Source organism: Streptomyces sp. 3N207 (genome assembly GCF_052246355.1).
Classification (GTDB): Bacteria; Actinomycetota; Actinomycetes; order Streptomycetales; family Streptomycetaceae; genus Streptomyces.
This window is the reverse complement of record NZ_JBQQBV010000003.1, coordinates 115,344-230,686: the sequence shown is the minus strand read 5'-3', so window position 1 is coordinate 230,686 and position 115,343 is coordinate 115,344. Positions and strand designations below refer to the sequence as shown.

Below are 115,343 nucleotides of genomic sequence, written 5' to 3'. Positions count from 1 at the left end.
ATCCAGGCCCCCGTTCTCCCGCCTGCCCTCGGACGGCACCCGGGGCGGGGCGGGACGAGACGCCGGGGCGGGCAGGTCCGGGGGCAGGACGGCGAGCAGGGGCGCGGGTGCGCGCGGCGGCGCGGGCGGCGGCACCGGACCCGACGGCGGCGCGGGCGGCGGGAGCGGCGGCGAGGAAGTGCCGTGGCTCCAGCGGCTCCTCGCGGTGCGACCGCCGCTGCTGCCCCTACTGGTCGTGGCCGTCGCCGCGTTGGCGCTGGCCTGTGGGATCGGCCGGGCCGTGTGGCAGGGTCATGCGCTCTTCCCGGGCGGTGCGGCCGGCTGGTCGTTCGCGGTGCTCACCGGCTGCGTGGTGGCGCATCTGGTCACCATGAGCCGGGACCGCTGGTGGGGCGGCACGGGTTCGGGCCCTGCGCTGACCCTCGCGATCCTGGTGCTGCACGGCTGGGTGCCCGCGCTGCTCGTCAGCCTCGCCGTCGTCGTCCTGGTCGGTGCGGCGCGCCGGACCAAGTGGCGGCAGGCTCTCGTGCACGGCGCCATCGACATCCTCGGCATCGGCACCGCCGGCCTCGCCCTCGCCCTGTGCGGGGTGCACCCCTCGGTGGAGCACCCGTGGCGGCCTGCCGCGTGGCCGGTGTGGGCCGTGGTGGGGATCCCGCTGGTGGCTGCCGTGTATCTGCTGGTCACCCGGGCGCTCCAGTGGTTCTGCTTCGCGCCGCGCAGCCGCGGACTGCCGTCGGCACTGCGTACCGCACTGGTACGGCAGGGCCTGGTCGCCGTCGCGCTGCTGGGCATCGCGCCGCTCATCGTGGTGGTCGCCGTCCACAAGCCGCCGCTGCTCCCGCTGTTCGCCGTTCCGCTGATCGCGCTCGACTCCACGCTGCGGATCGCCCGCGCCCGCGCCGAGGAGCAGCTGCGCGACCCGCTGACCGGGCTGCCCAACCGGCTGTGGCTGCTGGAGCGTGCCTGGGCCGCGCTGGACGAGGCCGAACGCACCTCGACGCGCTCCGCGCTCGTCCTCATCGACCTCGACCGCTTCCGCTCCGTCAACGACACCCTCGGCCATCTCGCGGGCGACCGGCTGCTGTTGCAGATTGCCGAACGGCTGCGGGCAGCGCTGCCGCGCGGCGCCGAGGCGGCCCGGCTCGGCGGGGACGAGTTCGCCGTGCTGCTGCCGGTCGCCGACTCGACCACCAGCGCCCAGCGCATCGCGCGCGGCCTGGTCTCCGCGCTCAGCTCCCCCCTCGATCTGGACGGGTTGACGCTGGTGCTGGAGGCCAGTGCCGGTGTCGCCGTCTTCCCCGACCACGCCACCGAGGCCGAGGGCCTGCTGCGCCGCGCCGATGTGGCGATGTACGAGGCCAAGCGCGACCGCACCGCCGTCGAGGTCTACGAGGCCACCCGGGACGGCAACACCCCCGACCGGCTCGGCCTGCTCGCCGACCTGCGGCGCGCGCTGGACGCCGGCGAGGTGGAACTGCACTACCAGCCCAAGGTCGGCTTCGACGGCACGGTCTCCGGTCTTGAAGCTCTGGTGCGGTGGGCGCACCCCGAGCGGGGCCGGGTGCCCCCGGACGAGTTCATCGCCATCGCCGAGACCTCCGGGCTGATGCCACGGCTGACGGAGTATGTGCTGGAGACCGCGCTCGCCCAGGTGGCGACCTGGCGCGCGGGCGGGCTGACGGTGCCGGTCGCCGTCAATGTCTCGCCGCGCGACGTCCACTCGCCGGGTTTCGCGGGCGCGGTTGCCGCACGGCTGGCCCGGCACGGGGTGCCGCCGGGTGCCCTCCAGCTGGAGATCACCGAGCATGTGCTGCTGGAGGACCCGCAACAGGCCGCCGACACACTGGCGGGGCTGACCGGGCACGGCGTGAAGATGTCGCTGGACGACTTCGGGACGGGCTACTCCTCGCTGGTCCATCTGCGGCGGCTGCCGGTGAGCGAGCTGAAGATCGACCGGTCGTTCGTGGCGCGGCTGGCGGTGGACACCGAGGACGCGGAGATCGTGCGGTGCACCGTCGATCTGGCGCACTCGCTGGGGCTGCTGGTCGTCGCGGAGGGCGTCGAGGACGACGAGACGTGGGAGCGGCTGCGGGATCTCGGATGCGACGCGGTGCAGGGCTGGTTGGTGGCCGCCGCGATGCCGCCAGGTGAAACCACCGCCTGGCTGCGGGCCAGGGAAGTCCCGGCCACCCGCTCTTTGCCGTCCCCGCCCGCGCGGACCCCGTAACGCCGGGCGCCCCGTAAGGGGCGCGGGGAACTGCGCGAGCAACCACAACGCCACCCGCAGCCTGCGGACAACGGGCAGGGGCAGCCCCTTCTCAGAACACGAGAGGGGGCACGTTCAGCGGCCCTCCTCAGCCAACGCGTACAGCAACTCATACGCGGCGGGCACCAGCCGACAGCGACGGCCCCTGCGGGTGGCCACGGCCGCAAGCCCGGTGCCGGATGCCGGGTGGTAGCCGCAGAACGCCTGCTGCCCGAACGTCGCGCCGGCGTGGAAGAGCATCGGCCCGCCCGGCGCCGGATGCTGGAACCAGGTCAGGGTGTGCGTCTCGCCGCGTCGGCCGCCCCGGTGCAGCTGCGGCACCTGCACCTCCTTCAGCGGCCCGCTCAGCTGGGTGCCGGCGGGGTTCAGGTGCGCCTCCAGATAGCTGAGCATGTCGTGCGGGGTGGCCCGTACGGCTCCCGCTGCGCTGAACGCGCCCATGTCGGTTGCGGGCAGCGGGGTGCGCCCGTCCGCCCGGTAGCCGACAGCGTCCGCGCCCTGGGGACCTGGCCCCAGCGTAGTGCCGGTCAGTCCCAGGGGCCGCAGCACCCGGGTGCCCAGCAGCGCCGGGTACGCGACGGCGGCGGCCCGCGCCAGTGCGGGGCCCAGCAGCGCGGCACCGAAGTTGGAGTAGCCCCAGCGGCTTCCCGCGGGGTGCCGCGGCCGGGTGGCGGCGAAGGCGCTCAGCAGACGTTCGGTGTCGTAGCGGGCGTAGCCGCTCTGGTACGGGCGCAGCAGCGCGCCCGGGAACAGGGCGTACGGGATCCGGGGGAGCCCGGCGGTGTGGGTGGCCAGATGGCGCAGCGTGATGCCATGGGAGTCACGGTGCGGCAGCCGCAGGGTGGGCGGCAGATGGGCAGCGAGCCGGTCGTCCTGCGTCAGCAGCCCCTCGGCCGCAAGCGTGGTGAGGAGCAGCACCGCATACGTCTTCGACAGCGAGCCCAGCTCGTAGCGCAACGCCTCCCGGGGAGTCGCGGATGCGCCTGCCCGGCCGCCGGTCACCACGGTGCGCCTTCCGCGCCGGGTGACGGCGAGGACCACGTCCGGCGCTTCGAGCCGGGCCACCTCCAGGGTGAGCCGGTCCCGCAGCGCGGCCTCGGACCCGTAGGTCCGTACCCGCCACGCCCTCACGCGCCGCCTGCCGACAAGGAGCGGGAGGTGGCCATCGCGGAGGCGAACGCGGCGACCAGCGTGGGGTGGTGCACGATGTCGAAGACGTCGGACGGGTCGCCCTCCGGCAGCCGGCCGCACACCGGCATCGCTCCCGTCGCGGACTGCGCCGCCGCGTACCGCTCCCACAGCTCCCCGTCCAGCGTGGAGTGCGGCAGACAGGCGTCGACGATGAGGAGTTCGCCCAGCAGGTCCCAGTGTTCGAGCTCGGCCCAGTCCGCCGCCCAGGCGGGCAGATACAGCTCGAGGTAGGTGGCGAGCGGCGCCGGGATACGGCTGGGGTCCTCGCCCCAGTTGGTGAGGTGGAAGACGGTGTGGGTGATGTCGTACGCGATGTGCAGATGCACTGTCCACGGTTCCGGACGCTTGCCGAGCCAGGTGGCCGCGGTCGCCTCGGCGAAGTCACCGCTGGGGCTCAGTCCCATCCTGCGCTCCGCGTTGAGGACGCCCAACCGGCGGCTCGGTTGCATCTCCAGCGCCTGCCAGGTGAGGGTGCGCCGGGGGGCGGCCAGCGCTGCCTCCAGTCCGGGGTGCCGGTAGTCCAGTTCGTGGAAGACCGCGTACATCTCCAGGGCCACCGGGGAGAACGGCTCGTTGTGCTGGTGCGAGGCCAGCACGTTTCCGCCGTCCAGCAGCTCCCGCCAGGCGAAGTCCAGCAGCGATCCGGCCCGCGCTCGCTGCCGGCTGCCCACCACACCCTCGCGGAAGAGCATCCGCATGTTGATCGCCAGCTCGCCGATCGGCTTGAGGCGTTCCACCAGCGCGTCGCCCCGCGCCAGGTCCGTCTCGGTCAGCCGGAAGTAGTCACGATGGGAGTCGAGCCAGGCCAGCGCACGGTCGCCGACACTGTGCAGGAGCGCAGGGGGAGCGGGGGTGAGCACGGTCATCGGAGGGCCTCGCTGTCCGGGTTCGGGGTCGCGGTCCGCGCCAGGGTGGCGGCGAAAGCCAGAACGAGGGTCGAGTGGTAGCAGGCGAGGAAGACATCGGCGGCGCTGGTGCCGGGCGGAGGCGGTGATCCCTGCTCGGGAAGGGCGCCGTCTGCTGTTCTGGCGTCGGCCAGCCGCTGCCAGGCCACCGGGTCGAACGGTGCGTCGGGCAGACAGGCCGTCACCGCCAGCAACTCGCCCACCAGGTCCCACAGCTGCTCCTCCAGCCAGCTCTCCGCCCATGCGGGCAGCCACAGCCGCAGATACTCCGCCGTCGCGGGGGAGAGCCGGGCCCGGTCGCGGCCCCAGTCGGTGAGGTGGAAGACGTCGTGGGTGAGGCCGTAGGCCGTTCTGCACTCCAGCAGCCAGGGCTCCGGCAGCCGGCCCAGGCCGGTGTGGGCCAGCACCGCGCCGAAGTCGGCGTGCAGCGGCAGCCCGATCCGGGCCTCGGCATTGAGCACGGACAGCGTCCGGGTGTGGTCCTCGCGCTCCACCCGCCAGCCGCGCAGTCCGGTCGTGGTCCGCAGCAGCTCGTCCACGACGGCGTTGCGGAGCCCGGCCCGGGCGAAGACGCCGTACAGCTCCACCGGGTAGGTGGCCTGCGGCTCCCCCCGGACGAGCTCGGCGAACAGCTCGCCGTCGCGCGTCTCGTTCCAGGTGTGGGAGAACAGCCGCCCCGCTTGGGCGCGTATGTCGGGCACGGGGTGGCAGGCCGCGATCTGCGCCGTCAGCTCGGCGAGTTCACCGAGCGGTTTGAGGGTCAGGTTCGGGTCGGCGGTGGTGGTGACGTCCGGTGGCAGGCGGAAGCAGTCGCGGTTGCCCTCCGCCCAGCCCAGGGCCTCGCTCGCGAGCGCGTCCAGCAGCTCGGCCCCGGCTTCGCCGCGCCGCTCGGGGGCCGCCGCGCGCGCGGTGGTCACCGGCCCCGCCCGAAGAAGCGCTGGGCGGCGGTGACATGGACGGCGACCCGGGGGTCGTCGCTCATCTGCCGTACGAAGTGCAGCCCGCTGTCCAGCCCGAGGGTGGGCGGTGTCTGTGGCAGCCGGGCCAGCCACCGGCCCAGTCCGGCCGACTGCTGCCAGTCGCGGCGGCGCACCGCGCGGACGAAGCCGCGGGCCAGGTCCTCGGTGCGGCCGGCGAGCCGGTCGGTGAGTTCCGGGGCGAGCCCGGGCAGCGCCAGCGACGCCAGTTGGGACACCCGGTGGGACAGCCGGGGCCAGGGGTCGGAGGCCAGCCAGTCGTCTCCCGGCTCGGGCGGGGACGGCCAGCGCGTGGTGTGGGTGGGCAGGAACGCACGGGAGGCTTCCACCAGCCCGTGGTAGCTCCATGCCGAAACTGCCGAGGTCTCACCTGTGGGCGGGAAAGCGGTGAGCGCGTCCCGCACCATTGCCGCATCCGCGCTGCCCGCACCGTCTGCGCCGGGGTGACCGTCCAGCGCGTACGGGGCCAGGGCATCGGCGCCCAGCACCCGGACCGCGGCGGGGGAGAGCGCGTCGTCCTGCCGCAGGGTCCTGGAGAGCGCATAGGGATCGCCCTCGCCGCGGAGGGCAAGGGCGATCTCGGATGCGGCATCAGCGATAACCGCGCTCAAGGCGGCTGCTCCCTGTGCCTGTTCCGTCAAGACGGCCCCCTTACTTGGTGTCCGTCTTGGGACGGGGGGTCGGGGGCGAGACGAGAAGCAGAGCGGCGAGCAGCACTGCGCCGGCGCACTCGCGGGAGTCGCGGAAGACGCCGTCGGGCTCGGGGGCGCTCATCAGGTCTTCCACCTCGGTGGCCAGCGCCGTGGTGTCGGGCTGAACAGTGCGATCCATAGGCATAAGATCACTCCTTTTCCTGTCGGGGACAGCCTCCATCGTGTGCCTCTACCCATAAGTGCGCAATTCGGGTAAATCCGGACATGGATCCGGGTCTCTGACCAGGGACGACGCGCCTGTCCCGGCGCAAACGGCGGTGTCCGACCGAGTCGGGGGACCCCGGGCGCAAAAGCCAGTCCCGGGCAGTCGGGGGCGCCCCATAGGATTGGGGCGGACCATTCGACACTCACCCAGAGGACCGCTGCATGCCTGGCATCTCGCGCGAGGAGGTCGCCCACCTCGCGAAGCTGGCGCGCCTGGAGCTGAAGGACGAAGAGCTCGACCACTTCGCCGGACAGCTCGACGACATCATCGGCGCGGTAGCCGCCGTCTCCGATGTCGCCGACGAGGACGTACCACCGACCTCCCACCCGCTCCCGCTCACCAACGTCATGCGACCCGACGAGGTCCGTCCGTCGCTGACCGCGCAGCAGGCGCTCTCCGGCGCCCCGGCGCAGGAGCAGCAGCGTTTCAAGGTGCCGCAGATCCTGGGGGAGGAATGACCGGGATGGCCGGCGAACTGATCAAGCTGACCGCCGCCGAGCTGGCGGCGAGGATCGCGAGCGGTGAGGTCACCGCCGTCGAGGCGACCGAGGCGCATCTGGCCCGCATCGAGGCCGTGGACGAGAAGATCAACGCCTTCCTCCACGTGGACCGCGAACGCGCCCTCGCACAGGCCCGCGAGGTCGACGCCAAGCGGGAGCGCGGCGAGAAACTGGGCCCGCTGGCGGGCGTCCCGCTGGCGCTGAAGGACCTGTTCACCACCGAGGGCGTGCCCACCACCGCGGGGTCGAAGATCCTGGAGGGCTGGATCCCGCCGTACGACGCGACGGTCACCAAGCGCCTCAAGGACGCCGACGTCGTCATCCTCGGCAAGACCAACATGGACGAGTTCGCCATGGGGTCCTCCACCGAGAACAGCGCGTACGGCCCGACGGCCAACCCCTGGGATCTCACCCGGATTCCGGGCGGTTCCGGCGGTGGCTCCGCGGCCTCGCTCGCCGCACACATGGCGCCGCTGGCGATCGGTACGGACACCGGCGGCTCGATCCGCCAGCCCGCCGCCGTGACCGGCACCGTCGGGGTGAAGCCCACCTACGGCGGGGTCTCCCGGTACGGCATGATCGCGTTCTCCTCGTCGCTGGACCAGGGCGGCCCCTGTGCCCGTACGGTGCTGGACACCGCGCTGCTGCACAGCGTCATCGCGGGCCACGACGAGCGGGACTCGACGTCCATCGCGCAGCCGGTCCCCGACATCGTGGCGGCTGCCCGCAACGGCTCGGCGAAGGGCATGCGCGTCGGCGTCGTCCAGCAGTTCCGCGGCGAGGGCTTCCAGGCCGGGGTGATGCAGCGCTTCGACGAGTCGGTCGAGCTGCTGCGCGAACTGGGCGCCGAGATCGTGGAGCTGTCCTGCCCGTCGTTCAGCAAGGGGCTGGCGGCCTACTACCTGATCGCCCCCTCGGAGTGCTCCTCGAACCTGGCCCGCTTCGACGCCATGCGCTACGGGCTGCGGACCGGGGACGACGGCACCCACTCGGCCGAGGAGGTCACGGCGCTCACCCGCGAGGCCGGCTTCGGCCCCGAGGTCAAGCGCCGCGTCATGCTGGGCACCTACGCACTCAGCTCCGGCTACTACGACGCCTACTACGGCTCGGCGCAGAAGGTCCGTACGCTGATCACCCGGGAGTTCGAGAAGGCGTTCGAACAGGTGGATGTGGTGATCTCGCCGACCACGCCCACCACCGCCTTCCCGATCGGGGAGCGCGTCGACGACCCGATGGCGATGTACCTCGCCGACCTGTGCACCATCCCGTCCAACCTGGCGGGCAACTCCGCCATGTCGATCCCGTGCGGGCTCGCGCCGGAGGACGGGCTCCCGGTGGGGCTGCAGATCATCGCCCCCGCCATGGCCGATGACAGGCTCTACCGTGTCGGTGCGGCTCTGGAAGCCGCCTTCCAGGCACGTTGGGGTCACCCGCTGCTAGAGGAGGCACCGTCGCTGTGAGTTCGAAGCTGCAAAAGGCCAAAGGGTTCAAGAAGTCCAGGGCCGGGCTCTACTTCTCGATCGCAACGTCGCTGATCGGTGTCCCCGGCACCGTCAAGCGCGCCAAGGAGGCCAGGAAAGAAGGGGACACGCTGCAGCTGATCGATGTGGCCGTCTCCGCCGCCGGCATCGTCACGGGCGTGGTGCTGCTCGTACGCGAGCTGCGCCGCCTGGACAGCGACGACATCCTCTCCGACGACTGACGCGGGGCAGAGGGCAGAAAGGTAAGTTTTCCGTGACCGTCACCGAACTGGTGTCGTACGACGAGGCACTGGCCTCCTACGACCCCGTGATGGGCCTCGAGGTCCACGTCGAGCTGGGCACCAGGACCAAGATGTTCTGCGGCTGCTCGACGGAGCTGGGCGCCGAGCCCAACAGCCAGGTCTGCCCGACCTGTCTGGGCCTGCCCGGCGCGCTGCCCGTCGTCAACAAGGTGGGCGTGGAGTCCGCCATCCGTATCGGCCTCGCGCTGAACTGCAAGATCGCCGACTGGTGCCGCTTCGCCCGGAAGAACTACTTCTATCCGGACATGCCGAAGAATTTCCAGACCTCCCAGTACGACGAGCCGATCGCCTTCGACGGCTATCTGGACGTCCAGCTGGAGGACGGCGAGGTCTTCCGCGTCGAGATCGAGCGCGCCCATATGGAGGAGGACACCGGCAAGTCCACCCACGTGGGCGGGGCGACCGGCCGTATCCACGGCGCCTCGCACTCGCTGCTCGACTACAACCGCGCGGGCATCCCGCTCATCGAGATCGTCACCAAGCCCATCGTGGGCGCGGGCGAGCGGGCCCCCGAGGTCGCCAAGGCGTACGTCGCCGAACTGCGCGAGCTCATCAAGGCGCTCGGCGTCTCCGAGGCCCGGATGGAGATGGGCCAGATGCGCTGCGACGTCAACCTCTCGCTGCGCCCCAAGGGCACCGAGAAGTTCGGCATCCGCAGCGAGACGAAGAACGTCAACTCGCTGCGCAGCGTCGAGCGTGCGGCGCGGTTCGAGATCCAGCGGCACGCCGCCGTGCTCTCGTCCGGCGGCACGATCATCCAGGAGACCCGGCACTTCCACGAGGACGACGGGTCGACCACCTCGGGCCGGGTCAAGGAGGAGGCGGAGGACTACCGCTACTTCCCCGAGCCCGATCTGGTGCCCGTCGCGCCCTCGCGTGAGTGGGTCGAGGAACTGCGCGGCACACTCCCGGAGCTGCCCCGGCTGCGGCGCAAGCGGCTCCAGGAGGAGTGGGGCATCTCCGAGCACGAGATGCAGTCGGCGCTGAACGCGGGCGCCGTCGACCCGATCGTCGCCACGGTGGACGCGGGCGCCCCCGCCGACCAGGCCCGCAAGTGGTGGATGGGCGAGCTGGCCCGGCGCGCCAACGAGGACGGCGTCGAGCTGACGGCGCTGCCCATCACACCCCAGCAGATCGCCCGGATCTGCGCGCTGGTCGCCGAGGGTTCGCTGAACGACAAGCTCGCCCGGCAGACCATCGAGGGCGTACTGGCCGGTGAGGGCGGCCCGGACGAGGTCGTCGAGAAGCGTGGTCTCAAGATCGTCTCCGATGAGGGCGCGCTCGGCACGGCCGTCGACGAGGCCATCGCCGGCAATCCGGACATCGCCGAGAAGGTACGCGGCGGCAAGGTCCAGGCCGCCGGCGCCCTGGTCGGCGCCGTCATGAAGGCCACCCGTGGCCAGGCGGACGCGGCCCGCGCCCGCCAGATGATCCTGGAGAAGCTGGGCGTGGAGGGCTGACACTCCCTTTTCGAGGGAGCAGTCCGACGCAGCAGTTCGACGCGGCCTTTGACGCAGCCGCCGAGGGGCGGGGCACCGGTAGCCGGTGCCCCGCCCCTCGGCCGTTTCCGCAGGGCGGGCCCGTCGGGGCGGGCCGTGGGGCGGACGGGGAGCACGCGGCGGCTCGATACGCAGATATGAAGAGCCGTCGACTGGGATGTGATGCGCCCCTCGACAATTCGATTCGGTCGAAAATCGAGCGGGGAAAACCCCAGGCAGAAACCCGCGCAAAATCCAAGCCGGACCGGATGAATTCTTCTCGGTCGACGGCGAGATTTTCCGCGCCATTCCATTCCCTGAAGAAGGGTGTCAGCGTGTACTACGACCCGACGAATGCCTTCGTCAGCTCTGCCTGCCTGGGGCATCCGGTGCTGATGGTCCACCGGCTCAGCGGCAGCTATCTCGCCGAGGGAGGTGATCTCCAGCTGAAGCACGAGCCGCAGCTCACCGGCAAGAGCAAGGACGACGCAAAGGCGCTGTGGCGGCTGCACGCCGTGCTGGCCACCGCGGACGGGACGGTGCTGTACCGCATCGAGAACCTGGGCAACCAGAAATACCTGGCGCTGCCCAAGGGCACGGATAATCCCGAGGACGTCGGATTGACCTACGTCGACAAGCTCGATCCGAAGGACGGGCAGGACGACAAAGAATTCTACAACCAGCTGTGGATCTTCCAGCCGGTGGAAGGGAATTCCGTACTCATCAGCTCGTCCCGGTTCACCGAACAGTCCCTGGCTCCGTACGACAGGAATCCCGCGACCGTGAACGGCTGTGACCGGAACCCCAAGCACATCACCGTCCAGGGGAACGACAACAACTGCTGGCTGCACCACCACCGCGTCGTGCAGTACCCGGACCCGCAGAAGGACCCGTTCTGCCATGCCAACTGCAAGAACTGCTGACCCGGAGTGCCGGGGTGTTTCTCCCGGCGGTGGCAGACGCGGTGTGGGGTCGTCCGGCTTCGGCCGGGCGGCCCACTTCCGTATCGGCGCTCAGCGTGCGGCCACACCGAGGTTGAGACTCTCGGGTGCGGCGGCGCAGGCGTCCTGGACGGCACCGACCAGCTCTGCCGCGTCCGGTTCGGCGGGGTCGGCGACCCACTGGTCCAGGGCCTGACGGAAGGCGGCCACGAGGATGTCGACGGCCAGGCGGAGCAGCAGCCCCTCCCGCGAGGTCCGGCCGCCGCCGTCCCACTCGAATCTGCGCCTCATCAGATCCACGGCGGCGGCGCTGGTGCGGTCGCAGAACGCGAGCCCGTGCGCGTCGATGGAGGGGGCCCGCGCGGCCAGCCGACGGCTGCGGCGCACGCGTTGCGCCCAGTCGCCGTCGGCCGCCGCCATCTGCTCGATGGCGGCCAGCAGGGTGTCGCGGAGCAGTGCGAAGGCCGAGCGGTCGGCGGAAGCGGCCGGGTCGGCGGTCTCCAGCTCCGTCAGGAAGGCCGTCCACAGATCGTGGGTCGGCGCCAGGGCCACGTCTTCCTTGCTGTCGAAGGTGCGGAAGAAGGTGCGCTTGGAGACCTCCACCGCATCGCAGAGCGCGTCGAGCGTGATGCGGTCGAAGCCGTGCTCGGTGAACTGCTCCAGCGCGGTGTCGATGAGCGCCTGCCGCGTACGGAGCTTCTTGCGCTCGCGCAGGGTCAGGGGCTTCTCGTCCGTCCCGGGTCCCTTCTCGGTGGCCGCCATGGCAGAAGTGTAGCCCCAGCCGCGAATGCCTCTTGATGGCTTGTGCCACTCAGTGGCACTATTGCCGGTGAAGCGGCCGCGTGCTGTGCGCGACCGCGCCCGACCGGAGGTACCCCTGCCATGCGAGCCCTGCTTGTCGACCCTTCCGCACCCGCTGGTCTCCGCCTCGGTGAGGCGCCCGACCCCACCCCGGCACCGCATCAGGCGCTGGTCCGGGTGACGGCGACCTCCCTCAACCATGGAGAGGTGAAGTTCGGCCCGAGCGCCGCCGAGCAGGGCACGGTCCTGGGCTGGGATGCCGCAGGTGTCGTCGAACGCGCCGCCGCCGACGGCTCAGGACCGGCGGCCGGCACCCATGTGGTGACCCTCGGGGGAGACGGCGGCTGGGCGGAGCTCCGCGCCGTGGACACCGCCCTGATCGGTGCCGTCCCCGAGGGTGCGGACCTGGGCGCCATCAGCACCATCCCCGTCGCGGGCGCCAGCGCCCTGAACGCCCTGCTCCGCACCGGCCCGCTGCTCGGCAGGCGGATCATGATCACCGGCGCGACGGGCGGAGTCGGACGGTACGCGGTGCAGCTGGCGCGCAGGGGCGGAGCCCACGTCGTGGCCGTCACCGGCAACCCCGCGAAGCACGCGGAGGCGCTGCGCGCACTCGGCGCTGACGAGGTGGTGGCGGCCCCCGCCGACGCCGGTGCGCCGGTGGACGGCATCGTGGACATGGTCGGCGGCCGGCAACTGGTCGCGGCGTACGATCGGCTGGCCGCGGGCGGCGCCCTGGTCGTGGTCGGTCACGCGGGCGGCGACGACGAGCACTTCCCGCACGGCGCCTTGTACGGGGACAACGGCCGTCACGACCGTTCCATCGTCACCTTCCATCTGCTGCAGTGCCGCGAGCTCGCCAGGGACCTGACCTGGCTCGCGGAACAGGTCGCAAGCGGCACCCTCGACCCGGGGACGGCATGGCGCGGCCCGCTGGACAAGGCCGCCGAAGCCGTCGATCTCCTCCTCGGACGCCGACTGCACGGCAAGGCGGTGCTGGACATCGGCTGAACGTAGGAGGCCCCGGCGCGCACAGCGGAGAGGGAGGCAGCCGACCCCTGGCGCCGGGCTACGAGGCGCACCACATCGGCGCCCCACAGATGGTCAGGGTGCGATCATGCGGCGGCCCGTGGGAGCACTGGAACTGGAGCGGGCGGAAGATCCCTTCCACCCGCTCCAGTTCGCGGACTCGCTTCCATCCAGGCGCCGTCAGCCGTCAGTTGCTGAAGATGTTGCCCTGGTTCTGGCCGTGGGAGCCCTGGGGGCCCATGCCGTACTGGGCGCGTACGCCGCCGCCGATCTGGGCGTTCTGCGGCGGGAGCAGTTCGCTGGGCTGGACGAGGGCGTAGCCCTGGCCCATGAAGGAGAGCTCCCAGCCCTCGCCGGTGTTGCCGCGGCGGCGCCAGACGCCCTGGGAGGAGGTCTGGGCCTGCATCTGCACGCGCAGGCCGCTGGACCAGGCGACCACGGCGTCGGAGTCGGCGTTGACGTAGGTGTCCGGGGTGACGTTCAGCAGCAGCGGCTGGCCCGAGGTCATCAGCGCGACCTTGCCCTGGCCGGTGATGTTGAGGTTGTACGCACCGGTGCCGGAGATCCCGAACTGGCTGTCCACGGAGATGATCTCGTGGTGCAGGGTGGAGTCCATGGCCAGGACGTAGGAGGCGTCGACCGTCAGGCCGTCACGCTCGACGTCCACCACATGCACGAACTGCGCCAGGTTGGCGAGGAACACCGTCCCCTGGCCCGAGCAGCGCATCAGCGGCAGTTGCTCACGGGCGGGGCCGCGGCGCCGGCTCTGCCCCTGGTACTCGGCGTCGAACTCCAGCAGTCCCTGGTAGGCGACCATGGCGCCCTTGCGGGCCAGTACATCGTCGTGCCCGGTCAACTGCACCCGCAGCAGCTGCGGGTTCTGCACCGCGTAGCGGTCCTCCGTGGCGACCTCGGCGTATCCGAAGAGCGAACTTTGCACGGCTGTTCTCCTTCCCCCGTCAGCCCCGGACCCGGATGCGGTCCGTGCTGTCCTCGCTCGGCTGGACGACCACGAAGCCCTGCCCGGAGAAGGCGATCTGATACGCCTCGCCGCTGCCCCGGCCGATCAGCGCACCGGCCTTCATGCTCCGCTTGCTCTTCATCTTCAGGCCGCTGGACCAGGCCACCAGCGCGTCCGGGTCCACATACGTCTCGTCCTCGCCGCGCCCGCAGTCCACGACCACAGGGGCGCCACGCGAGGTGAGCGCGACCCAGCCGGTGCCGCGTACACCGACGTTGAAGAGCCCCTGGCCCGCGAACTTGGCGAGCCCCTTGACCCGCTCGACGCCCCATTGGAGATGCGCGTCGAAGGCGAGCAGATTGGTGCCGTTGACCGACAGCGACTCCTCGGCGAGGTTGACGCACACCACGTCGGCGCCGTAGTCGGCCAGATAGAGCAGGCCGTCGCCGCGGCAGAGCATCAGCGGGTTCTTCTCGCCGGTCAGCCACTGCGAAGCCATCTGGCGGACGGCCGGCGGATTGGCCTCGTACTGCACGAAGCCCTCGTAGGCGACCATCGAGCCGGGCCGTGCGAACAGGTCCTGGCCCGACTGCATGGCCACCTTGACCATGTGCGGCCCGTGGTTCTCCATGCGGGCTGCCACGGGAGCGGGCGCGAAGCCCGCGAGTGCTGCTGGCTGGTTCATGACGGGCTCCCCCTAGACCTCGTACGGCTGGACGACGATGAAGTTGCCGGGCGCGCCCCGGAACTGGAGGTTCACGGTCTCCCCGCTGTGCCCCGGATAGGCGTTGCGGTGCAGCCGGACCTGACTGGATACGACGACCTGGGCCGCCGCCGACCAGGCCACCACGGCTTGCGCGTCGGCGAACGTCGTAGGGGTGACCGGGAGGACGACAGGGGTTCCCTGCGTCTTGACGATGACCGTGCCGGTGCCGGTGAACTGCATGGTGAACAGTGCGCCACCGGGGATGCCGTGGCCCTCGATCCGGCGTACCTCGTGCTGGAGCGACTCGTCGAACGCGAGCACGTTCTCGGCCGAGACGCAGAGCGCGTCTCCTTGCAGCTCCACCGGGTGGACGTGCGCGGCGTTCTCGGCGAAGAAGACCTGACCGCGGCCGCTGCACCGCATCAGCTGCATCTCCTGGCCGGTCGCGTTGCCGACCACGCGCCCGGTGAAGCCGGCGCCCTTGTAAGAGAAGTCCACCTTGCCCTGGTAGAGCACCATGCTGCCCTGCTTGGCGAGCACCGGCTGGCCGTCGATGCCGATGTCCGCGCGGACGAGGGAGGGGTTCTGCAGGGTCCAGCGCTGACCCGTCGGCACCTCGTGGAACTTCTGGAGCACCGCGCCGATGCCTGCCGCCGGGCCCTGCGGGATCTGCGGTGCCTGCGGGGCGCCGTAGCCGCCGGGCGGCTGCTGGGCGAACGGGTTGGAGAGCTGCTGGCCGGGAGGCCCGGGCGGGCCCGGCTGCTGGGGCTGCGGCGGCTGGTGCTGCTGCTGGGGCGGCTGCGGTGCCTGGGGGGCTTGCGGAGCCGGCGGGGCTTGCGGAGCCGGCTGCGGCGGGGGAACTTGGCCGCCGTGCTGCGGCAGGACGGGGGCGGCCATGGTGGGTGCACCGTGGACGTCCGGCGTCGTCGGCTGCGGTTGCGGGGCGGGGGTCGGAGCCGGAGCTGGGGCCGGCGCCGGAGCTGGGGCCGGAGCCTGCGGCGCCTGAGGTGCCTGTTGCTGTGGCGCGGGCGCGGCCGGAGGGGCGAACCCGGGCGCGGGTTGCTGCGGCGCCGCAGCCCCTCCCGGCGGTGCGAAGCCGGGCGCCGCTCCACCCGCAGGCGCGGCCTGCTGGGGCTCGGGCTCCTCGTCCTCCAGGACCTCGCCGCCGAAGTTCTTCAGCAGCGCGTCCAGGCCGCCGTCGAAGCCCTGGCCGATCGCGGCGAACCGCCAGATGTCGTTCTTCCGGTAGATGTCGCCCAGCATCACGGCACGCTCGGTGCTGAACTCCGAGCCGTCGAAGGGGTAACGGGCGACCTCCTCGCCGCCCGCCACGATCCGGATGTAACCGGGGCCGACCTGCGACATCTGCCCGGCGCCGTCCAGCGTCGCCGTGAACGACAGCCGCTGGACCTGCGGGGGAATCCGGTCCAGCGTCACCCGGAAGGACTCGGTGTCCCCGGCCTGTGCCCCGAGGAGCTGGAGGGATTCCTCCGGCGACTTGGGCTGGTTGAAGAAGATGAAGTAGCGGTCGTCGGAGAGCTGTTCCTGCCCGTCCAGCCCGAAACAGCTGATGTCGAAAGAGAGTCCCGCTCCGGCGATCTGCACACCCACGTACAGATCCGTGCCCGCCGTCAGATCACTGATCTTGGCCTTGTGGCCGCGTTGCAATTCCCTGGGCATACGTAACGACCGTCCCCCATCCCGTGTGGTGCGTGCTTCCAGCCATCCGGCCTGCGTTCGGCTGCCCCACCGACGCCGTGCGTCCGTCGGACAGCGCCCACAGCCTATGGGTACCTGCGACGCCGGTACCAGGCGCGTTCCCCGACATCCGGCCGCGACAGCCCTCCGCGTCCGCTTCAGTAGTAAAAGACCGGTTACGCCGTGAGGGCCCGATTACGGGGGGATACGCGGGGCCATGGGCATTGTGGGTATCGCCACAAAGGCCACAATCGATCTTTTCGGGATGGCACGCTGCGAAGAGCGCGGTCCTTGAGGCGAGGTGCTCGATTGCCTCGGACCCCTCCTCCCCGCCTCCGGCCGGGAGGCCCCCCAGCTGCGGCGGACAGGGGACGCCGCGCCCCTTCCATGCCCGTACGACACCCGGGAAGCAGGCGAACGCCCGTGACCGCTCTTGCCCGCTGGTGCCTGAAGCGCCGCCTCCTCGTCCTGCTGCTGTGGCTCGTCACCCTCGCCGGTGCCGTGACCGCCTCATCACTCATCGGCAGCTCCTACTCCGACGATTACGGCGCCCAGAGCACCGAATCCGGCCGGGCGGCGCAGCGCCTGGAGAGCGCCTTCCCTGACCGGGGCGGCGACAGCGACACGATCGTGTGGCGTACGGACACGGGGAGTGTGCGCGCGACCGCCGTCCAGGAGCGGATGACCGAGACGCTGGAGGAGGTCGCGCACCTGCCCGGCGTCGCCTCCGTGCAGTCGCCCTACGTGCCCCAGGGCGAGGGGCAGATCAGCGAGGACGGCCGGACCGCCTACGCCGACCTCAGCTTCGCCAAACCCACCGACGAGCTCGGCGAGCAGAAGGTGCAGCGCGTCGTCGACACCATCCAGGGTGCCTCCGACGAAGGTCTCGGCCTCCAGGTCGAGGCGGGCGGTTCGGGCGTGGCGGTCGCCGAGGCTCCCAAGGCGCACCTCGCCGAGGCCATCGGGCTTGCGGCAGCCGCCGTCGTGCTCTTCCTCGCCTTCGGCTCACTCGCCGCCACGGCGCTGCCACTGATCAACGCCGTTGTCGCCGTCGGCACAGCCGCGGCCGGCATCGGGCTGCTCAGCCAGGTGATGACGGTCGCGGACTTCGCGCCCATGCTGGGCATGCTCATCGGACTGGGCGTGGGCATCGACTACGCGCTGTTCATCGTCACCCGGCACAGAAGGGGCTTGCGTGCCGGGCTGCCGGTGGCCGAGGCCGCCCGCCGCGCGGTGGCGGTCTCCGGGCGCGCGGTCGTCTTCGCGGGGGCCACGGTCTGCATCGCGCTGCTGGGCATGTTCATCCTGCGGCTCGACTTCCTCAACGGAGTGGCTATAGCCGCCAGCCTGACCGTCCTGCTCAGCGTGGCGGCCTCCGTCACGCTGCTGCCGGCCCTGCTCAGCTTCATCGGGATGCGTGCCCTCAGCCGCCGCGAGCGACGGCAGCTCACCGAGCACGGTCCGCGCCCCGACCAGCCCACGGGCTTCGCCATGCGCTGGTCGGCCTTCGTCGAGCGGCACCCCAGGCTGCTGGGCGTGGTCGCCGCCGTGCTGATGGCCGTGCTCGCGCTGCCCGCGCTCGGGCTGCACCTGGGCACCTCGGACCAGGGCAACGATCCGTCCGCCAGCACCACCCGCAAGGCGTACGACATGCTCGCGGACGGTTTCGGCCCGGGCACCAACGGGCCGCTCACGCTGGTCGGCGAGCTGGACGGCGCGGGCGACAAGCTCGCCTTCGACCACCTGCGGGACGACATCCGCAGCACTCCGGGCGTCGCCGAGGTCAGCGGCCCTCAGTTCAACGGCAGCGGCGACACCGGCGTGATCACCGTGGTGCCCGACACCTCCCCGCAGTCCGAGTCGACCTCCGAACTGGTGGACCGGCTGCGCAGTGACGTGCTGCCGCAGGCCGAGGACGGCTCGACCATGGATGTCCTGGTCGGCGGCACCACCGCGGGACACGACGACTTCGCCGACATCATCGTCGGCAAGTTGCCGCTGTTCGGCGGCGTGGTCATCGGGCTCGGCTGTCTGCTGCTCCTGCTGGCGTTCCGCAGCATCGGCATCCCGGTCAAGGCCGCTGTCATGAACATCGCGGCCGTCGCCGCCGCCTTCGGCATCGTGGTCGCTGTCTTCCAGTGGGGCTGGGGGAGCGAACTGCTCGGCCTGGGCAGCGCCGGCCCCATCGAGCCGTTCCTGCCCGTGATCATGATCTCGGTGCTCTTCGGGCTGTCCATGGACTACCAGGTCTTCCTCGTCAGCCGGATGTACGAGGAATGGCGGCTGACCGGCGACAACAGACGCGCGGTGCGAGTGGGGCTCTCGGAGACCAGCAAGGTGATCAACTCCGCTGCCGTGATCATGATCTCCGTCTTCGGCGGCTTCGTGCTCAGCGGCGACCGGCTCATCGCCATGTTCGGCATCGCGCTGGCGGCCGCGGTCGCGCTGGACGCGTTCGTCCTGCGTACGCTGCTGGTGCCGGCGCTGATGCATATGCTCGGCGGCGCCAACTGGTGGCTCCCGAAGTGGCTGGACCGACGGCTGCCGCGGCTGAGCATCGAGCCGGACACCAGCGATGAGGACGGTGCCGAGGAACTCGCCGACGTACCACTGGTCAACCAGCGCACCGGGTCTCTCATCGGTCTCTCAGAAACCGCCCCTACGGTGGCCGCCCATGGCTACCGAAAGCACGAAGACCACGCAGACCGCGACTGACACGCAGACCGCAACTGAGAAGCCCCTCGCCGACGAGCCGACCGAAGAGGCGGCCACGACGAAGGAGAAGCCCGACGGGAACGACGGGAAGGCCGAAGGGAAGCCCGACGGGACGACGGCCCGCGACGCGCCCGCGGTGAACGTCGGCAAGGAGCCCGAGGACGCCGTCGACGACGAGTACGACGACGCCGACTTCGACACCCTGGAGTCCCCGAAGGACCGGCGCAGCGACTGGGCGGGCGGCGCCGTCGCCGTCGTCAGCGCCGGTCTCGGCCTCGCCTCGCTGACCGGCACTTCCTTCAGCGAGATGCTGCGCGAGCGCAAGAGCCTCATCGGCCAGATCGAGAGCGGCGCCCAGGGCGGCTCCGGCGGCTCGGCCGCCGACCAGGTCAACTCCGTCTACGGCGCTCCCTGGCACGCGGCTGCCGTCGTCAACGGGATCTTCGCCCTGCTCGCCGTCGTGGTGGGCGGTCTCCTCCTGGCGACGCTCAGCGGTCGGCCCGAGGCCCGCGGCTGGGTCAAGGCCGTCTCGCTGGGCGGGGTGCTGCTCGGTGTGATCGGCCTCGTCGTCGCCGGCGGTATGTACTTCGACCTGTTCGCAGCGCAGCCCGAGGTGCCCACGCCTTCGGCACCCGGCCAGTAACTGTGCGGGGGAGGGGGCGCCCCTTCCTGCCCCCCATGCCGGGCACGCCCTAAGGCCCCTCCGCCCCAAGGACTGGGCAGTTGCCCGATGTGGCGGGGCCCTCTCAGGAAGCAGTGTGGGAGCACGCATTCCGCACCACTCCCCGAGGGGGCCACTGTCATGCTGTACGACCTCAGCCACGGCCAACACCAGCTCCGCATGGACGATCTGCGCCGCGAGGCCGAGCACCAGCGGCTGGTCCGCGCCGCCAAGGCGGCCCGCCGGGAGCAGGCGGGCAGCGACCGCGGCGCACGGTCCTGGTTCGGCCGCGGACGCCGGAACCGGGACGACGACGAGCCGATGTGGGTACCGGCTGCCTGACCGTCCGTACCGTCGACCGGAAGCCGGAAAGCCGGAAAGCCGCGAATAAGGCAGGTGCCCTATGTCGGTACCGGATGCGATGCTGAGCGGCGTGCCCCTGCAAACCACTGTCAGCCCCGTGTTCGTCGGCCGCACCGGCGAACTGGCCGCCCTCACCGAGGCCCTCGCATCCGCCGGCACGGGTGCGCCCCAGGCGCTGCTCCTCGGCGGCGAGGCGGGCGTGGGCAAGACCCGGCTCCTGGAGGAGTTCCTGGAACGGGCCCGGGCGGCGGGCTGCGTCACCACTCTCGGCGGCTGTCTCGAACTGGGCGCCGACGGCCTCCCCTTCGCACCCTTCACCACGGCGCTGCGCGGCCTGCGCAGCGCCGTGCCGCCTTCGGCCCTGGCAGTTGCCGCCGAGGGCCGCGAAGCCGAACTGGCCCGGCTGCTCCCCGACCTGGCGGTGCCCGGACCGGTGGCGCCGCAGCGCGAGGAGTACGACGACGGCGCCGACGGCGGACGTGCCCGGCTCTTCGAGGCGACGGCGCAACTGCTGGAGCGGCTGGCCGCCGACCGTACCCTCGTCGTCGCCCTCGAAGACCTCCAGTGGGCCGACCGTTCCACCCGCGAACTCCTCGGCTACCTCTTCCGGTCCGTACGCGCCTGCCGGCTGGTGCTGCTGGCCACCTACCGCACCGACGACATCCACCGCCGCCACCCGCTGCGCCCCTTCCTCGCCGAGCAGGACCGGCTGCGTACCGTCCTCCATCTGGAGCTGCCGCGCCTGACCCGCGCCGAGGTACGCGACCAGATCACCGGTATCAACGGCACCGAGCCCGCGAGCGAGCTGGCCGAGGAGATCTTCCGCCGCTCGGAGGGCATCCCCTTCTTCGTCGAGGAGCTGACCGCCACCGAGGCCGCCTGCGTCATCAGCGACTCGCTCCGCGATCTGCTGCTCGTCCGGGTCGAAGCGCTGCCCGAGTCGCCGCAGCATGTGGTGCGGCTCGCCGCGGGCGGAGGCTCCGCCGTGGAACACGCACTGCTGGCCGCCGTCGCCGGGCTGGGCGAGGACGCGCTGCTGGAAGCCCTGCGCTCGGCGGTCGGCGCCAATGTGCTGCGGCCCACCGAGGACGGCTCGGGCTATCTCTTCCGGCACGCCCTGCTGCGCGAGGCGGTCCGCGAGGATCTGCTCCCCGGCGAGCTGGCACGGATCAGCCGCCGCTACGCCGAGGCACTGGAGGCGGACCCGTCACTGGTGCGGGCCGAGGAGCGGCTGGCCCGCCTGGCACACTACTGGCACCGCAGCCGGGACGCCGCCAGGGCGCTGCCCGCGGCGCTCTCCGCCTCGGTCGAGGCCCGGTACCGGCACGCGTACGCGGAGGAGCACCAACTGCTCGAACGGGTCATCGAGTTGTGGGACGAGGTGCCCGAGAAAGCCCGGGCCGAGCTGCCTGCGCTGCGTATCCCGCGTACGTTCCCCGCCGTGGACCCTCCGGGCGATGCCCGCGCCCACTGTCTCTCCCAGCCGCCGCACTTCATCGAGGTGCTTGCCGAGGCCGTCGTCGCCGCCCGGATCAGCGGTGACGTGGCACGCGCCAAGGTCCTCACCCGCCGCGCGCTGGCCCGGCTGGACGAGACCAAGGACCCGCTCACCAGCGCCTGGTTCCAGCTGCGCATGGGGATGCTGCTGGAGGACACCGGCAAGGGCGACGGCTGGACGCAGATCGCCAAGGCGCAGGAGCTGGTCCGCGGACTGCCGCCCTCCGCCGTTCATGCGGAGGTGCTCTCCAGCGCCGCGAGCTGGGGCATGGTGCACCGTCCCGGGCGGGAGGCGCTGGCGACGGCCGTCCGCGCGGTCGAGCTGGCCCGGGTGGTGGGCGCCACCGCCATCGAGCTGGATGCCAGGGTCACCCTGGGCACCCTGCTCGCCGAATCGGGCGATCTGGAGGAGGGTCTCGCCGAGCTGGCCCGGGCCCGGGACGAGGCGGACCAGGCAGGGGTCACATCCGTGATGACCTGCGCCGCCATCAACATCGCCGTCAAGCTGGAGGCGGTGGGCCGCTCGGCGCAGGCCGCCGAGGAGGCCGCCCGCGCGGCCGGCGTCGCCCGCAAGCGCAACCGCCCCAACTCCTATGCGGGCGCCCTCGCGGGGCAGGCCGAGGCACTGCTGTCGACGGGGGAGTGGGAGCGCGCGGCCGAGCTCCTGGACCGGGCCAGAGGCGCGGCGCGCGTCACGGACGTACGCGCCTGGGTCGCGCTGCTCCGCGCCCGGCTGGCCCGCGAACGGGGCGATCTGCCCGGGCTGGAGGCCGCCGTCGAGGAGGCGGTGGCCACCATGGGCTCGTCCCCGGCCAACGAGCCGCAGAAGGTGGTGGCGCTGCGGTACTTCACCATGACGCTGGCCGCCGAGCACGGCGAGACGGCGAAGGCACGCGCCGAGCTGGCCGCCGCTCTCGCGGAAGGCTTCCCGCCGGGCGCCCACCCGTACGCCTGGGCGCTGCTGTACGCCGCCGCGTCCTACGAGGCGGAGCTCCGCGGCCTGCCGGACGCCGAGCAGGGCCGGGACCAGGTGCTGTCCGAACTGCGCCACGCGGCCCGCCGGCTGCCCCGGCCCGCGCCGGTGTGGGAGGGGTACGGGCTGCTGGTGGAGGCCGAGTTGGCGCGGGCGGCGGGGCAGAGCGAGCCGCAGCTGTGGGAGGCGGCGGCGCTGGCCCTGGAACCGGTGGGACGGCCCTGTCCGCTGGCCCGCGCCCGGCTGCGCTGGGCCGAGGCGCTGCTGGAGGGCGCAGGCGTACGGGGCGGCTCGCGGTCCCCGGAGGAACTGCTGCGGCAGGCCCACTCCACGGCCGTGCGCCTGGGCGCGGCGCCGCTGCGGGCCGAGGCCGAACAGCTCGCGCTGCGGGCGCGGATCGCACTGGACCACGGGCCCGGCGACGGCCGGGGAGCGGCGGAGCACGCCCCGGCACAGGCGGCGCCCGCACCGCCCGCCGACCCGGCCGAGTCGTTCGGGCTCACCCGGCGCGAGCGCGACGTACTGGAACTCGTCGCCGAGGGCCGCAGCAACCGGCAGATAGCCGAGCGGCTGTACATAGCCCCGAAGACGGCGAGCGTGCACGTCTCCAACATCCTCGCCAAGCTGGGCGTCGCAACGCGCGGCGAGGCGGCGGCGATGGCGTTCCGGCTGCGGCTGGTCAGCCCGAACGGGCTCAGCTCTGCGGCACCGGGGACGACGACGGAACCGGGGACGACGACAGCTCCGCGGCCGGCTCCGGCTCCCTCCCCGGCTCCGGCTCCGCCTCCTCCGGGACGGTCCGTTGCCCGGGTGGACGGATGAGCACCTGACCCGAGGCCAGATCGATCGGCCCCTTGCCGGGGTCGTTGCTGCCCTCCTGGACCCGGGTGTGCTCCAGCCGCCGCTGCTCGTCGTCCGAGTGTTTGCGGCTCGGCGAGAACAGCTCCTCTATCAGGTTGAACATCTGACCATCCTCAGCGCACCTTGAGTCGCAGGATGCGGTCGTCCCCCTTCTCCGGCGAGCCACGTCCGTCCGTCTCGCTCGTGACCAGCCAGAGCCCGTCGCCGCCACCGGTGCCGTGGTCGGCGACGACCGTTCGGAGCCGTCCGTATTTTCCCTTCAGGAACGCTTGGGGGGCGGCTGCGGGTTCCGCGCCCTTGAGCGGGATACGCCACAGCCGCTCGCCGCGCAGCCCGGCCATCCACACCGAACCCTTGACGACGGCCAGCCCGCTGGGGGACGCCTCGGCGGTGCGCCACTGCTCGAGCGGGTTGCGGAAGCGCTTGTCGTCGCTCTTGCCCTCGGCGTCCGGCCAGCCGTAGTTCTTGCCCGGTTCGATCAGATTGAGCTCGTCCCAGGTGTCCTGCCCGAACTCGGAGGCCCACAGCCGCTTCTCGCGGTCCCAGTCCAGGCCCTGCACATTGCGGTGCCCCCAGCTGTAGACGACCGAGTCCGGCTCGGGGTTGCCGTGCCCGGCCGGCTCGCCCTCGGGCGTCATCCGCAGGATCTTGCCGCCCAGCGACTTCCTGTCCTGGGCGAGGTCGCCGTCGCCGGACTCGCCGGTCCCGGCGTAGAGCATCTTGTCCGGGCCGAACGCGATCCGCCCGCCGTTGTGGAGCAGGCCCTTGGGGATGCCCTTGAGGATGGTGTCCGGCGCGCTCAGCTGGTCGCCGGTTTCCTTCTTGGCGTCGTAGACCATCCGCACGATGCGGTTGTCGGAGGCGGAGGTGAAGTACGCGTACACCATCTTCCCCGCCTGTGCCCCGTCCGGCGGGACGGCCAGCCCCATCAGCCCGCCCTCGCCGCCGGGTTCCACCCCCGGCACGGAGCCGACCTCCGTCTTCTTGCCGCTGTCGGCGTCGATACGCAGGATCTTCCCGGTGTCCCGCGAGGAGACCAGCAGATCACCGCCGGGCAACGGAGCCAGCCCCCAGGGGCTCTTGAGGCCGGTCGTGAGGGTCTTGACCACCTGCACGGAACCCTTGGCCGGTGCCGCGCGTGCCGACGAGGACGCAGGTGAACTTCCGCCCTTACGCGAGGGCCCGTCCCCCGGGCGGTCCCCGTCCCCGCCGGAACATCCCGCGCTCAGCGCCAGCGCGCAGACCACCCCGACGCTCACGCCTGTCCTAGGTCGCACGCTGCGGCTCCCTCGTCCTCGACAACCGGCTCCCTCACAGGGGATCACATCGTCCCCTCCTCCCGCCCAGGAGACGCGGGTTGCCACCGATCCGGCGATTCCGCCGGCCCTCCGAGGCGCTCAGTCCCACGAGCCCCGGGCAGCGGGGAGCGCGGCGATCTCCGCGAGGTCTTCCGCGGTGAGCACCAGACTGTCCGCGCGGGCGTTCTCCGCGACCCAGTGGGCCTTCTTCGTGCCGGGGACCGGGATCACATGGCGGCCTTGGGCGAGCACCCAGGCGAGGGCGATCTGCGCGGGGGTGGCGTTGCCATGACGGCGGGCCACCCTTCGCAAGCCGGCGACGATCGGCTGGTTGGCGGCCATCATCTCGGCGGTGAAGCGGGGATGCCGGGCGCGTACGTCGTCGGGCTCGAAGCCACCGCCGGTGGTGAGCGCGCCGGTCAAATAGCCGTTGCCCAGCGGCATCGCGGCGAGGAACCCGATGCCGCGCTCCTCGCACCACGGCAGCAGCGTCTCCAGCGCCTCCCGCGACCAGACCGACAGCTCGGCCTGCACACCGCTGACCGGAAACACCTGCTGGACGCGTTCGAGCTGTCGTATGGTCCCGTCGTGGATACCGGCGCCGGCCCGCCGGTCCGCGCGGGCGCCGACGGCGCAGAAGCCCAGGGCGCGCACCTTGCCCGCCGTCACGAGCTCGGCCATCGCACCCCAAGTCTCTTCGATCGGTACCTCGGGGTCGGCGCGGTGCAGCTGGTACAGGTCGATCACATCCGTCTGCAACCTGCGCAGCGAGGCATCACAGGCGCGTCTGACGTAACTGGGGCGGCCGTTGGCGACGATGTGCTGCTCGCCCACCAGCAGCCCGCACTTGGTGGAGACGAACGCCTCGGAGCGCCGCTCCTTCATCGCGCGTCCGATCAGCAGCTCATTGGTGAAGGGGCCGTACATGTCGGCGGTGTCCAGCAGCGACATCCCCGCGTCCAGCGCGGTGTGCACCGTGCGCAGGGAGCTCTCACCGTGCTGCTCGGAGGTGGAATAGGCCCAGCTCATCGGCATACAGCCGAGGCCCACGGCGCCCACACCGAGAGCTGCCGCACCAATAGTCCTGCGCTCCACCTGGCTCCCGCTCCCTCCGGACGGCCCCCAACGTAACGGTTGCCCCCGGTGCCACACACGTTTGTTCCGACCCACCAGCCACTCTGCCTGGCGCAGCCCCCGACTAGTCTCTCCCCATGGCTGATGCGACGGAGATCTGGCTCGCGCTCCCGCCCGAGAGCGTCGAGGGCCTGCCGGATACCCTGACGTACCGCTACTGGGCCGGGGAGGAGGAGTTCCCCGCGGACCCGGCAGACTGCGCCTTCTACGTCGTCCCCTATTACGTGGGTGCCGAGATCGCCGTACGGCCGCTCGCGCGGATGACGGGGATCCGGGTCGTGCAGACCCTCACCGCGGGGATCGACCACATCGCTTCCGCCATACCACGCCTCCCCGCCGGTACGCGGGTGTGCAACGCCCGCGGCGTGCACGATGCGAGCACCGCCGAGCTCGCCGTCGCGCTCACCCTCGCCTCCCTGCGTGACCTGCCCGGATCCGTCCGTGCACAGGACCGCGGCGAGTGGCTGCCGGACTTCCGCCCGGCGCTCGCGGACCGCACGGTACTGATTGTCGGTTACGGCGCGGTGGGCGAGGCGATAGAGAAGCGGCTGCTGCCGTTCGAGGTGGCCGCCGTGCACCGCGTCGCCCGCTCCGCGCGGAATGCTCCGCTGGGACCGGTCCGGCCGCTGGGCGAGATCGGGGAACTGCTGCCGCAGGCGGATGTCGTGATATTGGCGACCCCGCTGACCGATGGGACCCGCGGCTTGGTGGGCGCGGACTTCCTCGCCCGGATGAAGGACGGGGCGCTGCTGGTCAACGTCGCGCGGGGGGCCGTGGTCGACACCGAAGCGCTGATCGCCGAGACGGGCACCCCCGCCTCGGCCCCGGGTGCGGAGGACGGCGTTCCGGGGCGGTTGCGGGCGGCACTGGATGTGACCGATCCGGAACCCCTGCCCAAGGACCATCCGTTGTGGCGAACGCCCGGCGCTCTGATCACTCCGCACGTCGGAGGGCCCACTTCTGCGTTCTATCCCCGTGCCAGAAGACTTCTCGGCGCGCAACTGAGGCGCTGGGCGGCCGGTGAGGAGCTGGAGAACACGGTGGCCGTGGCGTAGTCCCCGTAAACACCCCGAGGCCGTCAGAGGCCACGCTACGGATCCGTACGACTGCACCCTGTACCGAGCCTCCCTCTTATGGTTACGGTCTGTATTGGGACTATGTCCCTGAGTGACGACCTGGTGTATCGTCCCGAGCGGGGGGCGAAACCCGGACACGAGGGGGGCGACGGGCGAATGCACGATCAACGGACGAACTTCCGCGCGGGACGCAAGGACAGCGCCCGCGGATATCCCAACTGCCAAGCGAAACCCCCGCGTTGCGGCGTATCGCCGCACGCGTCCCGTAACGGCCGGGCCGGCTCCGTCAAATGGCCCCCGTCTCCACGGGTGGCGCGATGACTACCCACGAAGCGGCCCCCAGGCGGGGCCCGTACTGGAGCAACGCATCCGGCACGCGCAGCAGCGGCGCGGTTCGCGACGAGGCGACGCACGCGCCGCACGCGCCGCACGCGCCGCACGCGCCGCACGCGCGGCAACCACGGCACACCTGGCCGACGGCGTCAACCCGGTCGGCCCGGCCGGTCCAGTCGACCCGGCCGGCACGGTCGACACCGTCGGAGCTGTGCGGAGGAGGCTCCGACGCCGGCGGACGCGTCGGTCTGCTGCGGCAGATGACGCTCATGGTGGTCTGCGCGGCCTACGCCGTGGGCGCCGCCTTCGGCTGGGGCTCGGAGACCGTCGCCGTGTTCATGGGCGACTTCGGGCTCAGTGCCGCGGCACTGCTGGCAGGCAGCTCGTGCCTGTGGTACGCGCGCACCCAGCGGCGGGAGGCAGCGCAGGCCGCCGCGCTCGAACCCGCAACGGGGCACGCCCGGCTGGAGGCCAGCCGCCCGGCCTGGGTGCTCTTCGGGGTCTCCTCGCTGATGGCGGGGTTCGGCAACGCGGTTTGGGGCTGGTACGAACTGGTACTCGGCCAGCAGGTGCCGCAGCCCTCCCTCGCCGACTTCTGCTTCCTGCTGTTCGCGCCGCCCGCCATCGTGGGACTGCTGGTGCTGGCCAAGCGCCCGGTGACCAGGGCCGGCTGGGTCTGCCTCGGCCTCGACGCCTGGCTCATCGGCGGCTCGCTGCTGACCCTCTCCTGGTCGCTCGCGCTCGCGCACACGGCTTACTGGGCGGGTGACTCGGTGGCCAGGGCGGCGCTCAACCTGGCGTATCCGCTGCTGGACATCGTGCTCGTCAGCATGGTGCTGGCGCTGCACTTCAGGCGCTCCTCGGCACACCGCAGCGCCATCAACACCGCGATCGGGGCGCTCGCCCTCACGGTGCTGTGCGACGCACTGTTCACCTCGCCCATACTGCGCGAGCACTACGCCTCAGGGCAGCTGCTGGATGCCGGATGGTTCGCCGGTTCGCTGCTCCTCGCGTACGCGCCCTGGGTCGGCAGGAGCGGCAAGAACAGCAAGGACGGCGACGACGACAAGAGGGGCAAGGCCGACCCCGTTCCGCCGCAGCCGCTGGCCGCCACGGACCGGCAGGCCGAGGCGCGGGCCACCCATCCAAGCCGCCCCATCTCCGGCTCGCTGAGCGCGCTGACGCCGTACCTCGCGGCCGCGGTGTGCACGCTGGGCATCCTCTACAACTCGGTGGACGGTCACGACATCGACCCCGTCGTCCTCTACACCGGCTGCACGGTCGTGCTCGCACTGGTGCTGCGGCAGGGCATCATGCTGCTGGACAACATCACGCTGACCCGGGAACTGGCGCAGAAGGAGAACCACTTCCGCTCCCTGGTCCAGGGCTCCAGCGACGTGATCATGATCACCGCCGCCACCGGCATGCTCCGCTATGTCTCACCGGCGGCGGCCGGGGTCTACGGGCGGAACGCCGAGGACATGGTGGGCTGCGAGCTCTCCTCCCTCGTGCATCCGGAGGACCTGGGCCAGGTCAACCACGAGCTGCGCCGCTTCCTGGCCGGCTCGGCGGATCAGGAGGCCAGCACCCGCATCGAGTGCCGCTTCCGGCACGGCGACGGCCACTGGCTCAACGTCGAGTCCACGGTCAACCGCTACCAGGGCGGGCTGATCTTCAACAGCCGGGACGTCACCGAACGAGTGAGACTGCAGGCGCAGTTGCAGCACAATGCCTCGCACGACGCGCTCACCGACCTGCCCAACCGCGCGCTGTTCACCGAGCGGGTCCGGCAGGCCATCGGCGGCCGCCGCGGCGGCGACTGCGGTACGGCCGTGCTCTTCATCGACCTGGACGGCTTCAAGGCGGTCAACGACACCGTCGGCCACCAGGCGGGCGACGAACTGCTGGTGCATGCGGCGCGGAGACTGCACGACTCCGTACGCTCCGGCGACACCGCGGCGCGGCTGGGCGGCGACGAGTTCGCCGTACTCATCCGGGGCGACGGCGAGCCGGGGCGGATGCCGGACGCCGAGCGCGAGCTGCGCATCCACGACATCGCCGACCGGCTGCGGATCACCCTCTCGGATCCGTACCGGGTCGAGGGCACGGAGGTGCGGGTCGCCGCCTCCATCGGTATCGCCTTCGCGGAGCCCGGCATCACGCCCAGCGCGCTGATGCGCAACGCGGACCTGGCGATGTACCGCGCCAAGCAGGCGGGCAAAGGCCGGGTGGAGCTGTACGCGCCACAGATGCAGGCCGAGGTGGTCAAGCGCGCCGAGCTGGCGGCGCGGCTGCGCAGCGCGCTGCACGACGGCGAGTTCGCGCTGCTGCACCAGCCGATCGTCGAGCTGGCCAGCGGCAAGATCACCGCTATCGCGGCCGAGGCACGCTGGCGCTCGGCCCAGGGCATCCTGTTCACCCCCGCGGAGTTCCTGCGCACCGAGGGCGCCTCGGCGCGGGAGGCGCGCGGGGCAGGCGGTGAGCGGGCCGCCGAGGTGAGCCGGTGGCTGCTGGAGGAAGCGGTGCAGCAAGCGGCAGCGCGGCAGCGTGCCGGATACGGCGCACCGGTGACCGTACGGCTGCCCGCGCGGCGGCTGACCGAGCCGGGCATGGAGCCGCGCTCCATCGGCGCGCTGCTGGCCCGGCACGGGCTGGCCGCGGCGCCGGGACCCACCGGCGGCACCGCGCTGGGCGCCCCCGCGGCCAACGCCGGGGTGCCGGGCGCCCCGGGCGCACTGATCCTGGAGCTGTCGGACAGCGACCCGCGGATCCCGCTGGACGAGCTGGAGCGGCGGCTGACGGCGCTGCGTCGGCTCGGGGTGCTGATCTCGCTGGACGGCTTCGGCAGCGGCTACGCGGCGATCTCGGCGCTGCGCAGGCTGCCGGTGGACATCCTGCGGCTGGACCGGGGGCTGACGGACGGGATCCTGGAATCCATCCGGCAGCGCAAGATCACCGCCGGGCTGCTGCGGATCGCGGGGGACCTCGGGCTGACCACCGTCGCGGAGGGCGTCGACCTGCCGGAGCAGGCCACGCTGCTGCGTGAGATGGGCTGTACGCACGGTCAGGGTGCGGTCTTCTCCGGGCCGCTGGACGAGCACCGGCTGCGTACGGCGCTCGCCCGCGGGGTCTACGCGGTGCCCGAATCCACCCGCAGCGGCGGGGCCTCCGGGTACGGCGAGGAGCACCCGGAGGGCCGGGACGCGGACGTGCCCGTCGCGGCGGGGGTGCCCGCCGCGCGGGGCTCGGGTGCGCCGGCCGTACGGCAGGAGGGCGTGGATCCGCTGACGCACTCGTCAGCGTCGCCCAAATGCTGAGACGGCTGTCCCACACACTTGACACTTGGGGCTTGACGGGGAGAAGGTCAGTGCCATGCGCACCCGAATTCTCGTACTTGGACAGCGCGTCGGCTGACCGCGGGACCCACTCATCCCGCGACCACCAGCGGCGCGCTCCCCTCGCTTGCCTTATGGCACGGGGGGTTTTTTGTTGCACCGGCACCTGGGCGCGAACCAGCGGTAGCCCGAAAAACCCGCCCAAAACGAGCGTCCATCCCCACCACGAGCGTCAACCCTCACTCTCCGAGAAGAGATAAGCCGATGACCGAACAGGCCACCGGGGCCCCGAAACCGCAGCCGCGGGCCCGCAACAGCGGACAGCCCAACTCCGTTCCGGCCCAGGCCGCCCTCCGCATCACGGGCGCCCAGTCCCTCATCCGTGCTCTCGAGGAAGTCGGCGCCGACACCGTATTCGGCATTCCCGGTGGCGCCATCCTGCCCGCCTACGACCCGATGATGGACTCCTCCCGGGTCAACCACGTCCTGGTCCGTCACGAGCAGGGCGCGGGGCACGCGGCCACCGGCTACGCGCAGGCCACCGGCAAGGTGGGGGTCTGCATGGCCACCTCGGGCCCCGGCGCCACCAATCTGGTCACCCCGCTCGCCGACGCTCACATGGACTCCGTGCCGCTGGTCGCCATCACCGGTCAGGTCGCCTCCGGCTCGATCGGCACGGACGCCTTCCAGGAGGCCGACATCTGCGGCATCTCGATGCCGGTCACCAAGCACAACTTCCTGGTCAGAGATCCCGACGAGATCCCCAGGACCATCGCCGAGGCGTTTCACATCGCCGCCACCGGGCGCCCGGGACCCGTGCTGGTCGACATCGCCAAGGACGCGCTCCAGGGGGAGACCACCTTCGAGTGGCCGTCCAGCACCGAGCTGCCCGGCTACCGTCCGGTGACCAAGCCGCACGGCAAGCAGATCCGTGAGGCTGCCAAGCTGCTCGCCGAGGCCCACCGCCCGGTGCTCTACGTCGGCGGCGGGGTTCTGAAGGCGGGCGCCACGGCCGAGCTGAAGGTGCTGGCCGAGCTGACCGGCGCCCCGGTGACCACCACCCTGATGGGCATCGGCGCCTTCCCCGACAGCCACCCGCAGCACCTGGGGATGCCCGGTATGCACGGCACCGTCGCCGCGGTCACCGCGCTGCAGAAGGCCGACCTGATCGTCGCCCTCGGCGCCCGCTTCGACGACCGCGTCACCGGCAAGCTCGACTCCTTCGCGCCGCACGCCAAGATCGTGCACGCTGACATCGACCCCGCGGAGATCGGCAAGAACCGCGCGGCCGACGTGCCGATCGTCGGCGACGCCCGCGAGGTGCTGGCCGACCTGGTCGTCGCCCTGCAGAGCGAGACGGCCGAGCACCCCGGCGAGCCGGGCGACCGCTACGCCGAGTGGTGGGCGATGCTGAACCGCTGGCGGGAGACCTATCCGCTCGGCTACGACCTGCCCGAGGACGGCTCGCTCGCCCCGCAGCAGGTCATCCAGCGCATCGGCGAGCTGGCCCCGGAGGGCACGATCTTCGCCGCCGGCGTCGGCCAGCACCAGATGTGGGCCGCGCACTACGTCACGTACGACCAGCCGGCCACCTGGCTCAACTCCGGCGGCCTGGGCACCATGGGCTACGCCGTCCCGGCCGCCCTCGGCGCCAAGGTCGGCATGCCCGACCGCGCGGTGTGGGCCATCGACGGTGACGGCTGCTTCCAGATGACCAACCAGGAGCTGGTCACCGCGGCCCTCAACGGCGCACCCATCAAGGTGGCCATCATCAACAACGGCGCGCTGGGCATGGTCCGCCAGTGGCAGACCCTCTTCTACAACCAGCGCTACTCCAACACCGTCCTGCACAACGGCGAGGAGGGCGAGCCGAACCGGGGCACCCGCGTCCCCGACTTCGTGAAGCTCGCCGAGGCCATGGGCTGTGTCGGCATCCGCTGCGAGGACCCGGCGCAGCTCGACGCGGTCATCGAGAAGGCCAACTCCATCAACGACCGGCCCGTCGTCGTCGACTTCATCGTCCACGAGGACGCCATGGTCTGGCCGATGGTGGCGGCAGGCACCTCCAACGACGAGGTCATGGCGGCCCGCGGCGTCCGCCCCGACTTCGGCGACAGCGACGACTGAGACGACTGCGCAGAACGGAAGACAGACAGATGTCCAAGCACACGCTCTCCGTGCTGGTGGAGAACACCCCCGGCATCCTGGCCAGGATCGCCTCGCTCTTCTCCCGTCGCGGCTTCAACATCGACTCGCTCGCCGTCGGCGTGACCGAGCATCCCGACATCTCGCGTATCACCATCGTGGTGAACGTCGAGGACCTGCCGCTGGAGCAGGTCACCAAGCAGCTCAACAAGCTGGTCAACGTCCTCAAGATCGTTGAGCTGGAGCCCTCCTCCGCGGTCCAGCGGGAACTCGTCCTCGTCAAGGTCCGCGCCGAGGGCGAGACCCGCTCCCAGATCGTGGAGATCGTCCAGCTCTTCCGTGCCAAGACGGTCGACGTCTCCCCGGAGGCCGTCACCATCGAGGCCACCGGCAGCGCCGACAAGCTGGAGGCGATGCTGAGGATGCTGGAGCCGTACGGCATCAAGGAACTGGTGCAGTCCGGCACCATCGCCATAGGGCGCGGCGCCCGCTCCATCACCGACCGGAGCCTGCGCGCGCTCGAGCGCTCCGCGTGAGGGCGAACGTACTGGTGGAGCTTTAGTACCTACCGCCGGACCCTCGCCGTCGTGGTTGCCCGCCGCGGCGGCGGAACAAGAGGCGGGGACTCCGTCCCCGCCACCCCTTCCCGCCGCGGCGGGGGGTGGAATCGGCACCCTCGTCCAGCCGCGTAGGTTGGGCGCACACCAAACCTGAGTACAAGGAGAAACACCCCGTGGCCGAGCTGTTCTACGACGACGACGCCGATCTGTCCATCATCCAGGGCCGCAAGGTTGCGGTTCTCGGATACGGCAGCCAGGGCCACGCCCACGCGCTGTCGCTGCGCGACTCGGGCGTCGACGTCCGGGTCGGCCTGCACGAGGGCTCGAAGTCCCGTGCCAAGGCCGAGGAGCAGGGCCTGCGCGTGACCACGCCCGCCGAGGCGGTCCAGGAAGCGGACGTGATCATGGTCCTGGTTCCGGACCCGCTCCAGGCCAAGGTCTACGAGGAGTCCATCGCCCCCCACCTCGAGGACGGCGACGCGCTCTTCTTCGGCCACGGCCTGAACATCCGCTACGAGTTCATCAAGCCCCCGGCCTCCGTCGACGTGTGCATGGTCGCCCCCAAGGGCCCGGGCCACCTGGTCCGCCGCCAGTACGAGGAGGGGCGCGGCGTGCCGTGCATCGCGGCCGTCGAGCAGGACGCCAGCGGCAACGCGTTCGCGCTGGCGCTGTCGTACGCCAAGGCCATCGGCGGCACCCGGGCCGGCGTCATCAAGACCACCTTCACCGAGGAGACCGAGACCGACCTGTTCGGTGAGCAGGCCGTGCTGTGCGGTGGTACGGCCGCGCTGGTCAAGGCGGGCTTCGACACTCTGGTCGAGGCCGGATACCAGCCGGAGATCGCCTACTTCGAGTGCCTCCACGAGCTCAAGCTGATCGTGGACCTCATGTACGAGGGTGGCCTGGAGAAGATGCGCTGGTCCGTCTCCGAGACCGCCGAGTGGGGCGACTACGTCTCGGGCCCGCGGGTGATCAACGAGCAGACGCGGGCCGAGATGAAGAAGATCCTCGGCGAGATCCAGGACGGCTCGTTCGCCAACAACTGGATGGCGGAGTACAACGCGGGCCTGCCCAAGTACAACGAGTACAAGAAGGCCGACGAGGACAGCCTGCTGGCCAACACGGGCAAGAAGCTGCGCGGTCTGATGAGCTGGGTCGACGAGGAGAAGTAGTCCCTCACCCCTGGTTGTGGGCAATCGTTCCGCCCGAGGCGCGGAACGATTGCCCACACCCTTGAGCTCCCGCCGATAGACTGCTGAGCCACAGGCTCACAGCGTCGTGCGTCTGCCCCCTCCCGCCCCTCCCCCCAGACTCCCTCCGGGAGGGATCCCGCCCCGCAGGGAACCCGCAGGGAAAACGCGCCGTCCCAAGAATTTGGAGACCACGTGAGCAAGCCCGTAGTACTCATCGCCGAAGAGCTGTCGCCCGCGACCGTCGATGCGCTGGGGCCGGATTTCGAGATCCGGCACTGTGACGGCGCCGACCGCGGCGAACTCCTCCCCGCTCTCGCCGATGTGGACGCCGTCCTCGTCCGTTCTGCCACCAAGATCGACGCCGAGGCCGTGGCCGCGGCGCACAAGCTCAAGGTGGTCGCCCGCGCCGGCGTCGGGCTCGACAACGTGGATGTGCCCGCCGCCACCAAGGCGGGCGTGATGGTGGTCAATGCGCCGACCTCCAACATCGTCACCGCCGCCGAGCTGGCCTGCGGGCTGCTCATCGCGACGGCCCGCAACATCCCGCAGGCCAACGCCGCGCTCAAGAACGGCGAATGGAAGCGCAGCAAGTACACCGGTGTCGAGCTGAGCGAGAAGACGCTCGGCGTCGTGGGCCTCGGCCGGATCGGGGTGCTGGTGGCCCAGCGTATGTCGGCGTTCGGGATGAAGGTCGTCGCCTACGACCCGTTCGTACAGCCCGCGCGGGCCGCGCAGATGGGCGTCAAGCTGCTCACGCTGGACGAGCTGCTGGAGGTCGCGGACTTCATCACCGTCCACCTGCCCAAGACCCCCGAGACGCTCGGTCTCATCGGCGACGAGGCGCTGCACAAGGTCAAGCCGAACGTGCGTCTCGTCAACGCTGCGCGCGGCGGCATTGTGGACGAGGAGGCGCTGGCGGCGGCGCTCAAGGAGGGCCGCGTCGCGGGCGCCGGTCTGGACGTGTACGCCTCCGAGCCGTGCACCGACTCCCCGCTCTTCGCCTTCGACCAGGTCGTGTGCACCCCGCACCTGGGCGCCTCCACAGGGGAGGCACAGGAGAAGGCGGGCATCGCGGTCGCCAGGTCGGTGCGGCTGGCGCTGGCGGGCGAGCTGGTGCCCGACGCGGTCAATGTGCAGGGCGGGGTCATCGCCGAGGACGTACGCCCGGCGCTGCCGCTCGCAGAGAAGCTGGGCCGGATCTTCACCGCGCTGGCCGGTGAGGTCGCCGTCCGGCTGGACGTCGAGGTGTACGGCGAGATCACCCAGCACGACGTCAAGGTGCTGGAACTCTCCGCGCTCAAGGGCGTGTTCGAGGACGTGGTGGACGAGACGGTCAGCTACGTCAACGCGCCGCTGTTCGCGCAGGAGCGCGGAGTCGAGGTGCGGCTGACCACCTCCAGCGAGTCCGCCGAGCACCGCAACGTGGTGACTGTGCGCGGCACCCTCGCCAACGGTGAGGAGGTCTCCGCTTCCGGCACGCTGTCCGGGCCCAAGCACCTCCAGAAGATCGTCGCCATCAACCAGCACGGGGTGGATCTCGCGGTCGCCGAGCACATGGCGTTCCTGCGCTACAGCGACCGGCCCGGCGTCGTCGGCACCGTCGGCCGCATCCTGGGCGAGGCGGGCATCAACATCGCCGGGATGCAGGTCTCCCGCGCCGAGGAGGGCGGCGAAGCGCTGGTCGCACTGACGGTGGACGACACGATCGGTGCCTCGGTCTTGACCGAGATCGCCGAGGAGATCGGCGCCACGCACGCCCGAGCGGTGAATCTCACGGAGTGATGCGGGCCGAACGCCGTAGCGGCCTCGGCCATTGATTCCTCCCCATGGGCCGGGGCCTCAGCGGAGGCGTCTGGTTTTCAACGCCATGTGCAACAACAGGCGGTCCTCCCCCTCGTCCAGGTCGAGTCCGGTGAGGCGTTCGACGCGGGAGAGGCGGTAGTAGAGGGTCTGGCGGTGGATGCCGAGGACGGCGGCCGCACGGCCTGCCTGGCCCGCGCGGTCGAGGAAGACCTCTGCTGTGCGGGCCAGTTCGCGATGGGCGGGGCGTAGCAACTCCCGTACGGCCGGGTCCGGCGCGGAGCCGGGGATGCGGGGGATGGCGGTGAGCAACCGGTAGGGACCGATGGTGTCCCACTCGGCGAGGGCGCTCGGCAGGGACTCGGCAGCCGCGGCCCGGGCAGCGGCGCGGGCCTCGCGCCAGGCGGCGGGCAGTTCCGCCAGGCCGGAGCGCGGGCTGCTCAGTCCCGCCGTGGGGCCCGCGGTTCCGGCGGCGGACTCCGCCGTCGCGGCCCGGCCGGGTGTGCGCAGCAGACGGTCGGCCGCCGTGCGGGCGGCGTCCACGCCGTGCGGCGTACGCAGCCGTACCAGCGCCGCCAGCGCTCCGTCCCGTACGCACTGCGCCACCAGCCGGGGGAGGGCGGCGGGGAGCGGGCCGCGTCCGGCGCCCGGCGCCTCCTCCTCCGGCCACGGCGCCACCGCCACCAGCACCAGCGGTCCGGACGCCGCCTCGCCCAGCGCCGCGCGCAATCCCGCGACCGCCTCGTCCCGTGCGTCCCCGCCGCGCTCGGCGAGGGCGGCGTGCAGCAGTTCCCCCGTCCGCTCCTCGGCGCGGGAATCCGCCGCCAGCTGCGCGCCGGTACGGTCGGCGACCGCCATCGCGGCGGCCAGCCGGGCATCGGTCAGCTCCAGCGTGCCGTCGTCCAGCAGCCAGATGTAGCCGTAGACCACTCCGCGGTCCCGCACCGGCAGACAGATCCTGCCGTGCACCACGCCGGCGGCCGGGTCGGGCGGGATGCGTACCGGGCCGCTCGCCCGCGTGATGCCGAAGCTCTCGAAGAAGGCCCGCACGTCGGGGGCGGAGCGGCGCTGGAGGATGGTGCGGGTACGTACCGAGTCCAGTGCAGGACCGGCGGCCTGCTCCGCGTCGTCGCCGTCGGCGCTGCCCTCGTGTGCGCCGAAGGCGATCAGCGAGAAGTCCCGGCCCTCCAGCGTGGCCGGGGTACCCAGCAGCTGGGAGACCTCGTCGATCAGCGCCTGGTAGTTCTCGCGCATGCCGTGGGCCTCCTGTGGTCCGTCTTCCGCTCCGACGCCGAGGGTCCTCGGGCGTCCGCCGACCCATTCTCGTACATCTCTCATACATCTGTCTGAGAGCCGGACCACGGATGCGTGACACCTGTCGATGGTCCGGCGTCGGCGGGATCCTTACGTTCTGAGTGGCTCCCGAGTTGCGCCTCACTGCGCTCTTCAGCGAGTCGCCCACAAGAACAATCCGTGGAGGTGCCCCGTGCTGGGACCCGTGCTCCTCGCCGCCGCGCGCAGCGACAGCATTCGCCGCCTCGTCTCGGCCGCTCCGGTGACCCGCCCTATGGTGGACCGGTTCGTGGCGGGCGAGCAGCTCGATCAGTGTCTGGCCTCCGTGACGACGCTCTCCGAGCGCGGAATGCAGGTCACCGTCGACCATCTCGGCGAGGACATCACCGACCGGTCGGAAGCCCTCCGCAACCGCGACGCCTACCTTGCGCTGGCCGCCGCGCTGGCCGGAGCCGGGCTCGCGAAGCACGCCGAGATGTCGGTCAAGCTCTCCGCCTTCGGGCAGGCGCTCCCCGGCGGGCACGACCTGGCGTACGAGAACGTGCTGCCGGTCGTCGAGGCCGCCACCGCCGCCGGTACGACGGTGACCCTCGACATGGAGGACCACACCACGGTCGACTCCACGCTCGCCATACTCGGGCAGCTGCGTGAGCGCTTCCCCGGCACCGGTGCCGTGCTCCAGTCGTACCTCTTCCGTACCGAGGAGGACTGTCACGCGCTGGCCGGCGAAGGCTCCCGGGTCCGGCTGGTCAAGGGCGCCTACAACGAGCCGCCCGAGGTCGCCCACCAGGACAAACGCGAGGTCGACCGGGCGTATGTGCGCTGCCTGAAAATTCTGATGGCCGGCAAGGGCTATCCGATGGTGGGCTCCCATGATCCCCGCATGGTGGCCATCGCCCAGAACCTGGCCGAGCGTTACGGTCGAAAGCGGGACGAGTACGAATTCCAGATGCTCTACGGCATCCGCGGAGCCGAGCAGGAGCGACTGGTCGCGCACGGTCACCGCATGCGGGTCTACGTTCCGTACGGCACCGACTGGTACGGCTACTTCATGCGACGCCTCGCGGAGCGCCCGGCGAACATGGCTTTCTTCTTGCGCTCACTCGTCACTCGTAGTTGAGCCCGTCACCCGTAGCTGAGACGCCGGCCCAGACAGACCGCCCGACCCACGACACAAGGAGCAACTGTGGACGCTGTGACCCAGGTCCCCGCGCCGTACAACGAGCCGGTGCACACCTACGCACCCGGCAGCGCCGAGCGTGCGCGACTGGAGGCCAAGCTCAAGGAGCTGGCCGACAACCCCCGTGAGCTGCCGATGACCATCAACGGCGTCAAGCGCATGGGCGGCGGCGAGCGCGTCGACGTCGTGCAGCCGCACAACCACCAGAAGGTCCTGGGCACCTACGCGAACGCCACCCGGCAGGACGCGCAGGACGCCATCGACGCGGCGCTCGCCGCGGCCCCGGCCTGGCGTGCGCTCTCCTTCGACGACCGCGCCGCGATCATTCTCAAGGCCGCCGAGCTGCTGTCCGGCCCCTGGCGGGAGACGATTGCCGCCTCCACCATGCTCGGCCAGTCCAAGACGGCCCAGCAGGCCGAGATCGACGCGCCCTGCGAGCTGATCGACTTCTGGCGCTTCAACGTGCACTTCGCCCGTGAGCTGATGACCGAGCAGCCGCTGATCCAGCCGAACGGGGTCTGGAACCGCATGGACCACCGCCCGCTGGAGGGCTTCGTCTACGCGATCACGCCGTTCAACTTCACCGCCATCGCCGGCAACCTGCCCACAGCGCCGGCCCTGATGGGCAATGTGGTCGTCTGGAAGCCGTCTCCCACCCAGACGCACTCCGCCGTGCTGCTCATGGAGCTGCTGGAGGAGGCCGGGCTGCCCAAGGGCGTGATCAACCTGGTGACCGGTGACGGCAAGGAGGTCTCCGAGGTCGCCATTCCGCACCCGGACCTGGCCGGCATCCACTTCACCGGCTCGACCGCCACCTTCCAGCACCTGTGGAAGAGCGTCGGCGAGAACATCTCCACCTACAAGTCCTACCCGCGCATCGTCGGTGAGACCGGCGGCAAGGACTTCATCGTCGCCCACTCCACGGCGGACCAGGCCGTGCTCAAGACCGCCATCACCCGCGGCGCCTTCGAGTACCAGGGCCAGAAGTGCTCGGCCGCCTCCCGCGCCTACCTGCCCCGCTCCATCTGGGAGGGCGGCTTCAAGGAGGCGCTGGCCACCGATGTCCAAGGGCTGGCCATGGGCGATGTCACCGATCTGTCCAACTTCATCGGCGCCGTGATCGACGACCGTGCCTTCGCCAAGAACAAGGCCGCCATCGACCGCGCCAAGGCCGACCCGTCCTGCGAGATCCTGGTGGGCGGTACGTACGACGACAGCGTCGGCTACTTCGTCTCGCCGACCGTCATCGTCTGCTCCGACCCGGAGAACGAGGTCTTCAAGACCGAGTACTTCGGCCCGATCATCGCGGTCCACGTCTACGAGGACGAGAACTGGGACGCGATGCTGGAGCAGATGGAGTCGGCCTCGGCGTATGCGCTGACCGGCGCCGTCCTCGCCAAGGACCGTGCGGTGCTGGCCTCGGCCTCGGAGAAGCTGCGGTTCGCCGCCGGCAACTTCTACCTGAACGACCGGCCCACCGGTTCGATCGTCGGCCAGCAGCCGTTCGGCGGCGCGCGGGCCTCGGGCACCAACGACAAGGCCGGCTCGAAGTTCAACCTGATCCGCTGGTCCTCGCCGCGTGCGATCAAGGAGACCCAGGTCGCGCCGACCGACTACAGGTACCCGCACATGGGCTGATCTCCCCGTGGTCCCTGTGCGATGAGGGCCCGGCCCCCTTCTCCGCCCCCCGTGCGGAGGGGGCCGGGCCCGTCCTTGTGTACGGCTCCGATGTGGGTCTCGTCTCAGATAGTAGGAAGCCCAACTATTTGGCGAGACATCACGGCCGTCGGCTTCTATCTTTGTAGGAAGCCGATCGTCTCGCTCGACCGAGCGTTTCGTGGATGCGACGCCCGTGCGTCTGAGGCAGGTGATCCCTGCCGCACCGGTTGTCCCCGCGCCGTTGGCTGTCCGGCAGCTTCCTCCTCTCTTCTTGCGTCTCGCGTCCGTTGCGCCCTGCGCCGTGCAGAAGGAGTTGTATTCCTATGGCCACGCCCACAGCCACCCATGTCCCCGCCTCTCGCGTCCGCCGCTCCCGCGCTGCGGCCCGCCTCCGTGAGGAGGACCGCCGCAAGGCGGCCGAAGCCCTGCAGCGCGCCTTCGACCGCCGCTGACCGCTGAGGCCCCGCCCTCAGCGGCGGGGCTGCACCACGAAGTGGTCGATACGGTGGCCGGACCGGGCCAGAGCTGTCACCGAGAGCGAGGGCCGGTGCCCGGACCGGGACTCCACCGCCAGGAACGAGAAGCCCGTGTAGCGGATCCGGGACCAGTCCACCCGGCTCCGCTCCGAGGTCCGGTCCTTGGTCCAGCGAACGCCGGGCACGCTGTCCCTCTCGTCGATGTGCCCCGCATAGCTGTCCGGCGCCGAGAAGTCGTACAGCTCCCTCCCGCCGCCCCCGGCGGTGACGTACACCGTGCCGTCCCGTTCGGGATCGGTCGCGTCCCCCACCCGCACCGCCCGCGTGGGCGAACCGCCCCGCACCGGGTCCGTGCGCTCGTACACATGGTTGTGCCCGTTGATCACGAGATCGACGTGATGCTGCTCGAACAGCGCCACCCACTCGTCCCGTACCCCGCCGTCCGAGCCGTGCGTGGCGGTCGAGTACGCGCAGTGATGGAAGAAGACGACGACGAAGTCGATGCTCCGTGCGGCGCGCATCCGCTTCAACGTCCGCTCCAGCCATCGCGTCTGCGCCCCGTCGGTGTAGCCGCGGTTGGCCGGGATCTCGTAGGAGACGTCGTTGGCGTCGAGGGCGATCACCCCGACGTTCCCGTACTCGAAGGCGTAGACGCCGGGTGCTTTGCCCGGGTCCGGGCCGTTGTCGGGGAGTGACCAGCGGGCGGCCTGGCCGCCGTAGCCGTCGGGGGAGTACCAGGCTTCCATGTCGTGGTTGCCGGTGGTCACCATCCACGGCACACGGGAGGCGACCGGCTCGGTCTGGGCGAGGAACTGGTCCCATACGCGGGCGTCGTAGGTGTCGGACTTCTTGCCGTGCCCGGTGTCGTCGGCGTAGCAGATGTCGCCCGCATGCAGATGGAAGGCCGGGTTCTGGCCGAGCAGCAACTGGTCGTTGGCGAGTGCGTCCGGGCCGACGCCCTGGTCGCCGAAGGCGGTGAAGACGAACGGCTGCCCGCCGCCGGCGGGCGCGGTGGTGAACGACCCTACGGAGCCCAGGCGTTCGGCCGAGGTCGGGTCGAAGCCGTCATGGCCGACGCCGTAGTAGTACGTCGTACCGGGCCGCAGCCCGTCCAGACCGACGTGCAGATAGAGCTGCTCGACGGCTGGCAGCCGGCGGCCGAGCGACGGGGTGTGCAGCGGGCGGACCTCCGCGGCCAGCTTCCGGTCGAGCTCCCACGGTTTGAGCCCGATCCGCAGATACGGGTGCCGGACGGCGAACGGGACCTGCCAGGAGACCCGCATCTGGGTCTTCGGATCAGCGCCGAAGGCCAGATGGCGGCCGAACGGGGCGACGAGCTTGCCGTCCACCGCGGCGCGGGACAGCGCCGGTGTGGGGCCGGCGCCACCGTCGGCGCTGCCCGGGCCCTGGTCGAGCGCGGCGTCCGAGCCGACGACCAGCCCCGCAGCACCGGCTGCGCCCGCCGCCATCAGCCCGCCGCCGCGCAGTACGCCACGCCGGGTGGGGCCGCCGGTCCGGGCGGCCGTGCCGGCTCTGCGGGTCAGCTTTTCGCGCAGATAGGCGTGTTGCTCGGCCATGCTCATACGCGCGGCGAGCCGGGCGGGGATCCCGAGGTCGGGCAGATCGTTCGCGGCCATGGACACCAAGGTCTCAACGGGCGCCAACTGGCGGAAGACACCGGCGGATACACGCCGTGAACGGCATGCGTCGTCCGTCATACGGACAGCTTTATGTCACAGCCTGGGACGGGGCGTAGTGTCTGCCGTATGTCTTCAGGAACGGCATCCAGCACGGATCGCACCATCGACCTGGCAGTGATTCCCGGTGACGGAATCGGCCCGGAGGTCGTCGCCCAGGGCCTCAAGGTCCTCACCGCAGTCCTTCCGCAGGACGTCAAGCTGGAGACGCACGAGTACGATCTCGGCGCCAAACGCTGGCACGCCACGGGCGAGACGCTCAACGACGACGAGCTGGAGCGGCTCAAGGCGCACGACGCAATTCTGCTCGGTGCCATCGGCGACCCGGGCGTCCCGTCCGGAGTGCTGGAGCGCGGCCTGCTGCTGAAGCTCCGCTTCGCCTTCGACCACTTCGTCAATCTGCGCCCCTCCACGCTCTTCCCGAACGTCGAGTCGCCGCTGGCGGGCCGCCCGGAGATCGACTTCGTCGTCGTCCGCGAGGGCACCGAGGGGCCGTACGTCGGCAACGGCGGCACCATCCGCAAGGGCACCCCGCAGGAAGTCGCCAACGAGGTGAGCGTCAACACCGCGTTCGGTGTGGAGCGGGTCGTACGCGACGCGTACGCGCGGGCGCAGGCGCGGCCGCGCAAGAAGCTGACGCTGGTGCACAAGAACAATGTGCTGGTGCACGCGGGACACCTGTGGAAGGACACCTTCGACCGGGTCGGGCGCGAGTACCCCGAGGTGACCACCGACTATCTGCACGTGGACGCGGCCACCATCTTCCTGGTGTCCGACCCCGCGCGGTTCGACGTGATCGTCACCGACAACCTCTTCGGCGACATCATCACCGACCTGGCCGCCGCGGTCAGCGGCGGGATCGGGCTCGCCGCCTCCGGGAACATCAACCCCACGCGGGAGTTCCCGTCGATGTTCGAGCCCGTGCACGGCTCGGCGCCCGACATCGCGGGCACCGGCAAGGCCGACCCGACGGCCACCGTGCTGTCCGTCGCCCTGCTGCTGCGGCACCTCGGCTACGAGGCAGAGGCCGCCCGCATCGACGAGGCCGTCACCACGGATCTCGCCGAGCGGGGCGCCGGATCGGTGCGGAGCACCGACGAGATCGGCGACGCCCTGGCGAGCCGCGTAGCCGGCTGAGCCCTTCTCGCCGCGCCTTCGTTACTCGCTGCGCACACCCCTTCTCGCTGCAATGGCGGGAAGGGGTGCTCACACCCGCGTCCGGAGACGGTTGACCTGCGCGCGATAATCGGGGGGTGCCGCCCTGAGCGTGGTGGCCCCGAAAGAGCTAAGGACCGCGGACATGACGACGCCCCGTATCGCATTCGACCTGAAGCCCGCCGCTCAACCCCTCGGTGCCGCCGAGCGCGAAGCGGTACTGGCGGATCCCGGTTTTGGGCGGTACTTCACCGATCACATGGTCACCATCCAGTGGACCGAGGGCCGCGGCTGGCACGACGCGCAGCTGCAGCCGTATGCACCGCTCCAGCTGGACCCGGCGAACATGACGCTGCACTACGCGCAGTCGATCTTCGAGGGGCTGAAGGCGTACCGGCAGCCCGACGGCTCGGTGAAGGTCTTCCGGCCCGACGCCAACGCCCGCCGCTTCCAGCGCAGCGCCCAGCGGCTGGCGATGCCCCAGCTGCCGGTGGAGACGTTCATCGAGGCGTGCGACCTGCTGGTCACACAGGACAAGGCGTGGGTGCCCAGCGAGGGCGAGGCGTCGCTGTACGTGCGGCCGTTCATGTTCGCCACCGAGGTGGGGCTGGGGGTCCGGCCGGCGAACCAGTACACGTTCATGGTGATCGCGTCCCCGGCGGCCTCGTACTTCCCCGGCGGCGTCAAGCCGGTCTCGGTGTGGCTGTCCGAGGAGTATGTGCGCGCGGCCCCGGGCGGGACCGGTGAGGCCAAGTGCGCGGGGAACTACGCCGCCTCGCTCGTCGCCCAGGCCCAGGCCGCCGAGCAGGGCTGTGACCAGGTCGTCTGGCTGGACGCCGTGGAGCGCCGCTACATCGAGGAGATGGGCGGCATGAACCTCTACTTCGTCCACGGCACCGGCGCCGACGCGCGGATCGTCACCCCGGAGCTGACCGGCACGCTGCTGCCGGGTATCACCCGTGAATCGCTGCTGCGGATAGCCGCCGACATGGGGTACGAGACGGGCGAGACGCGGATCACCACCGACGAGTGGCGGGCCGGCAATGCCGACGGTTCGATCAGCGAGGTCTTCGCCTGCGGGACGGCCGCCGTGATCACGCCGGTCGGCGAGGTGAAGTCGGCGCGCGGTGAGTGGAGGGTCGGCGACGGCGGCGCGGGGGAGATCACCATGAAGCTCCGGGAGGCGCTGCTGGCGATCCAGACCGGCCAGGCGGAGGACAAGCACGGCTGGATGCACACGCTCGGCTCCTGAGCGGGTACGCCCTCACGGACATCGTGGGGCGTATCACGGTAAGACCGGAACCGAATCGACGTACATGTACCTGACATGTAGCGGTCGGGCTTCCGTAGTTGAAGGGCCTTTCGGCAGCGCTGTCATGACGGTGTCATCGACTGCCTCCCGGGAGGGCCGACATCCACAATGCCGCGTCATGAGACGAGCCAGCAGGATCAGGAGAGTCAGCAGGAGCTCAGACAAGCGGCGGCGGCATGGGGCCGCCGCCGCTTGCTGACCGTCACGGGCGCCGCAGCGGTGCTCGCCTTCACCACCAACCTCCCGGGCAGCGCCCAGGCTGCCGAGGCGGACGCACGAACGGCCGTCCGCGCCGATCCGTTCACGCTGGGCGTCGCCTCCGGTGACCCGCTGCCCGACTCCGTCGTGCTGTGGACCCGGCTCGCACCCAAGCCGTACGAGTCCGGCGGAGGGCTGCCGAAGGAGCGGATCACCGTCGAGTGGGAGATCGCCCACGACAACCGCTTCAGCCGCATCGTGCGCCGGGGCAGCTCCACCGCGCACCCCGAGCTGAACCACGCGGTGCATGTGGAGGCCGGGGGCCTGGACGCCGACCGCGTGTACTACTACCGCTTCCGCGCCGGCAAGTGGCTCAGTCCGGTGGGCCGCACCCGTACAGCACCCGCGTTCGGTGCCGACCTCAACGAGCTGCGGCTGGCCGCCGTCTCCTGCCAGGCGTACCACGACGGCTACTTCACGGCGCACCGCCACGTCGCAGAGGAGGACGTGGACCTGGTCTTCCACCTCGGCGACTATCTGTACGAGTACGCAGTCAACGCGCAGGGCGGGGCCCGCGCCTACACCGACCGCCAGCTGCCGGCCGTCTTCAACAAGGAGATGGTCTCGCTGGAGGACTACCGGCTGCGGTACGCGCTCTACAAGTCGGACCCCGACCTGATGGCCGCACACGCCGCACACCCGTTCCTCGTCACCTGGGACGACCACGAGACGGAGAACAACTACGCGGACGACATCCCCGAGAACGGCGGCTCCTCCCAGGAGTTCCTGGTGCGCAGGGCCGCCGCCTACCGCGCGTACTGGGAAAACCTGCCGCTGCGCAAGCCCCAGCGGCCCAAGGGCCCCGATATGCAGCTCTACCGCAGGGTGAAGTTCGGCAAGCTCGCCCAGTTCGACATCCTCGACACCCGCCAGTACCGCTCCGACCAGGCGTACGGCGACGGCTGGCAACAGCCGGGCCCCGAGTCCACCGATCCCTCGCGCACCATGACCGGCGCGGCGCAGGAGCGCTGGCTGCTCGACGGGTGGCGGTCCTCGGATGCCGTCTGGAACCTCGTTCCGCAGCAGGTCACCTTCTCCGAGCGGCGCAGCGACAGCAGCGACGCCTACAAGCTCAGCATGGACGCCTGGGACGGGGCACCGGCCGCCCGCGAGCGGCTGCTGGCAGGTGCCGAGGCCGCCGGGATCGAGAACCTGATGGTGCTCACCGGGGACGTGCACCGGGCGTACGCGTACGACATCAAGCGTGACTTCGGCGATCAGAAGTCCCGCACCATGGGCACCGAGATCGTGGCCACCTCCATCAGCAGCGGCAAGGACGGCGTGGACAGGGTCGCTAACTGGAACAGCTATACGAGCGCCAACCCGCATCTGAAGTTCTACAACGGCCATCGCGGCTATGTGACCGTGCGGCTCGACAAGCAGCAGGGCCGCGCGGACTTCCGTACGGTCGCCGTTGTCACCAAGCCCGGGGCGCCGGTCGGCACCGCCGCGTCCTTCGTCACCGAGGTCGGCAAGCAGGGGCTGCACGAGGTGTGAGGTCCCGCCCCGCAGGACCGCCTGAACGGGGCGTTTTCGCATCGTGAGACAGGAGGGGGCACGGGGGTTGTTGTGTGCAAGACTCCCTCCGTGCCCTCGTTCGTCATGATTATTGGCAGCAGGCGCGCCGGTCCGCAGTGACCGACTGCCGTGGAAAATCCCGTACGGCAGCGGACACCGTGCCCCAGACCCGCGCGCAGACCTCTCGCACCCGCGAGGGGTTTTTTCGTTTTCCGGCCCACCCGGCCCGAAAACGGAGGCGCGAGGGATGATGGGGGCAAGTGGAGCGCTTCCTTCCGCAACCACTGAACCCAGCAGGAGCCATCAGCCATGACCCCCGACGACAGTTTTCATGTCTTCGACACCACCCTGCGTGACGGAGCACAGCGCGAGGGCATCAACCTGACCGTTGCCGACAAGCTGACCATTGCCCGGCACCTGGACGAGTACGGTGTCGGCTTCATCGAGGGCGGCTGGCCCGGCGCCAACCCGCGTGACACCGAGTTCTTCGCCCGCGCCCCGAAAGAGATCGACTTCCAGCACGCCCAGCTCGTCGCGTTCGGCTCCACCCGCAGGGCAGGTGTCCCCGCGCAGATCGACCCGCAGGTCAAGGCGCTGCTCGACTCCAAGGCACCGGTTGTCACGCTCGTCGCCAAGGCGCACGACCGCCATGTGGAGCTGGCCCTGCGCACCACGCTGGAGGAGAACCTGTCGATGATCTCCGAGACGGTCGGCCACCTGCGGGAGCACGGCCGCCGCGTCTTCGTCGACTGCGAGCACTTCTTCGACGGCTACCAGGCCAATCCCGACTACGCCAAGCAGGTCGTCCGCACCGCGCACGAGGCAGGCGCCGACGTGGTGGTGCTCTGCGACACCAACGGCGGCATGATCCCCGCGCAGATCCAGGCCGTCGTCCGTACCGTCGCCGCCGACACCGGCGCCCGGCTCGGTATCCACGCGCAGGACGACACCGGCTGCGCCGTCGCCAACACGCTGGCCGCCGTGGACGGTGGCGCCACCCATGTGCAGTGCACCGCCAACGGCTACGGCGAGCGCGTCGGCAACGCCAACCTCTTCCCCGTCGTCGCCGCGCTGGAGCTCAAGTACGGCAAGCACGTATTGCCCGAGGGTGCGCTGGCCGAGACGACCCGGATCTCGCACGCCATCGCCGAGGTCGTCAATCTGACCCCCTCCACCCACCAGCCCTACGTCGGCACCTCGGCGTTCGCCCACAAGGGCGGGCTGCACGCCTCCGCGATCAAGATCGACCCGGACCTCTACCAGCACATCGACCCCGAACTCGTCGGCAACACCATGCGGATGCTGGTCTCCGACATGGCAGGACGTGCCTCCGTCGAGCTCAAGGGCAAGGAGCTGGGCTACGACCTGAGCGGCGACCGCGAACTGGTCGGCCGGGTCGTGGAGCGCGTCAAGGAGCAGGAGCTCAAGGGCTACACGTACGAGGCCGCTGACGCCTCCTTCGAGCTGCTGCTCCGCGACGAGGTGCACGGCGGAGCGGCAGGGACCGCGCCCCGGTTCTTCCGCGCGGAGTCCTGGCGCGCCATCGTCGAGCAGCGGCCCGACGGGATGCAGGTCAACGAGGCGACGGTCAAGCTGTGGGCCAAGGGCGAGCGCATCGTCGTCACCGGCGAGGGCAACGGCCCCGTCGATGCGCTGGACCGGGCGCTGCGGGCCGGACTGGAGCGCATCCACCCCGAGCTGGCGAAGCTGAACCTGGTGGACTACAAGGTCCGCATCCTGGAGGGCGCACACGGCACCTCGTCCACCACGCGGGTGCTGCTGTCGATGAGCGACGGCAGCGGGGAGTGGACCACGGTCGGCGTCGGGGACAACGTCATCGCCGCCTCCTGGCAGGCCCTGGACGACGGCTACACCTACGGGCTGCTGCGCGCCGGGGTCGAGGCGCACGATTAGGGGGCCGTCGCTGCTGGTGAGGGGGTGCCCCTGGCTGCCGTCCGCAGGCTGCGGGTTTCGCCGTGGCCGATCGCGCAGTTCCCCGCGCCCCTGACGGGGGCGCGGCTAGTCGCTGCCCGGCGTGAGGGACTCGTCGAAGTGGTCGCGGACGTGGCCCAGGACCAGTTCCCTGTCGACCCCGGGCAGCCCCACCACCAGGTGGGTGCCGAAGCCGTCGAGGAGGGCGCGGGTGCGGGTGGCGAACCGGTCGGCGTCGACCGCCGCGAACTCGCCCCGGGTCATGCCCTCCACCAGCAGCGCCACCAGGTCCCGGTGCCAGCTCAGCTCCAGTTCGAGCTGGCGGGCGCGCACCTCGTCGTCGCCAGACTGCGAGCGGTTCCACACCTCCAGCCACAGCGCCCAGTGCGGGTCCCGGTGGCCGACCGGCAGATAGAGCTCCACCAGCGCGTCCAGCCGCTCGCGGGCCGGTATCCGGCGGGCCAGCGCGGCGCGCCGCTCGGCGCCCAGCTGCTCCTCGCTCCACTGGAGGGTCTGCAGCAGCAGCTCGTCCTTGGTCTTGAAGTAGTAGACGAGATGGCCGCTGCTCATGCCGACCTCGCGGCCGAGCGCGGCCATCGTCAGCCGGTCCAGGCCGCGGTCGGCGATCATCTCCATGGCGGTGGCCAGCAGCCGCTCCCTGGGCTGCGCCGCGCGCCGACGACTCCCCTGGCGCTTGTCCTCAGCCTCTGTGACCACCGCTGTCCTTCCGAAACCCGTGCGCCCTACGGCCGCCGACCGTTCAGCCTAGCCGGGGCTGTTCAAACCCGGGGCTGCTGCTGCGTGATGCAGTGGATGCCGCCGCCGGCCGCGAACACCGTACGCGCGTCCACGAGCGTGACCGTGCGGCGGGGGAAGAGGCGGCGGAAGATGCCCGCGGCGTGTTCGTCGCGCGGGTCGGCGAAGCCGCACAGCACCACGCCGCCGTTGCACAGATAGTGGTTGACGTAGGAGTAGTCGACCGGTTCGCCGTCCGCGGTGTTCGTCACCGTCGGTGCGGGCAGCTCGACCACCTCCAGCTGCCTGCCCCGCGCGTCGGTGGCTGCGCGCAGCAGCTTCACCGTCTCCTTGCACAGGTCGTGGTCGGGGTGCACGGGATCGGGCTGGGTGTGCGCGACGACCACGCCGGGCGCTGCGAACGCGGCCACCAGGTCGACATGGCCGCGGGTGCCGTACGTGCCGTAGTCGGCGGTCAGTCCGCGCGGCAGCCAGATGGCCTTGCGGGTGCCGAGCCGCGCGTGGATCTCGGCCTCGACCTCCTCGTGCGTCCAGCCGGGGTTGCGCTCCCGGCCCAGCTGCACGGTTTCGGTGAGCAGCACCGTGCCCTCGCCGTCGACATGGATGCCGCCGCCCTCGTTGACCAGCCGCGAGGAGTGCACGGGAGCCCCCGCCTGTCCGGCGACATACGCGCCGATCAGCTTGTCCTGCTCCCAGCGCGCCCAGGGCTGGGCGCCCCAGCCGTTGAACGTCCAGTCCACCGCGGCCAGTCGGCCGCCCTCGGTGACGAAGGTGGGGCCGATGTCGCGCATCCACGCATCGTCCAGCGGCTGCCCGATCACCTCGATCTCGGGGCCGAGCGCCCTGCGCGCCTCCAGTACGTCGTCCGGACCGGCCACCACGGTCACCGGCTCGAAACGGCGTACGGCGCGGGCCACCGACGCCCATGCGGTACGCGCCTCGGCCAGCACCTCCGCGTCCTCGAACGTCGGGTTGGAGCCGGGCCACGCCATCCAGGTGCGCTCGTGCGGTGCCCACTCGGGCGGCATGTGCGGGGCGGCGTCGGGCGTGCGGTTGCTCATGGGAGGGCGATTCCTTGGGTGTTCGGGGTGTTCGGGGATGTCAGAGGAAGTAGAGGCGGTTGAGCGAGACGCTCTCGGCCGGGTCGGAGCGCAGTGGCTCGCCGTCCAGCGTCACCAGACCGGTGCGCTGGTCGACCTCCACGGTGCCCAGCCGCGCGTTGTGCACCAGGTCGGCCGGACCGATTCCGCGGGTGCCGCGGACGGCCACCCGGCGGCGCCGCGTCGGCAGCGTGTCGCCGCCCCGCTCCACGGCGGCCTGCGACACGAAGGCGACGGACAGTTCGGCGGGCGCCCCGCCATGGGCGCCGAACAGCGGGCCCAGCACCAGGGGTTCGCTGGTGTCGGTCGCGGCGTTCGGGTCGCCGGTGACGCCCCAGGCGGGGAAACCGGACTTGAGGACCAGCTGCGGCTTGGCGCCGAAGTAGGCGGGGTGCCACAGCACGATGTCGGCCAGCTTGCCCGGCTCCAGCGAGCCGATCTCGTGCGAGAGCCCGTGTGCGAGGGCCGGGTTGAGGGTGAGCTTGGCGATGTAGCGCAGCACACGCGCGTTGTCGTCCGCGCCGGCGTTCGGGAGCTGCGCCGCGTCCTCCAGCTCGCCCCGCTCCGCCTTGAGCTTGGCCGCCATCTGGAACGTACGCCGCACCGTCTCGCCCGCGCGGCCCATGCCCTGCGCGTCGGAGGAGGTGATGCCGATGGCGCCCAGGTCGTGCAGTACGTCCTCGGCGCCCATGGTGCCCGCGCGGATCCGGTCGCGGGCCATGGCCGCGTCCCCGGGCAGGTCCGTCTTGAGGTCGTGCACCGAGACGATCATCCCGTAGTGCTCGGCGACGGCGTCCCGGCCGAACGGCAGCGTGGGGTTGGTCGAGGAGCCGATGACATTGGGTACGCCCGCCATCCGCAGCACATTGGGTACGTGGCCGCCGCCGCAGCCCTCGATATGGAAGGCATGGATGGTGCGGCCCTCCAGCACCGCGAGGGTGTCCTCCACGGCCAGCGCCTCGTTCAGCCCGTCGCTGTGCAGCGCGACCTGTACGTCGTACTCCTCGGCCACCCGCAGAGCGGTGTCCAGCGCACGGTGGTGAGCGCCCATGTCCTCGTGCACCTTGAAGCCGCAGGCGCCGCCCTCGGCGAGGGCCTCCACCAGCGGGGCGGGGTGCGAGGAGGAACCGCGGCCCAGGAAGCCGATGTTGACCGGCCAGGCGTCGAACGCGGAGAACGCGTGCCCCAGCGCCCAGGGCGAGTTGACGCCCACGCCCCACACGGGCCCGAACTCCTGGCCGATGATGGTGGTGACTCCGGAGGAGAGCGACGCCTCCATGATGCGCGGGGACAGCAGATGGACATGGGTGTCCACGGCGCCCGCGGTGGCGATCAGCCCCTCGCCGGAGACGATCGAGGTGCCGGTGCCCACGACGACGTCTACGCCGTCGACGGTGTCGGGGTTGCCGGCCCGGCCGATCGCGTGGATCCGGCCCTCGCGGATACCGACGGACACCTTGCGGATGCCCTGCACGGCGTCGATGACCAGCACATTGCTGATCACCACATCGCAGGTCTCGCGGACGGCTGCCGCCTTCAGATGCAGCCCGTCGCGGGCCGTCTTGCCGAACCCGGCCAGGAACTCGTTCCCCGGCTGCTGGGAGTCGGACTCGACGCGGACGACGAGCCCGGTGTCGCCCAGCCGCACCCGGTCACCGGCACGCGGTCCGTGTACGGCCGCGTACTCGCGTGCGTCCACGCTCATGACTGACCCTCCTGGTCGCTGACGGTGGGCTCGGCGCCCAGATATCCGCAGGCCGCAGCACGTCGTAGCGCCTCCGCGCGGGCTCCGGGCGCGTCCAGGGGACCGTCCACCAGACCGGCGAAGCCGATGGCCACCCGGTCGCCGCCCAGCGGGACGAGACCCACCTCGGCGGTGCCGCCGGGATCGAAGCGCACCGAGGAGCCGGCGGGTACGGCCGGCCGCATCCCGTAGGCGGCGGCCCGGTCGAAGTCCAGCCGGGGGTTGGCCTCGAAGAAATGGAAGTGCGAGGTGACGCTGACCGGTACCTCGGCGGTGTTGCGGACGGTCAGCGACAGCGCGGGCGGCTGCGGCGCGTACGCCTGGTCCGTGCCGTCCCCGGGCGCGGCCGGCAGCACGGCGCCGGGAGCCTGCTCGGGTGCGCCGGCCGTCCGGACGGGGGAGGGGATCACCGCGAGCCGGGAGCCGTCGTCGAAGACGGCCTCCACCTGGATCTCGGTCAGCACCTCGGCCACGCCGGGCAGTACGTCATCGGGGCCCAGCACCGCGCGTCCCGCCTCGATCGCCTCGGCGAGCCGGAGCCCGTCGCGGGCCGCCTCACAGACGGTGTCGGCGATGAGCGCCGTGGCCTCCGGCACGTTGAGCCGCAGCCCTCTGGCCCGTCTGGCTCGCGCCAGCTCGGCCGTGCCGAAGATCAGCAGGCGGTCCCGCTCGGTCGGACCCAGCCGCACGTCTTCCACCTTCCGGTAGCGATGTATGTGTCCCGTTGTGTATTGCTGTATGCCCGGCCAGCATTTAGAGCAACGCTCAAATAGTCAAGTCTTTGCATCGCACCATTGACCCTGCTGCTACTGATGCCTCAGATTGAGCGCTGCTCAAATAAATGCCGACCCCACCCCGACAGGGAGCACCATGCAGATCGAGCAGCACGGCGTCGATGTGATACCCGAGGCGGAGCGCACGGGCCGCCCGCGCGACATCGTCAGCTTTCTCATCGGATCGAACCTGGCACTCGGCGTCGTCATCTTCGGCTGGCTGCCGGTCTCCTTCGGGCTGGGCTTCTGGCCCGCCGTCTCCTCACTCCTGGTGGGCACCCTGATCGGCACGGCGCTGGTCGCCCCGCTCGCGCTGGTCTCGCTGCGTACCGCGACCAACCTCTCGACCAGCAGCGGCGCCCAGTTCGGCGTCCGCGGCAGACTGCTGGGCTCGGTGATCGGGCTGCTGCTCTCGCTCGGCTACACCGCGCTCACCCTGTGGGTCGGCGGGGATGCGATGGTCGGCTCGCTCTCCCGGCTCTTCGGGATGCCCGACTCGGCCGCGGGGTACGCACTCGTCTACGCCGTGCTCGCGGTGTGCACCGCCGTGTGCGCCGTGTACGGCTACAAGCTGCTGCTCCGGCTGAGCCGGATCCTCGCCATCGGCATGACCGCGCTGCTGATCGTCGGCCTGTTCGCGTACGCGCCGCACTTCACCACCCAGGCACCCGCCGGGACCGAGTACCTGCTCGGCGACTTCTGGACGACTTGGCTGCTGTCCGTGGTGGCGGCCGGGCTCAGCGGACCGATCGCCTTCATCACCCTGCTGGGCGACTACACCCGCTACATGTCGCCCGCCCGGCACTCCTCCCGCCGCGTCTACCTCACCACCTGTGCCGGGCTGGTCGCCGGACTGCTGATCCCCCAGCTCTTCGGCACCTTCACCGCGGTCGCCGTCGACGCCGCCACGGATTACGCGGGGCCGCTGGTCGAGCAGGCGCCGTTCTGGTTCCTGGTGCCGCTGCTGCTGGCCGCCTCGTTCGGCTCGATCGGCAACGCGGGGCTGATGCTCTACTCGATGGGGCTCGACCTGGACGCCATCGTTCCGCGTACCACCCGGACCAAGGCCACCTACACCGTGGCGGCCCTCGCGACAGCGCTCGTCTACCTCGGCCACTTCGTGTGGGACGCGCAGGACGCGATGACGTCCTTCGTGCTGCTGCTGACCGCCGTGGGCGCCCCCTGGGCCGCGATCGTGCTGATCGGGCACGCGCGCTGCCGGGGCGTCTACGACGCGGAGGCGCTTCAGGTCCTCAACCGCCGCTCGATCGGGGGCCGTTACTGGTACACCGCCGGCTGGAACCTCCGCGCCACGGTGGCCTGGGCCATCGGCTCCTGCGTCGGGCTGCTGGCCGTCGACACCCCCCTCTACACCGGCCCCCTCGTCCCCCGTCTGGGCGGCTTCGACCTCAGCTTCCTGCTCGCGTCCGCGGTGACGGCTGTCGCTTTCCTCCTTGTGACGGCGAACGAACGGACCGCGCTCTTCGCCGCCGTGGGGGCACCTTCCGGACCGGGCCCGGAGGAGGCGCCGGGGCACGATGTGGAGAGTCCGGCTGCTGTGCGACAGCCTTGAACGGCGCGCCACCAGGCAAGGCACCCCTACGGTGGGCAGACCGGCGCCCGCCGTACGCAGAGCCTCAACGGGAGGGGGCTGTGGAAATCCCACAGCCCCCTCCGCTGTGCAATGAGAGGGTTCCCCCTCGGCCGGCCCCGGCCACCCATGGTTCTGTCCAGCGCTGCCATGAATCGGCCGCGGAGACTGTACGAATCTGACGACGGTGATCGGCGCTGCAGTTTCGTAGGGTCTATACATGACCGATCTGTCCCAGCCGTCGTCCCAGACCGAGCAGGCCGACCAGGCCGAGCCCGAGTCGCCCGGCTCACCCGGCTCCGTACCGGCGCAGGACACCCGTGGGCGCGTCGCCGAGCTGCACGCGATCCGTGCACAGGCGTACCAGGGCCCCAGCGAGCGGGCGACCGAGGCACAGCACGCCAAGGGCAAGCTGACAGCGCGGGAGCGCATCGACCTGCTCCTGGACGAGGGCAGCTTCCGCGAGATCGAGCCGCTGCGCCGGCACCGCGCCACCGGCTTCGGACTGGAGGAGAAGAAGCCGTACACCGACGGTGTGATCACCGGCTGGGGCACCGTGCACGGCCGGACGGTCTTCGTCTACGCGCACGACTTCCGGATCTTCGGCGGAGCACTGGGCGAGGCCCACGCCACCAAGATCCATAAGCTGATGGACAAGGCGATCGCGGCGGGTGCGCCGCTGGTCTCCCTCAACGACGGCGCGGGCGCCCGTATTCAGGAAGGTGTCGCGGCGCTGGCCGGTTACGGCGGCATCTTCCAGCGGAACACCAAGGCGTCCGGTGTCATCCCGCAGATCAGCGTGATGCTCGGCCCCTGCGCCGGCGGCGCTGCCTACAGCCCGGCGCTGACCGACTTCGTCTTCATGGTCCGCGACACCTCGCAGATGTTCATCACCGGGCCCGACGTGGTGCAGGCGGTGACCGGTGCCGAGGTGAGCCAGGACGGCCTGGGCGGCGCCGATGTGCACGCGGCGACCTCCGGCGTGGCGCACTTCGCCTACGACGACGAGGAGACCTGCCTGGAGGAGGTCCGCTACCTCCTCTCCCTGCTGCCGCAGAACAACCGCGAGAACCCGCCCGCCGAACCCACCGCCGACCCTGCCGACCGGCGCGGTGAGGCGCTGCTGGACCTGGTGCCCGCCGACGGCAACCGGCCGTACGACATGCGCAAGGTCATCGAGGAGCTTGTCGACGACGGTGACTTCCTCGAGGTGCACGAGCGCTGGGCGACCAACATCATCTGCGCGCTGGCGCGGATGGACGGCGAGGTCGTCGGCATCGTCGCCAACCAGCCGCAGTCGCTCGCCGGAGTGCTGGACATCGAGGCCAGCGAGAAGGCGGCACGCTTCGTGCAGATGTGTGACGCCTTCAACATCCCGATCCTCACCCTGCTGGACGTGCCGGGCTTCCTCCCCGGCGTCGACCAGGAGCACGGCGGCATCATCCGGCACGGCGCCAAGCTGCTGTACGCCTACTGCAACGCCACCGTGCCGCGGATCTCCGTCGTCCTGCGCAAGGCGTACGGCGGCGCGTACATCGTCATGGACAGCCAGTCCATCGGCGCCGACCTGACCTTTGCCTGGCCCACCAACGAGATCGCGGTGATGGGCGCCGAGGGCGCCGCCAACGTCATCTTCCGCAAGCAGATCGCGGCGGCCGACGACCCCGAGGCCATGCGCGTCCGCATGGTCAAGGAGTACAAGGCCGAACTGATGCACCCCTACTACGCCGCCGAGCGCGGCCTGGTGGACGACGTCATCGACCCGGTCGAGACCCGTGAGGTCCTCATCCGGTCCCTCGCGATGCTGCGCAGCAAGCACGCCGACCTGCCGTCGCGCAAGCACGGCAACCCCCCGCAGTGATGGGAGCACAGATGAACGAGACCCCTGAGGAGCCCGGCAGTACGGCCCCGCTGAGCGCCGAGGCGAACAGCGTGGTGCGCGTGGAGAAGGGCCAGGCGAACGCGGAGGAGCTGGCCGCGGTCACCGCGCTGCTCCTCGCCCGCGCCGCCGCCTCCACCCGCGCCGGGCACTCCCGGACCTCCGCGCGCCGTGGGCGCCCGACCAAGGCGGGGTGGCGCCGGCTGGAGCGCCAGCACGGCTTCCGCGCCCCGCACAGCTGGCAGGGCTGAGACCCAACGGCCGGGTCAGGGACGGCTGGAGGCAGGAGAGACGGAAGAGGCGCGTGCGGAACCCTGGGGCAGGGTTCCGCACGCGCCTCTGTGTTTCGCGCCGCTGCGCCACTGAGAGCTGCTGTGCTTCGAAAAGCTGCTGTGCTTCGGATCGCTGTTGTGCTTCCGCTGTCCTCCAGCTCGGAGAGCCGTTGTCCTTCGGGAGAGCAGGCCGAGGGTGAGAAGCCTCGGGAGAGCAGGGCGCGAAGGGCGAGAACTCAGCTCGCCGGGGCGTCCACCAGTACGGTCCGGCGGGGGTTGGCCGTCCGCTCCGGCAGGGTGCCTTCCATCTCCGCCGCCTCATGAGCGGCAACCGTTGCGGTTGTGAGCTCGTCGGCGTCCGTCAGATGTGCCAGGGTGGTGCGCTGCGGATTGGCTATGTTCCGCATGGTCAGCGTGGAGTTCACTGGTGCCCTTACCTCGCTCGGCTTGTCATTTCAATGTGCTATGTAAATGCCGAGAGTAGGCGCGCTATTCCCCGCAGCAACGTGATCTAGGCAACGACTGGCATGTGAGTTTGCTCACGAGCCCGTTACCAAAACAGACATAAGTAATCGTTGAATCCGGCAGCGTAATCGGACACGGCGGGCGAAGAGGGGCAATACGTGCGCTCTGTCGGGTACTTGGACGTGGTGCGCAGCTGTCCGTACCGGGGTGTCCGATCAGTAAAAATCCGGCATTCCGCTTTGCTCTTTCCACTCTGAGTAAGCGTCCGCGTGCGCTCGGTTACCGACACTCAAGGGTTATCCACAGCCCTTGTTGGAGATCCGGCACTGTGCTGGAATTCCACGGACCGCCGCAGGACGAAACAGACCGGAGCGCGTCGGCGCACGCGAGCGGCGCCGCGCGACGGTGATGAGGGGACGCGCCGGTCATCACGACCGCCATGGGGGCCTTGGACCCCCACGACTCGATACCGTCCCGCCGTCGCGAGCGGGGGGACGCCTGGTCCAGAGGTTGCGACGCTAGTGCAGGGACGTTTCAAGAGGGATGGCAGCGCTGAGGGAGCCCCGGAGGCGCAAGGCTCGGCCGACCGCGGTTCCCAGCCCCAGCGTGCCCAGGACGACGGGCCCGCGGGTGGTGAGCAGGGCACGCCCTCGGGCAAGCAGGTGAGCACCGGGAACGGCGCCGGAAAGGGCAAGTCCGGCAAGACCGGCAAGGGCAACAAGCAGGGCAAGTCCGGCAAGGGTGACGCCGCGGCCAAGGGCAAGGACTCGTCCGAGGGCCCCGATCTCGGGCCCCGCGTAGCCCTGCGCAACTGGCGCATCAGCACGCGCCTCGTCTCCCTCCTGGCTCTCCCCGTGATCGCCGCTACCACGCTCGGTGGTATGCGGATCTCCGGCTCGCTGCAGAACGTCGACCAGCTCGACTACATGAAGCGCCTGACCGAGATGACGGAGCAGGCCACCAACCTGGCAGCGGCGCTTCAGGACGAGCGGGACAAGTCGGCCGGCCCGCTGGTGAGCACCGGCAACGAGAAGGACGACCTCGTCGTCGCGCCCCGGGAGCGGACCGACCAGGCTTTCAAGTCCTTCCAGAAGGCCACCGGCGACATCGACGGCAGCGACAAGACGATGGCGGGCGTCCAGTCCACCGTCCTGGACATCGTCCGTCAGCTCGGCGCGATCAACACGATCCGCGAGCGCGCCTACGAGAACCCCGACAACGTCTCGCAGACGGTCAACGCCTACAACCAGCTCATCGAGTCGCTCCTCTCCCTCTCGCAGGACATGGCGCAGGCGACCAGCAACTCGGAGATGATCCGCAGCACCCGCGCGCTGGCCGCGTTCTCCAGCGCCAAGGAGTACGCCTCCATGCAGCGCGCGATCATCTCCGCGGGCCTGGCCCACGAGCCCAACCCCAAGCTCTCCGAGAACGACCGGCTCTACGCCCGGACCGCCACCGACAGTGAGGGCGCGGAGCTCGACAGCTTCAGCCAGATCTACGGGGACAAGGCATCCAACACGCTCCTCAAGCCGATCAGCGGCGGCGACGTCAACGTCCAGCTGGCCGACAACTACCGCGAGCGGATGCTGCACAGCCCGGACGCGATCAGGAAGCAGAAGCGCACCTTCGTCGACTGGATGGACCAGGACGCGTCCAAGATCGACAGCATGGAGAAGATCGAGCGCACGCTGCTGGAGAAGATGGAGCAGCAGGCGCGCGAGCTGCGCTCCGAAGCCCAGCGCGAGGCGCTGATCAGCGGTGCGCTCATCCTGCTGGTCCTTGGTATCTCGCTGGTCGGCGCGTTCGTCGTGGCGCGCTCCATGGTCCGCTCGCTGCGCCGTCTCCAGGACACGGCGCAGGAAGTCGCCCGCAAGCGGCTGCCCGAGCTGGTCAAGCAGATGTCCGAGGCCGAGCCGCAGGACGTGGACACCTCCGTCGAGTCCGTCGGTGTCCACAGCCGGGACGAGATCGGCAAGGTGGCCGCGGCCTTCGACGACGTCCACCGCGAGGCCGTCCGCCTCGCCGGTGAGCAGGCGCTGCTGCGAGGGAACGTCAACGCGATGTTCACCAACCTCTCGCGGCGCAGCCAGGGCCTGATCCAGCGTCAGCTTTCGCTCATCTCGGAACTGGAGTCCCGCGAGGCCGACCCGGACCAGCTCTCCTCGCTCTTCAAGCTCGACCACCTCGCCACCCGCATGCGCCGCAACGGCGAGAACCTGCTGGTTCTCGCCGGTGAGGAGCCCGGCCGCCGCTGGACGCGCCCCGTCCCGCTGGTCGACGTGCTCCGCGCCGCCGCCTCCGAGGTGGAGCAGTACGAACGCATCGAGCTCAACTCCGTGCCGGCCACCGAGGTCGCGGGCCGCGTCGTCAACGACCTCGTCCACCTGCTCGCCGAGCTGCTGGAGAATGCCACTTCGTTCTCCTCCCCGCAGACCAAGGTCAAGGTCACCGGTCACGCCCTGCCCGACGGGCGGGTGCTCATCGAGATCCATGACACCGGCATCGGGCTGTCCCCGGAGGACCTGTCCGCGATCAACGAGCGGCTGGCCAACCCGCCGACGGTGGACGTCTCCGTCTCCCGCCGCATGGGCCTGTTCGTGGTCGGCCGGCTCTCCCTGCGGCACGGCATCCGCATCCAGTTGCGCCCCTCCGACTCCGGTGGCACGACCGCGCTGGTCATGCTGCCCGTCGACGTCGCACAGGGCGCCCAGGCAATGAAGGCCCGGCCCGGCGTGGGCACGCCCGGCGGCCAGGGCGGGCCGCCGCCCCCGCAGACCCGGGGCGGCAGCAAGGGCGGCAACCTCGCCGCTGCGCTGCAGCGCGGCCCGCAGAACGGCGGACCGGGTGCGCCGGGCCAGGGCCCCGGCGCTGGTGCCGGCCTCGGCGCGGGCGAGTCCTCGCGTATGGGCGCACTGCCTGCCCGCAGCCAGGACGCGGGTGGCGCACGGCCCGCGCTGCCCGCCCGCGACGGCAGCCGCCCCCAGCCCGGCTCCGGCGGCAGCGCCGTCAACTTCTTCGGCGCCCCGCCCAACCCGGCCCGCCCGGGCCAGGCCCCGCCCGGCCCCGGTAACGGCGCCAACCCGCCGGCGCCCAACCGCAACCAGGGCGGCCCCACGCCCCAACTCCCCGGTGCCCCCTCGACCCCGCGCCCCCAGCCCTCCACCGGCACGGGCCAGTTCGCCCTGCCCCAGTCGGGCAGCCCCGCGGACACGGGCGAGTACACCCGTCCCGGCGGACCGCAGGAGGGCCCCGGCAGCACGGGCCAGTTCCCGCAGATCGGTCAGGGGAGCCCTGCCGATACGGGGCAGTTCGCGCAGCCCGGTTCCCAGAGCGGTTCGTCCGCCACGGGCGAGTACGCGTACCCCGGTTCACCCTCGGAGGGTCCGGGCAGCACGAGCGAGATTCCCCGCATCACCCCGGACGGCCCGGCCGGTACGGGCCAGTTCCCGCAGATCGGTCAGGGCGGCCCTGCCGATACGGGGCAGTTCGCACAGCCCGGTTCCCAGGGCGGCCCCTCCGGTACGGGGCAGTTCGCGCTGCCGCAGTCGGGCGGTCCGGGCCCCTCGGAGACGGGGGAGTACGCGCGTCCGGGCTCGCCGTCGGAGGGTCCGGGCAGCACCAGCGAGATTCCCCGCATCACCCCGGACGGCCCCGCTGACACCGGCGAGTACGCGCAGTCCGGCAGCCCCGACGGGCCCGGGAACACCGGGCAGTTCGCCCGCCCGCAGGCGGGCGGCGGCCCCGGCGACACCGGCCAGTTCGCCCGTCCCTCCTTCGATGGCGCCGCACCGGGCCGCCCCTCGGACGGGGAGAACCGCCCGAGTTGGGCCCGTCCCGAGCAGGGCCCCGGCGACGAGGACGCTCCGCGCGGTCACGACGAGCCCGAAGGCACCGGCGAGTACACCCACCCCGGATACCCGGGCGCCGACCCCGCGCTGCCGGGCCAGGACGGTTCCCGTACCCAGCCGGGTGACCCGTCCGAGGGCATACCCTCCGTCCCGCCGGCCCCGGCGGACGCTCCGACGCCGATCTTCGCGTCCATCGAGTCCAACTGGTTCCGCGACCCCGGCCAGCCGGAGCCGGGCGGGGCAGCCCCGCAGTCGCCCGCGCAGCCGCATCCGGGCCCGGCGGAGCAGGCGCCCGTCGCCGACCCGGAGAGCACCGGCGCCGGTTCGGGACCCAGCACCGACCCAGGCCCAGGCGGCAGCGGTCCCGGGGGGCAGCCTGCCCAGGCACCCGCTCCGCGCCCGGGGCAGCCGGCCTCGGCAGTCCCGCCCCTGCCCCAGCGTCAGGCGGCGCCGGGCACCGCGGGCAGCACGGGCCAGGGCGGTGCCGCGTCCGACGCCGGCTGGGGAGCCTCACCCAACGACGAGCGCTGGCGGCGTGCCGAACAGCTTCGCCAGCCCGCAGCCGGCGGCGTGACCACCTCGGGTCTGCCGCGCCGCGTGCCCCGCGCCAACCTGGTCGCGGGCACCGCGCAGCAGCAGTCCTCCGCACAGTCCGGTCCCCAGGTCTCCCGCGCGCCCGATGACGTGCGTGGTCGGCTGACCAATCTCCGCCGCGGTATCCAGCAGGGCCGACAGGCCGGTACGGACAACCGCGGCGCAGGTCCCACCTATCAGCAGGAGCGTTAGTTGAGTCCGATGAGCCAGGCTGCGCAGAATCTGAACTGGTTGATCACCAACTTCGTGGAGAACACCCCCGGGGTGTCACACACGGTGGTGGTCTCCGCCGACGGCCTGCTTCTGGCCATGTCGGAGGGATTCCCGCGCGACCGCGCCGATCAACTGGCAGCGGTTGCGTCGGGGCTCACTTCGCTGACGGCGGGCGCTTCCCGCATTTTCGAGGGTGGTGGGGTCAACCAGACAGTGGTGGAAATGGAGAGAGGATTTCTCTTCATCATGTCCATCTCCGACGGCTCCTCGCTCGCCGTTCTCGCCCACCCGGAAGCGGACATCGGCCTCGTCGGCTACGAGATGGCGCTCCTGGTGGACCGTGCAGGAAGCGTACTCACCCCCGACGTACGTGCGGAACTCCAGGGAAGCATTCTCAACTGATCATCACGCTCCCCCCACCTGAGCACCACAGTCCGTTCGCCGACCCCATGCCTCGCTCGGAGGAGCCATGACCCCGCCGCCCGCTTCACACGATCCGTACGGTGTGCACAATTCCCATGCGCCGTACGGCGTCGAGGGCGACCAGCCACTGGTGCGTCCGTACGCCATGACGGGCGGCCGCACCCGGCCGCGCTACCAGCTCGCCATCGAGGCCCTGGTGAGCAGCAACGCGGACCCGATGCAACTGCAGGGGCTGCTGCCGGAGCACCAGCGGATCTGCCACCTGTGCCGGGAGGTCAAATCGGTCGCGGAGATCTCCGCACTGCTCGCCATCCCGCTGGGAGTGGCCCGCATTCTCGTCGCCGACCTCGCCGAGGCCGGGATGGTGGCCATCCACCAGCCGGGCAGCGCCTCGGACCCGGGCGGCGCCCCCGACGTGACGCTGCTGGAAAGGGTGCTCAGTGGACTTCGTAAGCTCTAGCCCGCAGATGGACCCCGCCGGGCGGCAGCCGGCCCAGCCGGTGGGGCCGATGGGTTCCATGGGACAGGCCGGCCAGCAGGGCTACGGGACGCCTGCGGCCGGGCGGGCCACCACCTCCGCGAAGATCGTGGTGGCCGGTGGATTCGGCGTGGGCAAGACGACCTTCGTCGGTGCGGTCTCGGAGATCAACCCGCTGCGCACCGAGGCCGTGATGACCTCCGCCTCGGCCGGTATCGACGACCTGAGCCACACCACGGGGAAGACCACCACCACGGTGGCCATGGACTTCGGCCGTATCACCCTCGACGACGATCTGATCCTGTATCTGTTCGGTACGCCGGGTCAGGACCGGTTCTGGTTCATGTGGGACGACCTGGTGCGTGGTGCCATCGGTGCGGTGGTTCTGGTGGACACCCGCCGGCTGGCGGACTGTTTCCCGGCGGTGGACTACTTCGAGAACAGCGGGCTGCCGTTCGTCATCGCCCTCAACGGCTTCGACGGCCACCAGCCCTACTCGCCGGAGGAAGTCCGCGAAGCCCTCCAGATCGGCCCCGACACCCCGATCATCATCACGGACGCCCGCCACCGGGCCGAGGCCAAGAGCGGTCTGATCACCCTGGTGGAACACGCGCTGCTGGCCCGCCTCAAGTAGCGCGGCCGAAGCTCCCACCAGCGGCGGCGCAGCGCTACGACCGGCCGCTGCGCAACGTGGGACCCCACCGGGGGGAGGCTGTGTTTTTCGCCATGCCCCGGAATCATGACGGCCTCACGTTCATAACGTTTCGACAGAGAATTACGTCCACGTGAACACGCCGGGCGCGCGGAACGTCTCACTCTGCGTACGAATCCCGGGCTATTTGCCGCCGCACGGCCCCAATGCCCGTTTTTCCGTGGACCGGTTTCCTCGTCTTTCCTCGCCCTCCGTAATGCGCCAACTGTTTGGAGGGAGCGGTCGTGACGTGCTGGAATTCCCTGAACTCAGCAGTAGCGCAGGCGCAAGCTGTCAGGGGGCGCCGCGCACCGAGAGGTGAGAAGTCGAGTGAGGCGAACGACCAGGGGTACGTCGGGACCGGCACGAGAGGGTTCCGAACAACAGGGCTCTGTGGGCTCGAGGGGTAACTTCACCCCGCCGCAGCGTCCTGCCGCGCCGCGTGGCCCGCATGCCTCGGCCCTCCAGCAGCCGCCGCCCGTTTCCGGCAGCGGCAGCCGGTGGTCGGCGCGCAACTGGCGCGTCCCCACCCGGCTGAACGCGATCCTGCTCATACCCGTGCTCGTCGCCCTCGTCTTCGGCGGCTTCAAGGTCGAATCCGACGTCTCCGCCTGGCAGGACGCCAAGGAAGCCCAGCGTACGGCCGAACTGGTCGAGGCAGCAGCCGATTACGGCAACGCCCTCATCGACGAGCGCGACCGCACTGCCGAGCCGCTTCTCAAGGGGCACAAGAACGACCCCGCGGTCCGGAAGGCCCGCGTCGCGACCGACCGGGCCGCCAGGGAGTTCAAGAGCGCCGCCTCCCATCTTCCGGACAACCCGGGCCTCAAGCGCCGGCTCGCCGCATTCGAGAAGGTCGAGCCCCGGCTGCCGGTGCTGCGCGAGTCCGCGTACACCAAGGACCTGCCCGGCGTGAAGACCGAAGAGGGCTACGTCACCATCCAGCACCCGCTGATGGAGTTCGCCAACGAGCTCGGGCTGGGCACCGGGAACGTCACCTCCTACGGCCGTACCGTCTACGCCATCTCGCTGGCCAAGGCCGCCGAGTCCCTCCAGCGGTCGCTGGGCACCCATCTGATGGTGAAGCCCGGGCCGTCCCGCAAGGACAAGGAGGCCCAGCGCACCGCGCTGGCCTCGTACCACTACCTGGAGCGCATCGCACTGGGCGAGTACAGCTCCGGCGGGCGCCCCGCGGACGTGCGACTGCTCAAGGACGAGGCCGCCAAGGCCGAGGCCGCGGGCCGCAAGCAGGCCCAGGCGGCCAAGGAGGCCGCGGCGGCGAAGGGCCGCAAGTTCGTTCCTCCGCCCTCCATGGGCAAGATGGTGACGGCCATCGGCTCCGGCGCCGGGCCCCGTGAGCTGCGGGCCAAGGGCATCACCACCGAGACCTATTTCGCCACCTCCACCGGCGCCTTCGACGCCTACCGGGCCGTCGAGTCGAAGCTGACGCGGAACGCGGTCGAGGAGACCGAGCGGATCGCCTCCGACGCCCGTAGGAACGCGCTGGTGAACTCGGCGATCGTGCTGGTCGCCCTGCTGCTGGCGTTCGTCATCGCCGGCCGGATGGCCCGCTCGATGAGCCGCAGCATGCGCTCGCTGCGCACCGCTGCCTTCGACGTTGCCCAGCAGCGGCTGCCGATGCTGGTCGACCAGCTCTCGCGGACCGAGCCGGGCCGCGTGGACACCCGCGTCCAGCCCATCCCGATCACCAGCAGTGACGAGATCGGCGAGGTGGCCCGCGCCTTCGACCAGGTGCACCGCGAGGCCGTGCGGCTCGCCGCCGAGCAGGCGCTGCTGCGCGGGAACGTCAATGCGATCTTCACCAACCTCTCCCGCCGCAACCAGGGCCTCATCGAGCGCCAGCTGGAGCTGGTGACGGAGATGGAGAACAGCGAGGCGGACCCGGACCAGCTGGAGAAGCTGTTCCGGATGGACCACCTGGCCACCCGGATGCGCCGCAACGGCGAGAACCTGCTGGTCCTCGCCGGCGAGGAGCCGGGCCGTCGGTGGACGGAGCCGGTGCCGCTCGTCGACATCCTGCGCGCCGCCTCCTCCGAAGTGGAGCACTACGCGCGTATCGAGGTCAGCGGCATCCCCGAGACGGAGATCCACGGGCAGGTCGTCAACGACCTGGTCCACCTGCTCGCCGAGCTGCTGGAGAACGCGGCGTCGTTCTCCTCGCCGCAGAGCAAGGTGCGGGTCACCGCGACCCGGCTGCCGGACGGCCGGATGATGATCGAGATCCATGACAAGGGCATCGGGCTGACCGCCGAGGACTTCGCGGACATCAACCACAAGCTGGCCAACCCGCCGACGGTGGATGTCGCCGTCTCCCAGCGCATGGGCCTGTTCGTGGTGGGCCGCCTCGCCGACCGGCACGGCATCCGCGTCCAGCTGCGCCCCTCCGGCGAGCAGGCGGGCACCACCTCGCTGGTGATGCTGCCCGACGCCATCACGCACGGCGGGGGAGGGGAGGAGGACTCCTCCGAGGAGGACTTCACCGTCTCCCGTATCGTCCCCGAACAGCCCCGCGAGCCGAACGCGTTGGATTCCCGCTCGGCCGCCGAGCTGGGCTTCGACGACTCGCGCTACGGCTCCGGCGACCAGTCCTTGCCCCTCGGCTCCGTCAGCCGCTCCCGGTTCCGCGAGGAGCGCCGCGCAGCGCTGGAGGCGCCGCAGTCCCAGCAAGCGCAGCCGCAGCAACACCAACCCCAGCAGGCCGAGCCACCACAGCCCCCTCGGGAGCCACGGCAGGACGCCTACCCGCAGGGCCAACAGCCGTACGACACCGCGCAGGGACAGCCGTACGACGCATATGCGCAAGGCGGCCCGTACCAGCAGCAGGGCGATCAGTACCAGCAGCCGGCCGACCCGTATCAGCAGGGGTACGAGCAGACCGGTGAGATCGCCGCGCAGCAGTACACCGGCGGCTACGACGCGGGATACGACCAGGGGTACGGACAGTCCTACGGCAGTTCCGCAACACAGCAGCCCCACGAGATCTCCACGACCGGCACCGGGGAGTACGAGCAGCAGCGGCTGCAGCCCCAACAACCAGTGCACGAGGGCCAGTACACGTCGCAGCAGCCGGAAGCGGAATCTTCTTCCGGCGTTCCCCAGGGGGACGCTGAGCGTGTAGGTTTCGACCGTCCGGGTTCCCTCCCGAACAGCCGTCGCACCACCACCGAAGCGGGCCTCCCGCGACGTGACCCGGGGCGACAGCAGCAGGACGGGGAGCCGGAAGCGCAGCACCAGGCCCCCGTGCAGGGTTGGGAAGCCCCGGCCGAGGAGTCCGCGGGGCAGCCGTCGCAGGAGGAAACCGGAACCCACCGGTGGAGCGAGAACGACGAACGCTGGAACAGGGCGGGGCAGTTGCGTGCCCCGCAGTCCGGCGGTGTCACCTCGTCCGGACTGCCGCGCCGGGTGCCCAGGGCCAATCTGGTCGAGGGTGCCGCGGAAGACAGCCGACAGGGTGGCCCCTCGGTCTCGCGCGCGCCCGAGGACGTGCGCGGGAGACTGAGCAACCTGCACCGCGGCGTCCGCCAGGGGCGCACGGCGGGCGACGGCAACCAGAATGACCGACAGGGCTTCGGCCCCGGCAGCACCTACGATCAGGAGCGTTAGTGTGAGCCCGATGAGCCAGGCGGCGCAGAACCTGAACTGGTTGATCACCAACTTCGTGGAGAACACCCCCGGGGTCTCCCACACGGTGGTGGTCTCCGCCGACGGACTCCTGCTCGCGATGTCCGAGGGCTTCCCGCGCGACCGCGCCGACCAGCTGGCGGCAGTCGCTTCGGGGCTCACCTCGCTGACCGCGGGCGCGTCCCGGATCTTCGAGGGCGGTGGGGTCAACCAGACGGTTGTGGAGATGGAGAGGGGATTCCTCTTCATCATGTCCATCTCCGACGGCTCCTCGCTGGCCGTCCTGGCCCACCCCGAGGCCGATATCGGCCTGGTGGGATACGAGATGGCGTTGCTGGTCGACCGTGCCGGAGGGGTCCTCACCCCGGATCTGCGAGCGGAACTTCAGGGCAGTCTTCTCAACTAGGGCACAACTGTCCCTTGGCAGTGCGCAACGCGGCCGGGCGCCATAAGGTGCCGTGAGCGCAACGGCCGTCTGTCCGTGAGTCGGAGGAGGAAACGTGGCAACGCCCCCAGGAGGTCCGTCGTCGTACGGCAATGGTCGTCCCGATCAGCCGCAGGACGGTCAGTCCGTCGCGGCCCAGGGTGGGGACGCGCCGTTCCTGAACCGTTTCAACTTCCCCTCGGCACCGAGCGAGCACGTCCAGGGGCCGACCGGTCAGCACCCACAGCAGCCCGGTCAGCCGCAGCACGGCCGGCAGCCGCAGCAGCCCGGCCGGCCGCAGTACGGGGCGCCGCAGCAGCACGGCGGACAACCGCCGCACCAGCCGCAGCACGGAGGGCAGCCGCAGCACGGCGCGCCGCCCCCGCAGCGGCAGCCGCAACACCAGCAGAACCCACAGACCCGTATCCAGCCGGTGCAGCCCGCGCCCGGTGACAGGTCGGCCGGCACCCAGCGCGCCGCCGACCAGCCCCCGCCGCCGCAGCAGCCGCTGGTGCGTCCGTACGCGATGACGGGTGGCCGGACCCGTCCCCGCTACCAGCTCGCCATCGAGGCGCTGGTGCACACCACGGCGGAGACCTCGCAGCTCCAAGGCCAGCTCCCGGAGCACCAGCGGATCTGCCGCCTGTGCTACGAGATCAAGTCGGTCGCCGAGATCTCGGCACTCCTGACCATCCCGCTCGGCGTCGCCCGGATCCTCGTCGCCGACCTGGCCGAGGCCGGACTCGTCGCCATCCACCAGCCGGGCGGTGACGCGACCACCGCCGACGGTCAACCAGACGTGACACTGCTCGAAAGGGTGCTCAGTGGACTTCGGAAGCTCTAGCGCCGGGCCCGTCGGGGGTACGACAGCCCGTTCGACGACCTCCGCGAAGATCGTGGTGGCCGGCGGATTCGGCGTGGGCAAGACGACCTTCGTCGGTGCGGTCTCGGAGATCAACCCGCTGCGCACCGAGGCCGTGATGACCTCCGCCTCGGCCGGTATCGACGACCTGACCCACACCGCGGACAAGACCACCACCACGGTGGCCATGGACTTCGGCCGTATCACCCTGGACCAGGACCTGATCCTGTATCTGTTCGGTACGCCGGGTCAGGACCGGTTCTGGTTCATGTGGGACGACCTGGTGCGTGGTGCTATCGGTGCGGTGGTTCTGGTGGACACCCGCCGGCTGGCGGACTGTTTCCCGGCGGTGGACTACTTCGAGAACAGCGGGCTGCCGTTCGTCATCGCCCTCAACGGCTTCGACGGCCACCAGCCCTACTCGCCCGAAGAGGTCCGCGAAGCCCTCCAGATCGGCCCGGACGCCCCGATCATCACCACGGACGCCCGGCACCGCGGGGACGCCAAGAGCGCGCTGATCACTCTGGTGGAACACGCCTTGATGGCGCGGCTGCGGTAAGAGCCGGGGGCGGGGCAGGGGCACGAACAACCCCGCCCCGCCCGCGACACCCCGTGGAATACGCTGGGGTCCCAGCCATTGGAACCGGCACCGAAGGACCCCCGTGCGCATCGCAAGATTCTCCCTGGACGGAACCGTAGGTTTCGGCGTCGTCGAGGGCGAGCCCTCAACCCCCGAGGGCCCCGTCCTCGACATCATCAAGGGCCACCCTTTCGCAGAGTTCGAGCGCACGGGCCAGAAGCTCCCCATGAGCAAGGTCCGCATCCTGCCGCCCACCCTCCCCAACAAGGTGGTGGCGATCGGCAGGAACTATGCCGAGCACGCCAAGGAGCTCGGCAACGAGGTCCCCGAGACCCCGGTCACCTTCCTCAAGCCGTCCACCTCGGTGATCGGCCCGAACGACCCGATCGGCTACCCGTCCTTCTCCGACGAGCTGCACCACGAGGCGGAGCTGGCCGTGGTCATCGGCCGGCTGTGCAAGGACGTGCCGCGCGAGCGCGCCAAGGACGTCATCCTCGGCTACACCTGCGCCAACGACATCACCGCGCGTGATGTGCAGCGTACGGAGAAGCAGTGGGCCCGCGCCAAGGGCTTCGACGGCTCCTGCCCGCTCGGCCCCTGGACGGAGACCGAGCTGGACCCGGCGGACCTCGGCATCATGTGCACGGTCAACGGCGAACAGCGCCAGCTGGGCCGTACCAGCGACATGATCCGGCCCATCGAGGACCTGATCGTCCACATCACCGAGGCCATGACCCTGCTGCCCGGTGACGTCATCCTCACCGGCACCCCCGCAGGCGTCGGCCCCCTGAACGTCGGCGACGAGGTCGCCGTCACCATCGAAGGAATCGGCACTCTCACCAATAAGGTGATCAAGCGTGACTAACGCGACCGCGGGCCCGGACGTCCGCGTACGTTTCTGTCCCTCCCCGACCGGTAACCCCCACGTGGGTCTGGTCCGTACCGCCCTGTTCAACTGGGCGTACGCCCGGCACACCGGCGGCACCCTGGTCTTCCGCATCGAGGACACCGACGCGGCGCGCGACTCGGAGGAGTCCTACGAGCAGCTGCTGGACGCGATGCGCTGGCTGGGCCTCGACTGGGACGAAGGCCCCGAGGTGGGCGGCCCGCACGGCCCTTACCGGCAGTCCCAGCGGATGGACATCTACGCGGACGTCGCGCGCAAGCTGCTGGACGGCGGTTACGCCTATCCCTGCTACTGCACGGCCGAAGAGCTGGAACAGCGGCGCGAGCAGGCCCGCAAAGAGGGCCGCCCCTCCGGCTACGACGGCCGCTGCCGCGAGCTGACCGGCGAGCAGATCGCCGCCTACGAGGGCGAGGGCCGCAGCCACGTCGTCCGCTTCCGGATGCCGGACGAGCCGATCACCTTCACCGACCTGGTCCGCGGCGAGATCACCTTCCAGCCGGAGAACGTCACCGACTACGGCATCCTGCGCACCAACGGCGCCCCGCTGTACACGCTGGTCAACCCGCTGGACGACGCGCTGATGGACATCACGCACGTGCTGCGCGGCGAGGACCTGCTCTCCTCCACCCCGCGCCAGATCGCGCTCTACAAGGCGCTGACGGAGCTGGGCATCGCCAAGCGGATCCCGGAGTTCGGCCATCTGCCCTATGTCATGGGCGAGGGCAACAAGAAGCTCTCCAAGCGCGATCCGCAGTCCTCCCTCAACCTCTACCGCGAGCGCGGCTTCCTCCCCGAGGGCCTGCTCAACTACCTTTCCCTGCTCGGCTGGTCCCTCGCCGAGGACCGCGACATCTTCTCCGTCGACGAGATGGTCGCCGCCTTCGACATCCACGAGGTCAACTCCAACCCGGCGCGCTTCGACCTGAAGAAGTGCGAGGCCATCAACGCCACGCACCTGCGGGAGATGCCGCTGAAGGACTTCGTCGCCGCCTGCGAGCCGTGGCTGAAGGCCCCCCATGCCCCTTGGGACGAGGCGAACTTCTCCCAGCAGGCGTTCGAGGAGCTGGCCCCGCTGGCCCAGACCCGGCTCACCGTCCTCTCGGACATCACCGACAACGTGGACTTCCTCTTCCTGAACCGGCCCGTGGAGGACGAGAAGTCCTGGCAGAAGGCGATGAAGGAGGGCGCAGCGGATCTCCTCCGTACGGCCCGCGCCAAGCTGGAGACGGCCGACTGGACCACCCCGGAGTCGTTGAAGGAAGCCGTCCTCGCCGCCGGCGAGGAACACGGCCTCAAGCTCGGCAAGGCCCAGGCCCCGGTCCGCGTAGCCGTAACCGGCCGCACCGTAGGCCTCCCCCTCTTCGAGTCCCTCCAGGTCCTCGGCAAGGACCGCACCCTGGAGCGCATCGACGCGGCCCTCGCCAAGCTCGGTTCGTAGCCGCCGAGGTGGGGACGGTGCCCCGGAACGGGGCCCCTGGAACTCGTTTTGGAGCACCGTCCGCCATCGGGTAATGTTCTTCCTGTCGCCGAACGGGGCAGGCCGAAAAGGCCGGAACCGGAGGCGGCCACCCAAACAAAATCCCCACCGGGGGTTGCGTTTCGGTGGGCTATGGTGTAATTGGCAGCACGACTGATTCTGGTTCAGTTAGTCTAGGTTCGAGTCCTGGTAGCCCAGCAAGATCCGCATTGTGTTCAGCAGTGTTCACGTTCTGCGAGATCGAGCCCCCGTTGTGTAGCGGCCTAGCACGCCGCCCTCTCAAGGCGGTAGCGCCGGTTCGAATCCGGTCGGGGGTACGGATTCCGTCCGCAAGGCCGGGATCGAAGGCAGGGCCCCCGTTGTGTAGCGGCCTAGCACGCCGCCCTCTCAAGGCGGTAGCGCCGGTTCGAATCCGGTCGGGGGTACTCGATCAGAAAGGCCCCGCACCTCACGGTGCGGGGCCTTCGTCGTGCTCGCTTGCGGGTCGGCTCCGTACCCGTGCGAGATACGGAGCCCACCCGCAAAACGGGATCCTCAGCCGGGTCTGCGGAGCGACTCGCTGAGTCGGGCAGCGGCGTCGACGATGGCCTGGGCGTGCATCCGGCCGGGGTGGCGGGTCAGACGCTCGATGGGTCCTGAGACGGAGACGGCGGCCACCACACGGTTGGAAGGGCCGCGTACGGGCGCGGAGACGGATGCGACGCCCGGCTCGCGCTCGCCGATCGACTGGGCCCAGCCCCGGCGCCGTACGCCGGAGAGCGCGGTGGCGGTGAACCGGGCACCCTGGAGGCCGCGGTGCAGCCGCTCGGGCTCCTCCCAGGCCATCAGGATCTGCGCGGCGGAGCCCGCCTTCATGGGCAGCGTCGAGCCGACCGGCACGGTGTCGCGCAGGCCGGAGAGGCGTTCGGCGGCGGCGACACAGATGCGCATGTCGCCCTGGCGCCGGTAGAGCTGGGCGCTCTCGCCCGTCACATCGCGTAGGTGGGTGAGTACCGGGCCCGCCGCCGCGAGCAGCCGGTCCTCGCCCGCCGCAGCGGCGAGCTCGCCCAGCCGTGGGCCGAGGATGAAACGGCCCTGCATGTCGCGGGCCACCATGCGGTGGTGCTCGAGAGCCACCGCGAGCCGGTGCGCCGTGGGGCGCGCGAGACCGGTCGCTGAGACCAGCCCGGCGAGGGTGGCCGGACCGGACTCCAGAGCGCTCAGTACCACAGCTGCCTTGTCGAGAACGCCGACGCCGCTAGAGTTGTCCATGCGTCGATACTCACGTCTCAGAGTGTGAAACGCAAGTTCAATTTTCCCAGCGACCCGCCAATCTTGAGAGACGGCCGCCACTTCGTGGGGGTCTCCCCGGCCGAAGGCTGGGGGAGGAACTGGTCTCGACATGTGGGCGGCGACGCTGCCGGCCGAAGGGAAAGCGATGGGACGCACACTCGCGGAGAAAGTCTGGGACGACCATGTCGTCAGGCGCGCGGAAGGCGAGCCGGACCTTCTCTTCATCGATCTGCACCTGCTCCACGAGGTGACCAGCCCGCAGGCGTTCGACGGACTCCGCAAGGCGGGCCGGGCCGTGCGGCGCACGGATCTGACCATCGCGACCGAGGACCACAACACCCCCACCCTCGACATCGACAAGCCGATCGCCGACCCGGTCTCGCGTACCCAGTTGGAGACCCTGCGTAAGAACTGTGCGGATTTCGGGGTGCGGCTGCACCCGCTGGGCGACGTCGAACAGGGCGTCGTACACGTCGTAGGGCCGCAGCTGGGGCTGACCCAGCCCGGGATGACAGTGGTCTGTGGTGACAGCCACACCTCGACCCACGGTGCGTTCGGTGCGCTGGCCTTCGGGATCGGCACCTCCCAGGTGGAGCATGTGCTCGCCACCCAGACGCTGCCGATGGCGCCGTTCAAGACCATGGCGGTCACCGTGAACGGCGAGCTGCCCGAGGACGTCACCGCCAAGGACCTGATTCTCGCCATCATCACGAAGATCGGCACGGGTGGCGGCCAGGGCTATGTGATCGAGTACCGCGGCGAGGCCATCGAGAAGCTGTCGATGGAAGCGCGGATGACGATCTGCAACATGTCCATCGAGGCGGGCGCCCGGGCCGGGATGATCGCCCCGGACGAGACCACCTTCGCCTACGTCCAGGGCCGCGAGCACGCCCCCCAGGGCGGGGACTGGGACGAGGCCGTCGCCTACTGGAAAACGCTGCGCACGGAAGAGGACGCGGTCTTCGACCACGAGGTCGTCATCGAGGCGTCGGAGCTGGCGCCGTTCGTCACCTGGGGCACCAACCCCGGTCAGGGTGCTCCGCTGTCCCATTCGGTGCCCGACCCGGCCTCCTTCGAGGACGCCAGCGCCCGGTACGCGGCCGAGAAGGCCCTGGACTACATGGGGCTGAGTGCGGGTCAGCCGCTGCGCGAGGTCGCCGTCGACACCGTCTTCGTCGGGTCGTGCACCAACGGCCGTATCGAGGACCTGCGTTCGGCCGCCTCGGTGCTCCAGGGCCGCAAGGTTGCCGACAGTGTGCGGATGCTGGTCGTCCCCGGCTCCGTGCGGGTGTCGCTGCAGGCCGTCGAGGAAGGGCTGGACAAGGTGTTCACGGCTGCGGGCGCCGAGTGGCGGCACGCCGGCTGCTCGATGTGCCTGGGCATGAACCCCGACCAGCTCCAGCCGGGTGAGCGCGCCGCCTCCACCTCGAACCGCAACTTCGAGGGCCGGCAGGGCAAGGGCGGCCGTACCCATCTGGTCTCGCCGCAGGTGGCGGCGGCGACTGCGGTACTGGGCCACCTGGCCTCGCCTGCCGACCTGGCGGACGTACGCGAACCGGCTGTTGCCTGACGGGCCGACGCGCCGAGAAAGCTCAAGGGAGACGAGAGATGGAAGCCTTCACCACACACACCGGCCGGGCGGTCCCGCTGCGCCGCAGCAACGTCGACACCGATCAGATCATCCCGGCCCACTGGCTCAAGAAGGTCACCCGCGACGGCTTCGAGGACGGCCTGTTCGAGGCGTGGCGCAAGGACCCCGAGTTCGTGCTCAACCAGTCCGCCTACCAGGGCGGAACGGTGCTGGTCGCAGGCCCCGACTTCGGCACCGGCTCATCCCGCGAGCACGCCGTCTGGGCGCTCCAGAACTACGGCTTCAAGGCCGTCATCTCCTCGCGGTTCGCTGACATCTTCCGTGGCAACTCGCTCAAGAACGGCCTGCTCACGGTCGTGCTGCCGCAGGAGACCGTGGACGCGCTCTGGCAGCTGACGGAGGCCGATCCGACCAGCGAGGTGACCGTGGACCTGGTGCGGCGCAAGGTCGTGGCGCCCGGCGTCGAGGCCGACTTCGAACTGGACGAGAACGCCCGTTGGCGGCTGCTGGAAGGGCTGGACGACATCAGCCTCACCCTGAAGAACGAGGACGCCATCGCGGACTTCGAGAAGTCCAGGTCCTCCTTCAAACCGCGCACACTTGCCGCCTGAGAGACCCTCAGAACACCACTTCACCACCGCGCCCCCGCCGCACCCGGCGGGGGCGCGGTGCTGTGTGCGGCACGTGTGGGCGGTGCGGCTGTATGCGGCACGTATGCGCGCACACGTGCGCTGACGAATGACGTGAATTAGTCTTGACGTCGGCTCCTGTCGCACTCAGGCACAGTGCCGTTCGCGACTCGCCCGCACGACTCGCCGCGAGGTGTCAACAAAGGCTCTGCCCAGCGGAGTTGGTGCGTACACCTCACACGTCCCCGCCCTACGCTGACCCGCTGGAAGCGACAACTCACCCCAGATGGCACAATCACCGCATGGAACGCGACGGTCAACTGGAGCTCTACGACCGACTCGCCGCCCGATTGAAGGAAGCGCACTCCCGGGTGCGCTCCCCGCAAATTCCGCAGAGTGCACGGGTGCCGCTGGCCCGGAAGCTGCTTGTCATCACCGCGGCTTCCAAACACGATCTCGCCGATGCCGAACGGCGTCTGGAGCGCCTGATGGCCGACGTCGACGAGGGGCGATTCAGCGCGGGGCAAGGGGACGTGTGCGCGGACGGAACTCCGTGACGGGCGAGTTCGTTGCGGCACAAGGGTGATTCGCCCGTTTCGTGTTTGATTTGCGGTATATATCTGCCTAGCGTGCGAAAAAGCTGAACACATTCGTTCCGGCAATGTCTCCGAAGGGGAAGACGTGAACAAGGCGCAGCTCGTTGAAGCTATCCAAGATGACCTCGGTGGACGCCAGCAGGCCGCAGACGCGGTCGATGTAGTCCTGGACGCGATCGTTCGTGCGGTCGTCGCCGGTGAGCGTGTTTCGGTCACCGGCTTCGGCTCTTTCGAGAAGGTCGACCGACCGGCCCGTTACGCCCGTAATCCGCAGACCGGCGAGCGGGTGCGGGTGAAGAAGACCTCGGTACCGCGCTTCCGTGCCGGTGCGGGCTTCAAGGACCTGGTGAGCGGGGCGAAGAAGCTCCCCAAGAACGATGTCGCGGTCAAGAAGGCCCCCAAGGGCAGCCTCTCCGGTGGCGCGGCCACCAAGAAGGCCGCGGCCAAGAAGGCGGGTGCCAAGAAGACGGCGGCGAAGAAGACCACGGCCAAGAAGGCCGCACCGGCGAAGAAGGCCGCACCGGCGAAGAAGACGACCGCCAAGAAGGCCGCACCGGCGAAGAAGGCCGGCGCCAAGAAGACAACCGCCAAGAAGGCCCCTGCCAAGACCACCGCCAAGAAGGCACCGGCGCGCAAGACCACCGCCACGAAGGCGCCCGCGCGGAAGACGGCGGCGCGTAAGACCACCGCCAAGAAGACCACGTCGCGTAGGCGGTAGTCCGCTTTCGCGGGTCAGGAGATGAAACGATCCCTCCCAGGTGGCGCACTGTCGCCGACGGGGGAGGGCCACACGCGGCTCTCACGCCGTAACGCCAGCGCCGGGCCGGGCTCCCTCGGGGGAGCCCGGCCCGCGGCGTTTTCCCTGCGTGGGAGGACCCCCACGTTGCCGGCCGTCGCAACCAGTGTGTTCGGGCTTACAGGGTCTGGAGCGTCACCAGGGTGATGCGGCGAGCCTCGGCTTCGCCCTCGAGTTCGATGCGGACCCGTTGGCCGGGGCGGAGCAGGCGGAGACCGCCCGCGTCGAAGGCGGGGGACTCGAAGGGGAGAGGGGTGCCGTCGTCCAGCAGCACGCTGCCGGACCGGGACTCCGGGTCGTAGGTGTACGCCGTGGCCTGCATATCGAAAGCCTAGCGGCCCGGGCCGGGGACGGGTCCCGCGAGCAGCGCCGAGGTGAATTCGCCGACGCCCAGTGCGAGCGCGGCTCGCAGATCCTCAGGTGTGTCCACGTCCTGCCGCACGCTGGGAACTCCCGGTGTCGTCAGTTCCACCGCACCGGAGGCCCGGTGCCGGGTCCGGGAGGGGCCGCCGAAAGCGGGGGAAAGCTCGGTCCGCGGGAGGGCAGTCAGCACAGTTGTGCCGATTTCCGCAGCGTCGGGAAGAAAAGCCCGGGCAAATCCGGAAGCCGCATTCAGTACCCGCTCCAATTCCGCGGGTCGTAGCGCCGGCAGATCGGCGTTCAGGGCCGCGACAGCCGTATCGGGGTCCATGGCGCGTGCCGTCGCGGCTCCGTGTGCGAGCGCCGCGTTCAGCCCATCGCCCGGCAGATCGGGCGCCGGGTGCGCGCCCAGGGCACGCAGTTCACCGGCGGCCAGCGGATCGTCCGTGACAACCACCACACCGCGCACTGCCGGACAGCCGAGCGCCGCACTCACGGTGTCCTGCGCGAACGCCAGCGCGAGCTCGGGTAGGGGAGGGCCCGCTGCGGCGCCCGCAAGCCGGCTCTTGGCCCGGGAGAGAGGCTTCAGCGGCACCACAAGAGTCCACGTCACGGCCGTCACATGTGGCTTCATCGGCCCCATTCTCGCCTCTCGCCGAACGGGGCGACGGGGACAGGGTTACCGTGTGCCCCACAGTTGAGCACGGACAGTGTGCTCGACAGCGAGGCAGTCCACGGCGACACTTGTGCGGTTGTCGATTTGCCCCCAGAGGAAGGGCCCCACAAGGAGCCCCCTAAGGAGATGGTGTCCGGGTGTCCCGCCAAACCGTGTCCGCCCCGGGAGCAACCCCAGGACCATCGGCCGAAAAAGCCGAGCCGAAGGGGGCGCGCAATGCCGGGGAGTGACGGTAAACGCAGGAAGATCGGCTTCTGGTACCGCTTTGCGGCGTTCCTGCTGAAACCCCCGTTGATCCTGCTCTTCAAGCGGGACTGGCGCGGAATGGAGCACATTCCGCAGGACGGCGGCTTTATCACCGTCGTCAACCACAACTCGTATCTCGACCCGCTCTCCTACGCCCACTTCCAGTACAACACCGGCCGCGTCCCGCGGTTCCTGGCCAAGGTGGGCCTGTTCAAGGGCGGTTTCCTGGGCGCTGCGATGCGGGGCACCGGGCAGATCCCCGTATACCGCGAGTCGACCGACGCGGTGGGCGCCTTCCGGGCCGCCGTGGAGGCCATCGAGAAGGGCGAGTGCGTCGCCTTCTACCCGGAGGGCACCCTCACCCGTGACCCGGAGATGTGGCCGATGTCCGGCAAGACCGGCGCTGCCCGGGTCGCGCTGCTGACCAGGGCGCCCGTCATCCCCGTCGCACAGTGGGGCGCCAACCTGGCGATGCCGCCGTACGCCAAGGAGAAGAAGCTGCGGCTCTTCCCGCGCAAGACCCTCACCGTGCAGGCGGGACCGCCGATCGACCTGTCGGCGTTCTACGACCGGGAGCCCACCGCCGAGGCGCTCCGCGAGGTCACCGACGTCATGATGGATGCCGTCACCGAGCAGCTCGCCGTCGTTCGTGGCGAGCCCGCGCCCGCCGAGCGGTACGACATGCGCAAGGCGGCGGTCCGCAGGCGTGAGCAGCGGGCCGCCCGGGAGCACCCGCCCGAGGTGCGCGAGGTGGACGGACAGCACGAGCCGGCCGGTCAGTCACCGGCCACGGCCGAGGCGGCAGAGGGAGAGAAGAACGCGTGAGCCTGCAGGACGGGCGGCAGGAGGAACGACGGAGGAAGGCCGTCGTGTTCGGCACCGGCTCCTGGGGCACCGCCTTCGCGATGGTGCTCGCCGACGCCGGGGTGGAGGTCACCCTGTGGGGCCGCCGGGCCGAGGTCGTCGAGGCGATCAACACCACGCGCCGCAACCCCGGATACCACCCCGACACCGAACTCCCCGCCGCGGTGCGGGCCACCACCGATCCCGCGGACGCTGCCCGGGATGCGGAGTTCACCGTCCTCTCGGTGCCCTCCCAGACGCTCCGCAGCAACCTGGAGTCCTGGCGGGGGCTGCTGCACCCCGGCACGGTGCTCGTCTCGCTGATGAAGGGCATCGAACTCGGCACCGCCAAGCGGATGAGCGAGGTCATCGAGGAGGTCGCCGGTGTCCCCGCCCAGCGGGTCGCCGTACTCACCGGACCCAATCTCGCCCGTGAGATCGCCGCCCGCCAGCCCGCCGCCGCCGTCGCCGCCTGTGTGGACGAGGGGGCGGCACGCGCCCTGCAGAGCGCCTGCCACACCCCGTACTTCCGGCCCTACACCAGCACAGACGTGGTCGGCTGCGAGCTGGGCGGCGCCGTCAAGAACGTCATCGCGCTGGCGGTGGGCATCGCCGACGGGATGGGCCTGGGCGACAACTCCAAGGCGTCGCTGATCACCCGGGGCCTGGCCGAGACCACCCGGCTCGGCCTCGCCATGGGTGCGGAGGCGCACACCTTCGCCGGTCTGGCCGGCATGGGCGACCTGGTGGCCACCTGCTCCTCGCCGCTGTCCCGCAACCACACCTTCGGAACCAACCTCGGCCGGGGCATGACCCTCCAGGAGACGATCGCCGTCACCGAGCAGACCGCGGAGGGCGTCAAGTCCTGCCAGTCCGTGCTGGACCTGGCGCGGCGGCACGGAGTGGAGATGCCGATCACCGAGACGGTCGTGGAGATCGTCCACAAGGGCAAGCCGCCGCTTGTGGCGCTCAAGGAGCTGATGTCCCGCAGCGCCAAGCCCGAACGGGCCTGAGCCGCACGCCGAGCCCCCGGCCGGACGCCTGCCCGGGCGGGTCCGCACGGCGTCCGGGCGCCACGGGGGCGTCCGCATCGGCAGCGCGGCTACGACGCGGTAAAGTCCCAGCGATATGAGCAGCCAGAGCCCCGCACCCAAGCCCCGAGTCGCCGTCGTCTTCGGCGGACGCAACTCAGAGCACCAGATCTCGGTCCTGACGGCCGGCGCGGTGCTCGGCGCCATCGACCGTGACAAGTACGAGGTGCTGCCCATCGGCATCACCGCGGACGGCCGCTGGGCGCTGGCCGCCGACGATCCGGCCCGGATGGCCATCGAGGACCGCAAGCTGCCCACCGTGGAGCAGCTGTCCGAGTCCGACACCGGCGGGGTGCAGCTGCCCGTCTCGCCCGGCAGCCGGGAGGTCGTGCACACCGAGCCCGGGCAGATGCCCAAGGCGCTGGGCGAGATCGACGTCGTCTTCCCCGTACTGCACGGCCCGTACGGCGAGGACGGCACCCTGCAGGGGATGCTGGAGCTGGCGGGGGTGCCCTACGTCGGCTCGGGTGTGCTCTCCTCGGCCGTCGGCATGGACAAGGAGTACATGAAGCGGATCTTCACCTCCTTCGGACTGCCGGTCGGCCCGTACGTCACCGTCCGGCCCCGGGAGTGGGAGACCGATCCCGCAGCGGCGCGCAAGAAGATCGTCGACTTCGCCTCCGAGCACGGCTGGCCGGTCTTCATCAAGCCGGCGCGTGCCGGCTCGTCCATGGGCATCACCAAGGTCGACGACCTGGGCGGGCTCGACGAGGCGGTCGAGATGGCCAGGCGGCACGACCCGAAGATCATCGTGGAGTCGCTGCTGCGCGGCCGCGAGATCGAGTGCGGCGTCCTGGAGTTCGAGGACGGCCCGCGCGCCAGCGTGCCCGCCGAGATTCCCCCGGTCAGCGACCACGACTTCTACGACTTCGAGGCCAAGTACATCGACTCGGCCTCCGGCATCGTGCCGGCCCCGCTGACCGACGAGGAGACGGCACAGGTGCAGGAGCTGGCCGTACGCGCCTTCGAGGCGGCCTCCTGCGAGGGGCTGGTGCGGGCCGACTTCTTCCTGTGTGAGAACGGCGAGTTCGTCATCAACGAGATCAACACGATGCCGGGCTTCACGCCCATCTCGATGTACCCGCGCATGTGGCAGGAGACCGGCGTGAGCTATCCCGAACTGGTCGACCGCCTCATCCAGTCCGCCCTCAACCGCCCGACGGGCCTGCGGTAGGCGTTCGGGGCCGAACGTCGTGGTGGGGGTGCCTGGTCACGGCCCGGACGGCTCTCGGCGCGCCATGGGCGGGCAGGGTGCGGCGGCTGCGGTGACGGCCGTGGCGAGCGCGTGCGGCTGAGCCGCCGAAGGCGCGGGCTCAGTCCTTCGGCTTCTTCGGAACCGTGTGCCGTACCGCGTCGCTCAGCTCCGTAAGCGCTTCGACCTCGGGCTTGTAGTCGCCGGGTACGGTCAACTCCACGTAGGCGACGCGGTCGGTCGTCGTGAAGCGGTACCCGTCGTCCTGCTTCTCCATCAGCCAGGAGACCCGGTTCACCTCCGCCGCGTCGGCGGTGGGGTTGTACTCTTCGTTGCCGGGGGTGAGCTTGGCGGGTTCGGGCACACCGCAGCGCAGCGCGATGGCCGGATCTCCCCAGACGGCGGTGTAGTCGGAGACGGGGTCGGCCTTGCCACGTTGTTGGCCGTCGACCCGCTTCGGCAGCGCGTCGTGCAGCGCACGGCACACCTTCGCGGCCCGGCCGGAAGGGCTGGGCGGGGTGGGACCCGCGTCGCCGGTGAGCGAGCAGCCTCCTGTGACCAGGGAGGCCAGGGCGACCAGTGCGCCCACCGCGGCAGCGGGATTGGTGGAGACGGAACGAGGGGAAGCAGCCCGGCGTCGAATGCTCACCGGGCGAGCATACGGGGGCCTAGAGATGGACGATGGGGCAGGTCAGAGTGCGGGTGATGCCTTCCACCTGCTGGACCTTGGCGACCACCATGCGGCCGAGATCATCCATGGTGTCGGCGCGGGCGCGCACGATCACATCGTACGGACCCGTTACATCCTCGGCCTGGATCACGCCGGGGATCTTGGAGACGATCTCTGCGACGGTCGAAGCCTTGCCAACTTCGGTCTGAATCAAGACGTACGCCTGTACCACGGAACCTCCACGGGGGCTACGAGGATCATGCGGGGCGAGAGAGAAACGCCACCGTACCGCGTCCCCCCCTGCCGCCGGGAGCCCACCGGGCCGCCCTCGTGGCAGCCGGACGGCCGGTACGAACCGGGCGCCGGCGGTCGGCATGACGGACCACGGCGGATGGACGGCGCACCGGAGCCACGCGCAGCACGCGCGGGTGGACGACGCACGGGAATGCACGATGAGTGAAGTGAGCGAAGGGGCACTGCAATGCGGGATGTGAACGGCGGTACCGCGTCCGAGCCTGCGCAGCCCGCGGCGGAGGCCCCCTACGGCCCCGCGCGGGGGCTGACGAAGGGCACCGTCGGGGAGCTGGGGGAGTTCGGCCTCATCCGGGAGCTGACCGCCCGGCTGACCACCACCCCGGCCGTCCGGATCGGCCCCGGGGACGACGCCGCGGTGGTGGCTGCCCCGGACCGGCGGGTTGTCGCCAGCACCGACATCCTCATCGAGGGGCGGCACTTCCGGCGCGACTGGTCGACGGCGTACGACGTGGGCCGCAAGGCTGCGGCGCAGAACCTCGCCGACATCGCCGCCATGGGCGCCGTCCCCACCGCACTGCTGCTCGGTCTGATCGTCCCCGCGGACCTCCCCGCGAACTGGCCCACCGAGCTGATGGACGGCATCCGGGACGAGGCACAGGTCGCCGCCTCGGCCGTGGTCGGCGGCGATGTGGTGCGCGGCGACAGCATCGCCGTCTCCATCACGGCCCTGGGCGATCTGCGTAACCGGGAGCCGGTCACCCGCTCCGGTGCCGGGGCCGGCGACGTGGTGGCCGTCACCGGGTGGCTGGGCTGGTCGGCCGCCGGGCACGCGGTGCTCTCCCGCGGCTTCCGTTCACCCCGCGCCTTTGTGGAGGCGCACCGCCGCCCCGAGCCGCCATATCACGCGGGGCCCGCGGCAGCCGGGCTGGGGGCGACCGCGATGACCGACGTCAGCGACGGGCTGGTGGCCGACCTGGGGCACATCGCCGAGGCCAGCAAGGTGCGGATCGACATCCGCTCGGCCGACCTCGACATCCCCGCGCAGATGGCCGACATCGGGCAGGCCGTCGGCGTCGACCCGCTCCAGTGGGTGCTGACCGGGGGCGAGGACCACGCCATCGTCGCCACCTTCCCCCGCGACCAGAAGCTCCCGGCGCGCTGGCGCGTCATCGGTGAGGTGCAGGGCGCCTCCGCGCGCCCGCGCGTCACCGTGGACGGTGCGCCCTGGGCGAAGGCAGGCGGCTGGGACCACTTCGCCGACGACGCGGAGCGCTGAGTACCGTCGTCCCCATGGACGATGTGAACTCCCGGCCCTGCGGGCCACCCCGCGTGCTGACCGTCGCCGGGTCCGACTCCGGCGGCGGTGCCGGCATCCAGGCCGACCTGAAGACGATGCTGGCGCTCGGCACCCACGGCATGAGCGTGATCGCCGCCGTCACCGCGCAGAACTCCCTTGGAGTGCAGGGTTTTTGGGAGCTTCCGGTGGAGGCCGTACGCGCGCAGTACCGCAGCGTCGTGGACGACATCGGGGTGCAGGCCGTCAAGACGGGGATGCTCGCCTCGGCGCCGCTCGTGGAGACCGTGGCCGAGCTGCTGGCCGGGACGGGGGCGCCGGTGGTCGTCGACCCCGTGGGGGTGTCCAAGCACGGGGACCCGCTGCTGGCCGCCGAGGCCGTGGACTCGCTGCGCGGCAAGCTGCTGCCGGTCGCCACCGTCGTCACCCCCAATCTGGACGAGGTCGCGCAGCTGACGGGCGTCCGGGTCACCGACGAGACGGGGCTGCGCGAGGCCGCGGCCGCCGTGCTGGCCCATGGGCCGCGCTGGGCACTGATCAAGGGCGGGCACCTGCCCGGCGAAGCCGTCGATCTCCTCACCGACGGCACCGAGGAGCACTGGCTGCGCGCACCCCGCCATGACAACCGGCACACCCACGGAACGGGCTGCACACTGGCCAGCGCACTCGCCTCGTACTTGGCCAAGGGGCTGCCGGTGCCGGAGGCCGCGCGGGCCGCGAAGGAGTACACGACGGGCGCCATAGCGGCGGGCTTTCCGCTGGGAGCCGGCCTTGGGCCCGTGGACCACGGGTGGCGGCTGCGTGAGCGGGGCTGAGCCACCAGGACGCCCGCTCCGGATGCACACATGCATGCAGCCGTGCGCTGCGGACGTACGGATACCCGAAAGCGCTTCGGACGTACGGATACACAAAAACCGGCCCGCACAAGCGGGCCGGTTCTGCGTTCGGCTCGGCGTGAGCCGCGCTGCGTTACGTCGAGGACGTCAGCGCGACACCTTGCCGGCCTTGATGCACGAGGTGCAGGCGTTGAGGCGCTTCGGCGTCCCGCCGACCACGGCACGCACGCGCTGGATGTTCGGGTTCCAGCGACGGCGGGTGCGGCGGTGCGAGTGGGAGATGTTGTTGCCGAACTCCGGCCCCTTGCCGCAGACGTCGCAGTTCGCAGCCACGGGTCACTCCAAAGACTTCAGATGCACGTACGGTGAATCCCGGCGACGCAGGACCAGATGACCGGCTGTCCCAGGGAGATCGTCACCTACCGGACCGAATCATCCGGATCAGGCAACCGGAGCAGCATACAACGGACGGTCTCGAACAGCGAAACCAAGGCCCTCGTTCCGGCCCCGACCTGGGCTTCCGCCCGGTGCCACACTAGCCTTCCCGCAACGCCGCCACCTGGCCGCTCGCCGTCCGGCCGCCGCATTCGGCCACCGTCCTCGGCGGCCGTTCCCCGGAGGCCGACCCCTGGAGGAGGTCCCGCCGTGCCGCTACCGCTCGACGCCGCCGCGGTAGGCCGCTGGTGCGCCCTCGGCCGGGAGTCGCTGCGCGCGCACTGTTCGCGTATGGACGCCATCAACGTCTTTCCGGTCGCGGACGGCGATACCGGCACCAATCTGTGCCTCACCTTCGAGGCGGCGGTCGGGGCGCTCCCGGCCCGGGACGCGGAGGTGTCGGCCGGGGACGCACTGCGCGCCATGGCACGGGCCGCGCTGCTGGGCGCCAGGGGCAACTCGGGCACGATCCTCGCGGAGTATCTGCGCGGCATGGCGCAGGGCCTCGCCGAGGACAGCGACGGGCCGTCCGGCGACAAGCCGTCCGAGTCGCTGTCCCGTGCGCTGCGGTGCGGTGCGAGCGCCGCGTACGCCGCTGTCGCGCACCCCGTCGAGGGCACGATGCTGACGGTGGCCGCGGCTGCCGCGGAGGCGGCCGAGACCGGGGGCGACCCGGCGGTCGCGGCGCACGAGGCGCTGGCCGCCACCCCCGGCCGGCTGGCGGCCCTGGCCCGCGCGGGCGTGGTGGACGCGGGCGGGCTGGGGCTGACGGTGCTGCTGACATCGCTGTGGGCCGCACTGGGCGAACGCGTCCCGGAGGAGCCCCCGGCCGAGACGGCCGCCGGGGTGAGCCCCGCCGCGTGCCCCGCACCGGACGCCGCCACCGCGGCGGCGGCTCCCGCCGACGGATCGCCGCAGGCTCCCTTCCGCCCCGAGTTCGAGGTGATGTACCTCCTGGAGACCGACGACCCCCAGGCCGTCGGCACCCTCCGCGCCCGGCTCGATCCGCTCGGCGACTCCCTGGTCATCGGCGGCGGCGAGGGGCTGTGGAGCGTCCATGTCCACGTCGCCGACGCGGGAGCCGCCGTGGAGGCGGGCCTGGCCGCGGGACGCCCGTACCGCATCCGTATCACCCACCTCCCGACGGCCGGGGACGGCACGCAGGTCGGTGCGGAGGGGGCCGTGCAGGGCGGTGTGCCATGTGGCGCGACGGAACCGACGCCGGAGCCGGCTGCCGGACGGCGGGCCGTCGTTGCCGTCGTACCGGGGGAGGGGCTGGCCGCGCTGTGCCGGCAGGCGGGCGCGGGGGTGCTGCCCACGGAGGCCGCGGCACAGCAGGAAGCGCTGGTGGCGGCGGTGCGGGCGACGGGAGCCACCGAGGTGGCGCTGCTGCCCAACGAGACGGAACTCCACCCCGTGGCCGCGCGGGCGGCCGACGCCGCACGGGCGGCGGGCATCAGGTGCGCCGTCATCCCCACCCGCGCGGCCGTCCAGGGGCTCGCGGCGCTGGCCGTGTACCAGCCCGACCGCCGCTTCGACGAGGACGTCGTCACCATGACCTCGGCGGCCGGAGCCACCCGGTACGGCGAAGTGACCGTCGCGGAGCGGCAGTCGTGGACGACGGCGGGTGTCTGCCAGGCCGGGGATGTGCTCGGGCTCGTCGAGGGAGACGTGGCGCTGATCGGCACCGGGACGGTGCAGGTCGCGACAGACGTGCTCGCCCGGATGCTGGCTGCCGGGGGCGAGCTGGTCACCCTCGTCCTCGGTGCGGAGGCGCCCGAGGGGCTCGCCGCGGCGCTGGAGCACTATGTGCGCACCAGTCACCTCGCCGTCGACACGGTCGTCTACGAGGGACGGCAGCAGGAGGCACAGCTGCTCATCGGCGTCGAGTGACATCCGCTGACATCCGCGGGCGCATCGGCGAGCACGAACCGACCCGCTCCTGGCGAGTGACACGGGCGCTGTCACACCCGTCCGGCAGGATGGAACCGTGCCCTCGACAGAAACCACGCGAAGCGAACCTCTCCAGGAGCCGCTGAAGGCGCTGCTCGGCGGAAACACCGCGAAGGTGATGTCCGAGCACCTCGGGCTGCGCACGGTCGGCGACCTGCTGCACCACTACCCGCGCCGGTACGCCGAACGCGGCGAGCTGACGCGGCTGTCCGAGCTGCCGCTGGACGAGCACGTCACCGTCGTCGCCCGGGTCCACGACGCACGCGTGCACAAGTTCAACCGGGGCAAGGGCCAACGCCTGGAGGTCACGCTGACGGACGGCAGCGGACGGCTCCAGCTCGTCTTCTTCGGCCGTTCCGTCCACTTCCACCAGCGGCAGCTGCTGCCCGGCAAGCGCGGCATGTTCGCCGGCAAGGTCGGGGTCTTCAACCACAAGCTCCAGCTCTCCCACCCGGACTACAAACTCCTGGACGAGGAGAGCGATCAGGAGACGGTCGAGCAGTTCGCCGGCGCGCTGCTGCCGCTGTACCCGGCGTGCAAGCAGCTGTCCTCCTGGAGCATCGAGCAGTCCGTCGGCATGCTGCTCAGCGCACTGGACGCCACCAGCTGGCGCGGGCTGACCGATCCGCTGCCAAACGCACTGCGCGAGCAGCGCGGACTCATCCCGCTGCCCGAGGCGTTCGAGAAGGTCCACCGGCCGCGCAGCAAGACGGACATCGCCGAGGCCCGCTCCCGGCTCAAGTGGGACGAGGCGTTCGTCCTCCAGGTCGCCCTCGCCCGGCGGCGCGCCAAGGAGACCGAACTGCCCGCCGTGCCGCGGCGGCCGACCCCCGGCGGGCTGCTGGAGGCGTTCGACGAACGGCTGCCGTTCACGCTCACCGACGGACAGCGTGAGGTCAGCCGGGAGATCTTCGCGGATCTGGCCACCGAGCACCCCATGCACCGGCTCCTCCAGGGCGAGGTCGGCTCCGGCAAGACGCTGGTGGCACTGCGGGCCATGCTCGCCACCGTCGACGCGGGCGGCCAGGCGGCGATGCTCGCGCCCACCGAGGTGCTGGCCCAGCAGCATCACCGGTCCATCACGGAGATGATGGGCGAGTTGGCCGAGGGAGGGATGCTCGGCGGTGCCGAGCAGGGCACCAAAGTGGTGCTGCTGACCGGCTCCATGGGCGCCGCGGCCCGCCGTCAGGCACTGCTGGACCTGGTGACCGGCGAGGCGGGCATCGTCGTGGGCACCCATGCGCTGATCGAGGACAAGGTCACCTTCCACGACCTGGGCCTGGTCGTGGTGGACGAGCAGCACCGCTTCGGCGTCGAACAGCGCGACGCCCTGCGTTCCAAGGGCAAGCAACCCCCGCACCTGCTGGTGATGACGGCGACACCCATTCCCAGGACCGTCGCCATGACGGTCTTCGGTGACCTGGAGACCTCCGTACTCGACCAACTCCCCGCCGGGCGCTCCCCGATCGCCACCCACGTCGTGCCCGTCAAGGACAAGCCGCACTTCCTCACGCGGGCCTGGGAACGGGTACGCGAGGAGACCGAGGCGGGGCACCAGACGTACGTGGTCTGCCCGCGGATCGGCGACGACGAGGAACCGAAGGCGGCGAAGGGCGCGGGCGCACAGCGGGCCGCTTACGACGGGGAAGAGCCGGACGGTTTCCCGATGGACGAGGACGAGTCGGGCGAAGGAGCCGACAGCGAGGAGAAGCGCCCGCCGCTGGCCGTCCTCGACATCGCCGACCAGCTCGCGTCCGGCCCGCTCGCCGGGCTCCGGGTGGCGGCCCTGCACGGGCGGATGCAGCCCGAGGCGAAGGACGAGGTGATGCAGCGGTTCACCGCGGGCGAGCTCGATGTGCTGGTGGCCACGACCGTCATCGAGGTCGGCGTGAACGTGCCCAACGCGACCGGCATGGTGATCATGGACGCCGACCGGTTCGGCGTCTCGCAGCTGCACCAGCTGCGGGGCCGCGTCGGCCGGGGCTCGGCGCCGGGCCTGTGTCTGCTGGTGACGGACATGCCGCAGGAGAGCCCCGCGCGGGCCCGCCTGGAGGCCGTTGCCGCCACGCTCGACGGCTTCGAACTCTCCCGTATCGACCTCGAACAGCGCCGCGAGGGCGACGTACTGGGCCAGGCACAGTCCGGCGTGCGCTCCTCGCTGCGGATGCTTGCCGTCATCGACGACGAGGAGATCATCACCGAGGCCCGCGACGAGGCCACGGCCCTGGTCGCCGCCGACCCGGAGCTGACGGAGCACCCCGAACTGCGCACAGCGCTGGACGCCCTGCTGGACGAGGAGCGGGAGGAATACCTCGACAAGGGCTGACCGGGAACCAGGCCGCCCCGAGCCCACGCCGACCCCGCCTTCCCCGTGGGATCCTTGATGCCGAGCCCCGAGCACCCACCCCACACAGAGGATCCGCACCCATGACCCGCGTCATCGCCGGAGCCGCAGGCGGGCGGCGGCTGGCCGTTCCGCCGGGCACCGGTACCCGCCCCACCTCCGACCGGGCCCGCGAGGGCCTGTTCTCCAGCTGGGAGTCCCAGCTGGGGGGCGCCACCGGCTGGCAGGGCCTGCGCGTGCTGGACCTGTACGCCGGTTCCGGCGCCGTCGGCCTGGAAGCGCTGTCGAGGGGCGCCGCGTACACGCTGCTCGTCGAGACGGACCCGCGTGCCGTGCGCACCATCAAGGAGAACGTCCGCGCGGTCGGGCTGCCCGGCGCGGAGGTGCGGCTGGGCAAGGCGACGCAGATCCTCGCGGAGGACCCGCCGGAGCACCCGTTCGGCCTGGCCTTTCTCGACCCCCCGTACGCCGTCACCGACGACGAGCTGCGGGAGACACTCCTCACACTCCGGGCCAGGGCCTGGCTGGCACCGGGTGCCTTGGCCACCGTGGAGCGCAGCACCAGGGGCGGTGATTTCCGCTGGCCGGAGGGTTTCGAGGGGCTCCGGTCCCGTCGTTACGGCGAGGGAACGCTTTGGTACGGTCGCGCCGCCGCGCGGGAAGTTACTCCCGCGTCATGCTGAGATCACCTGAGGCAGGGCCTCGTGCCCGCCGTGAGGAGAGCGAGGAAGTGCCAGTGCGCCGCGCAGTCTGCCCGGGGTCCTTCGACCCCATCACCAATGGCCACCTCGACATCATCGACCGCGCCTCCCGGCTGTACGACGTGGTCCACGTCGCCGTGATGATCAACAAGTCGAAGCAGGGCCTCTTCGCGGTCGACGAACGCATCGACCTGATCCGGCAGGTCACCGAAGGCTTCGGGAACGTCAAGGTGGAGGCGTTCCACGGGCTGCTGGTCGACTTCTGCAAAGAGCGCGACATCCCGGCCATCGTCAAAGGGCTGCGCGCGGTCAGCGACTTCGACTACGAGCTGCAGATGGCCCAGATGAACAACGGTCTCTCCGGCGTCGAGACGCTCTTCGTCCCGACCAACCCCACCTACAGCTTCCTCTCCTCCAGCCTCGTCAAGGAGGTCGCCACCTGGGGCGGCGATGTCTCCCACCTGGTGCCCGAGGCCGTCAACCGCGCGCTGACCGAACGGCTCACCAAGCCCTGACCTGCCAGGGAGCAGTCCGCTTCGAGAAGGAGTAACGGGCCCGCACTCAGGGGCCGTACAGTCACCTTCGTGGACGTACAGCAGAAACTCGACGAGATCGTGGCAACCGTCGACGGTGCGCGCTCGATGCCCATGTCCGCCTCCTGCGTGGTCAACCGGGCCGAGCTGCTCGGCATGCTCGAAGAAGTACGCCAGGCGCTGCCCGGCTCGCTCGCCGAGGCGCGTGAGGTGATCGGCGGCCGCGAGCAGGTCGTGGCCGAGGCGCACCACGAGGCGCAGCGCATCATCGAGGCTGCCCACGCCGAGCGCGCCGGGCTGGTGTCCGGCACCGAAGTGGCCCGGCATGCCCAGGAGGAGGCCGACCGCATTCTCGCGGAGGCGCGACGGGAGGCGGGCGAGATCCGGGCCGAGGCGGACGACTACGTCGACAGCAAGCTGGCCAACTTCGAAGCGGTGCTGTCCAAGACCATCGGCTCGGTCGAGCGGGGCCGGGAGAAGCTGCTGGGCAGCGGCCCCGGCGCCGAGGAGTGGCACGAGGAGTACGCCCACGAAGCGCCGGAGCGCACCGGCGACCCGTACGAGCTGCAGCGCCGCGCCGACAGCTACGTCGATGCACGGCTCGGCTCGGTCTCCGCGGTGCTCGCCAAGACGCTGGAGGCCGTGGGGCGCGGCCGGCTCAAGCTGCGCGGCCACGAGCCCGTCGACGAGCTGGGGGCCCACATGGCGGCGCAGGGCGGTGCCGAGGGCTTCAACGGGCACACCAGCGACGCGGACTACCTCGCCGGGCTCGCCCACACCGACCCGGTTCCCCAGGCATCACACGAGGAGCAGCCGCCACAGCCGCCCGCACAGCCCCCGCACATCCCCCCGCAGCCGCAGAGCCAGCCGGTCGCCGCCGACCCCTACTACGCGCAGCAGCAGATGCCGTACGACGGGGGCCAGCAGCAGCACGATCCGTACGCGTACGCCCAGCAGGCGCAGCAGCAGGCCCAGCAGGAGGCGTACTACGCGCAGCAGCAGCACGTTCCGTACGGCTACGGACAGCAGCAGGACGGGTACTACCCGCAGCAGCCCCAGCAGCACTACCCCGCCCAGCAGCACCAGTCCCAGCCGCAGCTGGACGAGACCAGCCTCTTCGACACGAGCATGATCGACATCGACCAGCTCAGGGCGTACGAGCAGCGGCACGGTCAGGGCGGCTGACCCGGGGGCGGAGGGCGGCGTCACCCCGGCGCGGATTGGGTCGTGGGGGAGCCGTCAAGTATCCTGTCTCTTCGGCCGTGAGTGCATGCGGCCCCAGCCCCACCCGTAGAAAGCAGGAAGCCCTGAAAGCCCCCCTCGACCACCGTGCTCCTCTCGTGTTCGACACACGCGAGCTGGGGCGGCGTCCTGGTGCGATGAAGCGGCTCTCCCGCGAGGTGGAGTCCCCCGGTGACCTCGGTATCGAGTTCATCAAGGTTCCCGACGGGGCGACGATCGAGCTGGACCTCCGCCTGGAGTCGGTCATGGAAGGGGTGCTCGTCACGGGCACCGCCCGTGCGCCGCTGACAGGGGAGTGCGTAAGGTGTCTGGAGCCGCTCGACCAGCGAGTCGAAGCGGACTTCCAGGAGATGTTCTCCTACCCCGAAGCCGACGACCGGGGCCGCCCTGTGGCGGAACCCGGCGAGGACGAGGAGGACGAGGACACGCTCTTCCTCGAGGGCGACCTGTTCGACCTCGAACCCGTGCTGCGGGACGCGGTGGTGCTCGCACTGCCGTTGCAGCCGGTGTGCCGCGAGGACTGCCCCGGCCTGTGCCCCGACTGCGGGGCCCGGCTGGCGGACGATCCTGATCACGCGCACGAAGATGCCGTCGACATCAGGTGGGCGGCACTGCAGGGACTCGCCGAGACCATGCCGGACGGCGAGAAGGACAACGAGCCCCGCACCGACGGGGATGACTCACAGGAGAAGTAGCCGTGGCTGTTCCGAAGCGGAAGATGTCGCGCAGCAACACGCGCCACCGCCGGTCGCAGTGGAAGGCTGCGGTCCCCACCCTGGTGAAGTGCGAGCGCTGCCGCGAGCCCAAGCAGCAGCACATCGCGTGCCCGAGCTGCGGCACCTACAACAAGCGCCAGGTTCTCGAGGTCTGATCGGCGGGTGACAGGCTCAATGTCCAACGCCGGCACTCCTCAGAGCCCCGCTCCCGGGAAGGGAGGGGATTCTGCGGAGCTGGTGGACGCGGCCTCGTCCCACGCGATTCTGGAAGGGCGGCTCGGTTACCGACTGGAGTCCGCCCTTCTGGTGCGTGCGCTGACGCACCGCAGTTACGCGTACGAGAACGGCGGGCTGCCCACCAACGAGCGCCTGGAGTTCCTCGGTGACTCCGTCCTCGGGCTCGTCGTCACCGACACCCTCTACCGCATGCATCCGGATCTTCCGGAAGGCCAGCTCGCCAAGCTGCGGGCCGCTGTGGTCAACTCGCGTGCCCTCGCAGGCGTCGCGCGCGGCCTCGACCTGGGTGCTTTCATCCGCCTCGGCAGGGGCGAGGAGGGCACCGGCGGCCGGGACAAGGCGTCGATCCTCGCGGACACGCTGGAGGCGGTCATCGGCGCCGTCTACCTCGACCAGGGTCTGGAGGCGGCCTCCGAACTGGTGCACCGCCTGTTCGACCCGCTCATCGAGCGCTCCTCCAACCTCGGCGCCGGTCTCGACTGGAAGACGAGCCTCCAGGAGCTGACGGCCGCCGAAGGGCTCGGCGTACCGGAGTATCTGGTCTCCGAGACGGGCCCCGACCACGAGAAGACCTTCACGGCTGCTGCCCGCGTCGGTGGTGTCGCGTACGGCACCGGCACAGGACGCAGCAAGAAGGAGGCGGAGCAGCAGGCCGCCGAGGCTGCCTGGCGCGCCATCTCGGCCCGCAACGAGGCCGCGGCAGATGCTGCGGCGGACGTTGCGCCAGGCACCGCGACAGGCACCGCGGCCGGTGAGAAGAGCGCCGCGACACCGTCCGTGACCGACGCCCGGCGGAGCGGGCCCCCCGGTCCGGCGGAGGGCACAACGGCGACCCGCTGACCGCCCACGCACCAGATGAACCGGCCGCCCCCGCCACGGGGGCGGCCGTGGTGTTATCCGGCCCGCGAAGGCGGGCCCTGTCTCCCGAGGAGTCCCGTGCCCGAGCTGCCCGAAGTCGAGGTCGTCCGCCGCGGCCTGGAACGCTGGGCCGGCGGCCGTACCGTCGTCGCCGCTGAGGTGCTCCACCCGCGCGCCGTCCGCCGCCATGTGGCCGGAGCGCCGGACTTCGTCGCGCAGCTGGCCGGAGCGCGTATCGGACCGGCCAAGCGCCGCGGCAAGTATCTGTGGCTGCCCGTCGGGGACGGCTCCCATGCCGTCCTCGCCCACCTCGGGATGAGCGGCCAGCTCCTCATCCAGCCGCCGGGCACCCCCGACGAGCGGCATCTGCGGGTCCGCTTCACCTTCGAGGACGCGGACGGCGGCGAGCTGCGCTTCGTCGACCAGCGCACTTTCGGTGGCCTCTCGCTCCACCCGGCCGGACCGGACGGGCTGCCCGACGTCATAGCCCACATCGCCCGCGACCCGCTCGACCCCGCCTTCGACGAGACGGCCTTCCACGCCGCCCTGCGCCGCCGCCGTACGACCATCAAGCGCGCCCTGCTGGACCAGTCGCTGATCAGCGGCGTCGGCAACATCTACGCCGACGAGTCGCTGTGGCGCTCCCGGCTGCACTACGAGCGCCCCACGGCCACCCTCACCCGGAAGCAGACCGCCGAGCTGATCGGCCATGTGCGGGACGTGATGACGGCCGCGCTGGCCCAGGGCGGCACCAGCTTCGACAGCCTCTATGTGAACGTCAACGGCGAGTCCGGCTACTTCGAACGCTCACTGGACGCCTACGGCCGCGAGGACGAGCCCTGCCGCCGCTGCGGCACAGCAATGCGCCGCAGCGCCTGGATGAACCGCTCCAGCTACTTCTGCCCCCGCTGCCAGCGCGCTCCCCGGTAGAGCCGCCCTACGTCCGGTTGCCCCTCAGAAGCCGAAGTCCTGGGTCCACCAGGGGCCGCCCTCGGCGAAGTGTGCGCCGACGCCCAGTGTGCGGTAGTCGCAGTTGAGGATGTTGGCCCGGTGGCCGGGGCTGTGCATCCAGGAATCCATGACGGAGCGGGCGTTGGCCTGGCCGCGCGCTATGTTCTCGCCGCCCAGATCGCTTATGCCCGCGGCCTCGGCGCGGTCCCAGGGGGTCTTGCCGTCGGGTGAGGTGTGCGAGAAGAACCCGCGCCGCGCCATGTCCTCGCTGTACTCCCCGGCCAGTCCGGCAAGTCGCTGGTCCGCCTTGAGAGGCCGGCAGCCGGCCTTGGCGCGCTCCTGGTTGACCAGGGCGAGTACCTCGCTCTCGGCGGCGGACTCCTGGTCGGCCGCCGCGGTGCTGCCGTCGCCTGCGCCGCCCGGCTCCGGCGCGCTCTTGTCGTCCGGGCGGGAGCTCCGCTCCTTGTCGCGGGCCGGCGTGCGGCTCTTCGAGGGCTGCGCCGAGGGAGTGGCCTCCGGCTTCTCGGCGGGGCGCGAGCGCTCCCGGGAGGGCGTCGGGGCGGGGCTTCGGCTGCTCTCGCTCTCCTCGCCGGGGGCCTCGGTGGACGTCCGGTCGGAGGGTATGCCGGATATCGGCGGGGACGCGGGATCGCCGGTGCCGTCAGCCTGCACCCGGCCGTCCCGTGGTCCGCCGAGCCCGCCCGGCGCCGACACCAGACCGGAGGCCACGGCGACGGTGCCCATCGCAAGCGCGGCTGAGGCACCCAGCAGGCCGGTCCGTACGGGGGTCGCGGCGCGTCTGCGGCGCCTGCCTCCGTGGTGGCGTGGCGCTGTCTGCCGGGCGGAGGGCTCCGGCGGGGCGACGGGAGTGGGGTTAGCGCGTCGATGGCGACCCATCTGTGCTGTCCTCACATAGCTCGGCGATACGGCGTCACTGTTCCGTCCCTCTTCGCCCCCAGGTGTGAGCGGGGTGTGAAGAGAGTTGCCGCGCAATGTACGGCATCCCCACGGCGCCTGATGTGTCCGCTCGGGAATTGTCCGGATAGCGTGCACCCCATGGCTGCCATCAACCCGACCGACAGCACGGACGGAACGTCGCGCGAACAGCTGGGTGAACACCTGAATGAACAGTTGCCCGAACAACCCGCCGCGCACCGGCCCGAGGAGCCCGCACGGCTCACGGCCTGGGTCCGCGGCGAGGTTCAGGGGGTCGGCTTCCGCTGGTTCACCCGCGCGGCGGCGCTCCGGATCGGACGGCTCGTCGGCTTCGCGCTGAACCTCGGTGACGGCCGCGTCCAGATCGTGGCGGAGGGCACCCGAGCCGACTGCGAGCAACTGCTGGAGTGGCTGCGGGGCGGGGACACGCCCGGGCGCGTGGATGGCGTCACCGAGATCTGGGACACACCCCGCGGTGGGTATCGCGGCTTCGCGATCCGGTGATCCACAACGGTTGCCATCTGCGCCGTAGCGTGCAAAGCTGCCGCAACGAGTGAGCACCGTGGATCTTCCACCAGCCCCCGCGGACAGCCGTCTCCGGCGCCGGACGCCGTCGAGTCAAGGCAGGCCCGGGGGCGCGACGTGTGATCGTGTTGACCGTCAAACCATTTGGTGAGATCCTGAAACCCCGCGCACCTGAGCTGTTTGATCCAGAGATTCTTTAGTAAAAGTCCAGAGCAGACCCTCAACGGTGCGAATCCCTCACGACCCACCCGTCTACGGTCGGTCACTCAGTGTGGAGGACCATCCATCATGGCAAAGGCGCTTCTCGGTCACGTCGGCGGCTACGACCCCCGAGTGCTCGCCGAGATGCGACGGCTGCAGCAGCGTGTCCAGGACCTGGAATCCGAACTCGTACGGATGCAGGCCGAGAACGACGCTCTGTCGGCCGCCGCTCGGCACCGCGACTCGGTGTTCGAAGACATCGACGTGAAGACGGCCGAGCCTGCGCTGACCTGATCCACGCCCGCCGGGCAGGACGGGCTGAGCAGGACAGCCGTACTCAGAAATTCTCAAGGGACGCTCCGGCGTCCCTTAGTTTTTGTCCGCTGTGCGTCCACTGGTGCTCGTCGGCTGTGTGGGTGCGCCTGTGTGGGAGGGTCCGCTCAACGTGGCGCGTTTCGTTACGACTGATCTGCCCCCGGCCTCTCCCGGTGAAACCCCCGGGCGAAACCCTTCCCGTCGCTTCGGGGCCGTCGGCGCGACATCGCCGGGCCAACCTCGGTAGGGTCCGGACGCGTGCACCTCAAGAGCCTGACACTGCGGGGATTCAAGTCCTTCGCCTCCGCCACGACGCTGCGCTTCGAGCCCGGCATCACCTGCGTCGTCGGCCCGAACGGCTCCGGCAAGTCCAACGTGGTCGACGCCCTCTCCTGGGTGATGGGCGAGCAGGGCGCCAAGTCGCTGCGCGGCGGCAAGATGGAGGACGTCATCTTCGCCGGGACCACGGGGCGCCCGCCGCTGGGCCGGGCCGAGGTCTCGCTGACCATCGACAACGCGGACGGCGCGCTGCCCATCGAGTACTCCGAAGTCACCATCACCCGGATCATGTTCCGCAACGGCGGCAGCGAGTATCAGATCAACGGTGACACCTGCCGGCTGCTCGACATCCAGGAGCTGCTCTCCGACTCGGGTATCGGCCGCGAGATGCATGTCATCGTCGGCCAGGGTCAGCTCGACGGCGTACTGCACGCCGATCCGACCGGGCGCCGTGCCTTCATCGAGGAGGCGGCAGGCGTCCTCAAGCACCGCAAGCGCAAGGAGAAGGCGCTGCGGAAGCTGGACGCCATGCAGGCGAACCTGGCCCGCGTCCAGGACCTCACCGACGAGCTGCGCCGTCAGCTCAAGCCGCTCGGCCGACAGGCGGCGGTGGCCCGGAAGGCGCAGGTCATCCAGGCGGACCTGCGCGACGCCCGGCTCCGGCTGCTCGCCGACGACCTCGTCTCGCTGCGCGAGGCGCTGCGTACCGAGGTGGCCGACGAGGCCGAGCTCAAGCAGCGCAAGCAGGCCGCGGAGGACGAGCTGAAGGAGGCGCTGCGTCGCGAGGCCGACCTGGAACAACAGGTCCGCACCCTCGCGCCCCGGCTGGAGCGGGCCCAGCAGACCTGGTACGAGCTCTCCCAGCTGGCCGAACGGGTACGCGGCACCATCGGCCTGGCCGATCAGCGCGTCCAGCACGCGGCTGCGCCCCAGCCCGAGGAGCGCCGGGGCCGCGATCCGGAGGAGATGGAGCGCGAGGCAGCCCGTATCCGCGAGCAGGAGGCGGAACTGGAGGCGGCGCTGGAGGCCGCGACCACGGCGCTGGACGAGACGGTCGCACACCGCTCCGAGTTGGAACGCAGGCTGGAGCAGGAGGAGCGCCGGCTGCGCGACGAGGCGCGGGCGCTGGCCGACCGCCGCGAAAATCTCGAGCGCCTGCGCGGCAAGGCGGGGGCCGCACGCAGCCGCGTCGCCTCGGCGCAGTCCGAGATCGACCGACTCGCCACCGCACGGGACGACGCGCTCCAACGGGCCAAGCAGGCCCAGGAGGAGTACGAGGCCCTGCGCGGTGAGGTCGACGGTCTCGACGAGGGCGACGAGGAGCTCGCCGAGCGTCACGAGCAGGCCAAGCGCGAACTGGCCGCGGCCGAGGCCGCCTTCACCGCCGCCCGGGACGCCCTCACCGAAGCCGAACGCGAACGCGCCGCCACCTCGGCCCGTCACGACACCCTCGCCCTGAACCTTCGCCGCAAGGACGGCACAGCAGCTCTGCTCGCCGCCAAGGACCGCCTCACCGGTCTTCTGGGTCCCGCTGCCGAACTGCTGACGGTGACCCCGGGCTATGAGCTGCCGATAGCGGCCGCGTTGGGTTCGGCGGCTGATGCGGTAGCGGTGACGGACGTGTCCACCGCGGCAGAGGCCCTGCGCCTGTTGCGGAAGGAGGACGGCGGCCGAGCAACGCTGCTGGTGGCGACTCAGGAGCGGGCGCCGTTCCCCAGCCCGCAACGGGTGGCAGCGGATGGCAACCTCCCCTATGGCACCCCCGCGACAGCCTTGGTGACCGCACCGGAAGAACTCCGCCCCACCATCGAGCACCTGCTCGAAAACACGGTGGTGGTCGACACCTTGGAGACCGCCGAGGACCTCGTCAGGCGGCACCCCGGTCACCGAGCGGTCACGGCCGAGGGCGACATCCTCGGCGCCCACTTCGCCGGCGGCGGCTCGGAGGGCGCCCCCTCGCTCCTCGAAGCCCAGGCGGCGGTGGACGAGGCAGCGGCGCAGCTCACCGAGCTGGAAACCCGCTGTGATCAGCTCAAAGAAGCGCAGGCCCAGGCGAAGGAGACCCGGCGCTCAGCGGCGGCCGAGGTCGAGGACCTGGCCCGCCGGCGCAGCTCCGCGGAGCGCGAAAAGTCCCGTATCGCAGGAAAGGTAGGCACCCTTTCCGGTCAAGCCCGTGCCGCTCAAGGCGAAGCGGAACGCGCCGCCGCGGCGGTGACCAAGGCGGAGGAAGCCCTCGCGAGGGCCCGCCAGGAGGCCGATGAGCTGGCCGAAAGTCTCGCCGTCGCCGAGGAGGCCCAGGACGCGGAGGGCGGGAGCGACCCGGACACCTCCGTGCGGGACCGCCTCGCCGCTGACGGCGCCAACGCGCGCCAGACCGAGATGGAGGCCCGCCTTCAGGTCCGTACGCATGAGGAGCGGGTCAAGGCGATCGCCGGGCGTGCGGAAGCGCTCGACCGGGGGGCCCGCGCCGAGCGCGAGGCCCGGGCCAGGGCGGAGGAGCGCCGGGTGCGGCTGCGCCACGAGGCGGAGGTCGCCCAGGCCGTCGCGGACGGCTCCCGGCAGCTGCTCGCCTACGTCGAGGCGTCGTTGGAGCGGGCCCGCGAGGAGCGGGAGGGCATCGAGCGGGCCAAGGCCGAGCGTGAGCAGGCGCTGGCCGACGAGCGCAACGCGGGCCGGGCGCTCAAGGACGAGTTGGACAAGCTGACCGACTCGGTGCACCGGGGCGAGGTGCTCGGCGCGGAGAAGCGGATGCGCATCGAGCAGCTGGAGACGAAGGCACTGGAGGAGCTCGGCGTCGAGCCGGCCGGGCTGATCCGGGACTACGGCCCCGACCAGTTGGTGCCGCCGTCCCCGCCCGCCGAGGGCGAGGAGCTGCCCGAGGACCCGCAGCACCCGCGCAACAAGCCGGTGCCGTTCGTCCGCGCCGAGCAGGAGAAGCGCCTCAAGGCGGCCGAGCGTGCCTACCAGAAGCTGGGGAAGATCAATCCGCTGGCGCTGGAGGAGTTCGCGGCGCTGGAGGAGCGGCACCAGTTCCTCAGCGAGCAGCTGGAGGACCTGAAGAAGACGCGTGCCGACCTCCTCCAGGTCGTCAAGGAGGTGGACGAGCGCGTCGAGCAGGTCTTCACGGAGGCGTACCACGACACGGCGCGCGAGTTCGAGGGCGTCTTCTCGCGGCTCTTCCCGGGCGGTGAGGGGCGGCTGGTGCTCACCGATCCCGACGACATGCTGACCACGGGTGTCGATGTGGAGGCCAGGCCGCCGGGCAAGAAGGTCAAGCGGCTCTCGCTGCTCTCCGGCGGTGAGCGGTCCCTGACGGCGGTCGCGCTGCTCGTGTCGATCTTCAAGGCACGGCCCAGCCCGTTCTATGTGATGGACGAGGTCGAGGCGGCGCTGGACGACACCAACCTCCAGCGGCTCATCCGGATCATGGAGGAGCTCAAGGACAGCTCCCAGCTGATCGTGATCACCCATCAGAAGCGCACGATGGAGGTTGCCGACGCGCTCTACGGCGTCTCCATGCAGGGCGACGGTGTCTCCAAGGTGATCAGTCAGCGGCTCTCCTGAAACCGCCGGAGAACGGTCCGGAAACGGCTGCTTCACTTCAGAAGTCGAACGGTGATCGTTGGGTGTGTGCTCTGGGTCGCAGTTCCCGACCTATTGACTTCATGACTTGAAGATTTACAGTCTGAGAAGCCGCCGTTAAGCCTGAGGCCAGCGCGCTTCCGTGTGCAGGCCCGTCTTCGACCCTTGACGGTTGGTGTTCCCCTCCCGGCACTGTCGCCGGGGTACCTCAGGAGAAGAACGTGACCAGCACAGCGCAGGACGCGCCGCAGACACCGCAGCCGCGGCCCGGCACCGGAGCGCACACGGCGCCCCTTGGCCGTGTCGTCTTCATCACCGCGGCAGCCGCCATGGGCGGCTTTCTCTTCGGCTACGACAGCTCAGTCATCAACGGAGCGGTGGAGGCGATCCGCGGCCGCTTCGACGTCGGCTCCGCCATGCTGGCGCAGGTCATCGCCGCCGCCCTGATCGGCAGTGCGATCGGTGCTGCCGTCGCCGGCCGGATAGCGGACCGCATAGGCCGTATCCAGGTCATGCGGCTGGCCGCCGTCCTCTTCATCGTCAGCGCCGTCGGCTCGGCCCTGCCCTTCGCGCTGTGGGACCTGGCGATGTGGCGGGTGCTGGGCGGTATCGCCATCGGTATGGCCTCCGTCATCGGCCCGGCCTACATCGCCGAGGTGTCGCCGCCCGCCTACCGGGGCAGGCTCGCCTCCTTCCAGCAGGGCGCGATCGTCCTCGGTATTGCTGTGTCCCAGCTGGTCAACTGGGGCATCCTCAACCTCGCCGACGGTGACCAGCGCGGTACCGTCGCCGGGCTGGAAGCCTGGCAGTGGATGCTCGGCATCATGCTGATCCCCGCGGTCGGTTACTTCCTGCTCTCCTTCGCCATCCCCGAGTCCCCGCGCTTCTTGATCTCGGTCGGCCGCCAGGACAAGGCCCGCGAGGTGCTGGCCGGCGTCGAGGGTGAGCACGACCGCCTCGACCTGCGGATCAGCGAGATCGAGACGGCCATGCGCAGCGAGCACAAGTCCACCTTCCGGGACCTGCTCGGCGGGCGCTTCGGCCTGCTGCCTATCGTCTGGGTCGGTATCGGCCTGTCCGTCTTCCAGCAGCTCGTCGGCATCAACGTCGTCTTCTACTACTCCTCGACGCTGTGGCAGTCGGTGGGCATCAACCCCGAGAGCTCGTTCCTCTACTCCTTCACGACCTCGATCGTGAACATCATCGGCACCGTCATCGCGATGATCTTCGTCGACCGGATCGGCCGGAAGCCGCTGGCGCTGATCGGCTCGGTCGGTATGACCCTCTCGCTGGCGTCTGTCGCCTGGGCGTTCTCGGCCAAGACCGGCTCCGGCGACAAGGTCTCGCTGCCGGACACCCAGGGCGTCGTCGCGCTGGTCGGCGCGCACACCTTCACGCTGTTCTTCGCCCTCTCCTGGGGTGTGGTCGTCTGGGTGCTGCTCGGCGAGATCTTCCCGAGCAAGATCCGCGCCGCCGCGCTCGGTGTCGCCGCCTCCGCGCAGTGGGTCGCCAACTGGGCCATCACAGCCAGCTTCCCGAGCCTGTCGGAGTGGAACCTGTCCGCCACGTACGTCGCCTACACGGTCTTCGCCCTGCTCTCGATTCCGTTCATCCTCAAGTGGGTGCCGGAGCCGAAGGGCAAGGCGTTGGAGGAGATGGGCTAGCCCCCCCGCCGCCCACTCCTCGTACGGCGCTGCCCCGGCTCCTTCGCCAGGAGCCGGGGCAGCGGGCTTTCGCCGTCCGTTTCGCCACGGATACGCGGTGGGTGCTCAGTCCTCGATCTTCTTCAGCTGCGGAATGACCTCCTGAGCGAGCAGCCGCAGCGAACGCCAGCCCTCCTCCACCGGCATGCCGCCGCACAGCGGATGCAGCAAAATCTGCCGCGCCCCCTCCGGCTGCCGCGCCACCAGCGCCAGGCACTCGTCCGGGGTGACGAAGCGGTAGACGCCCTCCGCGCGCAGCTGGTCGACGGTCGTCGCCTGCGCCGTCATCGCCGAGCGCACCTCCGACGTCTGCCAGGAGGCGTACTGGCGCGCCTCGTACAGAAAGTGCTCACCCAGTTCCGCCCAGGCCCGATCCGGGTCGTCCGTCAGATGTACGACGCAGATCTCCGCCGGCGGCATCAGGCACAGCGGAGCACTGCCCGCAGCTGCACAGCGCTCCTCGTAGTAGCGCGCGAGCTCCGGCAGGTGCGCGGGGAGGAAGAGCGGCAGCCCCAGCCGTGCGGCCCGCCGCGCGGCCGGGCGCGAGCTGCCGCCGACGAACAGCGGTGGATGCGGGCTGCTGTACGGGCGCGGGGTGACGCGCACCGTGCGGCCCCGGTAGCTGAACGGCTCACCGGTCCAGGCGGCAAGCAGCGTCTCCAGCACCTCGTCCTGCCGGGCGCCGCGCCGGGCGAAGTCCAGCCCCAGCGCCGCGTACTCCTCCGGGCGGTAGCCGATCCCCGCCACCGTGACCAGCCGGCCGCCACTGACCAGGTCGAGCACGGCGATGTCCTCGGCCAGCCGCAGCGGGTCGTACAGCGGCGCCAGGACCGCGCAAGCCGTCACCAGTGTGCTGCGCGTACGCCCCAGAAAGGCGCCCGCGAGGGCGAGCGGCGCGGGCAGCCAGCCGTCGGGGGAGCCGTGGTGCTCCTCGACGATGAGCGAGGTCACACCGTGCTCGTCGGCGTACCCCGCCATCTCCAGCGCGGCCCGGTAGCGGTCCACGGGGCGCTCGGCCGAATCCCCGGCACCCGGCGGCTGTTCGGGCTGGACGAGGTTGAAGCGGACACTGGTCGTCACGGTCACGTGGGCCCCCACCGGAAGACGGCATCTGCGGGTGCTGGACCGTAGTGGAGCGCGCGCGAAGAGGGAATGGCCGCGAAGCGTTGACGGTGGTCGATACTGGAGCCGCTATGGAAATCGTCATCCTTGTAGTAGTCATCGCTGTGATCGCGCTCGCCGCGATCAGCGGGCTGGTGGTCAGCGGCCGCAGGAAGAAGGCTGCCGAGACCAGGCCCGAAACCCCCGAGAGCACTGCCGAAGCCCCCACACGTACAGCCGAACCGAAGGTCGGGGAGGAGGCTGAGGCCCCGCCCGAAGGCGCCCGCCGCACGATCGAGGAGGTCGGCCTTCCCGAGGCCGAGGAGGCGGAGGCCGAGGCCCCCGTCACCGCCGAGGCGGCCACGGCTCCGCCCGAGGTGGAGACTCCGGCTCCGACCGCGGGCCGCCTGGTGCGGCTCCGCGACCGGCTCTCCCGCTCCCAGAACTCCCTCGGCAAGGGCCTGCTGACCCTGCTGTCCCGGGAGCACCTGGACGAGGAGACCTGGGAGGAGGTCGAGGACACCCTGCTGACCGCCGATGTCGGCGTCGGCCCCACCCAGGAGCTGGTCGAGCGGCTGCGCGAGCGCGTCAAGGTGCTTGGCACCCGCACCCCCGACGAGCTGCGCGGCCTGCTGCGCGAGGAACTGCTCAAGCTGGTCGGCACCGACCTGGACCGCACCGTGCACACCGACACCCGGGGCGCCGTCGACCGCCCGGGCGTGGTGCTGGTCGTCGGCGTCAACGGCACCGGCAAGACCACCACCACCGGCAAGCTCGCCCGGGTGCTGGTGGCCGACGGCAAATCGGTGGTGCTCGGCGCGGCCGACACCTTCCGTGCCGCCGCCGCCGACCAGTTGGAGACCTGGGGCACGCGTGTGGGCGCCCGTACGGTCCGTGGCCCGGAGGGCGGCGACCCCGCCTCGGTCGCGTTCGACGCGGTCAAGCAGGGCACCGAGGCCGTCGCCGATGTGGTGCTGATCGACACGGCGGGCCGGCTGCACACCAAGACCGGACTCATGGACGAGCTGGGCAAGGTCAAGCGCGTGGTGGAGAAGCAGGGCCCGGTGGACGAGGTGCTGCTGGTGCTGGACGCCACGACGGGTCAGAACGGACTGGTGCAGGCCAGGGTGTTCGCGGAGGTCGTGGACATCACCGGCATCGTGCTGACCAAGCTGGACGGCACGGCCAAGGGCGGCATCGTCGTCGCGGTCCAGCGCGAACTGGGCGTCCCGGTCAAGCTCGTCGGCCTGGGCGAGGGGGCCGACGACCTGGCTCCCTTCGAACCGGATGCGTTCGTGGATGCCCTGGTCCAGGAGAGCTGAAGCCGGCAGTTGTCGTCGCGGTGGCAGGGGGTGTGCGGGGCGCTGTCCCCACACCCCCTGACCATGTGCGGGCTAGCGCAGAGCCGCGCCCCAGCCCGCCGTGCGCGGCCGCACGACGGCTGAGCGGTGGCACACATACGCGAGGGTGCCCAGCAGCAAGCGGGCCTGCGGAGGGCGGCCCGCCGCCTCCAGCGTCGGTGCCCGCAGCCAGCGCACGGGCCCCAGACCGGCGAGGTCGGACGGCGGCGCCGTGATGTGCTCGCCCTCACCCCTGCCGCGCAGATCGAGATCGGCGTCGTCCCAGCCCATCCGGTAGAGCAGCTCCGGGAGTTCGGCAGCGGCGCCCGGGGCGACCAGGAACCAGGCCCGGCCGTGCGGCGTCGCCGCCACCGGACCCAGCGGCACCCCCATCCGCTCCAGCCGCACCAATGCGCACTGGCCGGCGCTCTCGGCGACCTCGATCACGTCGAAGGCGCGGCCTGTGGGCAGCAGCGTGGCGGCGCCGGGGACCGCGGCCCAGGCGCGGGACGCCTCGTCCAGGGTGGCGCCCGCCGGCACTTCGAGGGAGGCGTCGAGCGGATGGTCGCCGGGGGAGGGGCAGGCGCTCGCGCCGCAGGAACAGGCGACACGGCCGCCCGAGCGGGTGGCGCGGGCGCCGGGGACGACGTCCCAGCCCCAAAGGCTCGTGTACTCAGCGACGTTGGTGCACACCTGGGCGCGTTCGCGCCTGCGTGCGCCGGGCCGCAGCTCACGGATCTCGCGGATGCCGCTGAGACCGCTGATGGCGCCGATCGTGAAGCCCATGCTCACTCCAACGGGTCCCGAATGCTTATGGTTACGACAACGTTGCACACAGTGACGGCTGGACTCCTGGGTGAGGACGGGAAGGTGGGGACGAGGGCTGCCTCTCCGTGGAGTTGTTTCCCAGGTGTCAAGTCAAGCGCGTCCCAGCGCTCCGGGGTTCATCCGAAGGGGTGGCGAATGGTGGCGATTCTGCAATTACGCTCGCCTGGTTCGTGATCGTAGGATTACTTTCGGTACACACAGTGGAGAGAGCGCGGCGGCGGACTATGCCGGAGGCATGGCGGGTCGAGGGTGCTGCGGACGCGCGGGGGTGCGCGGACCCACCTGGCTCTGAACGCGTCGCCGAGCCGGGATGGGGGCGTTAACAGTGGCTGAGCGAGGCCAGGCGAGCAAGAGCCCGAACGAGCGTCTGGGCTCGTGGTTCATGCGCAGTGGCTGGTCCAAGGGCGAGCTGGCCCGCCAGGTGAACCGCCGGGCACGCCAGCTGGGTGCACACCACATCAGCACCGACACCTCCCGGGTACGCCGCTGGCTGGACGGCGAACAGCCCCGCGAGCCCATTCCCCGCATCCTCTCCGAGCTGTTCTCCGAACGCTTCGGCTGCGTCGTCGCGGTAGAGGACCTCGGGCTGCGCCCCGCCCGGCAGTCCCCCGCGGCCTCCGGGGTCGATCTGCCCTGGGCCGGGCCGCAGACCGTGGCGATGATCAGCGACTTCACGCGCAGTGACCTGATGCTGGGCCGCCGCGGCTTCCTGGGCACCTCACTGACCGTATCGGCGGGCCCCGCGCTGATCGAGCCCATGCAGCGCTGGCTGGTCCCGGGCACCGGCAGCGAAGCCGCGCTGCCGGGGGAGCAGCCGGTCTCCCCGGCCGACCCCACCGTCCCCGCGCCCCGTGACATGCTGCGCGGTGCGGCCGTACCCGGCATCGGGCAGTCCCCGTATGCGGGACGGCAGCGGCAGGCCGCCGGCGGAGAGGGTGCCGGGCGGGGCGGTGGCGGACTGCGGCGCGGGCCGCGGCTTTCCGCGCCCGAGCTGGAGCTGCTGGAGCAGACGACCGAGATGTTCCGTACCTGGGACGCACAGTGCGGGGGAGGGCTGCGCCGCAAGGCGGTCGTCGGACAGCTCCACGAGGTCACCGATCTGCTGCAGGAGCCGCATCCGGAGCCCGTCCGCCGCCGCCTCTTCCGCGTCACCGCCGAACTGTCCGAGCTGGCGGGCTGGATGAGCTACGACATCGGCATCCAGCCCACCGCGCAGAAGTACTTCGTCCTGGCGCTGCACGCCGCCAAGGAGGCGGGCGACCGGCCCCTCGGTTCGTATGTGCTCAGCAAGATGGGGCGCCAGATGATCCATCTGGGCCGCCCCGAGGACGCGTTGGAGCTCGTCCACCTCGCCCAGTACGGCAGCCGGGAGGGCGCCACGCCCCGCACCCAGGCCATGCTCTACGCGATGGAGGCGCGCGCCTACGCCAACATGGGCCAGCCCGGCAAATGCAAGCGCGCGGTCCGGATGGCGGAAGAAACGTTCTCGGACATCGACCGCTCGGACGCGGACCCCGGCTGGATCCAGTTCTTCTCCGAGGCCGAGCTGTGCGCGGAGAACGCGCACTCCTACCGCGATCTGGCCTACTCCTCCGGCCGCAGCCCGACCTACGCCTCGCTGGCGCGGCCCGTGATGGAGCGCGCCGTCGAGCTGTTCGCCAAAGAGGCCCGCGAGGCCGAGGGCGGCGGTCACCAGCGCTCCTACGCGCTCAACCTGATCGGCATGGCCAGCGTGCACCTGCTCCAGCGGGAGCCCGCGGGCTGCGTGGCGCGGGCGAGCGAGGCCCTCGGTGTCGCCAAGCGGCTGCGCTCGGAGCGGGTCAACAACCGGCTGCGGCGCACCACGGCCGGTGCCGTCCGCGAATTCGGTGAGCTCGCGGATGTCGTGCACCTGAACGAGCGGCTCCGCGTCGAGCTGGCCGAGGTCGCGGCGGGCTGAGGGCCCCGGGCTGCGCTGCGGCTGCGGAGCTGTTGCCCGGCAGCGGTGAGGGAGCGCAGCTGTATCGGGAACGAGCGGGCAGCTGTATCGGTGAGGGAGCGCAGCGTACGCGCGTTCTTGCGGCGAAGGTCGCGGTTCATCTCCTCGTAACACCGGTGGGCCGGTTTTCACGGTCTTGAAACACCGAGGGGCGACGGCGGAAACGGGGCTTCGGAAACCTGTCAGTCAACCCGCCCCCCTCTCCCAGCCTGCGGGCCGGGAGGTGCCCCCACCGGCCTGCAGGGTCGCGAACCCCGAGGAGACGTCCACATTGAACGGCGCGGATACCACTTTCGTCTTGGTCAGCGCGTTTCTCGTGATGGTGATGACGCCTGGCCTCGCCTTTTTCTACGGCGGCATGGTCCGGGTGAAAAGCGCCCTGAACATGCTGATGATGTCCTTCATCTCACTGGCCATCGTCAGCGTTCTGTGGGTGCTCTACGGATACTCGCTGGCGTTCGGCCCTGATACCGGCGGAGTCATCGGGAACCTGGACTTCATCGGTCTCAAGGGCATCTCGCCCGAGTCCCTCACCGAGAAGGGCGGCATCCCGGTCTTTGCGTTCATCCTCTTCCAGATGATGTTCGCGATCATCACGCCCGCGCTGATGAGCGGCGCACTCGCCGACCGCGTGAAGTTCAGCGCCTGGGCGGTGTTCCTCACACTGTGGGTGACGATCGTCTACTTCCCCGTCGCGCACTGGGTATGGGCCGAGGGCGGCTGGCTCTTCGACCTGGGAGTCATCGACTTCGCGGGCGGTACCGCCGTCCACATCAACGCGGGTATCGGGGCGCTGGCCGCCGTGCTCGTGGTCGGCAAGCGCATCGGCTTCAAGAAGGACCCCATGCGGCCGCACAGCCTGCCGCTGGTCATGCTCGGTGCCGCGCTGCTGTGGTTCGGCTGGTTCGGCTTCAACGCGGGCTCGGCGCTGGCCGCCGACGGCACCGCCGCGAACATGGCGCTCAACACCCAGCTCGCGACCGGCGCCGCCATGCTGGGCTGGCTGATCTACGAGCGGGTGAAGCACGGTGCGTTCACCACGCTGGGTGCCGCCTCCGGCGCCGTCGCAGGACTGGTGGCGATCACTCCGTCCGGTGCTGCGGTCAACGCCATGGGCGCGCTGCTCATCGGTGTCGTCGCGGGTGCGCTCTGCTCGTGGGCGGTCAGCCTCAAGTACAAGCTCGGGTTCGACGACTCGCTGGACGTGGTCGGCGTGCACCTGGTCGGCGGCGTCATCGGCACCCTGCTGGTCGGCTTCCTGGCCACGGACGGCGGCGGCCTGACCCAGTTCGGCAAGCAGGCGCTCGGCGCCTTCTCGGTGATGGCGTTCTCCTTCGTCGCCTCCTGGCTGCTGGCCAAGCTGGTGCAGGCAACGATGGGCTTCCGGGCCGACCCGGAGGACGAGGCGGCCGGCGTCGACCAGGCGTTCCACGCGGAGACCGCGTACGACTTCAGCGCCGTCGGCGGCTCCTCTGTCCGCGACCGGGGAGGGCTGCCCGGCCCCGGAGCGGCGAGCGGTGAGAGCGTGGCCGCGACCGGTAGTGACCGTCACGACAGCAAGGTGGACGCATGAAGCTCATCACCGCGGTGATCAAGCCGTATCAGCTCGACGAGGTGAAGGAGGCGCTGCGGGCCTTCGGCGTCCAGGGCCTCACCGTCACCGAGGCGAGCGGCTACGGGCGGCAGCGCGGCCACACCGAGGTCTACCGGGGCGCGGAGTACACCGTCGACCTCGTCCCCAAGGTGCGCATCGAGGTGCTGGCCGAGGACGAGGACGCCGAACAGCTCCTGGAGATCGTCGTCAAGGCCGCACGCACCGGCAAGATCGGCGACGGCAAGGTGTGGGTGGTACCGGTCGAGACGGCCGTCCGGGTACGGACGGGCGAGCGGGGGCCGGACGCACTGTGACGGACGCGGCGGGGGCACGGACAGCGGCGGGGGAGCGCGGGGCCGACGGCCCGGAAGCGTTCGCGGCGAACGGCTCGGACGCCGAAGGGGCTGCGGGGGGCGGCCCGGGCCGGGGCCCGGGCCGCGCCGGCGAAAGCCACGCCGAGGGGTACGCCGCAGCCAGGGTGCGGCTGCTCCAGGACACCGAGCTGTCCGGCCCGGACCGCCGCCGCGCCCTCTCCCGGCTGACCGACCAGTGGCTCGCCCAGCTGTTCGCCGCCGCCGCGCCCGCCGGGACCGCGCTGGTGGCCGTCGGCGGATACGGGCACGGCGAGCTCTCCCCGCGCAGCGACCTGGATCTGCTCCTGCTGCACGACGGCAGCACCGAAGCCGGTGCCCTCGCGGCCCTCGCCGACCGCCTCTGGTACCCCGTCTGGGACCTCGGCCTGGCCCTCGACCACTCCGTGCGCACCCTGGCGGAGGCCCGCACCGCCGCCGAGGAGGACCTCAAGGTGCAGCTGGGGCTGCTGGAGGCCCGGCATGTGGCGGGGGACGAGGACCTCACGGCGGAGCTGCGCACCGCCGCGCTCGCCCGGTGGCGCGCCGAAGCCCGCACCCGCCTCCCGGAACTTCACGAGTTCGCCACCGAACGGGCCCGGCGGCACGGCGAGTTGCGCTTCCTGCTGGAGCCCGACCTGAAAGAGGCCCGCGGCGGCCTGCGGGACCTCACCGCACTGCGCGCCGTGGCCGCCTCCTGGCTCGCCGACGCACCCCGCGAGGGGCTCCGGGAGGCGCGGGACACCCTCCTCGACGTCCGCGACGCCCTGCATCTGACCACCGGACGCGCCACCGACCGGCTCGCCCTCCAGGACCAGGACCAGGTCGCGGCGGCGCTCGGTCTGCTGGACTCCGACATCCTGCTGCGCCGCGTCTACGAGGCCGCGGGCGCCGTCAGCTACGCCGGCGATGTGACCTGGCGCGAGGTGGGGCGCGTGCTGCGGTCCCGCACCGGCGCCCCGCGCGGCGCCCGGCTGCGCGGGCTGCTGGGCGGCGGCAGGCGCTCCGCCTCACGCGCGGGCGCCCCCGTGCAGGAGCGGACGCCACTGGCGGAGGGTGTCGTCGAGCACGAGGGGGAGGCAGCGCTGGCGCTGCACGCCCGCCCCGACCGCGACCCCGTGCTGCCGCTGCGCGCTGCCGCCGCGGCGGCCCAGGCGGGGCTTCCGCTGGCGCTGCCCGCCGTACGCAAGCTGGCCCGTACCGCGCCGGAGCTGCCGGTGCCCTGGCCTGCCGAGGCGCGGGAGGAGTTCGTCACCCTGCTCGGCGCCGGCGAGGCGACCGTCCCGGTGTGGGAGGCCATGGACGCTGCAGGGCTGATCGCCCGGCTGCTGCCCGACTGGGAGCGGGTGCGCTGCCGCCCGCAGCGCAACCCCGTGCACCGCTACACCGTGGACCGCCACCTGGTCGAGACCGCCGTACGGGCGTCCGCGCTCACCCGGCGGGTGCACCGCCCCGATCTGCTGCTGACCGGTGCGCTGCTGCACGACATCGGCAAGGGCTGGCCCGGCGACCACTCGGTCACCGGCGAGACCATCACCCGTGACCTGGCAGCCCGTATCGGCTTCGACGCCGTCGACACCCGGACACTGGCCACCCTCGTACGCCACCATCTGCTGCTCGTCGAGACGGCGACGCGGCGGAACCTGGACGACCCGGCCACCGTCCGCTCCGTCGCCGAGGCGGTGGGCTCCCACGGCACCCTTGAACTGCTGCACGCCCTGACAGAGGCGGACGCGCTGGCCACCGGACCGGCCGCCTGGTCCTCCTGGCGCGCGACGCTGGTGGCCGATCTGGTGTCCCGGGTGGCCGCTGTACTCGCCGGTGAGCCCGCGGCCGACCAGACCGACGACGGGGAGCTGACGGCAGAGGGCGAACGCCTGGCGATGGAGGCGTGGCGCACCGGCGACCCCGTACTGACGCTGTACGCCCAGAAGGCGGGTCACCCGGAAGCGGCAACGGCGTCGGAGGGTGCGCATGGGGCGTCCGGCGGTGAGCACGGGCCCGAGCCGGTCGGCGTCGAGCTCTCCGTGGCACTGCCCGAGCAGCCAGGTGTCCTCCCGGCGGTCGCCGGCGTACTGGCCCTGCACAAGCTGACCGTCCGGGCGGCGGATCTGCGACTGGCGGAGCTTCCAACAGCGGTGGCGGAAGACGGGACCGCGACGGATGAGACCCCTCGCGTTCTGCTGCTCACCTGGCGCGTGGCCGCTCAGTACGGCTCGCTCCCGCAGGCGGCGCGGCTGCGGGAGGACGTCGTCCGCGCCCTCGACGGCTCCCTCGGCCTCGCCTCCCGGCTGGCCGAGCGGGAGGCCGCCTACCGCCCGCGCCGCACCGGAGTCCAGCCACCGCCGCCGCGTGCCAATGTCGCCCCGGGCGACTCCGCGGCGGCCACCGTGATCGAGGTACGGGCCCAGGACGCGCCCGGTCTGCTGCACCGCATCGGCCGGGCCCTGGAGGAGGCCGGTGTACGGGTACGCAGCGCCCATGTGAGCACCCTGGGCGCGAACGCCGTCGACGCCTTCTATGTGACGGACGCCGCCGGAGCGCCCCTCTCGGACGTGGCGGCGGCCCGGCTCGCCCAACGGCTCGAGGCCGAGCTGCGCTGAGCTCTGGCGGGGCCCCGATCCGGACGGGCGGGGAAGCCCCGCCCGCGAGGCGGCTACCCTTGGCAGAGATTGACTCCGCCACCGACCCGAGGACCGACGAGCGCTGTGTTCGATACCCTTTCCGACCGCCTGAGTGCGACGTTCAAGAACCTCCGGGGCAAAGGGCGCCTCAGCGAGGCGGACATCGACGCCACCGCGCGCGAGATCCGTATCGCCCTGCTCGAGGCGGACGTCGCGCTCACTGTGGTGCGCGCCTTCATCAAGCAGGTCAAGGAACGCGCTATGGGGGCCGAGGTCTCCCAGGCGCTGAATCCGGCCCAGCAGGTCATCAAGATCGTCAACGAGGAGCTGATCGGCATCCTCGGCGGCGAGACACGGCGCCTGAGGTTCGCCAAGAACCCGCCGACCGTCATCATGCTCGCCGGTCTGCAGGGTGCGGGTAAGACGACCCTGGCGGGCAAGCTGGGCCGCTGGCTCCAGCAGCAGGGCCACACGCCGATGCTCGTCGCGGCCGACCTGCAGCGCCCGAACGCGGTCAACCAGCTCTCGGTGGTCGCCGAGCGCGCGGGCGTGGCCGTCTTCGCCCCGGAGCCGGGCAACGGGGTGGGTGACCCGGTCAAGGTCGCCAAGGACTCGATCACCTACGCGCGCGACAAGCAGCATGACGTGGTCATCGTCGACACCGCGGGACGCCTCGGTATCGACCAGGAGTTGATGCAGCAGGCTGCCGACATCCGCGACGCGGTCAGCCCGGACGAGATCCTCTTCGTCGTCGACGCCATGATCGGTCAGGACGCGGTCACCACGGCGGAGGCGTTCCAGGAGGGCGTCGGCTTCGACGGTGTCGTGCTCTCCAAGCTCGACGGCGACGCGCGCGGCGGTGCGGCCCTCTCGGTCGCGCAGGTCACCGGCAAGCAGATCATGTTCGCCTCCAACGGTGAGAAGCTGGACGACTTCGACGCCTTCCACCCCGACCGGATGGCCTCGCGCATCCTCGGTATGGGCGACATGCTCACGCTGATCGAGAAGGCGGAGCAGACCTTCAGCCAGCAAGAGGCCGAGAAGATGGCCGCCAAGCTGGCGAAGGGCCCCAAGGAGTTCACGCTCGACGACTTCCTGGCCCAGATGGAGCAGGTCCGCAAGATGGGCTCGATCTCCAAGCTGCTCGGCATGATGCCGGGCATGGGCCAGATGAAGGAGCAGATCAACAACCTGGACGAGCGCGAGGTCGACCGCACCGCCGCCATCATCAAGTCCATGACCCCCGCGGAACGCGCCGAGCCGACGCTCATCAACGGCTCGCGGCGGGCCCGTATCGCCCGCGGCTCCGGGGTGGATGTCAGCGCGGTCAAGAACCTGGTGGAGCGCTTCTTCGACGCCCGCAAGATGATGTCCCGGATGGCCCAGGGCGGCGGCATGCCCGGGATGCCCGGCATGCCGGGGATGCCCGGTGCGGCCGGGGGCAAGAAGAAGGGCAAGCAGAAGAAGGTCAAGGGCAAGCGTCAGTCGGGCAACCCGATGAAGCGCAAGCAGGAGGAGGAGGCCGCGGCGGCGCGGCGGGCCCAGGGCGGCGCCCTCGGCATTCCGGGCCCGGGCCAGGACCCGGGCGACTTCGAGCTCCCCCAGGAGTTCAAGGACATCCTGCCCCCGAAGTGAGCGTGCCGCGGCAAAGACGGATGATGTCGTCCATGCGCGTATACATCCGCCCGCCGCGGCCCGCTGACGAGCAGCTCTACAGCGAGGCCGTCATCCGCTCGGCAGACCACCTCCGCCCGTGGAATCCTGTCGAGCCGGACGGCCTTCCCGATCTGCTTCGCCGTCAGGGGCCCGCGCTGCGCACCTTCCTCATCCTCGACTGCGAGGACGAGGGGCTGGTCGGCCGGGTGAACGTGGCCAACATCGTCCGGGCCCGCTTCCGCAACGCCTCGCTCGGCTACGACAGTTACGTCCCCTACGCCGGCACCGGACGGATGACCGAAGGGCTGCGGCTGGTCGTCGACCGCTGCTTCCAGCCGGGCCCAGACGGACTCGGCCTGCACCGGCTGGAGATCAACGTCCAGCCGGAGAACGAGCGCTCCCTGGCGATGGCCAAGCGGCTCGGCTTCCGGCACGAGGGCTTCTCGCCCAGGATGCTCTACATCAACGACGCCTGGCGCGACCACGAGCGCTTCGCGCTGACCGTGGAGGAGTGGCCAGGGCTGGGCTGACGGCTGACGGCGAGGGGCTACGCGTGCATCGGTTCACAGGCGGTCGTCACGTACGGGCGACGACGTAGCGGAACAGGTTCGGCATCCACACTGTGCCGTCCGCGCGCAGGTGCGGGTGGAGTGCCTCCACCAGTTCCTTGAGCACCTGCTCCTGGTCGGTCGCGCGGACCGCACTGTCGTACAGCCCGGTCGACAGCAGCCCGCGCACCGCGCTCTCCATGTCCGCGTAGCCGAACGGGCAGGCGACCCGGCCGGACCCCTCCAGCCGCAGCCCGCCGTACACCGCCAGCTCCTCCAGATCGTCCCGGCCGCACCAGTCGGGCCCCGCATCAGCCGGTTCGGCCAGCCGGGTCGCCACCCGCAGCGCTGGCGCCACCGCGCACCGCTCCACCGGGCCCCAGCCGGCCAGCACGACGGCGACACCGCGGCCGAGCGTCTTCCGCAGCCGTAAGAGCTCCTCCTGCCCCGGCAGCGCACCGAAAGCCGTCACCAGCGTCGGCGGTTCACCGGTGCTTACCGCCTCCAGCGCCGTGCCGCGGGTGAGCCGGGCTTCCCGGCCGGATGCCCCGCCGGAGCCGAGGAGCCGCCGCCCGGCGAGTTCGAGGCGGGTCGCATCCGGGTCCGCGCCGTGTACGTCCGCGCCCCGGCCCGCCGCCAGCAGCAGCGCGAGGCCCGTACCGCAGCCGAGGCCGAGCACCCGCGTGCCCGGCCCGGTCTCCATCCGTTCGTACACCGCTTCATAGAGCGGAACCAGCATCCGTTCCTGGATCTCGGCCCAGTCCCGCACCCGGGCCGCGCTGCCGGCGGCGGGGAGGCGGGTCCGGTGCTGGCGGTGTACGAGCGTGGGTGTCATCGCAACGCCCCAATCCGAAGATCCGTCCGGCCGTTTGGTCCCCCGAGTGGTGCTCGTGCCCCGTATGCCAGGGAACTGCGTATCCTCCCGGGAGTCCAGGGGGTGCGCCCAGTTGTCTTCCGCGCTCCCGATGTGCGCCCCTCCGGCCCGCACGCCGGACAGCCATGCCATGCCGTATCGGGCGGACGGGGGCCAGAACGTCTGCTTCACTCCCTGACGTACGGCACGTACGCCAGGATGAGGAGCGCACAGAAAACGTCCGTACGATCGGGGGAGGCGTGGGAACCCGGGAGTTGCGGGCGCGAGAGCGCATGGGCGACAGAGTCGCGTTCGGTGATACCTCCCGGCTTGGGGTGGCTGTGCGGCTTGAGCGCACATCTGCGGACCCGCACCCATCTCCCCATGCATCACCGAGAACTGACTGGTACGTGCAAAATATTTGCGTTGCCCCGTAATCGGAACACCGGGGCACCTCTGCTCGTTGGGAACGACGTGAGCACGACACCACCAGTTCTCGCCGCCGAGCTGGCAGCCGCCTGGGCCGACATTCAACGGCACCACCCCGAGCTGCCGGATCTGGCCGCGCCCGAATCACTCATCGGAGAGTCCTCGTCCGCCTGCGGCACCGGGCTCTCGTTCGAACGGCTGCTCCATGAGGCAGTCCACGGCATCGCCGCGGCCCGCGGTATCCGGGACACCTCACGAGCCGGCCGTTACCACAACCGACGCTTCCTGGCGATCGCCGAGGAGCTGGGTCTTGAGCACCCTGAGGAGCCGCATCCCAGCAGCGGCTTCTCCCTCGTGGTGCTCACGCCCGAGACGAGAAGGCGGTACCGCCCCACGATCGAGCGCCTCCAGCGGGCGCTGAAGGCATACAGCGCGGCCACCGAGACCGACACCGGGCGCAGCTTTCGCGGGCCCGCCGCACGGCACGGCTCCTCCGGGGGCGGTGTCCGCGTCAAGGCCGTCTGCGACTGCGGGCGCAACGTCCGCGTGGTGCCCTCCGTGCTGGCCCAGGCCCCCATCATGTGCGGAGCCTGCGGCAAGCAGTTCCGCATCCCGGCCGAGTCGGCGCCCGTGCCGGCAGCGGAGCCGATGGCCGTCGGCTGACGCGGCTGCGGCCCGCAGCCGCGGGGTGCGTGACGAGGTCCGCGCGCCCCGGGACCCGCTGGGGGCCCGGTTCCGTCGGGTCCGGTTCCGTCGGTCCGGGTGACGCCGGTGCGGCACCGGTCAGGGGCGGTTTCGGCCGGGCCCGTGCGGTGTGGCATCATGGTCGGCTGAACTCGGCAGCCGCACAGGACCCCTCTCTCCTCCGGCTGACGCGTCCATCG

The 115,343-nt window shown here is 70.9% G+C and carries 95 protein-coding genes, 3 tRNA genes and 1 pseudogene (1 of these 99 only partly in view); 70 read left to right on the top strand and 29 right to left on the bottom strand.

All coding sequences use genetic code 11. The annotated features are described in order from the left end of the window. On the top strand, positions 1-2,230 hold the 3' portion of the coding sequence (locus ACTWP9_RS06525; RefSeq protein WP_443245014.1) for a putative bifunctional diguanylate cyclase/phosphodiesterase. 20 nt of this gene lie to the left of the window's left edge; 2,230 of the gene's 2,250 nt are visible here — the last part of the coding sequence; the start codon falls outside the window, past its left edge; its stop codon occupies positions 2,228-2,230. A gap of 114 nt (positions 2,231-2,344) precedes the next feature. On the opposite strand, the gene ACTWP9_RS06520 is transcribed toward ACTWP9_RS06525, so the two are convergent. Genes ACTWP9_RS06520 through ACTWP9_RS06500 form a run of 5 tightly spaced genes read right to left on the bottom strand, consistent with a single transcriptional unit; the run spans position 2,345 to position 6,179 of the window. After that, complete coding sequence (locus tag ACTWP9_RS06520) at positions 2,345-3,400, bottom strand: serine hydrolase domain-containing protein (RefSeq protein WP_443245013.1); 1,056 nt, start codon at positions 3,398-3,400, stop codon at positions 2,345-2,347. Continuing rightward, the gene (locus ACTWP9_RS06515) at positions 3,397-4,326 is read right to left on the bottom strand and encodes a DUF6895 family protein (RefSeq protein WP_443245012.1); all 930 of its coding nucleotides are present in this window, start codon (positions 4,324-4,326) and stop codon (positions 3,397-3,399) included. The genes ACTWP9_RS06520 and ACTWP9_RS06515 overlap by 4 nt, the downstream gene beginning before the upstream one ends. Next, a complete protein-coding gene (locus tag ACTWP9_RS06510; protein WP_443245011.1) occupies positions 4,323-5,282 on the bottom strand; it encodes a DUF6895 family protein in 960 nt (319 codons plus the stop codon). The genes ACTWP9_RS06515 and ACTWP9_RS06510 overlap by 4 nt, the downstream gene beginning before the upstream one ends. Continuing rightward, positions 5,279-5,953, bottom strand: a complete 675-nt coding sequence (locus tag ACTWP9_RS06505) for a hypothetical protein (RefSeq protein ID WP_443245010.1) — start codon at positions 5,951-5,953, stop codon at positions 5,279-5,281. The genes ACTWP9_RS06510 and ACTWP9_RS06505 overlap by 4 nt, the downstream gene beginning before the upstream one ends. Before the next feature lie 40 nt (positions 5,954-5,993). After that, positions 5,994-6,179 (bottom strand): hypothetical protein, encoded by a 186-nt coding sequence (locus tag ACTWP9_RS06500; protein ID WP_443245009.1) that lies wholly within the window; start codon positions 6,177-6,179, stop codon positions 5,994-5,996. A 242-nt stretch (positions 6,180-6,421) separates the two neighbouring features. On the opposite strand from ACTWP9_RS06500, the gene gatC reads away from it, so the two are divergent. From gatC to ACTWP9_RS06475, 5 genes are all read left to right on the top strand, one after another. Then, positions 6,422-6,718: an Asp-tRNA(Asn)/Glu-tRNA(Gln) amidotransferase subunit GatC gene (gene gatC / locus ACTWP9_RS06495; protein ID WP_443245008.1), complete on the top strand. Its 297-nt coding sequence runs from the start codon at positions 6,422-6,424 to the stop codon at positions 6,716-6,718. A 5-nt stretch (positions 6,719-6,723) separates the two neighbouring features. Beyond that, complete coding sequence (gene gatA, locus ACTWP9_RS06490; protein WP_443245007.1) at positions 6,724-8,220, top strand: Asp-tRNA(Asn)/Glu-tRNA(Gln) amidotransferase subunit GatA; 1,497 nt, start codon at positions 6,724-6,726, stop codon at positions 8,218-8,220. Continuing rightward, positions 8,217-8,462 carry a hypothetical protein gene (locus tag ACTWP9_RS06485; RefSeq protein ID WP_443245006.1) on the top strand — a complete coding sequence of 82 codons (246 nt, stop codon included), beginning with the start codon at positions 8,217-8,219 and terminating at the stop codon, positions 8,460-8,462. The genes gatA and ACTWP9_RS06485 overlap by 4 nt, the downstream gene beginning before the upstream one ends. Positions 8,463-8,494: 32 nt before the next feature. Then, positions 8,495-10,003, top strand: a complete 1,509-nt coding sequence (gene gatB / locus ACTWP9_RS06480) for an Asp-tRNA(Asn)/Glu-tRNA(Gln) amidotransferase subunit GatB (protein ID WP_443245005.1) — start codon at positions 8,495-8,497, stop codon at positions 10,001-10,003. Positions 10,004-10,356: 353 nt separating this feature from the next. Next, the gene (locus tag ACTWP9_RS06475) at positions 10,357-10,944 is read left to right on the top strand and encodes a hypothetical protein (protein WP_443245004.1); all 588 of its coding nucleotides are present in this window, start codon (positions 10,357-10,359) and stop codon (positions 10,942-10,944) included. Between the two features lie 90 nt (positions 10,945-11,034). On the opposite strand, the gene ACTWP9_RS06470 is transcribed toward ACTWP9_RS06475, so the two are convergent. Beyond that, positions 11,035-11,724, bottom strand: a complete 690-nt coding sequence (locus ACTWP9_RS06470; RefSeq protein ID WP_443245003.1) for a TetR/AcrR family transcriptional regulator — start codon at positions 11,722-11,724, stop codon at positions 11,035-11,037. A gap of 120 nt (positions 11,725-11,844) precedes the next feature. On the opposite strand from ACTWP9_RS06470, the gene ACTWP9_RS06465 reads away from it, so the two are divergent. Beyond that, positions 11,845-12,774: a zinc-binding dehydrogenase gene (locus tag ACTWP9_RS06465; RefSeq protein WP_443245002.1), complete on the top strand. Its 930-nt coding sequence runs from the start codon at positions 11,845-11,847 to the stop codon at positions 12,772-12,774. 205 nt (positions 12,775-12,979) lie between these two features. Here ACTWP9_RS06465 and ACTWP9_RS06460 read toward each other — a convergent pair whose 3' ends face one another. The 3 genes from ACTWP9_RS06460 to ACTWP9_RS06450 are packed head-to-tail and all read right to left on the bottom strand — an operon-like array spanning position 12,980 to position 16,139. Next, positions 12,980-13,732 (bottom strand): AIM24 family protein, encoded by a 753-nt coding sequence (locus tag ACTWP9_RS06460; RefSeq protein WP_443245001.1) that lies wholly within the window; start codon positions 13,730-13,732, stop codon positions 12,980-12,982. Between the two features lie 19 nt (positions 13,733-13,751). Continuing rightward, complete coding sequence (locus ACTWP9_RS06455; protein WP_443245000.1) at positions 13,752-14,438, bottom strand: AIM24 family protein; 687 nt, start codon at positions 14,436-14,438, stop codon at positions 13,752-13,754. Between the two features lie 12 nt (positions 14,439-14,450). Beyond that, the gene (locus ACTWP9_RS06450; protein WP_443244999.1) at positions 14,451-16,139 is read right to left on the bottom strand and encodes a TerD family protein; all 1,689 of its coding nucleotides are present in this window, start codon (positions 16,137-16,139) and stop codon (positions 14,451-14,453) included. A gap of 441 nt (positions 16,140-16,580) precedes the next feature. Between ACTWP9_RS06450 and ACTWP9_RS06445 the strand changes: the two genes are divergently transcribed. The 4 genes from ACTWP9_RS06445 (at position 16,581) to ACTWP9_RS06430 (ending at position 23,188) form a co-directional block, all read left to right on the top strand. Then, entirely contained in the window at positions 16,581-18,872 is a 2,292-nt protein-coding gene (locus ACTWP9_RS06445) for an MMPL family transporter (protein WP_443244998.1), read from the top strand. Continuing rightward, the gene (locus ACTWP9_RS06440; RefSeq protein ID WP_443244997.1) at positions 18,832-19,515 is read left to right on the top strand and encodes a hypothetical protein; all 684 of its coding nucleotides are present in this window, start codon (positions 18,832-18,834) and stop codon (positions 19,513-19,515) included. Before ACTWP9_RS06445 ends, ACTWP9_RS06440 begins: the two co-directional genes overlap by 41 nt. Before the next feature lie 159 nt (positions 19,516-19,674). Then, positions 19,675-19,875: a hypothetical protein gene (locus ACTWP9_RS06435; protein ID WP_443244996.1), complete on the top strand. Its 201-nt coding sequence runs from the start codon at positions 19,675-19,677 to the stop codon at positions 19,873-19,875. A 61-nt stretch (positions 19,876-19,936) separates the two neighbouring features. Continuing rightward, positions 19,937-23,188 (top strand): helix-turn-helix transcriptional regulator, encoded by a 3,252-nt coding sequence (locus tag ACTWP9_RS06430; protein ID WP_443244995.1) that lies wholly within the window; start codon positions 19,937-19,939, stop codon positions 23,186-23,188. A 55-nt stretch (positions 23,189-23,243) separates the two neighbouring features. Here the strand turns inward: ACTWP9_RS06430 and ACTWP9_RS06425 are convergent. The 3 genes and pseudogenes from ACTWP9_RS06425 to ACTWP9_RS06415 form a co-directional block, all read right to left on the bottom strand. After that, a pseudogene (locus ACTWP9_RS06425) lies at positions 23,244-23,330 on the bottom strand (DUF6191 domain-containing protein); the annotation flags it as partial. Positions 23,331-23,340: 10 nt separating this feature from the next. After that, a complete protein-coding gene (locus tag ACTWP9_RS06420; protein ID WP_443244994.1) occupies positions 23,341-24,504 on the bottom strand; it encodes a PQQ-dependent sugar dehydrogenase in 1,164 nt (387 codons plus the stop codon). Positions 24,505-24,624: 120 nt separating this feature from the next. Then, positions 24,625-25,620, bottom strand: a complete 996-nt coding sequence (locus ACTWP9_RS06415) for an aldo/keto reductase (protein ID WP_443244993.1) — start codon at positions 25,618-25,620, stop codon at positions 24,625-24,627. A gap of 116 nt (positions 25,621-25,736) precedes the next feature. Between ACTWP9_RS06415 and ACTWP9_RS06410 the strand changes: the two genes are divergently transcribed. The 6 genes from ACTWP9_RS06410 to serA all read left to right on the top strand — a co-directional run bounded on the left by ACTWP9_RS06410 (position 25,737) and on the right by serA (position 36,083). Continuing rightward, on the top strand, positions 25,737-26,714 hold the full coding sequence (locus ACTWP9_RS06410) for a 2-hydroxyacid dehydrogenase (RefSeq protein ID WP_443244992.1): 978 nt from the start codon (positions 25,737-25,739) through the stop codon (positions 26,712-26,714). Positions 26,715-27,328: 614 nt separating this feature from the next. Continuing rightward, positions 27,329-30,385: a putative bifunctional diguanylate cyclase/phosphodiesterase gene (locus ACTWP9_RS06405; protein WP_443245251.1), complete on the top strand. Its 3,057-nt coding sequence runs from the start codon at positions 27,329-27,331 to the stop codon at positions 30,383-30,385. Positions 30,386-30,667: 282 nt separating this feature from the next. Next, positions 30,668-32,530: an acetolactate synthase large subunit gene (locus ACTWP9_RS06400; RefSeq protein WP_443244991.1), complete on the top strand. Its 1,863-nt coding sequence runs from the start codon at positions 30,668-30,670 to the stop codon at positions 32,528-32,530. A 29-nt stretch (positions 32,531-32,559) separates the two neighbouring features. Next, the gene (gene ilvN, locus ACTWP9_RS06395; protein ID WP_099884516.1) at positions 32,560-33,084 is read left to right on the top strand and encodes an acetolactate synthase small subunit; all 525 of its coding nucleotides are present in this window, start codon (positions 32,560-32,562) and stop codon (positions 33,082-33,084) included. Positions 33,085-33,281: 197 nt separating this feature from the next. Further along, a complete protein-coding gene (ilvC, locus tag ACTWP9_RS06390; protein ID WP_443244990.1) occupies positions 33,282-34,280 on the top strand; it encodes a ketol-acid reductoisomerase in 999 nt (332 codons plus the stop codon). 213 nt (positions 34,281-34,493) lie between these two features. Further along, positions 34,494-36,083 (top strand): phosphoglycerate dehydrogenase, encoded by a 1,590-nt coding sequence (gene serA / locus ACTWP9_RS06385; RefSeq protein WP_443244989.1) that lies wholly within the window; start codon positions 34,494-34,496, stop codon positions 36,081-36,083. 57 nt (positions 36,084-36,140) lie between these two features. Here serA and ACTWP9_RS06380 read toward each other — a convergent pair whose 3' ends face one another. Beyond that, positions 36,141-37,355 carry a PucR family transcriptional regulator gene (locus tag ACTWP9_RS06380; protein WP_443244988.1) on the bottom strand — a complete coding sequence of 405 codons (1,215 nt, stop codon included), beginning with the start codon at positions 37,353-37,355 and terminating at the stop codon, positions 36,141-36,143. 232 nt (positions 37,356-37,587) lie between these two features. Here ACTWP9_RS06380 and ACTWP9_RS06375 point away from each other — a divergent pair, with 232 nt between their 5' ends. From ACTWP9_RS06375 to ACTWP9_RS06365, 3 genes are all read left to right on the top strand, one after another. Further along, positions 37,588-38,514: a proline dehydrogenase family protein gene (locus ACTWP9_RS06375; RefSeq protein ID WP_443244987.1), complete on the top strand. Its 927-nt coding sequence runs from the start codon at positions 37,588-37,590 to the stop codon at positions 38,512-38,514. 66 nt (positions 38,515-38,580) lie between these two features. Beyond that, on the top strand, positions 38,581-40,212 hold the full coding sequence (gene pruA, locus ACTWP9_RS06370) for an L-glutamate gamma-semialdehyde dehydrogenase (RefSeq protein ID WP_443244986.1): 1,632 nt from the start codon (positions 38,581-38,583) through the stop codon (positions 40,210-40,212). A 344-nt stretch (positions 40,213-40,556) separates the two neighbouring features. Further along, positions 40,557-40,685 (top strand): hypothetical protein, encoded by a 129-nt coding sequence (locus tag ACTWP9_RS06365; protein WP_019355765.1) that lies wholly within the window; start codon positions 40,557-40,559, stop codon positions 40,683-40,685. 17 nt (positions 40,686-40,702) lie between these two features. Here the strand turns inward: ACTWP9_RS06365 and ACTWP9_RS06360 are convergent, their stop codons facing one another. Continuing rightward, positions 40,703-42,346, bottom strand: coding sequence for a purple acid phosphatase family protein (locus ACTWP9_RS06360; protein ID WP_443244985.1), 1,644 nt, complete (start codon positions 42,344-42,346; stop codon positions 40,703-40,705). Between the two features lie 129 nt (positions 42,347-42,475). Between ACTWP9_RS06360 and ACTWP9_RS06355 the strand changes: the two genes are divergently transcribed. From ACTWP9_RS06355 to cimA, 4 genes are all read left to right on the top strand, one after another. Beyond that, a complete protein-coding gene (locus ACTWP9_RS06355; protein ID WP_443244984.1) occupies positions 42,476-43,543 on the top strand; it encodes a 3-isopropylmalate dehydrogenase in 1,068 nt (355 codons plus the stop codon). Between the two features lie 163 nt (positions 43,544-43,706). Next, positions 43,707-44,813 (top strand): branched-chain amino acid aminotransferase, encoded by a 1,107-nt coding sequence (locus ACTWP9_RS06350; RefSeq protein ID WP_443244983.1) that lies wholly within the window; start codon positions 43,707-43,709, stop codon positions 44,811-44,813. Positions 44,814-44,981: 168 nt separating this feature from the next. Beyond that, the gene (locus tag ACTWP9_RS06345) at positions 44,982-46,628 is read left to right on the top strand and encodes an alkaline phosphatase D family protein (RefSeq protein WP_443244982.1); all 1,647 of its coding nucleotides are present in this window, start codon (positions 44,982-44,984) and stop codon (positions 46,626-46,628) included. 330 nt (positions 46,629-46,958) lie between these two features. Next, a complete protein-coding gene (cimA, locus tag ACTWP9_RS06340; RefSeq protein WP_443244981.1) occupies positions 46,959-48,563 on the top strand; it encodes a citramalate synthase in 1,605 nt (534 codons plus the stop codon). Between the two features lie 105 nt (positions 48,564-48,668). Here the strand turns inward: cimA and ACTWP9_RS06335 are convergent, their stop codons facing one another. The 4 genes from ACTWP9_RS06335 to ureA form a co-directional block, all read right to left on the bottom strand. Beyond that, positions 48,669-49,298 carry a TetR/AcrR family transcriptional regulator gene (locus ACTWP9_RS06335; protein WP_443244980.1) on the bottom strand — a complete coding sequence of 210 codons (630 nt, stop codon included), beginning with the start codon at positions 49,296-49,298 and terminating at the stop codon, positions 48,669-48,671. Between the two features lie 62 nt (positions 49,299-49,360). After that, positions 49,361-50,398: an agmatine deiminase family protein gene (locus ACTWP9_RS06330; RefSeq protein ID WP_443244979.1), complete on the bottom strand. Its 1,038-nt coding sequence runs from the start codon at positions 50,396-50,398 to the stop codon at positions 49,361-49,363. Between the two features lie 40 nt (positions 50,399-50,438). Next, positions 50,439-52,142: an urease subunit alpha gene (locus ACTWP9_RS06325; RefSeq protein WP_443244978.1), complete on the bottom strand. Its 1,704-nt coding sequence runs from the start codon at positions 52,140-52,142 to the stop codon at positions 50,439-50,441. Further along, positions 52,139-52,870, bottom strand: a complete 732-nt coding sequence (ureA, locus tag ACTWP9_RS06320; RefSeq protein WP_443244977.1) for an urease subunit gamma — start codon at positions 52,868-52,870, stop codon at positions 52,139-52,141. The genes ACTWP9_RS06325 and ureA overlap by 4 nt, the downstream gene beginning before the upstream one ends. A 181-nt stretch (positions 52,871-53,051) precedes the next feature. Here ureA and ACTWP9_RS06315 point away from each other — a divergent pair, with 181 nt between their 5' ends. The 3 genes from ACTWP9_RS06315 (at position 53,052) to ACTWP9_RS06305 (ending at position 56,675) form a co-directional block, all read left to right on the top strand. Further along, a complete protein-coding gene (locus tag ACTWP9_RS06315; protein WP_443244976.1) occupies positions 53,052-54,527 on the top strand; it encodes a cytosine permease in 1,476 nt (491 codons plus the stop codon). Between the two features lie 238 nt (positions 54,528-54,765). Beyond that, positions 54,766-56,406 carry an acyl-CoA carboxylase subunit beta gene (locus ACTWP9_RS06310; RefSeq protein ID WP_443244975.1) on the top strand — a complete coding sequence of 547 codons (1,641 nt, stop codon included), beginning with the start codon at positions 54,766-54,768 and terminating at the stop codon, positions 56,404-56,406. A gap of 11 nt (positions 56,407-56,417) precedes the next feature. Beyond that, entirely contained in the window at positions 56,418-56,675 is a 258-nt protein-coding gene (locus ACTWP9_RS06305; protein WP_443244974.1) for an acyl-CoA carboxylase epsilon subunit, read from the top strand. 257 nt (positions 56,676-56,932) lie between these two features. Here the strand turns inward: ACTWP9_RS06305 and ACTWP9_RS06300 are convergent, their stop codons facing one another. Next, the gene (locus ACTWP9_RS06300) at positions 56,933-57,121 is read right to left on the bottom strand and encodes a hypothetical protein (protein WP_443244973.1); all 189 of its coding nucleotides are present in this window, start codon (positions 57,119-57,121) and stop codon (positions 56,933-56,935) included. A 561-nt stretch (positions 57,122-57,682) separates the two neighbouring features. Here ACTWP9_RS06300 and ACTWP9_RS06295 point away from each other — a divergent pair. The 13 genes from ACTWP9_RS06295 (at position 57,683) to ACTWP9_RS06235 (ending at position 71,725) form a co-directional block, all read left to right on the top strand. Then, the gene (locus ACTWP9_RS06295; protein WP_443244972.1) at positions 57,683-61,795 is read left to right on the top strand and encodes a nitrate- and nitrite sensing domain-containing protein; all 4,113 of its coding nucleotides are present in this window, start codon (positions 57,683-57,685) and stop codon (positions 61,793-61,795) included. Between the two features lie 9 nt (positions 61,796-61,804). Beyond that, a complete protein-coding gene (locus ACTWP9_RS06290; RefSeq protein WP_443244971.1) occupies positions 61,805-62,218 on the top strand; it encodes a roadblock/LC7 domain-containing protein in 414 nt (137 codons plus the stop codon). Positions 62,219-62,285: 67 nt separating this feature from the next. Then, complete coding sequence (locus tag ACTWP9_RS06285) at positions 62,286-62,699, top strand: DUF742 domain-containing protein (protein ID WP_443244970.1); 414 nt, start codon at positions 62,286-62,288, stop codon at positions 62,697-62,699. 58 nt (positions 62,700-62,757) lie between these two features. Next, positions 62,758-63,351 carry a GTP-binding protein gene (locus tag ACTWP9_RS06280; protein WP_443244969.1) on the top strand — a complete coding sequence of 198 codons (594 nt, stop codon included), beginning with the start codon at positions 62,758-62,760 and terminating at the stop codon, positions 63,349-63,351. 387 nt (positions 63,352-63,738) lie between these two features. Beyond that, on the top strand, positions 63,739-67,032 hold the full coding sequence (locus ACTWP9_RS06275; RefSeq protein WP_443244968.1) for a nitrate- and nitrite sensing domain-containing protein: 3,294 nt from the start codon (positions 63,739-63,741) through the stop codon (positions 67,030-67,032). Between the two features lie 10 nt (positions 67,033-67,042). Continuing rightward, the gene (locus ACTWP9_RS06270) at positions 67,043-67,456 is read left to right on the top strand and encodes a roadblock/LC7 domain-containing protein (RefSeq protein WP_180289953.1); all 414 of its coding nucleotides are present in this window, start codon (positions 67,043-67,045) and stop codon (positions 67,454-67,456) included. A 94-nt stretch (positions 67,457-67,550) separates the two neighbouring features. Further along, positions 67,551-68,318 (top strand): DUF742 domain-containing protein, encoded by a 768-nt coding sequence (locus ACTWP9_RS06265; RefSeq protein WP_443244967.1) that lies wholly within the window; start codon positions 67,551-67,553, stop codon positions 68,316-68,318. After that, entirely contained in the window at positions 68,299-68,895 is a 597-nt protein-coding gene (locus ACTWP9_RS06260; RefSeq protein ID WP_078513645.1) for an ATP/GTP-binding protein, read from the top strand. The genes ACTWP9_RS06265 and ACTWP9_RS06260 overlap by 20 nt, the downstream gene beginning before the upstream one ends. A 103-nt stretch (positions 68,896-68,998) precedes the next feature. After that, a complete protein-coding gene (locus tag ACTWP9_RS06255) occupies positions 68,999-69,781 on the top strand; it encodes a fumarylacetoacetate hydrolase family protein (protein ID WP_443244966.1) in 783 nt (260 codons plus the stop codon). Next, the gene (gene gltX, locus ACTWP9_RS06250; RefSeq protein ID WP_443244965.1) at positions 69,774-71,261 is read left to right on the top strand and encodes a glutamate--tRNA ligase; all 1,488 of its coding nucleotides are present in this window, start codon (positions 69,774-69,776) and stop codon (positions 71,259-71,261) included. Before ACTWP9_RS06255 ends, gltX begins: the two co-directional genes overlap by 8 nt. 165 nt (positions 71,262-71,426) lie before the next feature. Beyond that, positions 71,427-71,498 (top strand) — tRNA-Gln (locus ACTWP9_RS06245). A gap of 46 nt (positions 71,499-71,544) precedes the next feature. Beyond that, positions 71,545-71,617 (top strand) — tRNA-Glu (locus ACTWP9_RS06240). Positions 71,618-71,652: 35 nt separating this feature from the next. Then, positions 71,653-71,725 (top strand) — tRNA-Glu (locus ACTWP9_RS06235). Positions 71,726-71,834: 109 nt separating this feature from the next. On the opposite strand, the gene ndgR is transcribed toward ACTWP9_RS06235, so the two are convergent. Continuing rightward, positions 71,835-72,551, bottom strand: a complete 717-nt coding sequence (gene ndgR, locus ACTWP9_RS06230) for an IclR family transcriptional regulator NdgR (protein ID WP_443244964.1) — start codon at positions 72,549-72,551, stop codon at positions 71,835-71,837. A gap of 166 nt (positions 72,552-72,717) precedes the next feature. Here ndgR and leuC point away from each other — a divergent pair, with 166 nt between their 5' ends. The 4 genes from leuC to ACTWP9_RS06210 all read left to right on the top strand — a co-directional run bounded on the left by leuC (position 72,718) and on the right by ACTWP9_RS06210 (position 76,106). Beyond that, positions 72,718-74,142, top strand: coding sequence for a 3-isopropylmalate dehydratase large subunit (gene leuC, locus ACTWP9_RS06225; RefSeq protein WP_443244963.1), 1,425 nt, complete (start codon positions 72,718-72,720; stop codon positions 74,140-74,142). 38 nt (positions 74,143-74,180) lie between these two features. Then, on the top strand, positions 74,181-74,774 hold the full coding sequence (leuD, locus tag ACTWP9_RS06220) for a 3-isopropylmalate dehydratase small subunit (RefSeq protein WP_443244962.1): 594 nt from the start codon (positions 74,181-74,183) through the stop codon (positions 74,772-74,774). A gap of 320 nt (positions 74,775-75,094) precedes the next feature. Next, complete coding sequence (locus tag ACTWP9_RS06215) at positions 75,095-75,349, top strand: hypothetical protein (protein ID WP_443244961.1); 255 nt, start codon at positions 75,095-75,097, stop codon at positions 75,347-75,349. 124 nt (positions 75,350-75,473) lie between these two features. After that, positions 75,474-76,106, top strand: coding sequence for an HU family DNA-binding protein (locus ACTWP9_RS06210; RefSeq protein ID WP_443244960.1), 633 nt, complete (start codon positions 75,474-75,476; stop codon positions 76,104-76,106). Between the two features lie 196 nt (positions 76,107-76,302). On the opposite strand, the gene ACTWP9_RS06205 is transcribed toward ACTWP9_RS06210, so the two are convergent. Then, positions 76,303-76,506 carry a hypothetical protein gene (locus ACTWP9_RS06205; RefSeq protein ID WP_443244959.1) on the bottom strand — a complete coding sequence of 68 codons (204 nt, stop codon included), beginning with the start codon at positions 76,504-76,506 and terminating at the stop codon, positions 76,303-76,305. A 9-nt stretch (positions 76,507-76,515) separates the two neighbouring features. Next, positions 76,516-77,187 (bottom strand): 2-phospho-L-lactate guanylyltransferase, encoded by a 672-nt coding sequence (cofC, locus tag ACTWP9_RS06200; RefSeq protein ID WP_443244958.1) that lies wholly within the window; start codon positions 77,185-77,187, stop codon positions 76,516-76,518. A 249-nt stretch (positions 77,188-77,436) separates the two neighbouring features. Here cofC and ACTWP9_RS06195 point away from each other — a divergent pair, with 249 nt between their 5' ends. The 3 genes from ACTWP9_RS06195 to ACTWP9_RS06185 all read left to right on the top strand — a co-directional run bounded on the left by ACTWP9_RS06195 (position 77,437) and on the right by ACTWP9_RS06185 (position 80,574). Next, on the top strand, positions 77,437-78,291 hold the full coding sequence (locus ACTWP9_RS06195; RefSeq protein ID WP_443244957.1) for a lysophospholipid acyltransferase family protein: 855 nt from the start codon (positions 77,437-77,439) through the stop codon (positions 78,289-78,291). After that, a complete protein-coding gene (locus tag ACTWP9_RS06190) occupies positions 78,288-79,322 on the top strand; it encodes an NAD(P)H-dependent glycerol-3-phosphate dehydrogenase (RefSeq protein ID WP_443244956.1) in 1,035 nt (344 codons plus the stop codon). Before ACTWP9_RS06195 ends, ACTWP9_RS06190 begins: the two co-directional genes overlap by 4 nt. 115 nt (positions 79,323-79,437) lie before the next feature. Next, a complete protein-coding gene (locus tag ACTWP9_RS06185) occupies positions 79,438-80,574 on the top strand; it encodes a D-alanine--D-alanine ligase family protein (protein ID WP_443244955.1) in 1,137 nt (378 codons plus the stop codon). A 139-nt stretch (positions 80,575-80,713) separates the two neighbouring features. Here ACTWP9_RS06185 and ACTWP9_RS06180 read toward each other — a convergent pair whose 3' ends face one another. Further along, positions 80,714-81,241: a DUF3515 domain-containing protein gene (locus tag ACTWP9_RS06180; RefSeq protein WP_443244954.1), complete on the bottom strand. Its 528-nt coding sequence runs from the start codon at positions 81,239-81,241 to the stop codon at positions 80,714-80,716. A 19-nt stretch (positions 81,242-81,260) separates the two neighbouring features. After that, entirely contained in the window at positions 81,261-81,494 is a 234-nt protein-coding gene (locus tag ACTWP9_RS06175; protein ID WP_388574823.1) for an Lrp/AsnC family transcriptional regulator, read from the bottom strand. A gap of 249 nt (positions 81,495-81,743) precedes the next feature. Between ACTWP9_RS06175 and ACTWP9_RS06170 the strand changes: the two genes are divergently transcribed. Together ACTWP9_RS06170 and thiD are read left to right on the top strand one after the other, a co-directional pair. Continuing rightward, positions 81,744-82,793, top strand: coding sequence for a thiamine-phosphate kinase (locus tag ACTWP9_RS06170; protein WP_443244953.1), 1,050 nt, complete (start codon positions 81,744-81,746; stop codon positions 82,791-82,793). A 14-nt stretch (positions 82,794-82,807) separates the two neighbouring features. Beyond that, positions 82,808-83,626 carry a bifunctional hydroxymethylpyrimidine kinase/phosphomethylpyrimidine kinase gene (gene thiD, locus ACTWP9_RS06165; protein ID WP_443244952.1) on the top strand — a complete coding sequence of 273 codons (819 nt, stop codon included), beginning with the start codon at positions 82,808-82,810 and terminating at the stop codon, positions 83,624-83,626. 168 nt (positions 83,627-83,794) lie between these two features. Here thiD and rpmB read toward each other — a convergent pair whose 3' ends face one another. Continuing rightward, on the bottom strand, positions 83,795-83,980 hold the full coding sequence (rpmB, locus tag ACTWP9_RS06160) for a 50S ribosomal protein L28 (RefSeq protein WP_016470082.1): 186 nt from the start codon (positions 83,978-83,980) through the stop codon (positions 83,795-83,797). A gap of 312 nt (positions 83,981-84,292) precedes the next feature. On the opposite strand from rpmB, the gene ACTWP9_RS06155 reads away from it, so the two are divergent. From ACTWP9_RS06155 to mutM, 9 genes are all read left to right on the top strand, one after another. Beyond that, positions 84,293-85,975 carry a DAK2 domain-containing protein gene (locus ACTWP9_RS06155; protein WP_443244951.1) on the top strand — a complete coding sequence of 561 codons (1,683 nt, stop codon included), beginning with the start codon at positions 84,293-84,295 and terminating at the stop codon, positions 85,973-85,975. Positions 85,976-86,153: 178 nt separating this feature from the next. Further along, positions 86,154-88,361: an ATP-dependent DNA helicase RecG gene (recG, locus tag ACTWP9_RS06150; protein WP_443245250.1), complete on the top strand. Its 2,208-nt coding sequence runs from the start codon at positions 86,154-86,156 to the stop codon at positions 88,359-88,361. Between the two features lie 101 nt (positions 88,362-88,462). Next, positions 88,463-89,062: a 16S rRNA (guanine(966)-N(2))-methyltransferase RsmD gene (gene rsmD / locus ACTWP9_RS06145; protein WP_443244950.1), complete on the top strand. Its 600-nt coding sequence runs from the start codon at positions 88,463-88,465 to the stop codon at positions 89,060-89,062. 53 nt (positions 89,063-89,115) lie between these two features. Continuing rightward, positions 89,116-89,595 carry a pantetheine-phosphate adenylyltransferase gene (gene coaD / locus ACTWP9_RS06140; protein ID WP_443244949.1) on the top strand — a complete coding sequence of 160 codons (480 nt, stop codon included), beginning with the start codon at positions 89,116-89,118 and terminating at the stop codon, positions 89,593-89,595. Between the two features lie 69 nt (positions 89,596-89,664). Beyond that, positions 89,665-90,798, top strand: coding sequence for an ATP synthase F0 subunit B (locus ACTWP9_RS06135; RefSeq protein ID WP_443244948.1), 1,134 nt, complete (start codon positions 89,665-89,667; stop codon positions 90,796-90,798). A 155-nt stretch (positions 90,799-90,953) separates the two neighbouring features. After that, entirely contained in the window at positions 90,954-91,550 is a 597-nt protein-coding gene (locus tag ACTWP9_RS06130; protein ID WP_443244947.1) for a YceD family protein, read from the top strand. A 2-nt stretch (positions 91,551-91,552) separates the two neighbouring features. Then, positions 91,553-91,726, top strand: a complete 174-nt coding sequence (gene rpmF, locus ACTWP9_RS06125) for a 50S ribosomal protein L32 (protein ID WP_016470089.1) — start codon at positions 91,553-91,555, stop codon at positions 91,724-91,726. Between the two features lie 19 nt (positions 91,727-91,745). Further along, positions 91,746-92,648, top strand: a complete 903-nt coding sequence (rnc, locus tag ACTWP9_RS06120; RefSeq protein WP_443245249.1) for a ribonuclease III — start codon at positions 91,746-91,748, stop codon at positions 92,646-92,648. 96 nt (positions 92,649-92,744) lie between these two features. Continuing rightward, a complete protein-coding gene (gene mutM / locus ACTWP9_RS06115; RefSeq protein ID WP_443244946.1) occupies positions 92,745-93,596 on the top strand; it encodes a bifunctional DNA-formamidopyrimidine glycosylase/DNA-(apurinic or apyrimidinic site) lyase in 852 nt (283 codons plus the stop codon). A gap of 24 nt (positions 93,597-93,620) precedes the next feature. Here mutM and ACTWP9_RS06110 read toward each other — a convergent pair whose 3' ends face one another. After that, positions 93,621-94,514: a CAP domain-containing protein gene (locus ACTWP9_RS06110; protein ID WP_443244945.1), complete on the bottom strand. Its 894-nt coding sequence runs from the start codon at positions 94,512-94,514 to the stop codon at positions 93,621-93,623. 234 nt (positions 94,515-94,748) lie between these two features. On the opposite strand from ACTWP9_RS06110, the gene ACTWP9_RS06105 reads away from it, so the two are divergent. From ACTWP9_RS06105 to ACTWP9_RS06090, 4 genes are all read left to right on the top strand, one after another. Next, positions 94,749-95,057, top strand: coding sequence for an acylphosphatase (locus tag ACTWP9_RS06105; protein ID WP_443245248.1), 309 nt, complete (start codon positions 94,749-94,751; stop codon positions 95,055-95,057). Positions 95,058-95,366: 309 nt separating this feature from the next. Next, on the top strand, positions 95,367-95,573 hold the full coding sequence (locus ACTWP9_RS06100; protein WP_209237766.1) for a hypothetical protein: 207 nt from the start codon (positions 95,367-95,369) through the stop codon (positions 95,571-95,573). A 279-nt stretch (positions 95,574-95,852) separates the two neighbouring features. Then, a complete protein-coding gene (smc, locus tag ACTWP9_RS06095; RefSeq protein ID WP_443244944.1) occupies positions 95,853-99,437 on the top strand; it encodes a chromosome segregation protein SMC in 3,585 nt (1,194 codons plus the stop codon). Between the two features lie 239 nt (positions 99,438-99,676). After that, positions 99,677-101,119: a sugar porter family MFS transporter gene (locus ACTWP9_RS06090; RefSeq protein WP_443244943.1), complete on the top strand. Its 1,443-nt coding sequence runs from the start codon at positions 99,677-99,679 to the stop codon at positions 101,117-101,119. A gap of 105 nt (positions 101,120-101,224) precedes the next feature. Here the strand turns inward: ACTWP9_RS06090 and ACTWP9_RS06085 are convergent, their stop codons facing one another. After that, the gene (locus ACTWP9_RS06085; RefSeq protein WP_443244942.1) at positions 101,225-102,244 is read right to left on the bottom strand and encodes an LLM class flavin-dependent oxidoreductase; all 1,020 of its coding nucleotides are present in this window, start codon (positions 102,242-102,244) and stop codon (positions 101,225-101,227) included. A 107-nt stretch (positions 102,245-102,351) separates the two neighbouring features. Between ACTWP9_RS06085 and ftsY the strand changes: the two genes are divergently transcribed. Continuing rightward, the gene (gene ftsY / locus ACTWP9_RS06080) at positions 102,352-103,581 is read left to right on the top strand and encodes a signal recognition particle-docking protein FtsY (RefSeq protein WP_443244941.1); all 1,230 of its coding nucleotides are present in this window, start codon (positions 102,352-102,354) and stop codon (positions 103,579-103,581) included. A gap of 72 nt (positions 103,582-103,653) precedes the next feature. Here ftsY and ACTWP9_RS06075 read toward each other — a convergent pair whose 3' ends face one another. Beyond that, a complete protein-coding gene (locus ACTWP9_RS06075) occupies positions 103,654-104,385 on the bottom strand; it encodes a bifunctional DNA primase/polymerase (RefSeq protein WP_443244940.1) in 732 nt (243 codons plus the stop codon). Between the two features lie 352 nt (positions 104,386-104,737). On the opposite strand from ACTWP9_RS06075, the gene ACTWP9_RS06070 reads away from it, so the two are divergent. From ACTWP9_RS06070 to ACTWP9_RS06045, 6 genes are all read left to right on the top strand, one after another. Next, positions 104,738-106,366 (top strand): hypothetical protein, encoded by a 1,629-nt coding sequence (locus ACTWP9_RS06070; RefSeq protein WP_443244939.1) that lies wholly within the window; start codon positions 104,738-104,740, stop codon positions 106,364-106,366. A gap of 310 nt (positions 106,367-106,676) precedes the next feature. After that, positions 106,677-107,978 (top strand): ammonium transporter, encoded by a 1,302-nt coding sequence (locus ACTWP9_RS06065; RefSeq protein ID WP_443244938.1) that lies wholly within the window; start codon positions 106,677-106,679, stop codon positions 107,976-107,978. Then, the gene (locus tag ACTWP9_RS06060; RefSeq protein WP_433099071.1) at positions 107,975-108,313 is read left to right on the top strand and encodes a P-II family nitrogen regulator; all 339 of its coding nucleotides are present in this window, start codon (positions 107,975-107,977) and stop codon (positions 108,311-108,313) included. Before ACTWP9_RS06065 ends, ACTWP9_RS06060 begins: the two co-directional genes overlap by 4 nt. Before the next feature lie 164 nt (positions 108,314-108,477). After that, the gene (locus ACTWP9_RS06055) at positions 108,478-110,952 is read left to right on the top strand and encodes a [protein-PII] uridylyltransferase (RefSeq protein ID WP_443245247.1); all 2,475 of its coding nucleotides are present in this window, start codon (positions 108,478-108,480) and stop codon (positions 110,950-110,952) included. A gap of 105 nt (positions 110,953-111,057) precedes the next feature. Further along, entirely contained in the window at positions 111,058-112,608 is a 1,551-nt protein-coding gene (ffh, locus tag ACTWP9_RS06050; protein WP_443244937.1) for a signal recognition particle protein, read from the top strand. 32 nt (positions 112,609-112,640) lie between these two features. Continuing rightward, entirely contained in the window at positions 112,641-113,159 is a 519-nt protein-coding gene (locus ACTWP9_RS06045) for a GNAT family N-acetyltransferase (RefSeq protein ID WP_443244936.1), read from the top strand. Positions 113,160-113,205: 46 nt separating this feature from the next. Here the strand turns inward: ACTWP9_RS06045 and ACTWP9_RS06040 are convergent, their stop codons facing one another. Next, positions 113,206-114,012: a class I SAM-dependent methyltransferase gene (locus ACTWP9_RS06040; RefSeq protein ID WP_443244935.1), complete on the bottom strand. Its 807-nt coding sequence runs from the start codon at positions 114,010-114,012 to the stop codon at positions 113,206-113,208. Between the two features lie 492 nt (positions 114,013-114,504). Here ACTWP9_RS06040 and ACTWP9_RS06035 point away from each other — a divergent pair, with 492 nt between their 5' ends. Further along, positions 114,505-115,122, top strand: a complete 618-nt coding sequence (locus ACTWP9_RS06035) for a hypothetical protein (RefSeq protein ID WP_443244934.1) — start codon at positions 114,505-114,507, stop codon at positions 115,120-115,122. Positions 115,123-115,343: the final 221 nt, after the last annotated feature.

Coding starts and splice junctions, on each gene's coding strand:
- ACTWP9_RS06185 (WP_443244955.1), top strand. CDS start 79,438: ATGAGCAGCCAGAGCCCCGCACCCAAGCCCCGAGTCGCCGTCGTCTTC.
- ACTWP9_RS06500 (WP_443245009.1), bottom strand. CDS start 6,179: ATGCCTATGGATCGCACTGTTCAGCCCGACACCACGGCGCTGGCCACC.
- ACTWP9_RS06345 (WP_443244982.1), top strand. CDS start 44,982: ATGCCGCGTCATGAGACGAGCCAGCAGGATCAGGAGAGTCAGCAGGAG.
- ACTWP9_RS06440 (WP_443244997.1), top strand. CDS start 18,832: ATGGCTACCGAAAGCACGAAGACCACGCAGACCGCGACTGACACGCAG.
- ACTWP9_RS06215 (WP_443244961.1), top strand. CDS start 75,095: ATGGAACGCGACGGTCAACTGGAGCTCTACGACCGACTCGCCGCCCGA.
- ftsY (WP_443244941.1), top strand. CDS start 102,352: ATGGAAATCGTCATCCTTGTAGTAGTCATCGCTGTGATCGCGCTCGCC.
- ACTWP9_RS06195 (WP_443244957.1), top strand. CDS start 77,437: ATGCCGGGGAGTGACGGTAAACGCAGGAAGATCGGCTTCTGGTACCGC.
- ACTWP9_RS06330 (WP_443244979.1), bottom strand. CDS start 50,398: ATGAGCAACCGCACGCCCGACGCCGCCCCGCACATGCCGCCCGAGTGG.
- ACTWP9_RS06045 (WP_443244936.1), top strand. CDS start 112,641: ATGCGCGTATACATCCGCCCGCCGCGGCCCGCTGACGAGCAGCTCTAC.
- ACTWP9_RS06470 (WP_443245003.1), bottom strand. CDS start 11,724: ATGGCGGCCACCGAGAAGGGACCCGGGACGGACGAGAAGCCCCTGACC.
- ACTWP9_RS06290 (WP_443244971.1), top strand. CDS start 61,805: ATGAGCCAGGCTGCGCAGAATCTGAACTGGTTGATCACCAACTTCGTG.
- ACTWP9_RS06355 (WP_443244984.1), top strand. CDS start 42,476: ATGTCTTCAGGAACGGCATCCAGCACGGATCGCACCATCGACCTGGCA.
- cimA (WP_443244981.1), top strand. CDS start 46,959: ATGACCCCCGACGACAGTTTTCATGTCTTCGACACCACCCTGCGTGAC.
- ACTWP9_RS06060 (WP_433099071.1), top strand. CDS start 107,975: ATGAAGCTCATCACCGCGGTGATCAAGCCGTATCAGCTCGACGAGGTG.
- ACTWP9_RS06075 (WP_443244940.1), bottom strand. CDS start 104,385: ATGGGCTTCACGATCGGCGCCATCAGCGGTCTCAGCGGCATCCGCGAG.
- thiD (WP_443244952.1), top strand. CDS start 82,808: ATGGACGATGTGAACTCCCGGCCCTGCGGGCCACCCCGCGTGCTGACC.
- ACTWP9_RS06205 (WP_443244959.1), bottom strand. CDS start 76,506: ATGCAGGCCACGGCGTACACCTACGACCCGGAGTCCCGGTCCGGCAGC.
- ACTWP9_RS06280 (WP_443244969.1), top strand. CDS start 62,758: ATGGGACAGGCCGGCCAGCAGGGCTACGGGACGCCTGCGGCCGGGCGG.
- ACTWP9_RS06310 (WP_443244975.1), top strand. CDS start 54,766: ATGACCGATCTGTCCCAGCCGTCGTCCCAGACCGAGCAGGCCGACCAG.
- rnc (WP_443245249.1), top strand. CDS start 91,746: ATGTCCAACGCCGGCACTCCTCAGAGCCCCGCTCCCGGGAAGGGAGGG.
- ACTWP9_RS06410 (WP_443244992.1), top strand. CDS start 25,737: ATGGCTGATGCGACGGAGATCTGGCTCGCGCTCCCGCCCGAGAGCGTC.
- ACTWP9_RS06270 (WP_180289953.1), top strand. CDS start 67,043: ATGAGCCAGGCGGCGCAGAACCTGAACTGGTTGATCACCAACTTCGTG.
- ilvN (WP_099884516.1), top strand. CDS start 32,560: ATGTCCAAGCACACGCTCTCCGTGCTGGTGGAGAACACCCCCGGCATC.
- ACTWP9_RS06400 (WP_443244991.1), top strand. CDS start 30,668: ATGACCGAACAGGCCACCGGGGCCCCGAAACCGCAGCCGCGGGCCCGC.
- ACTWP9_RS06315 (WP_443244976.1), top strand. CDS start 53,052: ATGCAGATCGAGCAGCACGGCGTCGATGTGATACCCGAGGCGGAGCGC.
- ACTWP9_RS06515 (WP_443245012.1), bottom strand. CDS start 4,326: ATGACCGTGCTCACCCCCGCTCCCCCTGCGCTCCTGCACAGTGTCGGC.
- ACTWP9_RS06070 (WP_443244939.1), top strand. CDS start 104,738: ATGGGGGCGTTAACAGTGGCTGAGCGAGGCCAGGCGAGCAAGAGCCCG.
- rsmD (WP_443244950.1), top strand. CDS start 88,463: ATGACCCGCGTCATCGCCGGAGCCGCAGGCGGGCGGCGGCTGGCCGTT.
- ACTWP9_RS06100 (WP_209237766.1), top strand. CDS start 95,367: ATGGCAAAGGCGCTTCTCGGTCACGTCGGCGGCTACGACCCCCGAGTG.
- ACTWP9_RS06405 (WP_443245251.1), top strand. CDS start 27,329: ATGACGCTCATGGTGGTCTGCGCGGCCTACGCCGTGGGCGCCGCCTTC.
- ACTWP9_RS06360 (WP_443244985.1), bottom strand. CDS start 42,346: ATGGCCGCGAACGATCTGCCCGACCTCGGGATCCCCGCCCGGCTCGCC.
- ACTWP9_RS06435 (WP_443244996.1), top strand. CDS start 19,675: ATGCTGTACGACCTCAGCCACGGCCAACACCAGCTCCGCATGGACGAT.
- ACTWP9_RS06285 (WP_443244970.1), top strand. CDS start 62,286: ATGACCCCGCCGCCCGCTTCACACGATCCGTACGGTGTGCACAATTCC.
- ACTWP9_RS06430 (WP_443244995.1), top strand. CDS start 19,937: ATGTCGGTACCGGATGCGATGCTGAGCGGCGTGCCCCTGCAAACCACT.
- ACTWP9_RS06350 (WP_443244983.1), top strand. CDS start 43,707: ATGACGACGCCCCGTATCGCATTCGACCTGAAGCCCGCCGCTCAACCC.
- leuD (WP_443244962.1), top strand. CDS start 74,181: ATGGAAGCCTTCACCACACACACCGGCCGGGCGGTCCCGCTGCGCCGC.
- ACTWP9_RS06465 (WP_443245002.1), top strand. CDS start 11,845: ATGCGAGCCCTGCTTGTCGACCCTTCCGCACCCGCTGGTCTCCGCCTC.
- ACTWP9_RS06110 (WP_443244945.1), bottom strand. CDS start 94,514: ATGGGTCGCCATCGACGCGCTAACCCCACTCCCGTCGCCCCGCCGGAG.
- ACTWP9_RS06380 (WP_443244988.1), bottom strand. CDS start 37,355: ATGCGCGAGAACTACCAGGCGCTGATCGACGAGGTCTCCCAGCTGCTG.
- recG (WP_443245250.1), top strand. CDS start 86,154: ATGTCCGAGCACCTCGGGCTGCGCACGGTCGGCGACCTGCTGCACCAC.
- ACTWP9_RS06170 (WP_443244953.1), top strand. CDS start 81,744: ATGCGGGATGTGAACGGCGGTACCGCGTCCGAGCCTGCGCAGCCCGCG.
- ACTWP9_RS06455 (WP_443245000.1), bottom strand. CDS start 14,438: ATGAACCAGCCAGCAGCACTCGCGGGCTTCGCGCCCGCTCCCGTGGCA.
- gatA (WP_443245007.1), top strand. CDS start 6,724: ATGGCCGGCGAACTGATCAAGCTGACCGCCGCCGAGCTGGCGGCGAGG.
- leuC (WP_443244963.1), top strand. CDS start 72,718: ATGGGACGCACACTCGCGGAGAAAGTCTGGGACGACCATGTCGTCAGG.
- cofC (WP_443244958.1), bottom strand. CDS start 77,187: ATGGGGCCGATGAAGCCACATGTGACGGCCGTGACGTGGACTCTTGTG.
- ACTWP9_RS06305 (WP_443244974.1), top strand. CDS start 56,418: ATGAACGAGACCCCTGAGGAGCCCGGCAGTACGGCCCCGCTGAGCGCC.
- ACTWP9_RS06365 (WP_019355765.1), top strand. CDS start 40,557: ATGGCCACGCCCACAGCCACCCATGTCCCCGCCTCTCGCGTCCGCCGC.
- gatC (WP_443245008.1), top strand. CDS start 6,422: ATGCCTGGCATCTCGCGCGAGGAGGTCGCCCACCTCGCGAAGCTGGCG.
- ndgR (WP_443244964.1), bottom strand. CDS start 72,551: ATGGACAACTCTAGCGGCGTCGGCGTTCTCGACAAGGCAGCTGTGGTA.
- ACTWP9_RS06325 (WP_443244978.1), bottom strand. CDS start 52,142: ATGAGCGTGGACGCACGCGAGTACGCGGCCGTACACGGACCGCGTGCC.
- ACTWP9_RS06450 (WP_443244999.1), bottom strand. CDS start 16,139: ATGCCCAGGGAATTGCAACGCGGCCACAAGGCCAAGATCAGTGATCTG.
- ACTWP9_RS06040 (WP_443244935.1), bottom strand. CDS start 114,012: ATGACACCCACGCTCGTACACCGCCAGCACCGGACCCGCCTCCCCGCC.